Annotated in this window: 38 protein-coding genes (1 of these 38 running past the window's edge); 12 read left to right on the forward strand and 26 right to left on the reverse strand. The window is 47.6% G+C overall.

All coding sequences use genetic code 11. The features are described from left to right. The 22 genes from ACOMHB_RS20605 to ACOMHB_RS20710 all read right to left on the reverse strand — a co-directional run. Positions 1–818, reverse strand: the 5' portion of a protein-coding gene (locus tag ACOMHB_RS20605; RefSeq protein WP_448218015.1) for a hypothetical protein. The gene continues 4,153 nt to the left of window position 1, outside the view; only the first 818 of its 4,971 coding nucleotides appear in the window; it begins with the start codon at positions 816–818; its stop codon lies beyond the left edge, outside the window. A 378-nt stretch (positions 819–1,196) separates the two neighbouring features. After that, positions 1,197–6,203: a hypothetical protein gene (locus ACOMHB_RS20610; protein WP_448218016.1), complete on the reverse strand. Its 5,007-nt coding sequence runs from the start codon at positions 6,201–6,203 to the stop codon at positions 1,197–1,199. A 380-nt stretch (positions 6,204–6,583) separates the two neighbouring features. Beyond that, positions 6,584–11,533 (reverse strand): hypothetical protein, encoded by a 4,950-nt coding sequence (locus tag ACOMHB_RS20615; protein ID WP_448218017.1) that lies wholly within the window; start codon positions 11,531–11,533, stop codon positions 6,584–6,586. A gap of 380 nt (positions 11,534–11,913) precedes the next feature. Next, positions 11,914–16,629: a hypothetical protein gene (locus ACOMHB_RS20620; protein WP_448218018.1), complete on the reverse strand. Its 4,716-nt coding sequence runs from the start codon at positions 16,627–16,629 to the stop codon at positions 11,914–11,916. 557 nt (positions 16,630–17,186) lie between these two features. After that, positions 17,187–20,996, reverse strand: coding sequence for a hypothetical protein (locus ACOMHB_RS20625; protein WP_448218019.1), 3,810 nt, complete (start codon positions 20,994–20,996; stop codon positions 17,187–17,189). Beyond that, positions 20,905–22,158 (reverse strand): ISL3 family transposase, encoded by a 1,254-nt coding sequence (locus ACOMHB_RS20630; RefSeq protein WP_448216754.1) that lies wholly within the window; start codon positions 22,156–22,158, stop codon positions 20,905–20,907. The genes ACOMHB_RS20625 and ACOMHB_RS20630 overlap by 92 nt, the downstream gene beginning before the upstream one ends. 91 nt (positions 22,159–22,249) lie before the next feature. Next, on the reverse strand, positions 22,250–23,089 hold the full coding sequence (locus ACOMHB_RS20635) for a hypothetical protein (protein ID WP_448218020.1): 840 nt from the start codon (positions 23,087–23,089) through the stop codon (positions 22,250–22,252). Between the two features lie 380 nt (positions 23,090–23,469). Then, on the reverse strand, positions 23,470–28,206 hold the full coding sequence (locus ACOMHB_RS20640; protein ID WP_448218021.1) for a hypothetical protein: 4,737 nt from the start codon (positions 28,204–28,206) through the stop codon (positions 23,470–23,472). 29 nt (positions 28,207–28,235) lie between these two features. After that, positions 28,236–28,412: a hypothetical protein gene (locus ACOMHB_RS20645; RefSeq protein WP_448218022.1), complete on the reverse strand. Its 177-nt coding sequence runs from the start codon at positions 28,410–28,412 to the stop codon at positions 28,236–28,238. Between the two features lie 423 nt (positions 28,413–28,835). Continuing rightward, on the reverse strand, positions 28,836–33,284 hold the full coding sequence (locus tag ACOMHB_RS20650) for a hypothetical protein (protein ID WP_448218023.1): 4,449 nt from the start codon (positions 33,282–33,284) through the stop codon (positions 28,836–28,838). A gap of 380 nt (positions 33,285–33,664) precedes the next feature. Further along, on the reverse strand, positions 33,665–38,152 hold the full coding sequence (locus ACOMHB_RS20655) for a hypothetical protein (RefSeq protein WP_448218024.1): 4,488 nt from the start codon (positions 38,150–38,152) through the stop codon (positions 33,665–33,667). 380 nt (positions 38,153–38,532) lie between these two features. Further along, the gene (locus tag ACOMHB_RS20660) at positions 38,533–42,831 is read right to left on the reverse strand and encodes a hypothetical protein (protein ID WP_448218025.1); all 4,299 of its coding nucleotides are present in this window, start codon (positions 42,829–42,831) and stop codon (positions 38,533–38,535) included. A gap of 662 nt (positions 42,832–43,493) precedes the next feature. Next, positions 43,494–48,413 carry a hypothetical protein gene (locus tag ACOMHB_RS20665; protein ID WP_448218026.1) on the reverse strand — a complete coding sequence of 1,640 codons (4,920 nt, stop codon included), beginning with the start codon at positions 48,411–48,413 and terminating at the stop codon, positions 43,494–43,496. Positions 48,414–48,793: 380 nt separating this feature from the next. Then, positions 48,794–52,912 (reverse strand): penta-EF hand family protein, encoded by a 4,119-nt coding sequence (locus ACOMHB_RS20670; protein ID WP_448218027.1) that lies wholly within the window; start codon positions 52,910–52,912, stop codon positions 48,794–48,796. 617 nt (positions 52,913–53,529) lie between these two features. Further along, positions 53,530–57,645 carry a hypothetical protein gene (locus tag ACOMHB_RS20675; RefSeq protein ID WP_448218028.1) on the reverse strand — a complete coding sequence of 1,372 codons (4,116 nt, stop codon included), beginning with the start codon at positions 57,643–57,645 and terminating at the stop codon, positions 53,530–53,532. A 632-nt stretch (positions 57,646–58,277) separates the two neighbouring features. Further along, positions 58,278–62,510, reverse strand: coding sequence for a hypothetical protein (locus ACOMHB_RS20680; protein WP_448218029.1), 4,233 nt, complete (start codon positions 62,508–62,510; stop codon positions 58,278–58,280). A gap of 628 nt (positions 62,511–63,138) precedes the next feature. Then, positions 63,139–67,398: a hypothetical protein gene (locus ACOMHB_RS20685; RefSeq protein WP_448218030.1), complete on the reverse strand. Its 4,260-nt coding sequence runs from the start codon at positions 67,396–67,398 to the stop codon at positions 63,139–63,141. Positions 67,399–68,026: 628 nt separating this feature from the next. Beyond that, positions 68,027–72,523: a hypothetical protein gene (locus tag ACOMHB_RS20690; RefSeq protein WP_448218031.1), complete on the reverse strand. Its 4,497-nt coding sequence runs from the start codon at positions 72,521–72,523 to the stop codon at positions 68,027–68,029. Between the two features lie 632 nt (positions 72,524–73,155). Further along, positions 73,156–77,952 (reverse strand): hypothetical protein, encoded by a 4,797-nt coding sequence (locus ACOMHB_RS20695; protein WP_448218032.1) that lies wholly within the window; start codon positions 77,950–77,952, stop codon positions 73,156–73,158. 557 nt (positions 77,953–78,509) lie between these two features. Continuing rightward, positions 78,510–82,652: a hypothetical protein gene (locus ACOMHB_RS20700; protein ID WP_448218033.1), complete on the reverse strand. Its 4,143-nt coding sequence runs from the start codon at positions 82,650–82,652 to the stop codon at positions 78,510–78,512. 605 nt (positions 82,653–83,257) lie between these two features. Further along, positions 83,258–87,982 carry a hypothetical protein gene (locus ACOMHB_RS20705; RefSeq protein WP_448218034.1) on the reverse strand — a complete coding sequence of 1,575 codons (4,725 nt, stop codon included), beginning with the start codon at positions 87,980–87,982 and terminating at the stop codon, positions 83,258–83,260. Positions 87,983–88,362: 380 nt separating this feature from the next. Continuing rightward, the gene (locus ACOMHB_RS20710; RefSeq protein WP_448218035.1) at positions 88,363–93,096 is read right to left on the reverse strand and encodes a hypothetical protein; all 4,734 of its coding nucleotides are present in this window, start codon (positions 93,094–93,096) and stop codon (positions 88,363–88,365) included. Between the two features lie 178 nt (positions 93,097–93,274). On the opposite strand from ACOMHB_RS20710, the gene ACOMHB_RS20715 reads away from it, so the two are divergent. Then, positions 93,275–93,712 (forward strand): hypothetical protein, encoded by a 438-nt coding sequence (locus ACOMHB_RS20715; RefSeq protein WP_448218036.1) that lies wholly within the window; start codon positions 93,275–93,277, stop codon positions 93,710–93,712. Here ACOMHB_RS20715 and metE read toward each other — a convergent pair. Then, a complete protein-coding gene (gene metE / locus ACOMHB_RS20720) occupies positions 93,693–95,978 on the reverse strand; it encodes a 5-methyltetrahydropteroyltriglutamate--homocysteine S-methyltransferase (protein ID WP_448218037.1) in 2,286 nt (761 codons plus the stop codon). The two genes, ACOMHB_RS20715 and metE, sit on opposite strands and share 20 nt — an antisense overlap. A gap of 268 nt (positions 95,979–96,246) precedes the next feature. On the opposite strand from metE, the gene ACOMHB_RS20725 reads away from it, so the two are divergent. Then, positions 96,247–97,200, forward strand: coding sequence for a LysR family transcriptional regulator (locus tag ACOMHB_RS20725; protein WP_448218038.1), 954 nt, complete (start codon positions 96,247–96,249; stop codon positions 97,198–97,200). A 21-nt stretch (positions 97,201–97,221) separates the two neighbouring features. Here ACOMHB_RS20725 and ACOMHB_RS20730 read toward each other — a convergent pair whose 3' ends face one another. The 3 genes from ACOMHB_RS20730 to ACOMHB_RS20740 all read right to left on the reverse strand — a co-directional run bounded on the left by ACOMHB_RS20730 (position 97,222) and on the right by ACOMHB_RS20740 (position 101,033). Beyond that, positions 97,222–98,811, reverse strand: a complete 1,590-nt coding sequence (locus tag ACOMHB_RS20730) for an ATP-binding protein (protein WP_448218039.1) — start codon at positions 98,809–98,811, stop codon at positions 97,222–97,224. A gap of 30 nt (positions 98,812–98,841) precedes the next feature. Continuing rightward, on the reverse strand, positions 98,842–99,561 hold the full coding sequence (locus tag ACOMHB_RS20735; protein ID WP_448218040.1) for a winged helix-turn-helix domain-containing protein: 720 nt from the start codon (positions 99,559–99,561) through the stop codon (positions 98,842–98,844). 386 nt (positions 99,562–99,947) lie between these two features. Next, positions 99,948–101,033, reverse strand: coding sequence for an IS630 family transposase (locus ACOMHB_RS20740; RefSeq protein ID WP_448218589.1), 1,086 nt, complete (start codon positions 101,031–101,033; stop codon positions 99,948–99,950). A gap of 151 nt (positions 101,034–101,184) precedes the next feature. Here ACOMHB_RS20740 and ACOMHB_RS20745 point away from each other — a divergent pair, with 151 nt between their 5' ends. From ACOMHB_RS20745 to rhlB, 10 genes are all read left to right on the forward strand, one after another. Beyond that, the gene (locus ACOMHB_RS20745) at positions 101,185–102,981 is read left to right on the forward strand and encodes a hypothetical protein (protein ID WP_448218041.1); all 1,797 of its coding nucleotides are present in this window, start codon (positions 101,185–101,187) and stop codon (positions 102,979–102,981) included. Between the two features lie 920 nt (positions 102,982–103,901). Further along, positions 103,902–106,172: a class 1a ribonucleoside-diphosphate reductase subunit alpha gene (nrdA, locus tag ACOMHB_RS20750; RefSeq protein WP_448218042.1), complete on the forward strand. Its 2,271-nt coding sequence runs from the start codon at positions 103,902–103,904 to the stop codon at positions 106,170–106,172. 100 nt (positions 106,173–106,272) lie between these two features. Beyond that, the gene (gene nrdB, locus ACOMHB_RS20755) at positions 106,273–107,403 is read left to right on the forward strand and encodes a class Ia ribonucleoside-diphosphate reductase subunit beta (RefSeq protein WP_422135015.1); all 1,131 of its coding nucleotides are present in this window, start codon (positions 106,273–106,275) and stop codon (positions 107,401–107,403) included. Positions 107,404–107,455: 52 nt separating this feature from the next. After that, positions 107,456–107,734, forward strand: coding sequence for a class I ribonucleotide reductase maintenance protein YfaE (gene yfaE / locus ACOMHB_RS20760; protein WP_317145406.1), 279 nt, complete (start codon positions 107,456–107,458; stop codon positions 107,732–107,734). Positions 107,735–107,915: 181 nt separating this feature from the next. Further along, entirely contained in the window at positions 107,916–109,178 is a 1,263-nt protein-coding gene (locus tag ACOMHB_RS20765) for an alpha/beta hydrolase family protein (protein WP_448218043.1), read from the forward strand. Positions 109,179–109,270: 92 nt separating this feature from the next. Then, a complete protein-coding gene (locus ACOMHB_RS20770; protein ID WP_448218044.1) occupies positions 109,271–111,115 on the forward strand; it encodes an extracellular solute-binding protein in 1,845 nt (614 codons plus the stop codon). A 379-nt stretch (positions 111,116–111,494) separates the two neighbouring features. Next, entirely contained in the window at positions 111,495–112,415 is a 921-nt protein-coding gene (pyrB, locus tag ACOMHB_RS20775) for an aspartate carbamoyltransferase (RefSeq protein WP_448218045.1), read from the forward strand. A gap of 14 nt (positions 112,416–112,429) precedes the next feature. Continuing rightward, on the forward strand, positions 112,430–112,885 hold the full coding sequence (gene pyrI, locus ACOMHB_RS20780; RefSeq protein ID WP_422135020.1) for an aspartate carbamoyltransferase regulatory subunit: 456 nt from the start codon (positions 112,430–112,432) through the stop codon (positions 112,883–112,885). 283 nt (positions 112,886–113,168) lie between these two features. Then, positions 113,169–113,483, forward strand: a complete 315-nt coding sequence (locus tag ACOMHB_RS20785) for a hypothetical protein (RefSeq protein ID WP_448218046.1) — start codon at positions 113,169–113,171, stop codon at positions 113,481–113,483. 502 nt (positions 113,484–113,985) lie between these two features. Beyond that, the gene (gene rhlB, locus ACOMHB_RS20790) at positions 113,986–115,173 is read left to right on the forward strand and encodes an ATP-dependent RNA helicase RhlB (RefSeq protein WP_448218659.1); all 1,188 of its coding nucleotides are present in this window, start codon (positions 113,986–113,988) and stop codon (positions 115,171–115,173) included. Positions 115,174–115,343 lie beyond the last annotated feature (170 nt).

The raw sequence follows: 115,343 nt of genomic DNA on the forward strand, positions 1-115,343 counted from the left end.
GCGGGCTCTGGTGAATTCGATTCTGCTTCTTCCCGGATTCGTCTTACCCTTTTGTTACCTTGAATGCCCGACAGGCACTTGTCGCACAACAACGCTGAAGCTGCTGTCTGATTTGCTACATGTCCTAACTCCTGCGGATTCAATGCCTTGTCACACTTCGAACAAGCTACATGCGAATGTCCGGCATCCTGCCCAGCTGAGGGTTTCAGTGGGTCATCGCCTCCACGACCATTGGCGCCTGTCGAAGCGGTTCCCCTGATACGGGCGGCAGATCCGCTTGTCTGGCCGGTCTGAACTATTGTCGCGGTCGGTGATGCTTTGGTCGTTCGGGAGGATGAATTCTTTTTCCCGTTACCCGTCTGTCGGCCAGAATATTTGCCAGAAACCATCTCACGGTAAACTCTGAGTTCCTGATCATTCTCTGCCAGCCATGTCTGAACCAGCCCCGGTTGAATCGTGCCAGGGTCTGACCTTCCCAGATCAAGAAGATCGGCTTCAATCACCATGATCCGGTCTGACAAAATCCGGGCCAGCGTGGTTTGGCCTGTCATAATGGCCCATAGTCGTTTGATTTGTAATATTATAAGCAGTTGCTTTTTTTGCTGCAGACAAGCTTGGACAGGATCAGGAATAGCGCTGAGGTCGTCATTCCCGCGAAGGCGGGAATCCAGCGCCAACGGTGGATCCCTGCCTTCTCGGGGATGACAAGGCCAGGGGGGCACCGGGCAGTATGGTTCTGGTGGTGAGTCAGTGTGGATTCCCGCCTTCGCGGGAATGACGAGAATGAAGCCGGGAATGACGGGAATGACGGGAGTCAACTCGTGACACCCTCGAAGAGGATCGGGCTGTTCAGGTTCAGCCAACTTATTGGAATACAGGAAATGAACTGGTAGCGGGCTTGAGCCGACTAATTCCAATGCCTGCAGCGAGTCCCCAAACAACATCGTCACTAGCACAAGCAGTGATTGGACCATCGAGCAGGCAGCTTTTTTTTGTTGTGAGCGTCTCATAGATCCCGGCTAATAAAATCAGCTTCTGTGAATCCATTCGCTAGTGGAAAAATTCGCACGTCATCCGGCTTAGGCCTGATGATTCACGTTTGCGCTAGATTTTATAGCACCGCACTGGCGAGCTTTCCATAAATGGAGTTGGCAGACAGTTTTTTTTAGAAGCCTTATCAGACGACACAAGTCTTTTTAGAAAATACTCCCGCATTCATCAAGCAACTCCAGTTCCTGACAACCCTGATAAACATCAGGATCAACATCGGATAATAAAGGGTCTTGCTTTTTTAACTGTTCTATTTTCCTGCACGCCCTTTGCCGCCATTCTTCCAGTATGTGAGTAGCGCTATCGATTCTGGCTTTTTTAAGGAGGGTCACTGTATGCATAAGCTCCATTTCACTCTCGTACTCCTCCAGTAAATTCAGTATTTCGCTGCCAAAGATTTCTGTCTGATTGAGCTTTAACCATAAACTGCCGAACACCTGTTTTTGTGGTTCCAATTCATTCTCTGGCTGATAGGCTTCAGCTTGCCTGGATTGAACGTTATCCAGTTTCTGCCATTGATCTGCGGTCAAATAATAGTGTTCAGATATCCTGGTGATTTTCAAAACAGTCCTGAACTGCTCCTCTGACCAGTTGCTGATGGCCATTTTTTCATCCTGTATTTCCAGCTGTGGCATTGGGTAGCGATAGGTCTGAACATCATCACCCGATACTTCAACCTCAAGCCACTGACCTTTGACGGTAAAAGACATCTCATTAAGGTTCTGCATCAACACAGAGATATAGCTCAGGGCCAACTGTTCTCCTGATTGGATAAGTCCGGAGACAGGTATCTCAACATGGTTATTGTCGGTTGTTCGCATCCCGAACAGAAAGTGATCGGGAATAGCGTTATCCCAGGGTAGCAGACTATGGGTTTTGAGCAGCGCTTCGAACAGTATCTGGATGCCTTCTTTGGTAATGTCTTGGGTTCTTAGTTGCAGGCAGGCTTCAAGCAGCTTGCTTAACCAATGGGTAGAATGCTCTTTGCTGAGTTTTTGCAAGGCGCTCAACGAGGGAAACAGATTGAATACAGCCCGGGCATGGCTGGTATCCAGAAAACGCAGCTGATCATCTTTTGTTAAGGGTTGCAGAATTTCCAGATAGAGCCCTTGCATATATTCGAGTTTCAGCACCGCCGACAAGGGTTGCAACAGGGCTGAGTATTGCTCCCATAGTCTTTTATCCGGCAATGACTTCAGCCGCTTGACAAAAAAGACAAAACGCTCCCTGTCTTCATCGGAAGAAAACAGAAACATTGCTCTATTTAACACCCGCAAAGGCACCGCTTTCATTGAATGACGCCACAAAAAATGCTGATCCTGTTGATTAGCCTGAAGGTAGCGCTCGACACTTTTCCCTCCAGAAGAAGATAAAAGTCCTATCAATGATTCCAGCATCAGAGCTGTTTTAGTCTCTTTATGGTATCGGCAGAACTGTTTTAAAACTGTCCATTTTAGCGACCAGTCTGGCTTAGGGGTGGAAAGATAAAGAGCGACTGTTTTTATCTGGCGATTGTATTTGTATTCTGCATCATCCAGGTTGCGATTGTATTTATCACCTCCTTCATTATCCGGGTTGCTATGTTCTCCGGTAAGTTCTGTAAGCAGTAACTGTTTCAGTTCTTTTTCCCAGTGTTGCAGCATCTTGATAGCAGGTAGCCCTGCTGATACCCAAAGCCTGGACATGATTTGCAGTAGCCTGTGATTGGGTGCCCCCCGGCAACCTACCCCCCGGCAACCTATCCAGTCCAGCACTTTTTTCACAGGCTCATGTTTGGGCAAGCCTTGGCCGTTATTCATGCACGAGAAAACACGGAACAGCTTCATATTGAGCTCGCCCCCCTTACGTTTCCATTCAGACCAGCTGAGCAACTCTTTCACTTTCTCATGTTTGAGCATACCTCTGCCATTATTCATGGATGAAAAGGCACGGAACAGCTCCATACTGAACTCGCCATCCTTGTCTTTCCATTCTGGCCAACCCAACACCTCTTTCACTTCCTCATGTTTGAGCATCCCTTTCCTACTATTCATGGACGAGAATGCGCGGCACAGCTCAATGTTGAACTCGCCATGCTTGTCTTTCCATCCCGGCCAGCCCAGCACCTCTTTCACTTCCTCTTGTTTGAGGATGCCTTTGCCATGATTCATAGATGAGAAGGCGCGGAACAGCTCCATACTGAACTCGCCATCCTTGTCTTTCCATTCCGGCCAGCCCAGCACCTCTTTCACTTCCTCTTGTTTGAGCATGCCTTTACCACTGTTCATGGATGAGAAGGCGCGGAACAGCTCCATACTGAACTCGCCATCCTTGTCTTTCCATTCCGTCCAGCTCAGCACCTCTTTCACTTCCTCATGTTTAATCATGCCCCTGCTGCTATTCATGGACGAGAAGGCGCGGAACAGCTCAATGTTGAACTCGCCATCTTTGTCTTTCCATTCCGGCCAACCCAGCACCTCTTTCACTTCCTCTTGTTTGAGGGTGCCTTTGCCATGATTCATAGATGAGAAGGAGCGGAACAGCTCCATACTGAACTCGCCATCCTTGTCTTTCCACTCCGACCAGCCCAGCTCCTCTTTCACTTGCTCATGTTTGAGCATACCTTTCCTACTATTCATGGATGAGAAAAAGCGGAACAGCTCCATACTGAACTCGCCATGCTTGTCCTTCCATTCAGGCCAACCCAACATCTCTTTCACTTCCTTTTGTTTGAGCATGCCTTTGCCACTATTCATGGATGAGAAGGAGCGGAACAGCTCCATACTGAACTCGCCATCCCTGTCTTTCCATTCCGGCCAGCCCAGCACCTCTTTCACTTGCTCATGTTTGAACATGCCTTTGCCATTGTTCATTGACGAGAAGGATCGGAACAACTTCGTATTAAACTCGCCTTCCCTGTCTTTCCATTCCGGCCAGTTCAGCACCTCTTTAACTTCCTCTTGTTTGAGCATGCCTTTGCCACTGTTCATGGATGAGAAGGAGCGGAACAGCTCCATACTGAACTCGCCATCCTCATCTTTCCATTCCGGCCAACCCAGCACCTCTTTCACTTGCTCATGTGTGAGCACGCCTTTACCATTGTTCATGGATGAGAAAGAGTGGAACAGATCAATGTTTAACTCGCCATCCCTGTCTTTCCATTCCAGCCAGCCCAGCACCTCTTTGACTTCCTCATGTTTAATCATGCCCTTGCTGCTATTCATGGACGAGAAGGCGCGGAACAGCTCCATACTGAACTCGCCAAACTTGTCCTTCCATTCCGGCCAGCCCAAGACCGCTTTCACTTCCTTTTGTTTGAGCATGCCTTTACCACTGTTCATGGATGAGAAGGCGCGGAACAGCTCCATACTGAACTCGCCAAACTTGTCCTTCCATTCCGGCCAGACCAGCACCTCTTTCACTTCCTTTTTTTTGAGCATGCCTTTACCATTGTTCATGGATGAGAAGGAGCGGAACAGCTCCATACTGAACTCGCCATCCTCGTCTTTCCATTCCAGCCAGCCCAGCACCTCATTCACTTCCTCTTGTTTGAGCATGCCTTTACCACTGTGCATGGATGTGAAGGAGCGGAACAGCTCAATGTTGAACTCGCCATGCTTGTCTTTCCATTCCGACCAGGCCAGCACCTCTTTCACTTCCTCATGTTTGAGCATGCCTTTGCCACTGTTCATGGATGAGAAGGAGCGGAACAGTTCCATACTGAACTCGCCATCCTTGTCTTTCCATTCCGGCCAGCCCAGCACCTCTTTCACTTGTTCATGTTTGGGTATGCCTTTGCCACTATTCATTGACGAGAAGGATCGGAACAACTTCGTATTAAACTCGCCATCCCTGTCTTTCCATTCTGGCCAGCCCAGTATTGCTTTCACTTGTTCATGTGTGGGCACGCCTTTGCCATTATTCATGGACGAGAAGGAACTCAATACATCCAAACTTGCTAAATATTCGAGTTCACTCAGGCTACGTTCTGCGAAACTACGGATATGTTTTTTTCTATTACCCAGCATGCCGGTCAGCATGCCTGTATTTTTGACGTTTTCAGAAAGATGCCCAAAAAAAGCGATGGCATTATCGAAGAAGCCATTAAAAGAATCTCTATCTACGAAACCAAGCAGCTTATAAAAAGTGTTTTTTACAGTGATGTTTTTTTTCTTGAATATCACCATCAGGGTTTGCACTTTTTTCAGCTCTTCCTGACTTAATTCGTACTTGATATTTGCTTTTATTTTTTCTAACGGATCACCGGGAATTTGAGTGTCTGGCAGTTTCTTTTTTTTGGCCGCTGGTTCAGCAACAGCGGTTGAATTATTTCTTTTTCTACCCGGGCCTTTCTTTTTTTTCGGAGCGGGCTCTGGTGAATTCGATTCTGCTTCTTCCCGGATTCGTCTTACCCTTTTGTTACCTTGAATGCCCGACAGGCACTTCTCGCACAACAACGCTGAAGCTGCTGTCTGATTTGCTACACGTCCTAACTCCTGCGGATTCAATGCCTTGTCACACTTCGAACAAGCTACATGCGAATGTCCGGCATCCTGCCCAGCTGAGGGTTTCAGTGGGTCATCGCCTCCACGACCATTGGCGCCTGTCGAACCGGTTCCCCTGATACGGGCGGCAGATCCGCTTGCCTGGCCGGTCTGAACTATTGTCGCGGTCGGTGATGCTTTGGTCGTTCGGGAGGATGAATTCTTTTTCCCGTTACCCGTCTGTCGGCCAGAATATTTGCCAGAAACCATCTCACGGTAAACTCTGAGTTCCTGATCATTCTCTGCCAGCCATGTCTGAACCAGCCCCGGTTGAATCGTGCCAGGGTCTGACCTTCCCAGATCAAGAAGATCGGCTTCAATCACCATGATCCGGTCTGACAAAATCCGGGCCAGCGTGGTTTGGCCTGTCATAATGGCCCATAGTCGTTTGATTTGTAATATTATAAGCAGTTGCTTTTTTTGCTGCAGACAAGTTTGGACAGGATCAGGAATAGCTCCGAGGTCGTCATTCCCGCGAAGGCGGGAATCCAGCGCCAACGGTGGATCCCTGCCTTCTCGGGGATGACAAGGCCAGGGGGGCACCGGGCAGTATGGTTCTGGTGGTGAGTCACTGTGGATTCCCGCCTTCGCGGGAATGACGAGAATGAAGCCGGGAATGACGGGAGTCAACTCGTGACACCCTCGAAGAGGATCGGGCTGTCCAGGTTCAGTCAACTTATTGGAATACAGGTAGTGAGCTGGTAGCGGGCTTGAGCCGACTAATTCCAATGCATGCAGCGAATCCCCAAACGACATCGTCACTAGCACAAGCAGTGATCGGACCATCGAGCAGGCAGCTTTTTTTTGTTGTGAGCGTCTCATAGATCCCGGCTAATAAAATCAGCTTCTGTGAATCCATTCGCTAGTGGAAAAAATTCGTACGTCATCCGGCTTAGGCCTGATGATTCACGTTTGCGCTAGATTTTATAGCACCGCACTGGCAAGCTTGCTATGAACAGAGTTGGCAGACAGTTTGTATTTAGAAGCCTTATCAAACGACGAAAGTCTTTTTAAAAAATACTCCCGCATTCATCAAGCAGCTCCAGTTCCTGACAACTCTGATAAACATCAGGATCAACATCGGATAATAAAGGGTCTTGCTTTTTTAACTGTTCTATTTTGTTGTACGCCCGTTGCCTCCATGCTTCCAGTATGTGGGTAGCGCTATCGATTCTGGCTTTTTTAAGGAGGGTCGCTGTATGCATAAGCTCCATTTCGCTCTCATACTCCTCCAGTAAATTCAGTATTTCGGTGCCAAAAATTTCTGTCTGGTTGAGCTTTAACCATAAACTGCCAAACGCCTGTTTTTGTGGTTCCAATTCATTCTCTGGCTGATAGGCTTCAGCTTGCCTGGATTGAACGTTATCCAGTTTCTGCCATTGATCTGCAGTCAAATAATAGTGTTCAGATATCCCGGTGATTTTCAAAAAAGTCCTGAACTGCTCCTCTGACCAGTTGCTGATGGCCATTTTTTCACTCTGTATTTTCAGCTGTGGCATTGGGTAGCGATAGGTCTGAACATCATCACCCGATACTTCAACCTCAAGCCACTGACCTTTGACGGTAAAAGACATCTTATTGAGGTTCTGCATCAACACAGAGATATAGCTCAGGGCCAACTGTTCTCCTGATTGGATAAGTCCGGAGACAGGTATCTCAACATGGTTATTGTCGGTTGTTCGCATCCCGGACAGAAAGTGATCGGGAATATCGTTATCCCAAGGTAGAAGACTATGGGTTTTGAGCAGTGCTTCGAACAGTATCTGGATGCCTCCTTTGGTGATGTCATGGGTTTTTAGTTGCAGGCAGGCTTCAAGCAGCTTCTTCAACCAATGGGAAGAATGCTCTTTGCTGAGTTTTTGCAGGGCACTCAACGAGGGAAACAGATCAAATACAGCCTGAGCATGGCTGGCATCAAGAAAACGCAGCTGATTATCTTTTGTTAAGGGTTGCAGAATTTCCAGATAGAGCCTTTGCATAGAGTCGAGTTTCAGCACCGCCGACAAGGGTTGCAACCGGGCTGAGTACTGCTCCCATAGTCTTTTATCCGGCAATGACTTCAGCCGCTTGGCAAAAAAGACAAAACGCTCCCTGCCTTCATCGGAAGAACACAGGAACATTGCTCTATTTAACATGTGCAAAGGCACGGCTTTTATTGAATGACGCCACAAAAAATGCTGATCCTGTTGATTAGCCTGAAGGTAGCGTTTGACGCTTTTCCCTCCAGAAGAAGATAAAAATCCTATCAATGATTCCAGCATCAGAAGCGTTTTAGTCTCTTTATGCAATTGGCAGAACTCTTTTAAAACCCTCCATTTTAGCGACCAGTCTGGCTTAGGGGTGGAAAGATAAAGAGCAACTGTTTTTATCTGGCGATTGTATTTATCCTCTCCTTCATTATCCGGGTTGCTGTGTTCTCCGGTAAGTTCTGTAAGCAGTAACTGTTTCAGTTGTGTTTCCCAGTGTTGCAGCATCTTGATAGCAGGTAGCCCTGTTGATACCCAGAGCCTGGACATGATTTGCAGTAGCCTGTGATTGGGCGCTCTGCAGCAACCTATCCAGTCCAGCACTTTTTTCACAGGATCATGCTTGGGCAAGCCTTGGCCATGATTCATAGACGAGAAAACGCGGAACAGCTTCATATTGAGCTCGCCACCCTTGTGTTTCCACTCAGACCAGCCGAGCACCTCTTTCACTTTTTCATGTTTGAGCATACCTCTGTTATTATTCATGGATGAAAAGGCGCGGAACAACTCCATATTGAACTCGCCATTCTTGCCTTTCCATTCCGGCCAGCCCAACATCTCTTTCACTTCCTTTTGTTTGAGCATGTCTTTGCCACTATTCATGGACGAGAAGGCGCAGAACAGCTCCATATTGAACTCGCCATCCTTGTCCCTCCATTCCGGCCAGCTCAGCACCTCTTTCACTTGCTCATGCTTGAGGATGCCTTTACCATTGTTCATGGATGAGAAGGAGCGCAACAGCTCCATACTGAACTCGCCATCCCTGTCTTTCCATTCCGGCCAGCCCAGCACCTCTTTCACTTGCTCATGTTTGAGCATGCCTTTACCATTGTTCATGGATGATAAGGAGCGGAATAGCTCAATACTGAACTCGCCATCCTTGTCTTTCCATTCCGGCCAGCCCAGCACCTCTTTCACTTGCTCATGTTTGAGCACGCCTTTGCCATGATTCATGGATGAGAAGGAGCGGAACAGCTCCATACTGAACTCACCATCCTTGTCCTTCCATTCAGGCCAACCAAAAATCTCTTTCACTTCCTTTTTTTTGGGCACGCCTTTACTATTGTTAATGCATGAGAAGGAGCGAAACAGCTCAATGTTGAACTCGCCTTCTTTGTCCTTCCATTCCGGCCAGCCCAGTAACTCTTTCACTTCCTCATGTTTGAGCATGCCTTTGCCACTATTCATTGACGAGAAGGATCGGAGCAACTTCGTATTAAACTCGCCATCCCTGTTTTTCCATTCCGGCCAGTTCAGCACCTCTTTCACTTCCTTTCGTTTGAGCATGCCTTTACCATTGTTCATGGATGAGAAGGAGCGGAACAGCTCCATATTGAACTCGCCATCCTTGTCTTTCCATTCCGGCCAGCCCAGCACCTCTTTCACTTGCTCATGTTTGAGGATGCCTTTACCTCTGTGCATGGATGAGAAGGAGCGGAACAGCTCGATATTGAACTCGCCATCCTTGTTTTTCCATTCCGGCCAGCCCAGCACCTCTTTCACTTGCTCATGTGTGGGCACGCCTTTACCACTGCTCATGGATGAGAAGGAGCGGAACAGCTCTAAATTGAACTCGCCATCCTTGTCTTTCCATTCCGGCCAGCCCAGCATCTTTGTCACTTGCTCATGTTTGAGCATGCCTTTACCATTGTTCATGGATGAGAAGGAGCGGAAATACTCAATGTTGAACTCGCCATTCTTGTCCTTCCATTCCGGCCAGCCCAGCAGCTCTTTCAATTGCTCATGTTTGAGGATGCCTCTACGATTGCTCATAGACGAGAAGGAACGGAACAGTTCCATATTGAACTCGCCATCCTTGTCTTTCCATTCCGGCCAGCCCAGCACCTCTTTCACATGCTCATGTGTGGGCACGCCTTTACTATTGTTCATGGATGAGATGGAGCGGAACAGCTCCATATTGAACTTGCCATCCTTGTCTTTCCATTCCAGCCAGCCCAGCACCTCTTTAACTTGCTCATGTTTAATCATGCCTTTGCCATGATTCATAGATGAGAAGGAGCGGAATAGCTCAATACTGAACTCGCCATCCCTGCCTTTCCATTCCGACCAGGCCAGCACCTCTTTCACTTGCTTATGTTTGATGATGCCTTTGTTATGATTCATGGATGAGAAGGAACGGAACAGCTCCATATTGAACTTGCCATCCTTGTCTTTCCATTCCAGCCAGCCCAGTACCTCTTTCACTTCCTCATGTTTAATCATGCCCTTGCTGCTATTCATAGACGAGAAGACGCGGAACAGCTCCATACTGAACTCGCCATCCTTGTCTTTCCACTCCGGCCAGCCCAGCATCTCTTTCACTTCCTCATGTTTGGGTAAGCCTTGGCCATTATTCATGGACGAGAAAGAGCGGAACAGTTCGATATTGAACTCGCCATCTTTGTCTTTCCATTCAGACCAGCCCAGTATTGCTTTCACTTGTTCATGTGTGGGCACGCCTTTGCTATTATTCATGGACGAGAAAGAAGTCACTACCTCTAAACTCGCTAAATATTCGAGTTCATCCTGGTTACGCTCTGCAAAACTGCGGATATGTTTTTTGCTATTATTCAGCATGCTGGTCAGCATGCCTGTATTTTTGACGTTTTCAGAAAGGTGCCCAAAAAAAGCAGCGGCATTATCGAAGAAGCCATTAAAAGAATCTCTATCTACGAAACCAGACAGCTTATAAAAAGTGTTTTTTACAGTGATGTTTTTTTTCTTGAATACCGCCACCAGGGTTTGCACTTTTTCCAGCTCTTCCTGACTTAATTCGTACTTGATATTTGCTTTTATATTTCCTAACGGATCATCGGGAATTTGAGTGTCTGGCGGTTTCTTTTTTTTGGCCGCTGGTTCAGCAACAGCGGTTGAATTATTTCTCTTTCTACCCGGACCCTTCTTTTTTTTCGGAGCGGGTTCTGATGAATCCGGTTCTGTTTCTTCCCGGATTCGTCTTACCCTTTTGTTACCTTGAATGCCCGACAGGCACTTGTTGCACAACAACGCTGAAGCTGCTGTCTGATTTGCGACACGTCCTAATTCCTGTGGATTCAGTGCTTTGTCACACTTCGAACAAACGACAACTGAATTTCCGGTATTCTGCTCAGCTGAGGGTTCTAGTGGGTCATCGCCTCCACGACCATTGGCGCCTGTCGAACCGGTTCCCCTGTTACAGGCAGAAGGTCCACTTGTCTGGCCGGTCTGACCTGTTGTTGCGGTCGTTGATGCTTTGGTCTTTCGGGAGGTTGTATTCCTTTTCCCGTTACCCGCCTGTCGGCCAGAATATTTGCCAGAAACCATCTCACGGTAAACTCTGAGTTCCTGACCATTCTCTGCCAACCATGTCTGAACCAGCCCCGGTTGAATCGTGCCAGGGTCTGACCTTTCCAGATCAAGAAGATCAGCTTCAATCACCATGATCCGGTCTGACAAAATCCGCGCCAGCGTGGTCTGGCCTGATATAATCGCCCATAGTCGTTTGATTTGTAATATTATAAGCAGTTGCTTTTTTTGCTGCAGACAAGTTTGGACAGGATCAGGAATAGCTCCGAGGTCGTCATTCCCGCGTAGGCGGGAATCCAGCTCCAACGGTAGATCCCTGCCTTCTCGGGGATGACAAGGCCAGGGGGGCACCGGGCAGTATGGTTCTGGTGGTGAGTCAGTGTGGATTCCCGCCTTCGCGGGAATGAAGCCGGGAATGAAGGGAGTCAACTCGTGACACCCTCGAAGAGGATCAGGCTGTCCAGGTTCAGCCAACTTATTGGAATACAGGAAATAAGCTGGTAGCGGGCTTGAGCCGACTAATTCCAATGCCTGCAGCGAATTTCCAAACAACATCGTCACTAGCACAAGCAGTGATCGGACTATCGAGCAGGCAGCTTTTTTTTGTTGTGAGCGTCTCATAGATCCCGGCTAATAAAATCAGCTTCTGTGAATCCATTCGCTAGTGGAAAAAATTCGTACGTCATCCGGCTTAGGCCTGATGATTCACGTTTGCGCTAGATTTTATAGCACCGCACTGGCAAGGTTGCCATGAACGGAGTTGACAGACAGTTGATTTTTAGAAGCTTTATAAGACGACACAAGTCTTTTTAGAAAATACTCCCGCATCCATCAAGCAACTCCAGTTCCTGACAACTCTGATAAACATCAGGATCAACATCGGATAATAAAGGGTCTTGCTTTTTTAACTGCTCTATTTTGTTGCACGTCCGTTGCCTCCATACTTCCAGTATGTAGATAGCGGTATCGATTTTGGCTTTTTTTAGGAGGGTCACTGTATGCATAAGCTCCATTTCGCTCTCATACTCCTCCAGTAAATTCAGTATTTCGCTGCCAAATATTTCTGTCTGGTTGAGCTTTAACCATAAACTGCCGAACGCCTGTTTTTGTGTTTCCAATTCATTCTCTGCCTGACATGCTTCAGCTTGCCTGGATTGAACGTTATCCAGTTTCTGCCATTGATCTGCAGTCAAATAATAGTGTTCAGATATCCCGGTGATTTTCAAAAAAGTCCTGAATTGTTCCTCTGACCAGTTGCTGATGGCCATTTTTTCACTCTGTATTTTCAGCTGTGGCATTGGGTAGCGATAGGTCTGAACATCATCACCCGATACTTCAACCTCAAGCCACTGACCTTTGACGGTAAAAGACATCTCATTAAGGTTCTGCATCAACACAGCGATATAGCTCAGGGCCAACTGTTCTCCTGATTGGATAAGTCCGGAGACAGGTATCTCAACATGGTTATTGTCGGTTGTTCGCATCCCGGACAGAAAGTGATCGGGAATATCGTTATCCCAGGGTAGAAGACTATGGGTTTTGAGCAGTGCTTCGAACAGTATCTGGATGCCTTCTTTGGTGATGTCATGGTTTTTTAGTTGCAGGCAGGCTTCAAGCAGCTTCTTTAACCAATGAGAAGAATGCTCTTTGCTGAGTTTTTGCAGGGCGCTCAACGATGGAAACAGGTCGAACACAACCCGGGCATGGCTGGCATCCAGAAAACGCAACTGTTGATCCTTTGTTAAGGATTGCAGGATTTCCAGATAGAGCCTTTGCATAGAGTCGAGTTTCAGCACCGCCGACAAGGGTTGCAACCGGGCTGAGTACTGCTCCCATAGTCTTTTATCCGGCAATGACTTCAGCCGCTTGGCAAAAAAGACAAAACGCTCCCTGTCTTCATCGGAAGAACAAAGGAACATTGCTCTATTTAATACGTGCAAAGGCACGGTTTTCATTGAATGACGCCACAAAAAATGCCGATCCTGTTGATTAGCCTGGAGGTAGCGTTTGATGCTTTTCCCTCCAGAAGAAGATAAAAGCCCTATCAATGGTTCCAACATCAGAACCGTTTTAGTCTGTTCATGAAATTGGCAGAACTCTTTTAAAACCGTCCATGTTAGTGACCAGTCTGGCTTAGGGGTGGAAAGATAAAGAGCGACTGTTTTTATCTGGCGATTGAATTTTTCGTCATCTTCTTCATCCTCTGAATCGCTATTGTATTCGTCATTTTCCTCATTATCCGGGCTGTTATGTTCTTCAGTAAATTCTGTAGACAGCCACTGTTTCATTTGTGTTTCCCGATGTTGAAGCACTTGAATAGCAGGTAGCCCCTCTGATTTCCAGAGTCTGGACATAATTTGCAATAGCAGATGACTGGGTGCCCCCTGGTAACGTATCCAGCCCAGCACTTTTTTCACAGGCTCATATTTGAGCAAGCTCCGGCCATTATTCATGGACGAGAAAGCGCGGAACAACTTCATATTGAACTCGCCCTTGTCTTTCCATTCCGGCCAGCTCAGCACCTCTTTCACTTTTTCATGTTTGAGCATGCCTTTGGTATTTTTCATGGACGAGAAGGCGCGGAACAGCTCCATATTGAACTCGCCCTTGTCTTTCCATTCCGGCCAGCCCAGCACCTCTTTCACTTGCTGATGCCCGAGCACACCCTGACCATGATTCATCGACGAGAAAGCGCGTAATAACTTCGTATTGAACACACCATCTCTGTCTTTCCATTCCGGCCAGCCCAGCACCTCTTTCACTTGCTTATGTTTGAGCATGCCTTTGCTATGATTCATAGACGAGAAGGCGCGGAACAGCGCCATATTGAACTCGCCATCCTTGTCTCTCCATTCCGGCCAGCCCAGCACCTCTTTCACTTGTTCATGTTTGAGCATACCTTTGCCATAATTCATAGATGAGAAGGCGCGAAACAGCTCCATACTGAACTCGCCATCCTTGTCTTTCCATTCCAGCCAACCCAACATCTCTTTCACTTCCTTTTGTTTGAGCATGCCTTTGCCTCTATTCATAAACGAGAAGCCGCGGAACAGCTCCATACTGAACTCGCCATCCTTGTCTTTCCATTCCAGCCAAGCGAGCACATCTTTCACTTGCTCATGTTTGAGCATGCCTTTGCCATGATTCATAGACGGGAAGGTCTGGAACAGCTCCATACTGAACTCGCCATCCTTGTCTTTCCATTCCGGCCAGCCCAGCACCTCTTTCACTTGCTCATGTTTGAGCATGCCTTTGCCATGATTCATAGATGAGAATGAGCGGAACAGCTCCATATTGAATTCGCCATCCTTGTCCTTCCATTCCGGCCAGCCCAGCACCTCTTTCACTTCCTTTTGTTTGAGCATGCCTTTGCCGTTATTCATAGACGAGAAGGCGCGGAGCAGCTCCATACTGAACTCACCATCCTTGTCTTTCCATTCCGGCCAGCTCAGCACCTCTTTCACTTGCCCATGTTTGAGCATGCCTTTGCCATTGTTCATGGATGAGAAGGCGCGGAACAGCTCCATACTGAACTCGCCATCCTTGTCTTTCCATTCCGGCCAGCCCAGCATCGTTTTCACTTGCTCATGTTTGAGCATGCCTTTGCAATGATTCATAGATGAGAAGGTGCGGAACAGCTCCATACTGAACTCGCCATCCTTGCCTTTCCATTCCGGCCAGCCCAGCACCTCTTTCACTTGCTCATGTTTGAGCATGCCTTTACCATTGTTCATGGATGAGAAGGCGCGGAACAGCTCCATACTGAACTCGCCATCCTTGCCTTTCCATTCCGGCCAGCCCAGTACCTCTTTCACTTCCTTTTGTTTGAGCACGCCTTTACCATTATTCATGGATGAGAAGGCGCGGAACAACTCCATACTGAACTCGCCATCCTTGTCCTTCCATTCGGGCCAGCCCAGCACCTCTTTCACTTGCTCATGTTTGAGCATGCCTTTGCCATTATTCATAGACGAGAAGGGGCGGAGCAGCTCCATACTGAACTCACCATCCTTGTCTTTCCATTCCGGCCAGCTCAGCACCTCTTTCACTGGCTCATGTTTGAGCATGCCTTTGCCATTGTTCATGGATGAGAAGGCGCGGAACAGCTCCATACTGAACTCACCATCCTTGTCTTTCCATTCCGGCCAGCCCAGCATCTCTCTCACTTCCTCATGCCTGGGTACGCCTTGGCCATTATTCATGGACGAGAAAGAGCGGAACAGTTCGATATTGAACTCGCCATCTTTGTCTTTCCATTCAGACCAGCCCAGTATTGCTTTCACTTGCTCATGTGCGGGCACGCCTTTGCCATTATTCATGGACGAGAAAGAAGTCACTATATCTAAACTCGCTAAATATTCGAGTTCATCCTGGCTACGCTCTGCAAAACTACGAATATGTTTTTTGCTATTACCCAGCATGCCGGTCAGCATGCCTGTATTTTTGACGTTTTCAGAAAGATACCCAAAAAAAACGATGGCATTATCGAAGAAACCATTAAAAGACTTTCTATCTACAAGACCAGACAGCTTATAAAAAGTATTTTTTACAGTGATGTTTTTTTTCTTGAATACCGCTACCAGGGTTTGCACTTTTTCCAGCTCTTCCTGACTTAATTCGTACTTGATATTTGCTTTTATATTTTCTAACGGATCATCGGGAATTTGAGTGTCTGGCGGTTTCTTTTTTTTGGCCGCTGGTTCAGCAACAGCGGTTGAATTATTTCTCTTTCTACCCGGACCCTTCTTTTTTTTCGGAGCGGGTTCTGATGAATCCGGTTCTGTTTCTTCCCGGATTCGTCTTACCCTTTTGTTACCTTGAATGCCCGACAGGCACTTGTCGCACAACAACGCTGAAGCTGCTGTCTGATTTGCTACACGTCCTAATTCCTGTGGATTCAGTGCTTTGTCACACTTCGAACAAACGACAACTGAATTTCCGGTATTCTGCTCAGCTGAGGGTTTTAGTGGGTCATCGCCTTCACGACCATTGGCGCCTGTCGAACCGGTTCCCCTGTTACGGGCAGCAGATCTGCTTGTTTGGCCGGTCTGACCCATTGTCGCGGTCGTTGATGCTTTCGTCGTTCGGGAGGATGAATTCTTTTTCCCGTTACCCGTCTGTCGGCCAGAATATTTGCCAGAAACCATCTCACGGTAAACTCTGAGTCCCTGACCGTTCTCTGCCAGCCATGTCTGAACCAGCCCCGGTTCAATCGTGCCAGGGTCTGACCTTTCCAGATCAAGAAGGTCGGCTTCAATCACCATAACCCGGTCTGACACAATCCGGGCCAGCGTGGTTTGGCCTGTCATAATCGCCCATAGTCGTTTGATTTGTAATATTATAAGGAGTTGCTTTTTTTGCCGCAGACAAGTCTGGACAGGATCAGGAATAAGGGTAAGGACAGGTTGGCGCTCTGGGTCAGGACTCGTGCTGTTTCCGTCAGGAGGCTTATCGTCATCATCTCCTCCGGCGGCGCCCCTGGCGATCAGTCCATTAGAAGTGTTCTCCAGAACTTCAGGGGGCACGTAAAACTCCAGCAACTCGTTCCCACGCTCCGGAGGCTGTCGCAAAAGCCCAACAACTCGTTCCCACGCTCTGCGTGGGAATGCATACCTCCCCTGAAAAGCGGACTCTGCAGCTCGAGATAGGTATGGATTCCCACGCCTGGGGCCCACAGGGCCTAAAAGCATGGGAACCAGAGTTTTGTGACACCCTCGAAGAGGATCGGGCTGTCCAGGTTCAGCCAACTTATTGGAATACAGGAAATGAGCTGGTAGCGGTCTTGAGCCAACTAATTCCAATGCATGCAGCGAATCCCAAAACAACATCATTACTGGCAGAATCAGTGATCGGACCATCAAGCAGGCAGCTTTTTTTTGTTGTGAGCGTCTCATAGATCCCGGCTAATAAAATCAGCTTCTGTGAATCCATTCGCTAGTGGAAAAAATTTGTACGTCATCCGGCTTAGACCTGATGATTCACGTTTGCGCTAGATTTTATAGCACCGCACTGGCAAGCTTGCCATGAACGGAGTTGGCAAACAGTTTGTTTTTAGAAGCTTTATCAGACGACAAAAGTCTTTTTAGAAAATACTCCCACACCCATCAAGCAACTCCAGTTCCTGACAACCCTGATAAACATCAGGATCAACATCGGATAATAAAGGGTCTTGCTTTTTTAACTGTTCTATTTTGTTGCACGCCCGTTGCCGCCATGCTTCCAGTATGTGGGTAGCGGTATCGATTTTGGCTTTTTTAAGGAGGGTCACTGTATGCATAAGCTCCATTTCGCTCTCGTACTCCTCCAGTAAATTCAGCATTTCGGTGCCAAAAATTTCCGTCTGGTTGAGCTTTAACCATAAACTGCCAAACGCCTGTTTTTGTGGTTCCAATTCATTCTCTACCTGACATGCTTCAGCTTGCCTGAATTGAACGTTATCCAGTTTCTGCCGTTGATCTGCAGTCAAATAATAGTGTTCAGATATCCCGGTGATTTTCAAAAAAGTCCGGAACTGCTCCTCTGACCAGTTGCTGATGGCCATTTTTTCATCCTGTATTTCCAGCTGTGGCATTGGAAATCGGTAGTTTTGAACTCTGCCACTTGGTAATTCAACCTCAAGCCATTGCCCTTTGACGGTAAAAGACATCTCATTGAGGTTCTGCATCAACACAGAGATATAGCTCAGGGCCAACTGTTCTCCAGATTGGATAAGTCCGGAGACAGGTATCTCAACATGGTTGTTGTCGGTCGTTTGCATCCCGGACAAAAAGTGATCGGGGATCTCGTTATCCCAGGGTAGAAGACTATGGGTTTTGAGCAGCGCTTCGAACAGTATCTGGATGCCTTCTTTGGTGATGTCATGGGCTTTTAGTTGCAGGCAGGCTTCAAGCAGCTTGTTTAACCAATGGGAAGAATGCTCTTTGCTGAGTTTTTGCAGGGCACTCAACGAGGGAAACAGATCGAATACAGCCTGGGCATGGCTGGCATCCAGAAAACGCAGCTGATCATCTTTTGTTAAGGGTTGCAGAATTTCCAGATAGAGCCCTTGCATATATTCGAGTTTCAGCACCGCCGACAATGGTTGCAACAGGGCAGAGTATTGCTCCCATAGTCTTTTATCCGGCAATGACTTCAGCCGCTTGACAAATAAGACAAAACGCTCCCTGTCTTCATCGGAAGAACACAGGAACATTGCTCTGTTTAACACGCGCAAAGGCACGGCTTTCATTGAATGACGCCACAAAAAATGCCGATCCAGTTGATTAGCCTGAAGGTAGCGTTTGACGCTTTTCCCTCCGGAAGAAGATAAAAGCCCTATCAATGATTTCAGCATCAGAAGCGTTTTAGCCTCTTTATGCAATTGGCAGAACTGTTTTAAAACTGTCCATTTTAGCGACCAGCCTGGCTTAGGGGTGGAAAGATAAAGAGCGACTGTTTTTATCTGGCAATTGCATTTGTCATCCTCTTCATTCTCTGAATCGCTATCGTATTGGTCATCTCCTTTATTATTCGAGTTATTATGTTCTCCGGTAAATTCTGTAAACAGCCACTGTTTCAGTTGTGTTTCCCGGTGTTGCAGCACCTCAGTAACAGGTAGTCCTGCTGATGCCCACAGCCTGGTCATAATTTGCAGCAGACTATGATTGGGTGCCCGCCGGTAACCTATCCAGCCCAGCACTTTTTTCACAGGCTCATGTTTGGGCAAGCCCTGGCCATTATTCATGGACGAAAAAGCCCAGAACAACTTCAGATTGAACTGGTCACCCCTGTGTTTCCATTCCGGCCAGCCTAGCACCTCTTTCACTTTCTTTTGTTTGAGCATGCCTTTACCGTTGTTTATGGATGAGAAGGAGCGGAATAGCTCCATATTGAACTCGCCATACTTGTCCTTCCATTCCGGCCAGCCCAGCACCTCTCTCACTTCCTCATGTTTGAGCATGCCTTTGCTACTATTCATAGATGAGAAAGAGCGGAACAGCTCCATACTGAAATCGCCATCCTTGTCGTTCCATTCCGGCCAGCCCAGCACCTCTTTCACTTCCTCATGTTTAATCATGCCCTTGCGGCTATTCATGGACGAGAAGGCTCGGAACAGCTCAATGTTGAACTTGCCATCCTTGTCTTTCCATTCCAGCCAGCCCAGCACCTCTTTCACTTCCTCATGCTTAATCATACCCTTGCTGCTATTCATGGATGAGAAGGCGCGGAGCAGCTCCATACTGAATTCGCCATCCTTGTCTTTCCATTCCGGCCAGCCCAGCACCTCTTTCACTTGCTCATGTTTAAGGATGCCTTTACCATTGTTCATGGATGTGAAGGAGCGGAACAGCTCCATACTGAACTCGCCATCCTTGTCTTTCCATTCCGGCCAGCCCAGCACCTCTTTCACTTCCTCATGTTTGAGGACGCCTTCACCATTGTTCATAGACGAGAAGGAGCGGAACAGCTCCATACTGAACTCGCCATCCTTGTCTTTCCATTCCGGCCAGCCCAGCACCTCTTTCACTTCCTCTTGTTTGAGTATGCCTTTACCACTGTGCATGGATGAGAAGGAGCGGAACAGCTCAATGTTGAACTCGCCATGCTTGTCCTTCCATTCCGACCAGGCCAGCACCTCTCTCACTTCCTCATGTTTGAGCATGCCTTTTCCACTGTTCATGGATGAGAAGGCGCGGAACAGCTCCATACTGAACTCACCATTCTTGTCTTTCCATTCAGGCCAACCCAACATATCTTTCACTTCCTTTTGTTTGAGCATGCCTTTGCCATGATTCATGGATGAGAAGGCGCGGAGCAGCTCCATACTGAATTCGCCATCCTTGTCTTTCCATTCCGGCCAAGCCAGCACCTCTTTCACTTGCTCATGTTTGAGCATGCCTTTGCAATGATTCATAGATGAGAAGGTACGGAGCAGTTCCATACTGAACTCGCCATCCTCGTCTTTCCATTCCGGCCAGCCCAGCACCTCTTTCACTTCCTCTTGTTTGAGCATGCCTTTACCACTGTTCATGGATGAGAAGGCGCGGAACTGCTCCATATTGAACTCGCCATCCTTGTCTTTCCATTCCGGCCAGCTCAGCACCTCTTTCACTTCCTCATGTCTAATCGTGCCCTTGCTGCTATTCATGGATGAGAACGAGCGGAACAGCTCCATATTGCGCTCACCATCCCTGTTTTTCCATTCCGGCCAGCTCAGCACCTCTTTGACTTTCTCATGTCTGGGCAGGCCCTGACCATGATTCATGGACGAGAAGGCGCGGAACAGCTCCGTATTGAATTCGGCATTCTCATCTTTCCATTCTGGCCAACCCAGGATTGCTTTCACTTCCTTGTGTGTGGGCACGCCTTTGTTATTATTCATGGACGAGAAGGAAGTCAAGAGATCCAAACTTGCTAAATATTCGAGTTCACTCTGGCTACTTTCGGCAAAACTACGGATATGTTTTTTGCTATTACCCAGCATGCTGGTCAGCATGCCTGTATTTTTGACGTTTTCAGAAAGGTGCCCAAAAAAAGCAGCGGCATTATCGAAGAAGCCATTAAAAGAATCTCTATCTACGAAACCAGACAGCTTATAAAAAGTGTTTTTTACAGTGATGTTTTTTTTCTTGAATACCGCCACCAGGGTTTGCACTTTTTCCAGCTCTTCCTGACTTAATTCGTACTTGATATTTGCTTTTATTTTTTCTAACGGATCATCGGGAATTTGAGTGTCTGGCGGTTTCTTTTTTTTGGCCGCTGGTTCAGCAACAGCGGTTGAATTATTTCTCTTTCTACCCGGACCCTTCTTTTTTGCCTCGTCAGCAAAATCTGTGGGGCATTTCTGGTTCGGGCAGGTTGCCCAGTGCATGATATAAAGCGATTTCTGCACATCTATAGGTTCTGAAACCATACGATTTTCTCGTAGTGAGTTTTATCTTGGTGTTCAGACCTTCCACAATTCCGCTGGAAAATGCTTTTTTTGCCCTGAACCAATTCAGGATCAGTGGCCTGTGCCGCCGAACAGTTTTAGCTACTTTCTTCATCGGCTCTATCTTTGACCGCATGACTCTTGTACACCACCGGTCCAGATACTTTCCTGCCCAGTGTGGTGATATGTAACCCCAGAACACTTGAAACTCCTCTCTGAGCAGATAGCCCCTGACACTTTTGAGATTATACTGAAGCACTGTATTTAACTTGATCTCTTCTTTCTCGGTCAGGTTTTCCTTCCGTTTCAGCAGACACCAACGGGTCTTTTTCAAAACAGGCTCATAGCCATCAGCCTGAAGCTGTTTGTGTTCTGATGCCCTGACCTCATCGATGGCCTTGTTCAGCATGGCCACAATGTGAAATCGATCCAGAATATGCAGCGCCTGATTGGCAAACTCGGCGATCGCCTTTACATAGGGCTTCCACATGTCAGAGCAGACATACCTCAGTTGTTGACTACGCTCAGGGCCAAAAAAGAAGAAAAAGTTTCTAATTGTGGCTTCAGTACGATCCTGACCAACCCATAATAGCCGGGTGCAACTGCGATCAATCTGATAAACCACTGTCAGGTATTTATGTCCGACCTGGTAAGCCACTTCATCAACGCCAATGGCCTTGATATTGTCGAGTGAACGATGCGCTTTGCCCCACTCAACCATGTACTCCACAGCATGAAATACTTTCTCCCATGAGGTATTGAAAGTACTGGCAACCTCTTTCCAAGACAGCTTTCTGGCCCAGTTTGCCAGAAATTGCATATAGGCTTTGGTCAGCTCCTTCTTACCTTCAGCCCATGGGACTTGCTCAACCTTTACGCCGCACGTCTTACATTCCACCCGGCGCATTCTATAGAGCAAGAAAACTCTGATTCCCCAGAGAGGAACAAACTCGAAACGACGCTCAGAAAGATGATCGTAGCCCGGAGCAGGTTTCTGGCATCCTGAGCAGATAGCGTGACTGTTCTTTCGTGGAACAACGGCTACATTGAATACTTCAGAGCCTTGGTAGAAGCCAAGTTTCACATCCTGATAAACAAATGACTTGAGTTTATGAACTTTATTGAGGATAGTTTTTATTAGCATCAGCGGTGTCTCTTGTGGTTATTTTGTCTGCTAACAAAAAAACTATCAAAAATCAGCCGCTGGTGCTTCTACCTATCAAATTGACTCATTTTTACCCACAGATATCCCTGAAGAGCCTCTTTTTTTTCGGAGCGGGTTCTGATGAATCCGGTTCTGTTTCTTCCCGGATTCGTCTTACCCTTTTGTTACCTTGAATGACCGACAGGCACTTGTCGCACAACAACGCTGAAGCTGCTGTCTGATTTGCTACACGTCCTAATTCCTGTGAATTCAGTGCTTTGTCACACTTCGAACAAACGACAACTGAATTTCCGGTATTCTGCTCAGCTGAGGGTTTTAGTGGGTCATCGCCTCCACGACCATTGGCGCCTGTCGAACCGGTTCCCCTGTTACAGGCAGAAGGTCCGCTTGTCTGGCCGGTCTGACCTGTTGTTGCGGTCGTTGATGCTTTGGTCTTTCGGGAGGTTGTATTCCTTTTCCCGTTACCCGCCTGTCGGCCAGAATATTTGCCAGAAACCATCTCACGGTAAACTCTGAGTTCCTGACCATTCTCTGCCAGCCATGTTTGAACCAGCACCGGTTGAATCGTGCCTGGGTCTGACCTTTCCAGATCAAGAAGATCGGCTTCAATCACCATGATCCGGTCTGTCAAAATCCGGGCCAGCGTGGTCTGGCCTGATATAATCGTCCATAGTCGTTTGATTTGTAATATTATAAGCAGTTGCTTTTTTTGCTGCAGACAAGTTTGGACAGGATCAGGAATAGCTCCGAGGTCGTCATTCCCGCGTAGGCGGGAATCCAGCTCTAACGGTGGATCCCTGCCTTCTCGGGGATGACAAGGCCAGGGGGGCACCGGGCAGTATGGTTCTGGTGGTGAGTCAGTGTGGATTCCCGCCTTCGCGGGAATGAAGCCGGGAATGAAGGGAGTCAACTCGTGACACCCTCGAAGAGGATCGGGCTGTCCAGGTTCAGCCAACTTATTGGAATACAGGAAATGAGCTGGTAGCGGTCTTGAGCCAACTAATTCCAATGCATGCAGCGAATCCCAAAACAACATCATTACTGGCAGAATCAGTGATCGGACCATCAAGCAGGCAGCTTTTTTTTGTTGTGAGCGTCTCATAGATCCCGGCTAATAAAATCAGCTTCTGTGAATCCATTCGCTAGTGGAAAAAATTTGTACGTCATCCGGCTTAGACCTGATGATTCACGTTTGCGCTAGATTTTATAGCACCGCACTGGCAAGCTTGCCATGAACGGAGTTGGCAAACAGTTTGTTTTTAGAAGCTTTATCAGACGACAAAAGTCTTTTTAGAAAATACTCCCACACCCATCAAGCAACTCCAGTTCCTGACAACCCTGATAAACATCAGGATCAACATCGGATAATAAAGGGTCTTGCTTTTTTAACTGTTCTATTTTGTTGCACGCCCGTTGCCGCCATGCTTCCAGTATGTGGGTAGCGGTATCGATTTTGGCTTTTTTAAGGAGGGTCACTGTATGCATAAGCTCCATTTCGCTCTCGTACTCCTCCAGTAAATTCAGCATTTCGGTGCCAAAAATTTCCGTCTGGTTGAGCTTTAACCATAAACTGCCAAACGCCTGTTTTTGTGGTTCCAATTCATTCTCTACCTGACATGCTTCAGCTTGCCTGAATTGAACGTTATCCAGTTTCTGCCGTTGATCTGCAGTCAAATAATAGTGTTCAGATATCCCGGTGATTTTCAAAAAAGTCCGGAACTGCTCCTCTGACCAGTTGCTGATGGCCATTTTTTCATCCTGTATTTCCAGCTGTGGCATTGGAAATCGGTAGTTTTGAACTCTGCCACTTGGTAATTCAACCTCAAGCCATTGCCCTTTGACGGTAAAAGACATCTCATTGAGGTTCTGCATCAACACAGAGATATAGCTCAGGGCCAACTGTTCTCCAGATTGGATAAGTCCGGAGACAGGTATCTCAACATGGTTGTTGTCGGTCGTTTGCATCCCGGACAAAAAGTGATCGGGGATCTCGTTATCCCAGGGTAGAAGACTATGGGTTTTGAGCAGCGCTTCGAACAGTATCTGGATGCCTTCTTTGGTGATGTCATGGGCTTTTAGTTGCAGGCAGGCTTCAAGCAGCTTGTTTAACCAATGGGAAGAATGCTCTTTGCTGAGTTTTTGCAGGGCACTCAACGAGGGAAACAGGTCGAACACAGCCTGGGCATGGCTGGCATCCAGAAAACGCAGCTGATCATCTTTTGTTAAGGGTTGCAGAATTTCCAGATAGAGCCCTTGCATAAAGTCGATTTTCAGCACCGCCGACAATGGTTGCAACAGGGCAGAGTATTGCTCCCATAGTCTTTTATCCGGCAATGACTTCAGCCGCTTGACAAATAAGACAAAACGCTCCCTGTCTTCATCGGAAGAACACAGGAACATTGCTCTGTTTAACACGCGCAAAGGCACGGCTTTCATTGAATGACGCCACAAAAAATGCCGATCCAGTTGATTAGCCTGAAGGTAACGTTTGACACTTTTCCCTCCGGAAGAAGATAAAAGCCCTATCAATGATTCCAGCATCAGAGCCGTTTTAGTCTCTTTATGCAATTGGCAGAACTGTTTTAAAACCGTCCATGTCAGTGACCAGTCTGGCTTAGGGGTGTAAAGATAAAGAGCGACTGTTTTTATCTGGCGATTGCATTTGTCATCCTCTTCATTCTCTGAATCGCTATCGTATTGGTCATCTCCTTTATTATTCGAGTTGTTATGTTCTCCGGTAAATTCTGTAAACAGCCACTGTTTCAGTTGTGTTTCCCGGTGTTGCAGCACCTCAGTAACAGGTAGTCCTGCTGATGCCCACAGCCTGGTCATAATTTGCAGCAGACTATGATTGGGTGCCCGCCGGTAACCTATCCAGCCCAGCACTTTTTTCACAGGCTCATGTTTGGGCAAGCCCTGGCCATTATTCATGGACGAAAAAGCCCGGAACAACTTCAGATTGAACTGGTCATCCCTGTGTTTCCATTCCGGCCAGCCTAGCACCTCTTTCACTTTCTTTTGTTTGAGCATGCCTTTACCATTGTTTATGGATGAGAAGGAGCGGAATAGCTCCATATTGAACTCGCCATACTTGTCCTTCCATTCCGGCCAGCCCAGCACCTCTTTCACTTCCTCATGTTTAAGCACGCCCTTGCTATGACTCATAGATGAGAAGGCGCGGAACAGCTCCATATTGAACTCGCCATACTTGTCCTTCCATTCCGGCCAGCCCAGCACCTCTTTCACTTCCTCATGTTTAATCATGCCCTTGCGGCTATTCATGGACGAGAATGCGCGGAACAGCTCAATGTTGAACTTGCCATCCTTGTCTTTCCATTCCAGCCAGCCCAGCACCTCTTTCACTTCCTCATGCTTAATCATACCCTTGCTGCTATTCATGGATGAGAAGGCGCGGAGCAGCTCCATACTGAATTCGCCATCCTTGTCTTTCCATTCCGGCCAGCCCAGCACCTCTTTCACTTGCTCATGTTTAAGGATGCCTTTACCACTGTTCATGGATGTGAAGGGGCGGAACAGCTCCATACTGAACTCGCCATCCTTGTCTTTCCATTCCGGCCAGCCCAGCACCTCTTTCACTTCCTCATGCTTAATCATACCCTTGCTGCTATTCATGGATGAGAAGGCGCGGAGCAGCTCCATACTGAATTCGCCATCCTTGTCTTTCCATTCCGGCCAGCCCAGCACCTCTTTCACTTGCTCATGTTTAAGGATGCCTTTACCATTGTTCATGGATGTGAAGGAGCGGAACAGCTCCATACTGAACTCGCCATCCTTGTCTTTCCATTCCGGCCAGCCCAGCACCTCTTTCACTTCCTCATGTTTGAGGACGCCTTCACCATTGTTCATAGACGAGAAGGAGCGGAACAGCTCCATACTGAACTCGCCATCCTTGTCTTTCCATTCCGGCCAGCCCAGCACCTCTTTCACTTCCTCTTGTTTGAGTATGCCTTTACCACTGTGCATGGATGAGAAGGAGCGGAACAGCTCAATGTTGAACTCGCCATGCTTGTCCTTCCATTCCGACCAGGCCAGCACCTCTCTCACTTCCTCATGTTTGAGCATGCCTTTTCCACTGTTCATGGATGAGAAGGCGCGGAACAGCTCCATACTGAACTCACCATTCTTGTCTTTCCATTCAGGCCAACCCAACATATCTTTCACTTCCTTTTGTTTGAGCATGCCTTTGCCATGATTCATGGATGAGAAGGCGCGGAGCAGCTCCATACTGAATTCGCCATCCTTGTCTTTCCATTCCGGCCAAGCCAGCACCTCTTTCACTTGCTCATGTTTGAGGATGCCTTTGCAATGATTCATAGATGAGAAGGTACGGAGCAGTTCCATACTGAACTCGCCATCCTCGTCTTTCCATTCCGGCCAGCCCAGCACCTCTTTCACTTCCTCTTGTTTGAGCATGCCTTTACCACTGTTCATGGATGAGAAGGCGCGGAACTGCTCCATATTGAACTCGCCATCCTTGTCTTTCCATTCCGGCCAGCTCAGCACCTCTTTCACTTGCTCATGTTTGAGGATGCCTTTGCCGTGATTCATGGACGTGAAGGCGCGGAACAGCTCAATGTTGAACTCGCCATCCTTGTCCTTCCATTCCGGCCAGCCCAGCACCTCTTCCACTTGCTCATGTTTGAGGATGCCTTTGCCATGCTTCATAGACGAGAAGGAGCGAAACAGCTCCATACTGAACTCGCCATCCTTGTCCTTCCATTCCGGCCAGCCCAGTACCTCTTTCACTTCCTCATGTTTAATCATGCCCTTGCTGCTATTCATGGATGAGAACGAGCGGAACAGCTCCATATTGCGCTCACCATCCCTGTTTTTCCATTCCGGCCAGCTCAGCACCTCTTTGACTTTCTCATGTCTGGGCAGGCCCTGACCATGATTCATGGACGAGAAGGCGCGGAACAGCTCCGTATTGAATTCGGCATTCTCATCTTTCCATTCTGGCCAACCCAGGATTGCTTTCACTTCCTTGTGTGTGGGCACGCCTTTGTTATTATTCATGGACGAGAAGGAAGTCAAGAGATCCAAACTTGCTAAATATTCGAGTTCACTCTGGCTACTTTCGGCAAAACTACGGATATGTTTTTTGCTATTACCCAGCATGCTGGTCAGCATGCCTGTATTTTTGACGTTTTCAGAAAGGTGCCCAAAAAAAGCAGCGGCATTATCGAAGAAGTCATTAAAAGAATCTCTATCTACGAAACCAGACAGCTTATAAAAAGTGTTTTTTACAGTGATGTTTTTTTTCTTGAATACCGCCACCAGGGTTTGCACTTTTTCCAGCTCTTCCTGACTTAATTCGTACTTGATATTTGCTTTTATTTTTTCTAACGGATCATCGGGAATTTGAGTGTCTGGCGGTTTCTTTTTTTTGGCCGCTGGTTCAGCAACAGCGGTTGAATTATTTCTCTTTCTACCCGGACCCTTCTTTTTTTTCGGAGCGGGTTCTGATGAATCCGGTTCTGTTTCTTCCCGGATTCGTCTTACCCTTTTGTTACCTTGAATGACCGACAGGCACTTGTCGCACAACAACGCTGAAGCTGCTGTCTGATTTGCTACACGTCCTAATTCCTGTGAATTCAGTGCTTTGTCACACTTCGAACAAACGACAACTGAATTTCCGGTATTCTGCTCAGCTGAGGGTTTTAGTGGGTCATCGCCTCCACGACCATTGGCGCCTGTCGAACCGGTTCCCCTGTTACAGGCAGAAGGTCCGCTTGTCTGGCCGGTCTGACCTGTTGTTGCGGTCGTTGATGCTTTGGTCTTTCGGGAGGTTGTATTCCTTTTCCTGTTACCCGCCTGTCGGCCAGAATATTTGCCAGAAACCATCTCACGGTAAACTCTGAGTTCCTGACCATTCTCTGCCAGCCATGTTTGAACCAGCCCCGGTTGAATCGTGCCAGGGTCTGACCTTTCCAGATCAAGAAGATCGGCTTCAATCACCATGATCCGGTCTGACAAAATCCGGGCCAGCGTTGTCTGGCCTGTCATAATTGACCAATGTCGTTTGATTCGTAATATTAGAAGCAGTTGCTTTTTTTGCTGCAGGCAAGTTTGGACAGGATCAGGAACAAGGGTAAGGTCAGGTTGGGGCTCTGGGTCAGGACTCCCGCTGTTTCCGTCAGGTGGCTTATCGTCATCCGGCGTGGGAATGCATAGCCCCCCTGAAAGCCGGATACTGCAACTTGAGATAACATACGGGTTTCCACGGCTGGGGTCCACAGGGCCTAAAAGCATGGGAGTCAGGGTCAATCGAAGAGGATCGGGCTGTTCAGGTGCAGCTAACTTATTGGAATACAGGAAATGAGCTGGTAGCGGCCTTGAGCCGACTAATTCCAATGCATGCAGCGAATCCCCAAACAACATCGTCACTAGCACAAGCAGTGATCGGACCATCGAGCAGGCAGCTTTGTTTTGTTGTGAGCGTCTCATACATCCGGGCTAATAAAATCAGCTTCTGTGAATCCATTCGCTAGTGGAAAAAATTCGTACGTCATCCGGCTTAGGCCTGATGATTCACGTTTGCGCTAGATTTTATAGCACCGCACTGGCCAGCTTGCCATGAACGGGGTTGGCAGACAGTTTGTTTTTAGAAACTTTATCAGACGACACAAGTCTTTTTAGAAAATACTCCCACATCCATCAAGCAGCTCCAGTTCCTGACAACCCTGATAAACAACAGGATCAACATCGGATAATAAAGGGTCTTGCTTTTTTAACTGTTCTATCTTACTGCACGCCCGTTGCCGCCATTCTTCCAGTATGTGGGTAGCGCTATCAATTTTGGCTTTTTTAAGGAGGGTCACTGTATGCATAAGCTCCATTTCGCTCTCATACTCCTCCAGTAAATTCAGTATTTCGGTGCCAAAAATTTCTGTCTGGTTGAGCTTTAACCATAAACTACCGAACGCCTGTTTTTGTGGTTCCAATTCATTTTCTGGCTGACATGCTTCAGCTTGCCTGAATTGTACGTTATCCAGTTTCTGCCATTGATCTGCAGTCAAATAATAGTGTTCAGATATCCCGGTGATTTTCAATACAGTCCTGAACTGCTCCTCTGACCAGTTGCTGATGGCGATTTTTTCATCCTGTATTTCCAGCTGTGGCATTGGAAAGCGGTAGTTTTGAACTCTGTCAGCTGGCACCTCAACCTCAAGCCACTGCCCTTTGACGGTAAAAGACATCTTATTGAGGTTCTGCATCAACACAGCGATATAGCTCAGGGCCAACTGTTCTCCTGATGGGATAAGTCCGGAGACAGGTATCTCAATATGGTTATTATCGGTTGTTCGCATCTCGGACAGAAAGTGATCGGGCATATCGTGATCCCAGGGTAGAAGACTATGGGTTTTGAGCAACGCTTCAAGCAGTATCTGGATGCCTTCTTTGGTGATGTCATGGGTTTTAAGTCGAAGGCAGGATTCAAGCAGCTTGTTTAACCAATGGGAAGAATGCTCTTTGCAGAGTTTTTGCAGGGCACTCAACGAGGGAAACAGATCGAATACAGCCCGGGCATGGCTGGCATCCAGAAAACGCAGCTGATCATCTTTTGTTAAGGGTTGCAGAATTTCCAGATAGAGCCCTTGCATATATACGAGTTTCAGCACTCCTGACAATGGTTGCAACAGGGCTGAATACTGCTCCCATAGTCTTTTATCCGGCAATGACCTCAGCCGCTTGACAAAAAAGACAAAACGCTCCCTGTCTTCATCGGAAGAACATAGGAACATTGCTCTGTTTAACACGCGCAAAGGAACGGCTTTCATTGAATGACGCCACAAAAAATGCCGATCCAGTTGATTAGCCTGAAGGTAACGTTTGACACTTTTCCCTCCGGAAGAAGATAAAAGCCCTATCAATGATTTCAGCATCAGAAGCGTTTTAGCCTCTTTATGCAATTGGCAGAACTGTTTTAAAACCGTCCATGTCAGTGACCAGTCTGGCTTAGGGGTGGAAAGATAAAGAGCGACTGTTTTTATCTGGCGATTGTATTTATCATCTCCTTCATTATCCGTGTTGCTGTGTTCTCCGGTAAGTTCTGTAAGCAGTAACTGTTTCAGTTGTGTTTCCCAATGTTGCAGCATCTTGGTAGCAGGTAGCCCTTCTGATACCCAGAGCCTGGGCATGATTTGCAGTAGCCTGTGATTGGGCGCCCCCCGGCAACTTGTCCAGTCCAGCACTTTTTTCACAGGCTCATGTTTGGGCAAGCCTTGGCCGTGATTCATAGACGAGAAAACGCGGAACAGCTTTATATTGAGCTCGCCCCCCTTGTGTTTCCATTCAGGCCAGCCGAGCACCTCTTTCACTTTCTCAAGTTTGAGCATGCCTTTGCAACTATTCATGGACGAGAAGGCGCAGAACAGCTCCATATTGAACTTGCCATCCTTGTCTTTCCATTCCAGCCAGCCCAGCACCTCTCTCACTTCCTCATGTTTGAGCATGCCTTTGCTACTATTCATAGATGAGAAAGAGCGGAACAGCTCCATACTGAAATCGCCATCCTTGTCGTTCCATTCCGGCCAGCCCAGAATCTCTCTAACTTCCTCATGTCTGAGGATGCCTTTGCCATGACTCATAGACGAGAAGGAACGGAGCAGCTCCATAGTGAACTCACCATCTTTGTCTTTCCATTCCGGCCAGCTCAACACCTCTTTCACTTGCTCATGTTTGAACATGCCTTTGCCATTGTTCATGGATGAGAAGGAGCGGAATAGCTCCATACTGAACTCGCCATCCTTGTCTTTCCATTCCGACCAACCCAGCACCTCTTTCACTTGCTCATGTTTGAGGATGCCTTTGCCATGGTTCAAAGACGTAAAGGAACGGAACAACTCCATACTGAACTCGCCATCCTTGTCTTTCCATTCCGGCCAGCCCAGCACCTCTTTCACTTGCTCATGTTTGAGCATCCCTTTACCATTGTTCATGGATGAGAAGGAGCGGAACAGCTCCATGTTGAAATCGCCATCCTTGTCTTTCCATTCCGGCCAGCCCAGCACCTCTTTCACTTGCCCATGTTTGAGGATGCCTTTGCTATGATTCGTAGACGAGAAGGAGCGGAACAGCTCCATATTGAACTCACCATCCTTGTCTTTCCATTCCGGCCAGCCCAGCACCTCTTTCACTTGCTCATGTTTGAGGATGCCTTTGCCGTGATTCATGGACGTGAAGGCGCGGAACAGCTCAATGTTGAACTCGCCATCCTTGTCCTTCCATTCCGGCCAGCCCAGCACCTCTTCCACTTGCTCATGTTTGAGGATGCCTTTGCCATGCTTCATAGACGAGAAGGAGCGAAACAGCTCCATACTGAACTCGCCATCCTTGTCCTTCCATTCCGGCCAGCCCAGTACCTCTTTCACTTCCTCATGTTTAATCATGCCCTTGCTGCTATTCATGGATGAGAAGGAGCGGAACAGCTCCATACTGAACCCGCCATCCTCGTCATTCCACTCCGGCCAGCGCAGCACCTCTTTCACTTGTTCATGTTTGAGCAAGCCTTTGCCACTATTCATTGACGAGAAGGCTCGGAAAAACTTCGTATTAAACTCGCCATCCCTGTCTTTCCATTCTGACCAGCCCAGTATTGCTTTCACTTGCTCATGTGTGGGCACGCCTTCGCCATTATTCATGGACGAGAAGGAATTCAATACTTCCAAATTTGCTAAATATTCGAGTTCACTCAGGCTACGTTCTGCGAAACTACAGATATGTTTTTTTTTATTACCCAGCATGCCGGTCAGCATGCCTGTATTTTTGACGTTTTCAGAAAGATGCCCAAAAAAAGCGATGGCATTATCGAAGAAGCCATTAAAAGAATCTCTATCTACGAAACCAAGCAGCTTATAAAAAGTGTTTTTTACAATGATGTTTTTTTCCTTGAATACCGCCATCAGGGTTTGCACTTTTTTCAGCTCTTCCTGACTTAATTCGTACTTGATATTTGCTTTTATTTTTTCCAGTGGGTCATCGGGGATCTGATTGTCTGCCGGTTTCTTTTTTTTGGCCGCTGGTTCAGCAACAGCTGTTGAATTTTTTCTCTTTCTACCCGGGCCCTTCTTTTTTTTCGGAGCAGGTTCTGATGAATCCGGTTCTGCTTCTTTCCTGATTCGTCTTACCCTTTTGTTACCTTGAATGCCCGACAGGCACTTGTTGCACAACAACGCTGAAGCTGCTGTCTGATTTGCTACACGTTCTAATTCCTGTGGATTCAATGCCTTGTCACACTTCGAACAAGTAACAACCGAATTTCCGGTATTCTGCTCAGCTGAGGGTTTCAGTGGGTCATCGCCTCCACGACCATTGGCGCCTGTCGAACCGGTTCTTCTGTTACGGGCAGCAGATCCGCTTGTCTGGCCGGTCTGACCTGTTGTTTCGGTCGTTGATGCTTTGGTCGTTCGGGAGGTTGTATTCTTTTTCCCGTTACCCGTCTGTCGGCCAGAATATTTGCCAGAAACCATCTCACGGTAAACTCTGAGTTCCTGATCATTCTCTGCCAGCCATGTCTGAACCAGCCCCGGTTGAATCGTGCCAGGGTCTGACCTTTCCAGATCAAGAAGATCGGCTTCAATCACCATGATCCGGTCTGACAAAATCCGGGCCAGGGTGGTCTGGCCTGCCATAATCGCCCATAGTCGTTTGATTCGTAATATTAGAAGCAGTTGCTTTTTTTGCTGCAGACAAGTTTGGACAGGATCAGGAACAAGGGTAGGGTCAAGTTGACGCTCTGGTTCAGGACTCCCGCTGTTTCCGTCAGGTCGCTTATTGCCATCATCTCCACCGGCGGTGCCCCCGGCGATCAACGCATTGGAAGTGTTCTCCAGAACTTCAGGGGGCACGTAAAACTCCAACAACTCGTTCCCACGCTCCGGAGGGTGTCGCAAAACTCCAACAGCTCGTTCGGATGCTCTGAGGTCGTCATTCCCGCGAAGGCGGGAATCCAGCGCCAACGGTGAATATCTGCCTTCTCGGGGATGACAAGGCCATTGGGGCACCGGGCAGTAAGGTTCTGGTGGTGAGTCAGTGTGGATTCCCGCCTTCGCGGGAATGAAACCGGGAATGACGGGAGTCAACTCGTGACACCCTCGAAGAGGATCGGGCTGTTCAGGTTCAGCCAACTTATTGGAATACAGGAAATAAGCTGGTAGCGGGCTTGAGCCGACTAATTCCAATGCCTGCAGCGAATCCCTAAACAACACCATCGCTAGCAGAATCAGTGACCGGACCATCGAGCAGGCAGCTTTGTTTTGTTGTGAGCGTCTCATAGATCCAGGCAAATAAAATCAGCTTCTGTGAATCCATTCGCTAGTGGAAAAAATTCGTACGTCATCCGGCTTAGGCCTGATGATTCACGTTTGCGCTAGATTTTATAGCACCGCACTGGTGAGCTTTCCATAAACGGATTTGGCAGACAGTTTGTTTTTAGAAGCTTTATCAGACGACAAAAGTCTTTTTAGAAAATACTCCCACACCCATCAAGCAACTCCAGTTCCTGACAACTCTGATAAACATCAGGATCAACATCGGATAATAAAGGGTCTTGCTTTTTTAACTGTTCTATCTTACAGCACGCCCGTTGCCGCCATTCTTCCAGTATGCGGTTATCGGTATCGATTTTGGCTCTTTTAAGGAGGGTCACTGTATGCATAAGCTCCATTTCACTCTCGTACTCCTCCAGTAAATCCAGTATTTCGCTGCCAAAAATTTCTGTCTGGTTGAGCTTTAACCATAAACTGGCAAATGCCTGCTTTTGTGGTTCCAATTCATTCTCTGGCTGACATGCTTCAGCTTGCCTGAATTGAACGTTATCCAGTTTCTGCCATTGATCTGCAGTCAAATAATAGTGCTCAGATATCCCGGTGATTTTCAAAACAGTCCTGAACAGCTCTTCTGACCAGTTGCTGATGGCCATTTTTTCATCCTGTATTTCCAGCTGTGGCATTGGAAAGGGGTAGTTTTGAACTCCGTCACCTGGCACCTCAACCTCAAGCCACTGACCTTTGACGGTGAAAGACATCTCATTGAGGTTCTGCATCAACACAGCAATATAGCTCAGGGCTAACTGTTCTCCTGATGGGATAAGTCCGGAGACAGGTATCTCAACATGGTTATTGTCGCTTGTTCGCATCCCGGACAAAAAGTGATCGGGGATCTCGTTATCCCAGGGTAGAAGACTATGGGTTTTGAGCAGCGCTTCGAACAGTATCTGGATGCCTTCTTTGGTGATGTCATGGTTTTTTAGTTGCAGGCAGGCTTCAAGCAGCTTCTTTAACCAATGGCAAGAATGCTCTTTGCTGAGTTTTTGCAGAGCGCTCAACGAGGGAAACAGGTCGAACACAACCCGGGCATGGCTGGCATCCAGAAAACGCAGCTGATCATCCTTTGTTAAGGGTTGCAGGATTTCCAGATAGAGCCCTTGCATATATTCGAGTTTCAGCACCGCCGACAATGGTTGCAACAGGGCAGAGTACTGCTCCCATAGTCTTTTATCCGGCAATGACTTCAGCCGCTTGACAAAAAAGACAAAACGCTCCCTGTCTTCATCGCAAGAACACAGAAACATTGCTCTATTTAACACGCGCAAAGGCACGGCTTTCATTGAATGACGCCACAAAAAATGCCGATCCTGTTGATTAGCCTGAAGGTAACGTTTGACACTTTTCCCTCCAGAAGAAGATAAAAGTCCTGTTAATGATTCCAGCATCAGAAGCGTTTTAGTCTGTTCATGAAATTGGCAGAACTCTTTTAAAACCGTCCATGTTAGTGACCAGTCTGGCTTAGGGGTGGAAAGATAAAGAGCGACTGTTTTTATCAGGCGATTGCACTTGTAAACCTCTTCATTCTCTGAATCGCTACCGTATTGGTCATCTCCTTTATTATTCGAGTTGTTATGTTCTCCGGTAAATTCTGTAGACAGCCACTGTTTCAGTTGTGTTTCCTGATGTTGCAGCACTTCAGTAGCAGGTAGCCCTGCTGATGCCCAGAGCCTGGTCATAATTTGCAGCAGACCATGATTGGGTGCCCCCCGGTAACCTATCCAGCCCAGCACTTTTGTCACAGACTCATGTTTGGGCAAGCTCTTGCCATTATTCATGGACGAAAAAGCCCTGAACAACTGCATATTGAACTGGTCACCCCTGTGTTTCCATTCCGGCCAGTTCAGCACCTCTTTCACTTGCTCATGTTTGTGCATGCCCTGGCCATTATTCATGGACGAGAAAGATCGGAACAACTTCGTATTAAACTCGCCATCCTTGTCTTTCCATTCCGGCCAGCTCAGTAGCTCTCTCACTTCCTTTTGTTTGAGCATGCCTTTGTTACAATTCATGGATGAGAAGGAGCTGAACAGCTCCATATTGAACTCGCCATCCTGGCCTTTCCATTCTGGCCAGCCCAGCACCGCTTTCACTTCCTTTTGTTTAAGCATGCCTTTGCAATGATTCACAGACGAGAAGGAGCGGAACAACTTCGTATTAAACTCTTCATCGTTGTCTTTCCATTCCGGCCAGCCCAACACCTCTTTCACTTCCTTTTGTTTGAGCATGCCTTTGCCACTATTCATGGATGAGAAGGCGCGGAACAACTCCATACTGAACTCATCGTCCTTGTCTTTCCATTCCGGCCAGCCCAGCACCTCTTTCACTTGCTCATGTTTGAGCATGCCTTTGCCGTGATTTATAGACGAGAAGGAGCGGAACAGCTCCATACTGAACTCGCCATCCTTGTCTTTCCATTCCGGCCAGCCCAGAACCTCTTTCACTTCCTTTTGTTTGAGCATGCCTTTGCCACGATTCATAGATGAGAAGGAGCGGAACAGCTCCGTACTGAAATTGTCATCTTTGTCTTTCCACTCCGGCCAGCTCAGCACCGCTTTCACTTCCCCATGTTTAAGCATGCCTTTGCTATTATTCACGGATGAGAAAGAGCGGAACAGCTCCATACTGAACCTGCCATCCTTATCTTTCCATTCCGGCCAACCCAGCACCTCTTTCACTTGCTCATGTTTGAACATGCCTTTGCCATTATTCATAGACGAGAAGGAGCGGAACAGCTCCATACTGAACTCGCCATCCTTGCCTTTCCATTCCGGCCAGCCCAGCATCACTTTCACTTGTTCATGTTTGAGCATACCTTTGCAATGATTCATAGACGTAAAGGCGCGGAACAGCTCCGTACTGAAATCGCCATCCTTGTCTTTCCATTCCGGCCAGCCCAGCACCTCTTTCACTTGCTCACGTTTGAGCATGCCTCTGCCACTATTCATAGATGAGAAGGAGCGGAACAGCTCCATACTGAACTCGCCATCCTTGCCCTTCCATTCCGGCCAGCCCAGGACCTCTTTCACTACTTCATGTTTGGGCAAGCCCTGGCCATTGTTCATGGACGAAAAAGCGCGGAACAGTTCGATATTGAACTCGCCTTCCTTGTCTTTCCATTCCGGCCACCCCAGTATTGCTTTCACTTCCTTACGTGTGGGCACACCTTTGCGACTATTCATGGACGAGAAAGAAGTCACTAGATCTAAACTCGCTAAATATTCGAGTTCATTCTGGCTACGCTTTGCAAAACTACGGATATGTATTTTTCTATTACCCAGCATACCGGTCAGCATGCCTGTATTTTTGACGTTTTCAGAAAGATACCCAAAAAAAACGATGGCATTATCGAAGAAGCCATTAAAAGAATCTCTATCTACAAAACCAAGCAGCTTATAAAAAGTGTTTTTTACAGTGATGTTTTTTTCCTTGAATACCGCCATTAAGGTTTGCACTTTTTCCAGCTCTTCCTGACTTAATTCGTACTTGATATTTGCTTTTATTTTTTCCAATGGGTCATCGGGGATCTGTGTGTCTGGTGGTTTCTTTTTTTTGGCCGGTGGTGCAGTAGCTGCTGCTTTTGAATTATTTCTCTTTCTAGCTGGCTCCTTCTTTTTTTTCTGAGCAGGTTCTGATGAATCCGGCTCTGTTTCCTGCCGGGCTCGTTTTGCTCTTTTTTTACCGTAAGTGCCTGACAGGCATTTGTTGCATAAAAACGCTGAAGCTTCTGCCTTATTGGCTACACGTCTTAATTCCTGTTGATTCAGTGCTTTGTCACATTTTGAACAAGTGACAATTGAGTTACCCGTATCCTGCTCAACTGATGGACTCAGTGGATCATCGCCTCCACGACCATTGGCGCCTGTCGAACGGGTTCCCCTGTTACGGGCAGCAGATCCGCTTGTCTCACGGGCCTGACCTGTTGTCGCGGTCGTTGATGCTTTGGTCGTTTGGGAGGTTGTATTCTTTTTCCCGTTACCCTTCTGTCGGCCAGAATATTTGCCAGAAACCATCTCACGGTAAACTCTGAGTTCCTGACCATTCTCTGCCAGCCATGTCTGAACCAGCCCCGGTTGAATCGTAGCAGGGTCTGACCCTTCCAGATCAAGAAGATCGGCTTCAATTACCATGATCCGGTCTGACAAAATCCGGGCCAGCGTTGTTTGGCCTGCCATAATCGCCCATAGTCGTTTGATTTGTAATATTATAAGCAGTTGCTTTTTTTGCTGCAGGCAAGTTTGGACAGGATCAGGAACAAGGGTAAGGTCAGGTTGGGGGTCTGGGTCAGGACTCCCGCTGTTTCCGTCAGGTGGCTTATCGTCATCACTTCCTCCGTCAGTGCCCCTGGCGATCAGACCATTAGAAGTGTTCTCCAAAACTTCAGGGGGCACGTAAAACTCCAACAACTCGTTCCCACACTCCGGAGGCTGTCGCAAAACTCCAACAGCTCGTTCCCATGCTCTGAGGTCGTCATTCCCGCGAAGGCGGGAATCCAGCGCCAACGGTGGATCCCTGCCTTCTCGGGGATGACAAGGCCAGGGGGGCACCGGGCAGTATGGTTCTGGTGGTGAGTCAGTGTGGATTCCCGCCTTCGCGGGAATGAAGCCGGGAATGAAGGGAGTCAACTCGTGACACCCTCGAAGAGAATCGGGCTGTTCAGGTACAGCTAACTTATGGGAATACAGGAAATGAGCTGGTAGCGGGCTTGAGCCGACTAATTCCAATGCATGCAGCGAATCCCCAAACGACATCGTCACTAGCACAAGCAGTGATCGGACCATCGAGCAGGCAGCTTTTTTTTGCTGTGAGCGTCTCATAGATCCAGGCTAATAAAATCAGCTTCTGTGAATCCATTCGCTAGTGGAAAAAATTCGTACGTCATCCGGCTTAGGCCTGATGATTCACGTTTGCGCTAGATTTTATAGCACCGCACTGGCAAGCTTGCCATAAACGGATTTGGCAGACAGTTGATTTTTAGAAGCTTTATAAGACGACACAAGTCTTTTTAGATAATACTCCCGCATCCATCAAGCAACTCCAGTTCCAGACAACCCTGATAAACATCAGGATCAACATCGGATAATAAAGGGTCTTGCTTTTTTAACTGCTCTATTTTACTGCACGCCCGTTGCCTCCATACTTCCAATATGTGAGTAGCGCTATCGATTTTGGCTTTTTTAAGGAGGGTCACTGTATGCATAAGCTCCATTTCGCTCTCGTACTCCTCCAGTAAATTCAGTATTTCGCTGCCAAAAATTTCTGTCTGGTTCAGCTTTAACCATAAACTGGAAAATGCCTGTTTTTGTGGTTCCAATTCATTCTCTGGCTGACAGGCTTCAGCTTGCCTGGATTGAACGTTATCCAGTTTCTGCCATTGATCTGCAGTCAAATAATAGTGTTCAGATATCCCGGTGATTTTCAAAAAAGTCCTGAACTGCTCTTCTGACCAGTTGTTGATTGCCATCTTTTCATCCTGTATTTCCAGCTGTGGCATTGGAAATCGGTAGTTTTGAACTCCGTCACCTGGCACCTCAAGCCACTGCCCTTTGACGGTAAAAGACATCTCATTAAGGTTCTGCATCAACACAGCGATATAGCTCAGGGCCAACTGTTCTCCTGATTGGATAAGTCCGGAGACAGGTATCTCAACATGGTTGTTGTCGGTTGTTCGCATCCCGGACAGAAAGTGATCGGGAATATCGTTATCCCAGGGTAGAAGACTATGGGTTTTTAGCAGCGCTTCAAACAGTATCTGGATGCCTTCTCTGGTGATGTCATGGGTTTTTAGTTGCAGGCAGGCTTTAAGCAGCTTGTTTAACCAATGGGAAGAATGCTCTTTGCTGAGTTTTTGCAGGGCGCTCAACGAGGGAAACAGATCGAATACAGCCTGGGCATGGCTGGCATCCAGAAAACGCAGCTGCTCACCTTTTGTTAAGGGTTGCAGGATTTCCAGATAGAGCCTTTGCATAGAGTCGAGTTTCAGCACTCCTGACAATGGTTGCAACAGAGCTGAATACTGCTCCCATAATCTTTTATCCGGCAATGACTTCAGCCGCTTGGCAAAATAAACAAAACGCTCCCTGTCTTCATCGCAAGAACACAGGAACATTGCTTTATTTAACACACGCAAAGGCACGGCTTTCATTGAATGACGCCACAAAAAATGCCGATCCTGTTGATTAGCCTGAAGGTAGCGTTTGACGCTTTTCCCTCCGGAAGAAGATAAAAATCCTGTCAATGATTCCAGCATCAGAAGCGTTTCAGTCTCTTTATGTAATTGGCAGAACTGTTTTAAAACTGTCCATCTTAGCAACCACTCTGGTTTAGGGGTAGAAAGATAAAGAGCGACTGTTTTTATCAGGCGATTATATTTATCATCTCCTTCATTATCCGGGTTGCTGTGTTCTCCGGTAAGTTCTGCAGGCAGTAACTGTTTCAGTTGTGTTTCCCAGTGTTGCAGCAGCTTGATAGCAAGTAGCCCTTCTGATACCCAGAGCCTGGGCATGATTTGCAGTAGCCTGTGATTGGGCGTCCCCCGGCAATCTATCCAGTCCAGCACTTTTTTCACTTCCTCATGTTTGAGCATGCCTTTGCCACTATTCATAGATGAGAAGGCGCGGAACAGCTCAATATTGAACTCGCCATCCTTGTCTTTCCATTCCAGCCAGCCCAGCACCTCTTTGACTTCCTCATGTTTAATCATGCTCTGGCTGCTATTCATAGACGAGAAGGAGCGGAACAACTCTATATTGAACTCACCATCCCTGTTTTTCCATTCCGGCCAGCCCAGCACCTCTTTCACTTCCTCTTGTTTGAGCATGCCTTTGCCACTATTCATGGATGAGAAGGCGCGGAACAGCTCTACAATGAACTCGCCATCCTTGTCTTTCCATTCCGGCCAGCCCAGCACCTCTTTCACTTCCTCTTGTTTGGGCATGCCTTTGCCATGATTCATAGACGAGAAGGAGCGGAACAGCTCCATAATGAACTCGCCATCCTTGTCTTTCCATTCAGGCCAGCCGAGCACCTCTTTCACTTCCTCATGTTTGAGCACGCCTTTGCAACGACTCATAGATGAGAAGGAGCGGAAGAGCTCAATGTTGAACTCGCCATCCTTGTCTTTCAATTCCGGCCAGCCCAGCACCTCTTTCACTTCCTCATGTTTAATCATGCCCTTGCTGCTATTCATCGACGAGAAGGCGCGGAACAGCTCAATGTTGAACTCGCTATCCTTGTCTTTCCATTCCGGCCAACCCAGAATCTCTCTAACTTCCTCATGTCTGAAGATGCCTTTGCCATGACTCATAGACGAGAAGGAACGGAGCAGCTCCATACTGAACTCACCATCCTTGTCTTTCCATTCCGGCCAGCTCAGCACCTCTTTCACTTGCTCATGTTTGAGCATGCCCTTGCCATTGTTCATGGATGAGAAGGAGCGGAGCAGCTCCATACTGAACTCACCATCCTTGTCTTTCCATTCCGACCAACCCAGCACCTCTTTCACTTGCTCATGTTTCAGGATGCCTTTGCCATGGTTCATAGACGAGAAGGAGCGAAACAGCTCCATATTGAACTCGCCATACTTGTCTCTCCATTCCGGCCAACCCAGAATCTCTCTAACTTCCTCATGTCTGAGGATGCCTTTGCCATGCCTCATAGACGAGAAGGAACGGAGCAGCTCCATACTGAACTCACCATCCTTGTCTTTCCATTCCGGCCAGCTCAGCACCTCTTTCACTTGCTCATGTTTGAGCATGCCCTTGCCATTGTTCATGGATGAGAAGGAGCGGAGCAGCTCCATACTGAACTCACCATCCTTGTTTTTCCATTCCGACCAACCCAGCACCTCTTTCACTTGCTCATGTTTCAGGATGCCTTTGCTATGGTTCATGGACGAGAAGGAACGGAATAACTCCATACTGAACTCGCCATCCTCGTCTTTCCACTCCGGCCAGCTCAGCACCTCTTTCACTTCCTCTTGTTTGAGCATGCCTTTACCACTGTTCATGGATGAGAAGGAGCGGAATAGCTCAATACTGAACTCGCCATCCTTGTCTTTCCATTCCGACCAGGCCAGCACCTCTTTCACTTCCTCATGTTTGAGCATGCCTTTACTACTGTTCATGGATGATAAGGAGCGGAACAGTTCCATACTGAACTCGCCATCCCCGTCTTTCCACTCCGGCCAGCCCAGCACCTCTTTCACTTGTTCATGTTTCAGCATGCCTTTGCTACAATTCATTGACGAGAAGGATCGGAACAACTTCGTATTAAACCCGCCATCCCTGTCTTTCCATTCCGGCCAGCCCAGTATTGCTTTCACTTCCTTATTTGTGGGCACACCTTTGCCATTATTCATGGACGAAAAAGAAGTCACTACATCTAAACTCGCTAAATATTCGAGTTCATCCTGGCTACGCTCTGCAAAACTACGGATATGTTTTTTGCCATTATTCAGCATGCCGGTCAGCATGCCTGTATTTTTAACGTTTTCAGAAAGGTGCCCAAAAAAGGCGGCGGCATTATCGTAGAAGCCATTAAAAGAATCTCTATCTACGAAACCAAGCAGCTTATAAAAAGTGTACTTTACAGTGATGTTTTTTTTCTTGAATACCGCCACCAGGGTTTGCACTTTTTTCAGCTCTTCCTGACTTAATTCGTACTTGATGTTTGCTTTTATTTTTTCCCATGGGTCATCGGGAATTTGAGTGTCTGGCGGTTTCTTTTTTTTGGCCGCTGGTTCAGCAACAGCGGTCGAATTATTTCTCTTTCTACCCGGGCCCTTCTTTTTTTTCGGAGCGGGCTCTGATGAATCCGGTTCTGCTTCTTCCAGGATTCGTCTTACCTTTTTGTTACCTTGAATGCCCGACAGGCACTTGTTGCACAACAACGCTGAAGCTGCTGTCTGATTTGCTACACGTTCTAATTCCTGAGGATTCAATGCCTTGTCACACTTCGAACAAGTGACAACCGAATGTCCGGTATTCTGCTCAGCTGAGGGTTTCAGTGGGTCATCGCCTCCACGACCATTGGCGCCTGTCGAACCGGTTCTTCTGTTACGGGCAGCAGATCCGCTTGTCTGGCCAGTCTGACCTGTTGCTGCGGTCGTTGATGCTTTGGTCGTTCGGGAGGATGAATTCTTTTTCCCGTTACTCACCTGCCGGCCAGAATATTTGTCAGAAACCATCTCACGGTAAACTCTGAGTTCCTGACCATTCTCTGCCAGCCATGTCTGAACCAGCCCCGGTTGAATCGTGCCAGGGTCTGACCTTTCCAGATCAAGAAGATCGGCTGCAATCACCATGATCCGGTCTGACAAAATCCGGGCCAGCGTTGTTTGGCCTGTTATAATTGCCCATAGTCGTTTGATTCGTAATATTATAAGCAGTTGCTTTTTTTGCTGCAGGCAAGTTTGGACAGGATCAGGAACAAGGGTAAGGTCAGGTTGGGGGTCTGGGTCAGGACTCCCGCTGTTTCCGTCAGGTGGCTTATCGTCATCCGACGTGGGAATGCATACCCCCCCTGAAAGCCGGATACTGCAACTTGAGATAACATACGGGTTCCCACGTCGGCCTAAAAGCGTGGGGGTCAGGGTCCATCGAAGAGAATCGGGCTGTTCAGGTACAGCTAACTTATGGGAATACAGGAAATGAGCTGGTAGCGGGCTTGAGCCGACTAATTCCAATGCATGCAGCGAATCCCCAAACGACATCGTCACTAGCACAAGCAGTGATCGGACCATCGAGCAGGCAGCTTTTTTTTGCTGTGAGCGTCTCATAGATCCAGGCTAATAAAATCAGCTTCTGTGAATCCATTCGCTAGTGGAAAAAATTCGTACGTCATCCGGCTTAGGCCTGATGATTCACGTTTGCGCTAGATTTTATAGCACCGCACTGGCAAGCTTGCCATAAACGGATTTGGCAGACAGTTGATTTTTAGAAGCTTTATAAGACGACACAAGTCTTTTTAGATAATACTCCCGCATCCATCAAGCAACTCCAGTTCCAGACAACCCTGATAAACATCAGGATCAACCTCGGATAATAAAGGGTCTTGCTTTTTTAACTGCTCTATTTTACTGCACGCCCGTTGCCTCCATACTTCCAATATGTGAGTAGCGCTATCGATTTTGGCTTTTTTAAGGAGGGTCACTGTATGCATAAGCTCCATTTCACTCTCGTACTCCTCCAGTAAATTCAGTATTTCGCTGCCAAAAATTTCTGTCTGGTTGAGCTTTAACCATAAACTGCCGAACGCCTGTTTTTGTGGTTCCAATTCATTCTCTGGCTGACAGGCTTCAGCTTGCCTGGATTGAACGTTATCCAGTTTCTGCCATTGATCTGCAGTCAAATAATAGTGTTCAGATATCCCGGTGATTTTCAAAAAAGTCCTGAACTGCTCCTCTGACCAGTTGTTGATTGCCATCTTTTCATCCTGTATTTCCAGCTGTGGCATTGGAAATCGGTAGTTTTGAACTCCGTCACCTGGCACCTCAAGCCACTGCCCTTTGACGGTAAAAGACATCTCATTAAGGTTCTGCATCAACACAGCGATATAGCTCAGGGCCAACTGTTCTCCTGATTGGATAAGTCCGGAGACAGGTATCTCAACATGGTTGTTGTCGGTTGTTCGCATCCCGGACAGAAAGTGATCGGGGATATCGTAATCCCAGGGTAGAAGACTATGGGTTTTTAGCAGCGCTTCAAACAGCATCTGGATACCTTCTTTGGTGATGTCATGGGTTTTTAGTTGCAGGCAGGCTTCAAGCAGCTTGTTTAGCCAATGGGAAGAGTGCTCTTTGCTGAGTTTTTGCAAGGCGCTCAACGAGGGAAACAGATCGAATACAGCCTGAGCATGGCTGGCATCCAGAAAACGCAGCTGATCATCCTTTGTTAAGGGTTGCAGGATTTCCAGATAGAGCCTTTGCATAGAGTCGAGTTTCAGCACCCCTGACAATGCTTGCAATAGGGTAGAGTACTGCTCCCATAGTCTTTTATCCGGCAATGACTTCAGCCGCTTGGCAAAATAGACAAAACGCTCCCTGTCTTCATCGGAAGAACAAAGGAACATTGCTCTATTTAACACGCGCAAAGGCACGGCTTTCATTGAATGACGCCACAAAAAATGCCGATCCAGTTGATTAGCCTGAAGGTAGCGCTTGACGCTTTTCCCTCCAGAAGAAGATAAAAATCCTATCAATGATTCCAGCATCAGAGCCGTTTTAGTCTCTTTATGCAATTGGCAGAACTGTTTTAAAACCGTCCATTTTAGCGACCAGTCTGGCTTAGGGGTGGAAAGATAAAGAGCGACTGTTTTTATCTGGCGATTGTATTTATCATCTCCTTCATTATCCGGATTGCTGCATTCTCCGGTAAGTTCTGTAAGCAGTAACTGTTTCAGTTGTGTTTCCCAATGTTGCAGCATCTTGGTAGCAGGTAGCCCTTCTGATACCCAGAGCCTGGGCATGATTTGCAGTAGCCTGTGATTGGGCGCCCCCCGGCAACTTGTCCAGTCCAGCACTTTTTTCACAGGCTCATGTTTGGGCAAGCCCTGGCTGTGATTCATGGACGAGAAAACACGTAACAGCTTCATATTGAGCTCGCCACCCTTCTGTTTCCATTCCGGCCAGCCCAGCACCTCTTTCACTTCCTTTTGTTTGAGCATGCCTTTACCATTGTTCATGGACGAGAAGGAGCGGAACAGCTCCATATTGAAATCGCCATTCCTGTCTTTCCATTCCAACCAACCCAGCACCTCTTTCACTTCCTCATGTTTAATCATGCCCTTGCTGCTATTCATGGATGAGAAAGAGCGGAACAACTCCATATTGAACTCGCCATCCTTGTCTTTCCATTCCAGCCAGCCCAGCACCTCTTTCACTTTCTCATGTTTGAGGATGCATTTGCCATGATTCATGGACGAGAAGGAGCGGAACAGCTCCATATTGAAATCGCCATTCCTGTCTTTCCATTCCAACCAACCCAGCACCTCTTTCACTTCCTCATGTTTAATCATGCCCTTGCTGCTATTCATGGATGAGAAAGAGCGGAACAACTCCATATTGAACTCGCCATCCTTGTCTTTCCATTCCAGCCAGCCCAGCACCTCTTTCACTTTCTCATGTTTGAGGATGCATTTGCCATGATTCATGGACGAGAAGGCGTGGAACAGCTCCATACTGAACTGACCGTCCTTGTCTTTCCATTCCACCCAGCCCAGCACCTCTTTCACTTCCTCATGTTTAATCATGCCCTTGCTGCTATTCATGGATGAGAAGGAACGGAACAGCTCCATACTGAACTCGCCATCCTCGTCTTTCCATTCCGGCCAGCCCAGCACCTCTTTCACTTGCTCATGTTTGAGCATGCCTTTACCATGATTCATAGACGAGAAGGATCGGAACAACTTCGTATTAAACTCGCCATCCCTGTCTTTCCATTCCGGCCAGTTCAGCACCTCTTCCACTTCCTTTTGTTTGAGCATGCCTTTGCCATGATTCATGGATGAGAACGAGCGGAACAGCTTCATACTGAACATGCCATACTTGTCCTTCCATTCCGGCCAGCCCAGCACCTCTTTCACTTCCTTTTTTTTGAACACGCCTTTACCACTGTTCATGGATAAGAAAGAGCGGAACAGCTCCATACTGAACTCGCCATCCTTGTCTTTCCATTCCGGCCAGCCCAGCACCTCTTTCACTTGCCCATGTTTGAGCATGCCTTTACCATTGTTCATGGATGAGAAGGAGCGGAACAGCTCCATGTTGAAATCGCCATCCTTGTCTTTCCATTCCGGCCAGCCCAGCACCTCTTTCACTTGCCCATGTTTGAGGTTGCCTTTGCTATGATTCATAGACGAGAAGGAGCGGAACAGCTCAATGTTGAAATCGCCATTCTTGTCTTTCCATTCCGGCCAACCCAGCACCTCTTTCACTTGCCCATGTTTGAGGATGCCTTTGCTATGATTCATAGACGAGAAGGAGCGGAACAGCTCCATGTTGAAATCGCCATCCTTGTCTTTACATTCCGGCCAACCCAGCACCTCTTTCACTTGCTCATGTTTGAGGATACCTTTGCCATGATTCATAGACGAGAAGGCGCGGAACAGCTCCATACTGAACTCGCCATCCTTGTCCTTCCATTCCGGCCAGCCCAGTACCTCTTTCACCTCCTCATGTTTAATCATGCCCTTGCTGCTATTCATGGATGAGAAGGAGCGGAACAGCTCCATACTGAACTCGCCATCCTTGTCTTTCCATTCCGGCCAGCCCAACACCTCTTTCACTTGTTCATGTTTGAGCAAGCCTTTGCCACTATTCATTGACGAGAAGGATCGGAACAACTTCGTATTAAACTTGCCATCCCTGTCTTTCCATTCTGGCCAGCCCAATATTGCTTTCACTTCCTTATTTGTAGGCACACCCCTGTAATTATTCATAGACGAGAAAGAAGTCACTACATCTAACCTCGCTAAATATTCGAGTTCATCCTGGCTACGCTGCGCAAAACTACGGATATGGTTTTTTCTATTATTCAGCATGCTGGTCAGCATGCCTGTATTTTTGACGTTTTCAGAAAGGTGACCAAAAAAGGTGGCGGCATTATCGAAGAAACCATTAAAAGACTTTCTATCTACAAGACCAGACAGCTTATAAAAAGTATTTTTTACAGTGATGTTTTTTTTCTTGAATACCGCCATCAGGGTTTGCAATTTTTTCAGCTCTTCCTGACTTAATTCGTACTTGATATTTGTTTTTATTTTTTCCAATGGGTCATCGGGGATCTGATTGTCTGCCGGTTTCTTTTTTTTGGCCGCTGGTTCAGCAACAGCTGTTGAATTTTTTCTCTTTCTACCCGGGCCCTTCTTTTTTTTCGGAGCGGGTTCTGGTGAATCCGGTTCTGCTTCTTCCCGGACTCGTCTTACCCTTTTGTTGCCTTGAATGCCCGACAGGCACTTGTCGCACAACAACGCTGAAGCTGCTGTCTGATTTGCTACACGTCCTAACTCCTGTGGATTCAATGTCTTGTCACACTTCGAACAAGCGACAAGCGAATTTCCGGTATTCTGCTCGGCTGAGGGGTTTAGTGGGTCATCGTCTCCACGACCATTGGCGCCTGTCGAACCGGTTCCCCTTTTACGGGCAGCAGGTCCCCTTGTCTGACCTGTCTGACCTGTTGCGGCGGTCGTTGATGCTTTGGTCGTTCGGGAGGATGAATTCTTTTTCCCGTTACCCGTCTGTCGGCCAGAATATTTGCCAGAAACCATCTCACGGTAAACTCTGAGTTCCTGACCATTCTCTGCCAGCCATGTTTGAACCAGCCCCGGTTGAATCGTAGCAGGGTCTGACCCTTCCAGATCAAGAAGATCGGCTTCAATTACCATGATCCGGTCTGACAAAATCCGGGCCAGCGTTGTTTGGCCTGCCATAATCGCCCATAGTCGTTTGATTTGTAATATTATAAGCAGTTGCTTTTTTTGCTGCAGGCAAGTTTGGACAGGATCAGGAACAAGGGTAAGGTCAGGTTGGGGGTCTGGGTCAGGACTCCCGCTGTTTCCGTCAGGTGGCTTATCGTCATCACTTCCTCCGTCAGTGCCCCTGGCGATCAGACCATTAGAAGTGTTCTCCAAAACTTCAGGGGGCACGTAAAACTCCAACAACTCGTTCCCACACTCCGGAGGCTGTCGCAAAACTCCAACAGCTCGTTCCCATGCTCTGAGGTCGTCATTCCCGCGAAGGCGGGAATCCAGCGCCAACGGTGGATCCCTGCCTTCTCGGGGATGACAAGGCCAGGGGGGCACCGGGCAGTATGGTTCTGGTGGTGAGTCAGTGTGGATTCCCGCCTTCGCGGGAATGACGACAATTAAGCCGGGAATGACGGGAGTCAACTCGTGACACCCTCGAAGAGAATCGGGCTGTTCAGGTACAGCTAACTTATGGGAATACAGGAAATGAGCTGGTAGCGGGCTTGAGCCGACTAATTCCAATGCATGCAGCGAATCCCCAAACGACATCGTCACTAGCACAAGCAGTGATCGGACCATCGAGCAGGCAGCTTTTTTTTGCTGTGAGCGTCTCATAGATCCAGGCTAATAAAATCAGCTTCTGTGAATCCATTCGCTAGTGGAAAAAATTCGTACGTCATCCGGCTTAGGCCTGATGATTCACGTTTGCGCTAGATTTTATAGCACCGCACTGGCAAGCTTGCCATAAACGGATTTGGCAGACAGTTGATTTTTAGAAGCTTTATAAGACGACACAAGTCTTTTTAGATAATACTCCCGCATCCATCAAGCAACTCCAGTTCCAGACAACCCTGATAAACATCAGGATCAACATCGGATAATAAAGGGTCTTGCTTTTTTAACTGTTCTATCTTACTGCATGCCCGTTGCCGCCATTCTTCCAGTATGCAGTTATCGGTATCAATTCTGGCTTTTTTAAGGAGGGTCACTGTATGCATAAGCTCCATTTCACTCTCATACTCCTCCAGTAAATTCACTATTTCGCTGCCAAAAATTTCTGTCTGGTTGAGCTTTAACCATAAACTGCCGAACGCCTGTTTTTGTGGCTCCAATTCATTCTCTGTTTGACATACTTCAGCTTGCCTGGATTGAACGTTATCCTGTTTCTGACATTGATCTGCAGTCAAATAATAGTGTTCAGATATCCCGGTGATTTTCAAAAAAGTCCTGAACTGCTCCTCTGACCAGTTGCTGATGGCCATTTTTTCACTCTGTATTTTCAGCTGTGGCATTGGGTAGCGATAGGTCTGAACATCATCACCCGATACTTGAACCTCAAGCCACTGACCTTTGACGGTAAAAGACATCTTATTGAGGTTCTGCATCAACACAGAGATATAGCTCAAGGCCAACTGTTCTCCTGATGGGATAAGTCCGGAGACAGGTATCTCAACATGGCTGTTGTCGGTCGTTTGCATCCCGGACAGAAAGTGATCGGGAATATCGTTATCCCAGGGTAGACGACTATGGGTTTTGAGCAGCGCTTCAAACAGTATCTGGATGCCTTCTTTGGTGATGTCATGGGTTTTTAGTTGCAGGCAGGCTTCAAGCAGCTTGTTTAACCAATGGGAAGAATGCTCTTTGCTGAGTTTTTGCAGGGCGCTCAACGAGGGAAAAAAATCGAATACAGCCCGGGCATGACTGGCATCCAGAAAACGCAGCTGATCATCTTTTGTTAAGGGTTGCAGGATTTCCAGATAGAACCTTTGCATATATTCGAGTTTCAGCACTCCTGACAATGATTGCAACAGGGCAGAGTACTGCTCCCATAGTCTTTTATCCGGTAATAACTTCAGCCGCTTGGCAAAAAAGACAAAACGCTCCCTGTCTTCTTCGGAAGAACAAAGCAACATTGCTCTATTTAACACGCGCAAAGGCACGGCTTTCATTGAATGACGCCACAAAAAATGCCGATCCTGTTGATTAGCCTGAAGGTAGCGTTTGACACTTTTCCCTCCAGAAGAAGATAAAAGTCCTGTCAATGATTCCAGTATCAGAAGCGTTTCAGTCTCTTTATGTAATTGGCAGAACTGTTTTAAAACTGTCCATCTTAGCAACCACTCTGGTTTAGGGGTAGAAAGATAAAGAGCGACTGTTTTTATCAGGCGATTATATTTATCATCTCCTTCATTATCCGGGTTGCTGTGTTCTCTGGTAAGTTCTTTAAGCAGTAACTGTTTCAGTTTTGTTTCCCGGTGTTGCAGCATCTTGATAGCAGGTAGCCCTTCTGATACCCAGAGCCTGGGCATGATTTGCAGTAGCCTGTGATTGGGTACCCCCCGGCAATCTATCCAGTCCAGCACTTTTTTCACAGGCTCATGTTTGGGCAAGCCTTGGCTGTGATTCATGGACGAGAAAACGTGGAACAGCTCCATATTGAACTCGCCACCCTTGTGTTTCCATTCAGGCCAACCCAACATCTCTTTCACTTCCTTTTGTTTGAGCATGCCTTTGCCATGATTCATAGACGAGAAGGAGCTGAACAGCTCCATGTTGAACTCGCCATCCTTATCCTTCCATTCCGGCCAACCCAGCACCTCTTTCACTTGTTCATGTTTGAGCAGCATGCCTTTGCCACTATTCATTGACGAGAAGGATCGGAACAACTTCGTATTAAACTCGCCATCCCTGTCTTTCCATTCCGGCCAGCCCAGCACATCCTCCACTTCCTCTTGTTTGAGCATGCCTTTACCATTGTGCATGGATGAGAAGGAGCGGAACAGCCCAATGTTGAACTCGCCATCCTTGTCTTTCCATTCCAGCCAGCCCAGCACCTCTTTCACTTCCTCATGATTAATCATGCCCTTGCTGCTATTCATGGATGAGAAAGATCGGAACAACTCCATATTGAACACGCCATCCTTGTCTTTCCATTCCAGCCAGCCCAGCACCTCTTTCATTTCCGCATGTTTAATCATGCCCTTGCCGCTATTCATGGATGAGAAGGAGCGGAACAGCTCCATACTGAACTCGCCATCCTTGCCTTTCCATTCCGGCCAGGCGAGCACCTCTTTCACTTGCTCATGTTTGAGGATGCCTTTGCCATGATTCATAGACGAGAAGGCGCGGAACAGCTCGATATTGAACTCTCCATACTTGTCTTTCCATTCAGGCCAACCCAGCATCTCTTTCACTTCCTTTTGTTTGAGCATGCCTTTGCCACTATTCATGGATGAGAAGGAGCGTAAAAGCTCCATACTGAACTCGCCATCCCTGTCTTTCCATTCCGACCAACCCAGCACCTCTTTCACTTGCTCATGTTTCAGGATACCTTTACTATGATTAATAGACGAAAAGGAGCGGAACAGCTCCATATTGAACTCGCCATCCCTGTCCTTCCATTCCGGCCAGTTCAGCACTTCTTTCACTTCCTTTTGTTTGAGCATGCCTTTGCCATGATTCATGGATGAGAAGGAGCGGAAAAGCTCCATACTGAACTCGCCATCCTTGTTCTTCCATTCCGGCCAGCCCAGCACCTCTTTCACTTCCTTTTGTTTGAGCATGCCTTTGCAACTATTCATGGATGAGAAGGAGCGGAAAAGCTCCATACTGAACTCGCCCTCGCTGTCTTTCCATTCCGACCAACCCAGCACCTCTTTCACTTGCTCATGTTTGAGCATGCCTTTGCCATGATTCATGGATGAGAAGGAGCGGAACAGCTCCATGTTGAACCCGCCATCCTTGTCTTTCCATTCCGGCCAGCTCAGCACCTCTTTCACTTCCTCTTGTTTGAGCACGCCTTTACAAGTGTTCATGGATGAGAAGGAGCGGAAAAGCTCTATACTGAAGTCACCATCCTTGTCTTTCAATTCCGGCCAGCCCAGTGTTGCTTTCACTTCCTTATTTGTGGGCACACCTTTGCCATTATTCATGGACGAGAAAGAAGTCACTGCATCTAAACTCGCTAAATATTCGAGTTCATCCTGGCTACGCTCTGCAAAACTACGGATATGTTTTTTGCTATTGTTCAGCATGCCGGTCAGCATGCCTGTATTTTTGAAGTTTTCAGAAAGGTGCCCAAAAAAGGCGGCGGCATTATCGAAGAAGCCATTAAAAGAATCTCTATCTACGAAACCAAGCAGCTTATAAAAAGTGTTTTTTACAGTGATGTTTTTTTTCTTGAATATCGCCATCAGGGTTTGCACTTTTTTCAGCTCTTCCTGACTTAATTCGTACTTGATATTTGCTTTTATTTTTTCTAACGGATCATCTGGAATTTGAGTGTCAGCCGGTTTCTTTTTTTTGGCCGCTGGTTCAGCAACAGCTGTTGAATTATTTCTCTTTCTACCCGGGCCCTTCTTTTTTTTCGGAGCAGGTTCTGGTGAATCCGGTTCTGCTTCTTCCCTGATTTGTCTTACCCTTTTGTTACCTTGAATGCCCGACAGGCACTTGTTGCACAACAACGCTGAAGCTGCTGTCTGATTTGCTACACGTCCTAATTCCTGTGGATTCAATGCCTTGTCACACTTCGAACAAGTGACAACCGAATTTCCGGTATTCTGCTCAGCTGAGGGTTTCAGTGGGTCATCGCCTCCACAACCATTGGCGCCTGTCGAACCGGTTCCCAAGTTACGGGCAGAAGATCCACTTGTCTGGCCGGTCTGAACTGTTGTTGCGGTCGTTGATGCTTTGGTCGTTCGGGAGGATGAATTCTTTTTCCCGTTACCCGCCTGTCGGCCAGAGTATTTGCCAGAAACCATCTCACGGTAAACTCTGAGTTCCTGGCCATCCTCTGCCATCCATTTCTGAACCAGCCCCGGTTGAATCGTGCCAAGGTCTGACCTTTCCAGATCAAGAAGATCGGCTTCAATCACCATAATCCGGTCTGACAAAATCCGGGACAGGGTGGTCTGGCCTGCCATAATCGCCCATAGTCGTTTGATTTGTAATATTACAAGTAGTTGCTTTTTTTGCTGCAGACAAGTTTGGACAGGATCAGGAATAAGGGTAAGGACAGGTTGGGGTTCTGGGTCAGGACTCCCGCTGTTTCCGTCAGGTGGCTTATCGTCATCCGACGTGGGAATGCATACCCCCCCTGAAAGCCGGATACTGCAACTTGAGATAACATACGGGTTCCCACGTCGGCCTAAAAGCGTGGGGGTCAGGGTCCATCGAAGAGGATCGGGCTGTTCAGGTTCAGCCAACTTATGGGAATACAGGAAATGAGCGGGTAGCGGGCTTGACCCGAATAATTCCAATGCATGCAGCGAATCCCCAAACAACATCGTCACTAGCAGAAGCAGTGATCGGACCATCGAGCAGGCAGCTTTTTTTTGTTGTGAGCGTCTCATAGATCCAGGCTAATAAAATCAGCTTCTGTGAATCCATTCGCCAGTGGAAAAAATTCGTACGTCATCCGGCTTAAGCCTGATGATTCACGTTTACGCTAGATTTTATAGCACCGCACTGGCAAGCTTGCCATGAACGGATTTGGCAGACAGTTTGTTTTCAGAAGCCTTATCAGACGACACAAGTCTTTTTAGAAAATACTCCCACACCCATCAAGCAACTCCAGTTCCTGACAACCTTTATAAACATCAGGATCAACATCTGATAATAAAGGGTCTTGCTTTTTTAACTGTTCTATTTTGTTGCACGCCCGTTGCCTCCATGCTTCCAGTATGTGGCTAGCGCTATCGATTTTGGCTTTTTTAAGGAGTGTCACTGTATGCATAAGCTCCATTTCGCTCTCGTACTCCTCCAGTAAATTCAGTATTTCGGTGCCAAAAATTTCTGTCTGGTTCAGCTTTAACCATAAACTGCCAAACATCTGTTTTTGTGATTCCAATTCATTCTCTGGCTGACATGCTTCAGCTTGCCTGGATTGAACGTTATCCAGTTTCTGCCATTGATCTGCAATCAAATAATAGTGTTCAGATATCCCGGTGATTTTTAAAACAGTCCTGAACTGCTCTTCTGACCAGTTGCTGATGGCCATTTTTTCATCCTGTATTTCCAGCTGTGGCATTGGAAAGCGGTAGTTTTGAACTCCGTCACCTGGCACCTCAACCTCAAGCCACTGCCCTTTGACGGTAAAAGACATCTCATTGAGGTTCTGCATCAACACAACGATATAGCTCAGGGCCAACTGTTCTCCTGACTGGATTAGTCCGGAGACAGGTATCTCAACATGGTTATTGTCGGTCGTTTGCATCCCGGACAAAAAGTGATCGGGGATATCGTGATCCCAGGGTAGAAGACTATGGGTTTTGAGCAACGCTTCAAACAGTATCTGGATGCCTTCTTTGGTGATGTCATGGGTTTTTAGTTGCAGGCAGGCTTCAAGCAGCTTGCTTAACCAATGGGAAGAATGCTCTTTGCTGAGTTTTTGCAGGGCGCTTAACGAGGGAAACAGGTCGAACACAACGCGGGCGTGGCTGGCATCCAGAAAACGCAGCTGATCATCCTTTGTTAAGGGTTGCAGGATTTCCAGATAGAGCCCTTGCATATATTCGAATTTCAGCACTCCTGACAATGGTTGCAACAGAGCTGAATACTGCTCCCATAATCTTTTATCTGGCAATGACTTCAGCCGCTTGGCAAAATAGACAAAACGCTCCCTGTCTTCATCGGAAGAACACAGGAACATTGCTCTATTTAACACGCGCAAAGGCACGGTTTTCATTGAATGACGCCACAAAAAATGCCGCTCCAGTTGATTAGCCTGAAGGGAGCGTTTGACGCTTTTCCCTCCGGAAGAAGATAAAAGTCCTATCAATGATCCCAGCCTCAGAACCGTTTTAGTCTGTTCATGAAATTGGCAGAACTGTTTTAAAACCGTCCATTTTAGCGACCAGTCTGCCTTGGGGGTGGAAAGATAAAGGGCGACTGTTTTTATCTGGTGATTGTATTTATCCTCTCCTTCATTATCCGAGTTGCTGTGTTCTCCGGTAAGTTCTGCAGGCAGTAACTGTTTCAGTTGTGTTTCCCAGTGTTGCAACAGCTTGATAGCAGGTAGCCCTGCTGATACCCAGAGTCTGGGCATGATATGCAGCAGCCTGTGATTGGGCGCCCCCCGGCAACCTATCCAGTCCAGCACTTTTTTCACAGGCTCATGTTTGGGCAAGCCTTGGCCGTGACTCATGGACGAGAAAACGCGGAACAGCTTTATATTGAGCTCGCCACCCTTGTGTTTCCATTCCGGCCAGCCCAGCACCTCTTTCACTTCCTCTTGTTTGAGCATGCCTTTACTACTGTTCATGGATGAGAAGGAGCGGAATAGCTCAATACTGAACTCGCCATCCCTGTCTTTCCATTCCGACCAGACCAGCACCTCTTTCACTTCCTCATGTTTGAGTACACCCTTGCCATGACTCATAGATGAGAAGGAGCGGAACAGCTCCATATTGAACTCGCCATCTTTGTCTTTCCATTCCGGCCAGCCCAGCACCTCTTTCACTTGCTCATGTTTGAGGATGCCTTTACGGTTGTTCATGGATGAGAAGGAGCGGAACAGCTCCATACTGAATTCGCCATCCTTGTCTCTCCATTCCGGCCAGCTCAGCACCTCTTTCACTTGCTCATGTTTGAGCACGCCTTTGCCATTGTTCATGGATGAGAAGGAGCGGAACAGCTCCATACTGAACTCGCCATCCTTGTCCTTCCATTCCGGCCAGCCCAGCACCTCTCTCACTTCCTCATGTTTGAGCATGCCTTTGCCACTATTCATGGATGAGAAGGCGCGGAACAGCTCCATACTGAACTCGCCATCCTTGTCCTTCCATTCCGGCCAGCCCAGCGCCTCTCTCACTTCCTCACGTTTGAGCATGCCTTTGCCTCTATTCACAGATGAGAAGGCGCGGAACAACTTCGTACTGAACTCGCCATCCTTGTCCTTCCATTCGGGCCAGCCCAGCACCTCTTTCACTTCCTTTTGTTTGGGCATGCCTTTGCGACTATTCATGGATGAGAAGGAGCGGAACAGCTCCATACTGAACTCGCCATCCTTGTCTTTCCATTCCGGCCAACCCAGCACCTCTTTCACTTGCTCATGTTTGAGCATGCCTTTGCAATGACTCATAGACGAGAAGGAACGGAGCAGCTCCATACTGAACTCACCATCCTTGTCTTTCCATTCCGGCCAGCTCAGCACCTCTTTCACTTGCTCATGTTTGAGCATGCCTTTGCCATTGTTCATGGATGAGAAGGCGCGGAACAGCTTCATGCTGAAGTCGTCATTCTTGTCCTTCCATTCCGGCCAGTTCAACACCTCTTTCACTTGCTCATGTGTGAGCACGCCTTTACCATTGTTCATTGATGAGAAGGAGCGGAACAGCTCCATATTGAACTTGCCATCCTTGTCTTTCCATTCCGGCCAGCCCAGCACCTCTTTCACTTGCTCATGTTTGAGCATGCCTTTGCCATTGTTCATGGATGAGAAGGTGCGGAACAGTTCCATATTGAACTCACCATCCTTGTCTTTCCATTCCGGCCAGCCCAGCACCTCCCTCATTTCCTCATGTTTGGGTACGCCTTGGCCATTATTCATGGACGAGAAAGAGCGGAACAGTTCGATATTGAACTCGCCATCTTTGTCTTTCCATTCTGGCCAGCCCAGTATTGCTTTCACTTGTTCATGTGTGGGCACACCTTTGCCATTATTCGTGGACGAGAAAGAAGTCACTACATCTAAACTCGCTAAATATTCGAGTTCATCCTGGCTACGCTCTGCAAAACTTCGGATATGTTTTTTACTATTACCCAGCATGCTAGTCAGCATGCCTGTATTTTTGACGTTTTTAGAAAGGTGTCCAAAAAAGGCGGCGGCATTATCGAAGAAACCATTAAAAGACTTTCTATCTACAAAACCAAGCCGCTTATAAAAAGTGTTTTTTACAGTGATGTTTTTTCTCTTGAATACCGCCACCAGGGTTTGCACTTTTTTCAGCTCTTCCTGACTTAATTCGTACCTGATATTTGCTTTTATTTTTTCCAATGGCTCATCGGGGATCTGAGTGTCTGCCGGTTTCTTTTTTTTGGCCGCTGGTTCAGCAACAGCTGTTGAATTATTTCTCTTTCTACCCGGGCCCTTCTTTTTTTTCGGAGCAGGTTCTGGTGAATCCGGTTCTGCTTCTTCCCTGATTTGTCTTACCCTTTTGTTACCTTGAATGCCCGACAGGCACTTGTTGCACAACAACGCTGAAGCTGCTGTCTGATTTGCTACACGTCCTAATTCCTGTGGATTCAATGCCTTGTCACACTTCGAACAAGTAACAACCGAATTTCCGGTATTCTGCTCAGCTGAGGGTTTCAGTGGGTCATCGCCTCCACGACCATTGGCGCCTGTCGAACCGGTTCTTCTGTTACGGGCAGCAGATCCGCTTGTCTGGCCAGTCTGACCTGTTGTTTCGGTCGTTGATGCTTTGGTCGTTCGGGAGGATGAATTCTTTTTCCCGTTACCCGCCTGTCGGCCAGAGTATTTGCCAGAAACCATCTCACGGTAAACTCTGAGTTCCTGGCCATCCTCTGCCATCCATTTCTGAACCAGCCCCGGTTGAATCGTGCCAGGGTCTGACCTTTCCAGATCAAGAAGATCGGCTTCAATCACCATGATCCGGTCTGACAAAATCCGGGACAGGGTGGTCTGGCCTGTCATAATCGCCCATAGTCGTTTGATTTGTAATATTACAAGCAGTTGCTTTTTTTGCTGCAGACAAGTTTGGACAGGATCAGGAACAAGGGTAAGGACAGGTTGGGGCTTTGGGTAAGGACTCCTGCTGTTTCTGTCAGGTGGCTTATCGTCATCCGGCGTGGGAATGCATATCCCCCCTGAAAGCCGGATACTGCGACTTGAGATAACATACGGGTCCCCACGTCTAGGGCCCACAGGGCCTAAAAGCATGGGAGTCAGGTTTTTTTGATGCCATCGAAGAGGGTGGGGCTGTTCAGATTCAGCCAACTTATGGGAATACAGAAAATAGGCGGGTAGCGGACTTGAGCCGACTAATTCCACTGCATGCAGCGGCCCACCAAATATTATCGTCACCAGCAGTGATCGAACTCTCGATATGGCCGTTTTGTTTTTTTGTGAGCGTTTCATAGATCCTGGCTTAAAAAATCAGCTTCTGTGAATCCATTCGCCATTGGGAAAAATTTGTGCGTCGTCCGGCTCAGGCCTATTGATTGACGTTTGCGGCAGACTTTATAGCAGCTCACTGGCGAGCTTGCCATAAACGGATTTGGCAGACAGTTTGTTTTTAGAAGCTTTATCAGGCGACACAAGTCTTTTTAGAAAATACTCCCACACCCATCAAGCAACTCCAGTTCCTGACAACCTTTATAAACATCAGGATCAACATCGGATAATAAAGGGTCTTGCTTTTTTAACTGTTCTATTTTGTTGCACGCCCGTTGCCTCCATGCTTCCAGTATGTGGGTAGCGCTATCGATTTTGGCTTTTTTAAGGAGGGTCACTGTATGCATAAGCTCCATTTCGCTCTCATACTCATCCAGTAAATTCAGTATTTCGCTGCCAAAAATTTCTGTCTGGTTCAGTTTTAACCATAAACTGCCAAACGCCTGTTTTTGTGGTTCCAATTCATTCTCTGGTTGACATGCTACAGTTTGCCTGAATTGAACGTTATCCAGTTTCTGCCATTGATCTGCAGTCAAATAATAGTGTTCAGATATCCCGGTGATTTTCAAAAAAGTCCTGAACTGCTCCTCTGACCAGTTGTTGATTACCATTTTTTCATCCTGTATTTCCAGCTGTGGCATTGGAAAGCGGTAGTTTTGAACTCCGTCACCTGGCACTTCAACCTCAAGCCACTGCCCTTTGACGGTAAAAGACATCTCATTGAGGTTCTGCATCAACACAGCAATATAGCTTAGGGCCAACTGTTCACCCGATTGGATAAGTCCGGAGACAGGTATCTCAACATGGTTATTGTCGGTTGTTCGCACCCCGGACAAAAAGTGATCGGGGATATCGTTATCCCAGGGTAAAAGACTATGGGTTCTGAGCAGCGCTTCGAACAGTACCTGGATGCCTTCTTTGGTGATGTCATGGGTTTTTAGTTGCAGGCAGGCTTCAAGCAGCTTCTTTAACCAATGAGAAGAATGCTCTTTGCTGAGTTTTTGCAGGGCGCTCAACGAGGGAAACGGGTCGAACACAGCCCGGGCATGACTGGCATCCAGAAAACGCAACTGATCATCCTTTGTTAAGGGTTGCAGGATTTCCAGATAGAGCCCTTGCATATATTCGAGTTTCAGCACCGCCGACAAGGATTGCAACAGGGCAGAGTACTGCTCCCATAGTCTTTTATCCGGCAATGACTTCAGCCGCTTGACAAAATAGACAAAACGCTCCCTGTCTTCATCGCAAGAACACAGAAATATTGCTCTATTTAACACGCGCAAAGGCACGGCTTTCATTGAATGATGCCACAAAAAATGCCTATCCTTTTGATTAGCCTGAAGGTAGCGTTTGACGCTTTTCCCTCCAGAAGAAGATAAAAATCCTATCAATGATTCCAGCATCAGAGCCGTTTTAGTCTCTTTATGCAATTGGCAGAACTGTTTTAAAACCATCCATGTTAGTGACCAGTCTGGCTTAGGGGTGGAAAGATAAAGAGCGACTGTTTTTATCTGGCGATTGTATTTATCATCTCCTTCATTATCCGGATTGCTGTGTTCTCCGGTAAGTTCTGTAAGCAGTAACTGTTTCAGTTGTGTTTCCTGATTTTCCAGTACTTTGATAGCAGGCAGCCCAGCAGATACCCAGAGCCTGGACATGATTTGCAGTAGCCTGTGATTGCGTGCCCCACAGTAACCTATCCAGTCCAGCACTTTTTTCACAGGCTCATGTTTGAGCATACCTCTCTTATTATTCATGGACGAAAAGGCGCGGAACAGCTTCATATTGAACTCGCCGCCCTTGTGTTTCCATTCAGACCAGCTGAGCACCTCTTTCACTTTTTCATGTTCGAGCATACCTCTGCGATTATTCATGGATGAAAAGGCGCGGAACAGCTCCATAATGAACTCGCCATCCTTGTCGCTCCATTCCGGCCAGCCCAATATCTCTTTCACTTCCTTTTGTTTGAGCATGCCTCTGCCACTGTTCATGGACGAGAAGGCGCTGAACAGCTCCATATAGAACTCGCCATCCCTGTCTTTCCATTCCGACCAGGCCAGCACCTCTTTCACTTCCTCATGTTTGAGCATACCCTTGCCACTATTCATGGATGAGAAAGAACGGAACAGCTCCATACTGAACTCTCCATTCTTGTCTTTCCATTCAGGCCAACCCAACATCTCTTTCACTTCCTTTTGTTTGAGCATGCCTTTGCCACTATTCATGGACGAGAAGACTCGGAACAGCTCCATACTGAACTCGCCATCCTTGTCTTTCCATTCCGGCCAGCCCAGCACCTCTTTCACCTCCTCTTGTTTGAGGATGCCTTTGCTATGGTTCATAGATGAGAAGGCGCGGAAAAGCTCCATACTGAACTCACCATCCTTGTCTTTCCATTCCGGCCAGCTTAGCACCTCTTTCACTTGCTGATGTTTGAGGATGCCTTTACCGTTGTTCATGGATGAGAAGGAACGGAACAACTCGATACTGAACTCGCCATTCTTGTCCTTCCATTCTGGCCAGCCCAGCACCTCTTTGACTTCCTCATGTTTAATCATACCCTTGCTGCTATTCATAGACGAGAAGGCGCGGAACAGCTCCATATTGAACTCGCCATCCTTGTCCTTCCATTCCGGCCAGCCCAGCATCTCTTTCACTTCCTTTTTTTTGAGCACGCCTTTACCACTGTTCATGGATGAGAAGGTGCGGAACAGCTCCATACTGAACTCGCCATCTTCGTCTTTCCATTCCGGCCAGCCCAGCACCTCTTTTACCTCCTTTTGCTTGAGAATGCCTTTGCCATGATGCATAGACGAGAAGGACCGGAACAGCTCCATATTGAACTCGCCATTCTTGTCTTTCCATTCCAGCCAGCCCAGTACCTCTTTCACTTCCTCATGTTTAATCATGCCCTTGCTGCTATTCATGGACGAGAAGGCGCGGAACAGCTCAATGTTGAACTCGCCATCCTTGTCTTTCCATTCTGGCCAGCCCAGCACCTCTCTAACTTCCTCATGTTTGAGGATGCCTTTGCCATGATTCATAGACGAGAGGGAGCGGAACAGCTCCATACTGAACTCGCCATCCTTGTCCTTCCATTCCGGCCAGCCCAGCACCTCTTTGACTTCCTCATGTTTAATCATGCCCTTGCAACTATTCATAGACGAGAAGGAGCGGAACAGCTCCATACTGAACTCGCCATCCCCGTCTTTCCATTCCGGCCAGCCCAGCACCTCTTTCACTTGCTCATGTTTGAGCATGCCTTTGCCATTGTTCATTGACGAGAAGGATCGGAACAACTTCGTATTAAACTCGCCATCCCTGTCTCTCCATTCTGGCCAGCCCAATATTGCTTTCACTTGTTCATGTGTGGGCACGCCATTGCCATTATTCATGGACGAGAAGGAATTCAATACATCCAGACTTGCTAAATATTCGAGTTCACTCAGGCTACGTTCTGCGAAACTAAGGATATGTTTTTTATTATTACCCAGCATGCCGGTCAGCATGCCTGTATTTTTGAAGTTTTCAGAAAGGTGTCCAAAAAAGGCGGCAGCATTATCGAAGAAACCATTAAAAGACTTTCTATCTACAAAACCAAGCCGCTTATAAAAAGTGTTTTTTACAGTGATGTTTTTTTTCTTGAATACCGCCACCAGGGTTTGCACTTTTTCCAGCTCTTCCTGACTTAATTCGTACTTGATATTTGCTTTTATTTTTTCCAACGGATCATCGGGAATTTGAGTATCTGCCGGTTTCTTTTTTTTGGCCGCTGGTTCAGCAACAGCTGTTGAACTATTTCTCTTTCTACCCGGGCCCTTCTTTTTTTTCGGAGCGGGTTCTGGTGAATCCGGTTTTGCTTCTTCCCGGATTCGTCTTACCCTTTTGTTACCTTGATTGCCCGACAGGCACTTGTCGCACAACAACGCTGAAGCTGCTGTCTGATTTGCTACGCGTTCTAGTTCCTGTGGATTCAATGCCTTGTCACACTTCGAACAAACGACAGCCGAATTTCCGGTAATCTGCTCAGCTGAGGGTTTCGGTGGGTCATCGCCTCCACGACCATTGGCGCCTGTCGAACCGGTTCTTCTGTTACGGGCAGGAGATCTGCTTGTTTGGTCGGTCTGACCTGTTGTCGCAGTCGTTGATGCTTTGGCCGTTCGGGAGGATGAATTCTTTTTCCTGTTACCCTTCTGTCGGCCAGAATATTTGCCAGAAACCATCTCACGGTAAACTCTGAGTTCCTGGCCATCCTCTGCCAGCCATGTCTGAACCAGCCCCGGTTGAATCGTGCCAAGGTCTGACCTTTCCAGATCAAGAAGATCGGCTTCAATCACCATGATCCGGTCTGACAAAATCCGGGACAGGGTGGTCTGGCCTGCCATAATCGCCCATAGTCGTTTGATTTGTAATATTACAAGTAGTTGCTTTTTTTGCTGCAGACAAGTTTGGACAGGATCAGGAATAAGGGTAAGATCAGGTTGGCGCTCTGGTTCAGGACTCCCGCTGTTTCCGTCAGGTGGCTTATCGTCATCCGGAGTGGGAATGCATATCCCCCCTGAAAGCTGGATACTGCAATTTGAGATAGCATACGAGTTCCCGCGTTTGGGACCCACAGGGTCTAAAAGCATGGGAGTCAGGGTCCATCGAAGAGGATCGGGCTGTTCAGGTTCAGCTAACTTATGTGAATACAGGAAATAGGCTGGTAGCGAGCTTGAGCCGACTAATTCCAGTGCATGCAGCAGCCCAGCAAATATTATCGACACCAGCAGAAGCAGTGATCGAACCCTCGATAAGGCCGTTTTGTTTTTTTGTGCGCGTTTCATAGATCCAGGCTTAAAAAATCAGCTTCTGTGAATCCATTCGCTATTGGGAAAAATTTGTGCGTCGTCCGGCTCAGAACTATTGATTGACGTTTGCGGCAGACTTTATAGCAGCTCACTGGCGAGCTAGCCATAAACGGATTTGGCAGATAGTTTTTTTTAGAAGCTTTATCAGACGACACAAGTCTTTTTAGAAAATACTCCCACACCCATCAAGCAACTCCAGTTCCTGACAACCCTTATAAACATCAGGATCAACATCTGATAATAAAGGGTCTTGCTTTTTTAACTGTTCTATTTTGTTGCACGCCCGTTGCCGCCATTCTTCCAGTATGTGGGTAGCGCTATCAATTTTGGCTTTTTTAAGGAGGGTCACTGTATGCATAAGCTCCATTTCGCTCTCGTACTCCTCCAGTAAATTCAGTATTTCGCTGCCAAAAATTTCTGTCTGGTTCAGCTTTAACCATAAACTGGAAAATGCCTGTTTTTGTGGTTCCAATTCATTTTCTGGCTGACATGCCACAGTGGATTGAACGTTATCCAGTTTCTGCCATTGATCTGCAGTTAAATAATAGTGTTCAGATATCCCGGTGATTTTCAAAACAGTCCTGAACTGCTCTTCTGACCAGTTGCTGATGACCATTTTTTCATCCTGTATTTCCAGCTGTGGCATTGGAAAGCGGTAGTTTTGAACTCCGTCACCTGGCACCTCAACCTCAAGCCACTGCCCTTTGACGGTAAACGACATCTCATTAAGGTTCTGCATCAACACAGCGATATAGCTCAGGGCCAACTGTTCTCCTGACTGGATAAGTCCGGAGACAGGTATCTCAACATGGTTATTGTCGGTTGTTCGCATCCCGGATAGAAAGTAATCGGGGATATCGTGATCCCAAGGTAGAAGACTATGGGTTTTGAGCAGCGCTTCGAACAGTATCTGGATGCCTTCTTTGGTGATGTCATGGGTTTTAAGTCGAAGGCAGGATTCAAGCAACTTGTTTAACCAATGGGAAGAATGCTCTTTGCTGAGTTTTTGCAGGGCGCTCAACGAGGGAAACAAATCGAATACAGCCCGGGCATGGCTGGCATCCAGAAAACGCAGCTGATCATCTTTTGTTAAGGGTTGGAGAATTTCCAGATAGAGCCCTTGCATATATTCGAGTTTCAGCACCCCTGACAATGCTTGCAATAGGGCAGAGTACTGCTCCCATAGTCTTTTATCCGGCAATGACTTCAGCCGCTTGACAAAATAGACAAAACGCTCCCTGCCTTCATCGGAAGAACACAGGAACATTGCTCTATTTAACATGTGCAAAGGCACGGCTTTTATTGAATGACGCCACAAAAAATGCTGATCCTGTTGATTAGCCTGAAGGTAGCGTTTGACGCTTTTCCCTCCAGAAGAAGATAAAAATCCTATCAATGATTCCAGCATCAGAAGCGTTTTAGCCTCTTTATGCAATTGGCAGAACTGTTTTAAAACCGTCCATTTTAGCGACCAGTCTGGCTTAGGGGTGGAAAGATAAAGAGCGACTGTTTTTATCTGGCGTTTGTATTTATCCTCTTCATCATCTGAGTCGCTATTGTATTCATCATCTCCTTCATTATCCGGGTTGCTGTGTTCTCCTGTAAGCTCTTTAAGCAGTAACTGTTTCAGTTGTGTTTCCCGTTGTTGCAGCATCTTGATAGCAGGTAGCCCTGCTGATGCCCAGAGCCTGGTCATAATTTGCAGTAGCCAATGGTTCAGTGCCCCCTGGTAACCTATCCAGTCCAGCACTTTTTTCACAGACTCATATTTGGGCAAACACTGGCCATTATTCATGGACGAAAAAGCGCGGAACAGCTCAATACTGAACTCACCATCCTTGTCTTTCCACTCCGGCCAGCCCAGTACCTTTCTTACTTCCTCATGTTTGAGCATGCCTCTGCCATTTTTCATGGATGAAAAGGCACGGAACAGCACCATGCTGAACTCGACATCCTTGTCTTTCCATTCAGGCCAACCCAACATCTCTTTTACTTCATTTTGTTTGAGCATGCCTCTGGCATTATTCATGGACGAGAAGGCGCGGAACAGCTCAATACTGAACTCACCATCCTTGTCTTTCCACTCCGGCCAGCCCAGTACCTCTCTTACTTCCTCATGTTTGAGCATGCCTTTGCCACTATTCATGGACGAGAAGGCGCAGAACAGCTCCATATTGAACTCGCCATCCTTGTCTTTCCATTCCGGCCAGCCCAACATCGCTTTCACTTCCTTTTGTTTGAGCATGCCTTTGCCACTATTCATGGAGGAGAAGGAGCGGAACAGCTCCATACTGAACTCGCCATACTTGTCATTCCATTCCGGCCAGCCCAGCACCTCTTTCGCTTGCTCATGTTTGAGCATGCCTTTGCCATTGTTCATTGACGAGAAGGATCGGAACAACTTCGTATTAAACTCGCCATCCCTGTCTTTCCATTCCGGCCAGTTCAGCACCTCTTTCACTTCCTCTTGTTTGAGCATGCCTTTGCCACTATTCATGGATGAGAAGGAGCGGAACAGCTCCATGCTGAACTCGCCATCCTCATCTTTCCATTCCGGCCAACCCAGCACCTCTTTCACTTGCTCATGTTTGAGCATGCCTTTGCCATTGTTCATAGACGAGAAGGCGCGGAACAGCTCTTTAATGAACTCGCCATCCTTGTCCTTCCATTCCGGCCAGGACAGCACCTCTTTCACTTGTTCTTGTTTGAGCATGCCTTTGCCACTATTCATTGACGAAAAGGATCGGAACAACTTCGTATTAAACTCGCCATCCCTGTCTTTCCATTCCGGCCAGCCCAGCACCTTTTTCACTTCCTTTTTTTTGAGCGCGCCTTTACCATTGTTCATGGATGAGAAGGAGCGGAACAGCTCCATACTGAACTCGCCATCCTTGTCTTTCCATTCCGGCCAGCCCAGCACCTCTTTCACTTGTTCATGTGTGGGCACGCCTTTACCATTGTTCATGGATGAGAAGGAGCGGAACAGCTCCATACTGAACTCGCCATCCTTGTCCTTCCATTCCGGCCAGCCCAGCACCTCTTTCACTTCCTCATGTTTAATCATGCCCTTGCTGCTATTCATGGACGAGAAGGCACGGAACAGCTCAATGTTGAGCTCACCATCCTCGTCCTTCCATTCCGGCCAGCCCAGCACCTCTTTCACTTGTTCATGTGTGGGCACGCCTTTACCATTGTTCATGGATGAGAAGGAGCGGAACAGCTCCATACTGAACTCGCCATCCTTGTCCTTCCATTCCGGCCAGCCCAGCACCTCTTTCACTTGCTCATGTTTGAGCATGCCTTTGCCATTGTTCATTGACGAGAAGGAGCGGAACAACTTCGTATTAAACTCGCCATCCCTGTCTCTCCATTCTGGCCAGCCCAATATTGCTTTCACTTGTTCATGTGTGGGCACGCCATTGCCATTATTCATGGACGAGAAGGAATTCAATACATCCAGACTTGCTAAATATTCGAGTTCACTCAGGCTACGTTCTGCGAAACTAAGGATATGTTTTTTATTATTACCCAGCATGCCGGTCAGCATGCCTGTATTTTTGAAGTTTTCAGAAAGGTGTCCAAAAAAGGCGGCAGCATTATCGAAGAAACCATTAAAAGACTTTCTATCTACAAAACCAAGCCGCTTATAAAAAGTGTTTTTTACAGTGATGTTTTTTTTCTTGAATACCGCCACCAGGGTTTGCACTTTTTCCAGCTCTTCCTGACTTAATTCGTACTTGATATTTGCTTTTATTTTTTCCAACGGATCATCGGGAATTTGAGTATCTGCCGGTTTCTTTTTTTTGGCCGCTGGTTCAGCAACAGCTGTTGAACTATTTCTCTTTCTACCCGGGCCCTTCTTTTTTTTCGGAGCGGGTTCTGGTGAATCCGGTTTTGCTTCTTCCCGGATTCGTCTTACCCTTTTGTTACCTTGATTGCCCGACAGGCACTTGTCGCACAACAACGCTGAAGCTGCTGTCTGATTTGCTACGCGTTCTAGTTCCTGTGGATTCAATGCCTTGTCACACTTCGAACAAACGACAGCCGAATTTCCGGTAATCTGCTCAGCTGAGGGTTTCGGTGGGTCATCGCCTCCACGACCATTGGCGCCTGTCGAACCGGTTCTTCTGTTACGGGCAGGAGATCTGCTTGTTTGGTCGGTCTGACCTGTTGTCGCAGTCGTTGATGCTTTGGCCGTTCGGGAGGATGAATTCTTTTTCCTGTTACCCTTCTGTCGGCCAGAATATTTGCCAGAAACCATCTCACGGTAAACTCTGAGTTCCTGGCCATCCTCTGCCAGCCATGTCTGAACCAGCCCCGGTTGAATCGTGCCAAGGTCTGACCTTTCCAGATCAAGAAGATCGGCTTCAATCACCATGATCCGGTCTGACAAAATCCGGGACAGGGTGGTCTGGCCTGCCATAATCGCCCATAGTCGTTTGATTTGTAATATTACAAGTAGTTGCTTTTTTTGCTGCAGACAAGTTTGGACAGGATCAGGAATAAGGGTAAGATCAGGTTGGCGCTCTGGTTCAGGACTCCCGCTGTTTCCGTCAGGTGGCTTATCGTCATCCGGAGTGGGAATGCATATCCCCCCTGAAAGCTGGATACTGCAATTTGAGATAGCATACGGGTTCCCGCGTTTGGGACCCACAGGGTCTAAAAGCATGGGAGTCAGGGTCCATCGAAGAGGATCGGGCTGTTCAGGTTCAGCTAACTTATGTGAATACAGGAAATAGGCTGGTAGCGAGCTTGAGCCGACTAATTCCAGTGCATGCAGCAGCCCAGCAAATATTATCGACACCAGCAGAAGCAGTGATCGAACCCTCGATAAGGCCGTTTTGTTTTTTTGTGCGCGTTTCATAGATCCAGGCTTAAAAAATCAGCTTCTGTGAATCCATTCGCTATTGGGAAAAATTTGTGCGTCGTCCGGCTCAGAACTATTGATTGACGTTTGCGGCAGACTTTATAGCAGCTCACTGGCGAGCTAGCCATAAACGGATTTGGCAGATAGTTTTTTTTAGAAGCTTTATCAGACGACACAAGTCTTTTTAGAAAATACTCCCACACCCATCAAGCAACTCCAGTTCCTGACAACCCTTATAAACATCAGGATCAACATCTGATAATAAAGGGTCTTGCTTTTTTAACTGTTCTATTTTGTTGCACGCCCGTTGCCGCCATTCTTCCAGTATGTGGGTAGCGCTATCAATTTTGGCTTTTTTAAGGAGGGTCACTGTATGCATAAGCTCCATTTCGCTCTCGTACTCCTCCAGTAAATTCAGTATTTCGCTGCCAAAAATTTCTGTCTGGTTCAGCTTTAACCATAAACTGGAAAATGCCTGTTTTTGTGGTTCCAATTCATTTTCTGGCTGACATGCCACAGTGGATTGAACGTTATCCAGTTTCTGCCATTGATCTGCAGTTAAATAATAGTGTTCAGATATCCCGGTGATTTTCAAAACAGTCCTGAACTGCTCTTCTGACCAGTTGCTGATGGCCATTTTTTCATCCTGTATTTCCAGCTGTGGCATTGGAAAGCGGTAGTTTTGAACTCCGTCACCTGGCACTTCAACCTCAAGCCACTGACCTTTGACGGTGAAAGACATCTTATTGAGGTTCTGCATCAATACAGCAATATAGCTCAGGGCCAACTGTTCTCCTGACTGGATAAGTCCGGAGACAGGTATCTCAGCATGGTTATTGTCGGTTGTTCGCATCCCGGACAGAAAGTGATCGGGGATATTGTGATCCCAGGGTAGAAGACTATGGGTTTTGAGCAGCGCTTCAAACAGTATCTGGATGCCTTCTTTGGTGATGTCATGGTTTTTTAGTTGCAGGCAGGCTTCAAGCAGCTTCTTTAACCAATGGCAAGAATGCTCTTTGCTGAGTTTTTGCAGGGCGCTCAACGAGGGAAACAGGTCCAACACAACCCGGGCATGGCTGGCATCCAGAAAACGGAGCTGATCATCCTTTGTTAAGGGTTGCAGGATTTCCAGATAGAGCCCTTGCATATATTCGAGTTTCAGCACTCCTGACAATGATTGCAACAGAGCTGAATACAGCTCCCATAGTCTTTTATCCGGCAATGTCTTCAGCCGCTTGGCAAAAAAGACAAAACGCTCCCTGTCTTCATCAGAAGAACAAAGGAACATTGCTCTATTTAACACGCACAAAGGCACGGCTTTCATTGAATGACGCCACAAAAAATGCCGATCCTGTTGATTAGCCTGAAGGTAGCGCTCGACACTTTTCTCTCCAGAAGAAGATAAAAGCCCTATCAATGATGCCAGCATCAGAGCCGTTTTAGTCTCTTTATGCAATTGGCAGAACTGTTTTAAAACCGTCCATGTCAGTGACCAGTCTGGCTTAGGGGTGTAAAGATAAAGAGCGACTGTTTTTATCTGGCGATTGCATTTGTCATCCTCTTCATTCTCTGAATCGCTATCGTATTGGTCATCTCCTTTATTATTCGAGTTGTTATGTTCTCCGGTAAATTCTGTAAACAGCCACTGTTTCAGTTGTGTTTCCCGGTGTTGCAGCACCTCAGTAACAGGTAGTCCTGCTGATGCCCACAGCCTGGTCATAATTTGCAGCAGACTATGATTGGGTGCCCGCCGGTAACCTATCCAGCCCAGCACTTTTTTCACAGGCTCATGTTTGGGCAAGCCCTGGCCATTATTCATGGACGAAAAAGCCCGGAACAACTTCAGATTGAACTGGTCACCCCTGTGTTTCCATTCCGGCCAGCCCAGCACCTCTTTCACTTGCTGATGCCAGAGCACACCCTGACCATGATTCATCGACGAGAAAGCGCGTAATAACTTCGTATTGAACACACCATCTCTGTCTTTCCATTCCGGCCAGCCCAGCACCTCTTTCACTTGCTTATGTTTGAGCATGCTTTTGCCATGATTCATAGACGAGAAGGCGCGGAACAGCTCCATATTGAACTCGCCATCCTTGTCTCTCCATTCTGGCCAACCCAGCACCTCTTTCACTTGTTCATGTTTGAGCATACCTTTGCCATAATTCATAGATGAGAAGGCGCGGAACAGCTCCATACTGAACTCGCCATCCTTGTCTTTCCATTCCGGCCAGCCGAGCACCTCTTTCACTTCCTCATGTTTGAGCACGCCTTTGCCATTATTCATGGATGAGAAGGAGCGGAACAGCTCCATACTGAACTCGCCATCCTTGTCTTTCCATTCCGGCCAGCCCAGTACCTCTTTCACTTGCTCATGTTTGAGCATGCCTTTGCCATGATTCATAGATGAGAAGGAGCGGAACAGCTCCATATTGAATTCGCCATCCTTGTCCTTCCATTCCGGCCAGCCCAGCACCTCTTTCACTTCCTTTTGTTTGGGCATGCCTTTGCCGTTATTCATAGACGAGAAGGCGCGGAACAGCTCCATACTGAACTCGCCATCCTTGTCTTTCCATTCCGGCCAGCCCAGCACCTCTTTCACTTGCTCATGTTTGAGCATGCCTTTGCCATGATTCATAGATGAGAAGGTGCGGAACAGCTCCATACTGAACTCGCCATCCTTGCCTTTCCATTCCGACCAACCCAGCACCTCTTTCACTTGCTCATGTTTCAGGATGCCTTTGCCATGGTTCGTAGACGAGAAGGAACGGAACAACTCCATACCGAACTCGCCATCCTCATCTTTCCATTCCGGCCAGCCCAGCACCTCTTTCACTTCCCTGTGTTTGAACATGCCTTTCTGACTATGCATGGATGAGAAGGAGCGGAACAGCTCCATATTGAACTCGCCATCCTTGTCTTTCCATTCCGGCCAACCCAGAACCTCTCTAACTTCCTCATGTCTGAGGATGCCTTTGCCATGACTCATAGACGAGAAGGAACGGAGCAGCTCCATACTGAACTCACCATCCTTGTCTTTCCATTCCGGCCAGCTCAGCACTTCTTTCACTTGCTCATGTTTGAGCATGCCCTTGCCATTGTTCATGGATGAGAAGGAGCGGAGCAGCTCCATACTGAACTCACCATCCTTGTCTTTCCATTCCGACCAACCCAGCACCTCTTTCACTTGCTCATGTTTCAGGATGCCCTTGCCATGGTTCATAGACGAGAAGGATCGGAACAATTCCATACTGAACTCACCATCCTCGCCTTTCCATTCCGGCCAGCCCAGCACCTCTTTCACTTCCTCTTGTTTGAGCATGCCTTTACCACTGTTCATGGATGAGAAGGCGCGGAACAGTTCCATACTGAACTCACCATCCTTGTCTTTCCATTCCGACCAGGCCAGCACCTCTTTCACTTCCTCATGTTTGAGCATGCCTTTACTACTGTTCATGGATGATAAGGAGCGGAACAGTTCCATACTGAACTCGCCATCCTTGTCTTTCCACTCCGGCCAGCCCAGCACCTCTTTTACTTGTTCATGTTTCAGCATGCCTTTGCCACAATTCATTGACGAGAAGGATCGGAACAACTTCGTATTAAACTCACCATCCCTGTCTTTCCACTCTGGCCAGCCCAGTATTCCTTTCACTTGTTCATGTGTGGGCACGCCTTTGCCATTATTCATGGACGAGAAAGAAGTCACTACATCTAAATTCGCTAAATATTCGAGTTCATCCTGGCTACGCTCTGCAAAGCTACGGATATGTTTTTTGCTATTGTTCAGCATGCCGGTCAGCATGCCTGTATTTTTGAAGTTTTCAGAAAGGTGCCCAAAAAAGCCGACGGCATTATCGAAGAAGCCATTAAAAGAATCTCTATCTACGAAACCAAGCAGCTTATAAAAAGTGTTTTTTACAGTGATGTTTTTTTTCTTGAATATCGCCATCAGGGTTTGCACTTTTTTCAGCTCTTCCTGACTTAATTCGTACTTGATATTTGCTTTTATTTTTTCTAGCGGATCATCGGCAATTTGAGTGTCTGGCGGTTTCTTTTTTTTGGCCGGTGGTTCAGTAACAGCTGTTGAATTATTTCTCTTTCTACCTGACTCCTTCTTTTTTTTCGGAGCGGGTTCTGGTGAATCCGGTTCTGCTTCTTCCCTGATTTGTCTTACCCTTTTGTTACCTTGAATGCCCGACAGGCACTTGTTGCACAACAACGCTGAAGCTGCTGTCTGATTTGCTACACGTCCTAATTCCTGTGGATTCAATGCCTTGTCACACTTCGAACAAGTAACAACCGAATTTCCGGTATTCTGCTCAGCTGAGGGTTTCAGTGGGTCATCGCCTCCACGACCATTGGCGCCTGTCGAACCGGTTCCCAAGTTACGGGCAGAAGATCCACTTGTCTGGCCGGTCTGAACTGTTGTTGCGGTCGTTGATGCTTTGGTCGTTCGGGAGGATGAATTCTTTTTCCCGTTACCCGCCTGTCGGCCAGAGTATTTGCCAGAAACCATCTCACGGTAAACTGTGAGTTCCTGGCCATCCTCTGCCATCCATTTCTGAACCAGCCCCGGTTGAATCGTGCCAAGGTCTGACCTTTCCAGATCAAGAAGATCGGCTTCAATCACCATGATCCGGTCTGACAAAATCCGGGACAGGGTGGTCTGGCCTGTCATAATCGCCCATAGTCGTTTGATTTGTAATATTACAAGCAGTTGCTTTTTTTGCTGCAGACAAGTTTGGACAGGATCAGGAACAAGGGTAAGGACAGGTTGGGGCTTTGGGTAAGGACTCCTGCTGTTTCTGTCAGGTGGCTTATCGTCATCCGGCGTGGGAATGCATATCCCCCCTGAAAGCCGGATACTGCGACTTGAGATAACATACAGGTCCCCACGTCTAGGGCCCACAGGGCCTAAAAGCATGGGAGTCAGGTTTTTTTGATGCCATCGAAGAGGGTGGGGCTGTTCAGATTCAGCCAACTTATGGGAATACAGAAAATAGGCGGGTAGCGGACTTGAGCCGACTAATTCCACTGCATGCAGCGGCCCACCAAATATTATCGTCACCAGCAGTGATCGAACTCTCGATATGGCCGTTTTGTTTTTTTGTGAGCGTTTCATAGATCCTGGCTTAAAAAATCAGCTTCTGTGAATCCATTAGCCATTGGGAAAAATTTGTGCGTCGTCCGGCTCAGGCCTATTGATTGACGTTTGCGGCAGACTTTATAGCAGCTCACTGGCGAGCTTGCCATAAACGGATTTGGCAGACAGTTTGTTTTTAGAAGCTTTATCAGGCGACACAAGTCTTTTTAGAAAATACTCCCACACCCATCAAGCAACTCCAGTTCCTGACAACCTTTATAAACATCAGGATCAACATCTGATAATAAAGGGTCTTGCTTTTTTAACTGTTCTATTTTGCTGCACGCCCGTTGCCTCCACACTTCCAATATGTGGGTAGCGCTATCGATTTTGGCTTTTTTAAGGAGAGTCACTGTATGCATAAGCTCCATTTCGCTCTCGTACTCCTCCAGTAAATTCAGTATTTCGCTGCCAAAAATTTCTGTCTGGTTGAGCTTTAACCATAAACTGCCAAACGCCTGTTTTTGTGGTTCCAATTCATTCTCTGGCTGACATGCTTCAGCTTGCCTGGATTGTACGTTATCCAGTTTCTGCCATTGATCTGCAGTCAAATAATAGTGTTCAGCTATCCCGGTGATTTTCAATACAGTCCTGAACTGCTCCTCTGACCAGTTGCTGATGGCCATTTTTTCATCCTGTATTTTCAGCTGTGGCATTGGAAAGCGGTAGTTTTGAACTCTGCCACTTGGTAATTCAACCTCAAGCCATTGCCCTTTGACGGTAAAAGACATCTCATTGAGGTTCTGCATCAACACAGAGATATAGCTCAGGGCCAACTGTTCTCCAGATTGGATAAGTCCGGAGACAGGTATCTCAACATGGTTGTTGTCGGTCGTTTGCATCCCGGACAAAAAGTGATCGGGGATCTCGTTATCCCAGGGTAGAAGACTATGGGTTTTGAGCAGCGCTTCGAACAGTATCTGGATACCTTCTTTGGTAATGTCATGGGTTTTTAGTTGCAGGCAGGCTTTAAGCAGCTTGTTTAACCAATGGGAAGAATGCTCTTTGCTGAGTTTTTGCAGAGCACTCAACGAGGGAAACAGGTCGAATACAGCCTGGGCATGGCTGGCATCCAGAAAACGCAGCTGATGATCCTTTGTTAAGGGTTGCAGGATTTCCAGATAGAGCCTTTGCATAGAGTCGAGTTTCAGCACCGCCGATAATGGTTGTAACAGGGCTGAGTATTGCTCCCATAATCTTTTATCTGGCAACGACTTCAGCCGCTTGGCAAAATAGACAAAACGCTCCCTGTCTTCATCGGAAGAACACAGAAACATTGCTCTATTTAACACCCGCAAAGGCACGGCTTTCATTGAATGACGCCACAAAAAATGCCGATCCAGTTGATTAGCCTGAAGGTAACGTTTGACGCTTTTCCCTCCGGAAGAAGATAAAAATCCTATCAATGATTCCAGCATCAGAAGCGTTTTAGTCTCTTTATGCAATTGGCAGAACTGTTTTAAAACCGTCCATTTTAGCGACCAGTCTGGCTTAGGGGTGGAAAGATAAAGAGCGACTGTTTTTATCTGGCAATTGTATTTATCATCTCCTTCATTATCCCGGTTGCTGTGTTCTCCGGTAAGTTCTGTAAGCAGTAACTGTTTCAGTTGTGTTTCCCGGTGTTGCAGCAGCTTGATAGCAGGTAGCCCTGCTGATACCCAGAGCCTGGACATGATTTGCAGTAGCCTGTGATTGGGCGCCCCACGGCAATCTATCCAGTCCAGCACTTTTTTCACAGGCTCATGTTTGGGCAAGCCTTGGCCGTGATTCATAGACGAGAAAACGCGGAACAGCTTCATATTGAGCTCGACACCCTTGTGTTGCCATTCAGACCAGCCGAGCACTTCTTTCACTTTCTCATGTTTGAGCATACCTCTGCCATTATTCATGGATGAAAAGGCGCGGAACAACTCCATACTGAACTCGCCATCCTTGTGTTTCCATTCAGGCCAACCCAACATCTCTTTCACTTCCTTTTGTTTGAGCATGCCTCTGCCACTATTCATGGACGAGAAGGCGCAGAACAGCTCCATAATGAACTCGCCATCCTTGTCTTTCCATTCCAGCCAGCCCAGCACCTCTTTCACTTCCTCTTGTTTGAGCATGCCTTTGCCATGATTCATAGATGAGAAGGCGCGGAACAGCTCCATATTGAACTCGCCATCCTTGTCTTTCCATTCCGCCCAGTCCAGCACCTCTTTCACTTCCTCTTGTTTGAGCATGCCTTTGCCATGATTCATAGACGAGAAGGAGCGGAACAGCTCCATAATGAACTCGCCATCCTTGTCTTTCCATTCCGGCCAGCCCAACATCGCTTTCACTTCCTTTTTTTTGAGCACGCCTTTACCATTGTTCATGGATGAGAAGGAGCGGAACAGCTCAATATTGAACTCACCATGCTTGTCTTTCCATTCCGACCAGGACAGCACCTCTTTCACTTCCTCTTGTTTGAGCAAGCCCTTGCGATGATTCATAGACGAGAAGGAGCGGAACAGCTCCATATTGAACTCGCCATCCTTGTCCTTCCATTCCGGCCAGCCCAGCACCTCTTTCACTTCCCTGTGTTTGAACATGTCTTTCTGACTATGCATGGATGAGAAGGAGCGGAACAGCTCCATATTGAACTCGCCATCCTTGTCTTTCCATTCCGGCCAACCCAGCACCTCTTTCACTTCGTTTTTTTTGAGCACGCCTTTACCATTGTTCATGGATGAGAAGGAGCGGAACAGCTCCATATTCAACTCGCCATTCTTGTCTCTCCATTCCAGCCAGCCCAGCACGTCTTTCACTTCCTCATGTTTAATCATGCCCTTGCTGCTATTCATGGAGGAAAAAGCGCGGAACAGCTCAATGTTGAACTCGCCATTCTTGTCTTTCCATTCCGGCCAGCCCAGCACCTCTTTCACTTGCTCATGAGTGGGCAAGCCTTTACCATTGTTCATGGATGAGAAGGAGCGTAATAGCTCCATACTGAACTCGCCATCCTTGTCTTTCCATTCCGACCAGGCCAGCACCTCTTTCACTTGCTCATGTTTGAGCATGCCTTTACCATTGTTCGTGGATGAGAAGGAACGGAACAGCTCCATATTGAACTCACCATTCTTGTCCTTCCATTCCGGCCAACCCAACATCTCTTTCACTTCCTTTTGTTTGAGGATGCCTTTGCCACTATTCATGGATGAGAAGGAGCGGAAAAGCTCCATACTGAACTCGCCCTCCCTGTCTTTCCATTCCGACCAACCCAGCACCTCTTTCACTTGCTCATGTTTCAGGATGCCTTTGCCATGGTTCATAGACGAGAAGGAACGGAACAACTCCATACTGAACTCGCCATCCTCGTCTTTCCATTCCGGCCAGCCCAGCACCTCTTTCACTTCCTCTTGTTTGAGCATGCCTTTACCACTGTTCATGGATGAGAAGGCGCGGAACAGCTCAATACTGAACTCGCCATCCTTGTCTTTCCATTCCGACCAGGCCAGCACCTCTTTCACTTCCTCATGTTTGAGCATGCCTTTACTACTGTTCATGGATGATAAGGAGCGGAACAGTTCCATACTGAACTTGCCATTCTTGTCTTTCCACTCCGGCCAGCCCAGCACCTCTTTCACTTGTTCATGTTTCAGCATGCCTTTGCCACAATTCATTGACGAGAAGGATCGGAACAACTTCGTATTAAACTCACCATCCCTGTCTTTCCATTCTGGCCAGCCCAGTATTGCTTTCACTTCCTTATTTGTGGGCACACCTTTGCCATTATTCATGGACGAGAAAGAAGTCACTACATCTAAATTCGCTAAATATTCGAGTTCATCCTGGCTACGCTCTGCAAAACTACGGATATGTTTTTTGCAATTATTCAGCATGCTGGTCAGCATGCCTGTATTTTTGACGTTTTTAGAAAGGTGCCCAAAAAAGGCGGCGGCATTATCGAAGAAGCCATTAAAAGAATCTCTATCTACGAAACCAAGCAGCATATAAAAAGTGTTTTTTACAGTGATGTTTTTTTTCTTGAATACCGCCACCAGGGTTTGCACTTTTTTCAGCTCTTCCTGACTTAGTTCGTACCTGATATTTGCTTTTATTTTTTCTAACGGATCATCGGGAATTTGAGTATCTGGCGGTTTCTTTTTTTTGGCCGCTGGTTCAGCAACAGCTGTTGAATTATTTCTCTTTCTACCCGGGCCCTTCTTTTTTTTCGGAGCAGGTTCTGGTGAATCCGGTTCTGCTTCTTCCCTGATTTGTCTTACCCTTTTGTTACCTTGAATGCCCGACAGGCACTTGTTGCACAACAACGCTGAAGCTGCTGTCTGATTTGCTACACGTTCTAATTCCTGTGGATTCAATGCCCTGTCACACTTCGAACAAGTGACAACCGAATGTCCGGTACTCTGCCCAGCTGAGGGTTTCAGTGGGTCATCGCCTCCACGACCATTGCCTGTCGAACCGGTTCCCCCGTCGTGGGCAGCAGATCCGCTTGTCTGGCCAGTCTGACCTGTTGTCGCGGTCGTTGATGCTTTGGTCGTTCGGGAGGATGAATTCTTTTTCCCGTTACCCGTCTGTCGGCCAGAATATTTGCCAGAAACCATCTCACGGTAAACACTGAGTTCCTGATCATTCTCTGCCAGCCATGTCTGAACCAGCCCCGGTTGAATCGTGCCAGGGTCTGACCTTTCCAGATCAAGAAGATCGGCTGCAATCACCATGATCCGGTCTGACAAAATCCGGGCCAGCGTGGTCTGGCCTGTCATAATCGCCCATAGTCGTTTGATTTGTAATATTATAAGCAGTTGCTTTTTTTGCTGCAGACAAGTTTGGACAGGATCAGGAATAAGGGTAAGGACAGGTTGGGGTTCTGGGTCAGGACTCCCGCTGTTTCCGTCAGGTGGCTTATTGTCATCATCACCACCGGCGGCGCCCCCGACGATCAGCGCATTGGAAGTGTTCTCCAGAACTTCAGGGGGCACGTAAAACTCCAACAACTCGTTCCCAGGCTCCGGAGGCTGTCGCAAAAGCCCAACAACTCGTTCCCACGCTCTGCGTGGGAATGCATACCTCCCCTGAAAAGCGGACTCTGCAGCTCGAGATAGGTATGGGTTCCCACGCCTGGGGCCCACAGGGCCTAAAAGCATGGGAACCAGAGTTCTGTGACACCCTCGAAGAGGATCGGGCTGTTCAGGTTCAGCCAACTTATGGGAATACAGGAAATGAGCGGGTAGCGGGCTTGACCCGAATAATTCCAATGCATGCAGCGAATCCCCAAACAACATCGTCACTAGCAGAAGCAGTGATCGGACCATCGAGCAGGCAGCTTTTTTTTGTTGTGAGCGTCTCATAGATCCAGGCTAATAAAATCAGCTTCTGTGAATCCATTCGCCAGTGGAAAAAATTCGTACGTCATCCGGCTTAAGCCTGATGATTCACGTTTACGCTAGATTTTATAGCACCGCACTGGCAAGCTTGCCATGAACGGATTTGGCAGACAGTTTGTTTTCAGAAGCCTTATCAGACGACACAAGTCTTTTTAGAAAATACTCCCACACCCATCAAGCAACTCCAGTTCCTGACAACCTTTATAAACATCAGGATCAACATCTGATAATAAAGGGTCTTGCTTTTTTAACTGTTCTATTTTGTTGCACGCCCGTTGCCTCCATGCTTCCAGTATGTGGCTAGCGCTATCGATTTTGGCTTTTTTAAGGAGTGTCACTGTATGCATAAGCTCCATTTCGCTCTCGTACTCCTCCAGTAAATTCAGTATTTCGGTGCCAAAAATTTCTGTCTGGTTCAGCTTTAACCATAAACTGCCAAACATCTGTTTTTGTGATTCCAATTCATTCTCTGGCTGACATGCTTCAGCTTGCCTGGATTGAACGTTATCCAGTTTCTGCCATTGATCTGCAATCAAATAATAGTGTTCAGATATCCCGGTGATTTTTAAAACAGTCCTGAACTGCTCTTCTGACCAGTTGCTGATGGCCATTTTTTCATCCTGTATTTCCAGCTGTGGCATTGGAAAGCGGTAGTTTTGAACTCCGTCACCTGGCACCTCAACCTCAAGCCACTGCCCTTTGACGGTAAAAGACATCTCATTGAGGTTCTGCATCAACACAACGATATAGCTCAGGGCCAACTGTTCTCCTGACTGGATTAGTCCGGAGACAGGTATCTCAACATGGTTATTGTCGGTCGTTTGCATCCCGGACAAAAAGTGATCGGGGATATCGTGATCCCAGGGTAGAAGACTATGGGTTTTGAGCAACGCTTCAAACAGTATCTGGATGCCTTCTTTGGTGATGTCATGGGTTTTTAGTTGCAGGCAGGCTTCAAGCAGCTTGCTTAACCAATGGGAAGAATGCTCTTTGCTGAGTTTTTGCAGGGCGCTTAACGAGGGAAACAGGTCGAACACAACGCGGGCGTGGCTGGCATCCAGAAAACGCAGCTGATCATCCTTTGTTAAGGGTTGCAGGATTTCCAGATAGAGCCCTTGCATATATTCGAATTTCAGCACTCCTGACAATGGTTGCAACAGAGCTGAATACTGCTCCCATAATCTTTTATCTGGCAATGACTTCAGCCGCTTGGCAAAATAGACAAAACGCTCCCTGTCTTCATCGGAAGAACACAGGAACATTGCTCTATTTAACACGCGCAAAGGCACGGTTTTCATTGAATGACGCCACAAAAAATGCCGCTCCAGTTGATTAGCCTGAAGGGAGCGTTTGACGCTTTTCCCTCCGGAAGAAGATAAAAGTCCTATCAATGATCCCAGCCTCAGAACCGTTTTAGTCTGTTCATGAAATTGGCAGAACTGTTTTAAAACCGTCCATTTTAGCGACCAGTCTGCCTTGGGGGTGGAAAGATAAAGGGCGACTGTTTTTATCTGGTGATTGTATTTATCCTCTCCTTCATTATCCGAGTTGCTGTGTTCTCCGGTAAGTTCTGCAGGCAGTAACTGTTTCAGTTGTGTTTCCCAGTGTTGCAACAGCTTGATAGCAGGAAGCCCTGCCGATGCCCAAAGCCTGGGCATGATTTGCAGTAGCCTGTGATTGGGCGCCCCCCGGCAATCTATCCAGTCCAGCACCTCTTTTACTTTCTCTTGTTTGAGCATTCCTTTACCATTGTTCATGGATGAGAAGGAGCGGAATAGCTCAATGTTGAACTCGCCATCCCTGTCTTTCCATTCCGACCAGGCCAGCACCTCTTTCACTTCCTCATGTTTAAGCACGCCCTTGCCATGACTCATAGATGAGAAGGCGCGGAACAGCTCCATATTGAACTCACCATGCCTGTCTTTCCATTCCGGCCAGCCCAGCACCTCTCTCACTTCCTCATGTTTGAGCATGCCTTTGCCACCATTCATGGATGAGAAGGCGCGGAACAGCTCAATGTTGAACTCGCCATGCTTGTCTTTCCATTCCGACCAGGCCAGCAGCTCTTTCACATACTCATGTTTGAGGATGCCTTTGCAATGATTCATAGATGAGAAGGCGCGGAACAGCACCATATTGAACTCGCCATCCTTGTCTTTCCATTCCAGCCAGCCCAGCACCTCTTTCACTTCCTCATGTTTGAGCATGCCTTTTCCACTGTTCATGGATGAGAAGGCGCGGAACAGCTCCATATTGAACTCGTCATCCTTGTCTTTCCATTCCGGCCAGCCCAGCACCTCTTTCACTTCCTCATGTTTGAGCATGCCTTTTCCACTGTTCATGGATGAGAAGGCGCGGAACAGCTCCATATTGAACTCGTCATCCTTGTCTTTCCATTCCGGCCAGCCCAGCACCTCTTTCACTTCCTCATGTTTAAGGATGCCCTTACCATGATTCATAGATGAGAAGGCGCGGAACAGCTCTATACTGAACTCACCATCCTTGTTTCTCCATTCCAGCCAGCCCAGCACTTCTTTCACTTGCTCATGTTTGAGCATGCCTTTGTCATGATTCCTGGACGAGAAGGCGCGGAACAGCTCAATGTTGAACTCGCCATCCTTGTCTTTCCATTCCGGCCAGCCCAGCACCTCTTTCACTTGCTCATGTTTGAGGATGCCTTTGCCATGATTCATAGATGAGAAGGCGCGGAACAGCTCCATACTGAACTCGCCATCCTTGTCCTTCCATTCCGGCCAGCACAGCACCTCTTTCACTTGCTCATGTTTGAGTACACCCTTGCAATGACTCATAGATGAGAAGGAGCGGAACAGCTCCATATTGAACTCGCCATCCTTGTCCTTCCATTCCGGCCAGCCCAGCGCCTCTCTCACTTCCTCATGTTTGAGGATGCCTTTGCCATGATTCATAGATGAGAAGGAGCGGAACAGTTCCATACTGAACTTGCCATCCTTGTCTTTCCATTCCGGCCAGCTCAGTACCTCTTTCACTTGCTCATGTTTGAGCATGCCTTTTCCATTGTTCATGGATGAGAAGGAGCGGAACAGCTCCATACTGAACTCGCCATCCTTGTCTTTCCATTCCAGCCAGCCCAGCACCTCTTTCACTTGTTCATGTTTGAGCAAGCCTTTGCAACTATTCATTGACGAGAAGGAACGGAACAACTTCGTATTAAACTCGCCATCCCTGTCTTTCCATTCTGGCCAGCCCAGTGTTGCTTTCACTTGCTCATGTGTGGGCGCGCCTTTCCTACTATTCATGGACGAAAAGGAATTCAATACATCCAAACTTGCTAAATATTCGAGTTCACTCAGGCTACGTTCTGCGAAACTACGGATATGTTTTTTTTTATTACCCAGCATGCCGGTCAGCATGCCTGTATTTTTGACGTTTTCAGAAAGATGCCCAAAAAAAGCGGTGGCATTATCGAAGAAGCCATTAAAAGAATCTCTATCCACGAAACCAAGCAGCTTATAAAAAGTGTTTTTTACAGTGACGTTTTTTTTCTTGAATACCGCCATCAGGGTTTGCACTTTTTTCAGCTCTTCCTGACTTAATTCGTACTTGATATTTGCTTTTATTTTTTCCAATGGGTCATCGGGGATCTGAGTGTCTGGCGGTTTCTTTTTTTTGGCCGGTGGTGCAGCAACAGCGGTTGAACTATTTCTCTTTCTACCCGGGCCCTTCTTTTTTTTCGGAGCGGGTTCTGATGAAACCGGTTCTGCTTCTTCCCGGATTCGTCTTAGCCTTTTGTTACCTTGAATGCCCGACAGGCACTTGTCGCACAACAACGCTGAAGCTGCTGTCTGATTTGCTACACGTCCTAGCTCCTGTGGATTCAATACCTTGTCACACTTCGAACAAGCGACAACCGAATTTCCGGTATTCTGCTCAGCTGAGGGTTTTAGTGGGTCATCGCCTCCACGACCATTGACGCCTGTCGAACCGGTTCCCCTGTTACAGGCAGAAGGTCCGCTTGTCTGGCCGGTCTGACCTGTTGTTGCGGTCGTTGATGCTTTGGTCTTTCGGGAGGTTGTATTCTTTTTCACGTTACCCGTCTGTCGGCCAGAATATTTGCCAGAAACCATCTCATGGTAAACTCTGAGTTCCTGACCATTCTCTGCCAGCCATCTTTGAACCAGCCCCGGTTGCATCGTGCCAGGGTCTGGCCTTTCCAGATCAAGAAGATCGGCTTCAATCACCATAATCCGGTCTGACAAAATCCGGGCCAGCGTGGTTTGGCCTGTTATAATCGTCCATAGTCGTTTGATTTGCAATATTATAAGCAGTTGCTTTTTTTGCTGCCGACAAGTTTGGACAGGGTCAGGAATAAGGGTAAGGACAGGTTGGGGCTTTGGGTAAGGACTCCTGCTGTTTCTGTCAGGTGGCTTATCGTCATCCGGCGTGGGAATGCATATCCCCCCTGAAAGCCGGATACTGCGACTTGAGATAACATACGGGTCCCCACGTCTAGGGCCCACAGGGCCTAAAAGCATGGGAGTCAGGTTTTTTTGATGCCATCGAAGAGGGTCGGGCTGTTCAGATTCAGCCAACTTATGGGAATACAGAAAATAGGCGGGTAGCGGACTTGAGCCGACTAATTCCACTGCATGCAGCGGCCCACCAAATATTATCGTCACCAGCAGTGATCGAACTCTCGATATGGCCGTTTTGTTTTTTTGTGAGCGTTTCATAGATCCTGGCTTAAAAAATCAGCTTCTGTGAATCCATTCGCCATTGGGAAAAATTTGTGCGTCGTCCGGCTCAGGCCTATCGATTGACGTTTGCGGCAGACTTTATAGCAGCTCACTGGCGAGCTTGCCATAAACGGATTTGGCAGACAGTTTGTTTTTAGAAGCTTTATCAGGCGACACAAGTCTTTTTAGAAAATACTCCCACATCCATCAAGCAACTCCAGTTCCTGACAACCCTGATAAACATCAGGATCAACATCGGATAATAAAGGGTCTTGCTTTTTTAACTGTTCTATTTTGTTGCACGCCCGTTGCCGCCATTCTTCCAGTATGCAGTTATCGGTATCGATTTTGGCTTTTTTAAGGAGGGTCACTGTATGCATAAGCCCCATTTCGCTCTCATACTCCTCCAGTAAATTCAGTATTTCGGTGCCAAAAATTTCTGTTTGGTTGAGCTTTAGCCATAAACTGCCGAACGCCTGTTTTTGTGGTTCCAATTCATTTTCTGGCTGACATGCTTCAGCTTGCCTGGATTGAACGTTATCCAGTTTCTGCCATTGATCTGCAGTCAAATAATAGTGTTCAGATATCCCGGTGATTTTTAAAACAGTCCTGAACTGCTCTTCTGACCAGTTGCTGATGGCCATTTTTTCATCCTGTATTTCCAGCTGTGGCATTGGAAAGCGGTAGTTTTGAACTCCGTCACCTGGCACCTCAACCTCAAGCCACTGCCCTTTGACGGTAAAAGACATCTCATTGAGGTTCTGCATCAACACAACGATATAGCTCAGGGCCAACTGTTCTCCTGACTGGATTAGTCCGGAGACAGGTATCTCAACATGGTTATTGTCGGTCGTTTGCATCCCGGACAAAAAGTGATCGGGGATATCGTGATCCCAGGGTAGAAGACTATGGGTTTTGAGCAACGCTTCAAACAGTATCTGGATGCCTTCTTTGGTGATGTCATGGGTTTTTAGTTGCAGGCAGGCTTCAAGCAGCTTGCTTAACCAATGGGAAGAATGCTCTTTGCTGAGTTTTTGCAGAGCGCTCAACGAGGGAAACAGGTCGAATACAGCCCGGGCATGGCTGGCATCCAGAAAACGGAGCTGATCATCCTTTGTTAAGGGTTGCAGGATTTCCAGATAGAGTCTTTGCATAAAGTCGAGTTTCAGCACCGCCGATAAGGGTTGCAACCGGGCTGAGTACTGCTCCCATAGTCTTTTATCCGGCAATGACTTCAGCCGCTTGGCAAAATAGACAAAACGCTCCCTGTCTTCATCGGAAGAACACAGGAACATTGCTCTATTTAACACACGCAAAGGTACAGCTTTCATTGAATGACGCCACAAAAAATGCCGATCCTGTTGATTAGCCTGAAGGTAACGTTTGACGCTTTTCCCTCCGGAAGAAGATAAAAATCCTATCAATGATTCCAGCATCAGAAGCGTTTTAGTCTCTTTATGCAATTGGCAAAACTGTTTTAAAACAGTCCATTTTAGTAACCAGTCTGGCTTAGAGGTGGAAAGATAAAGAGCGACTTTTTTTATCTGGTGATTGCATTTGTCATCCTCTTCATTCTCTGAATCGCAATCGCCATCGTATTGGTCATCTCCTTTGTTATTCGAGTTGCTATGTTCTCCATTAAATTCTGTAGACAGCCACTGTTTCAATTGTGTTTCCTGGTGTTGGAGCACTTCAGTAGCAGGTAGCCCTTCTGATGCCCAGAGCCTGGTCATTATTTGCAGTAGACTATGATTGGGTGCCCCCCGGTAACGTATCCAGCCCAGCACTTTTTTTACATGCTCATGTTTGGGCAAGCCCTGGCGATTATTCATGGACGAGAAAGCCCGGAACAACTTCATATTGAACTGGCCAACCCTTTGTTTCCATTCCGGCCAGTTCAGCACCTCTTTCACTTGCTCATGTTTGAGCATGCCCTGGCCATTATTCATGGACGAGAAGGATCGGAACAACTTCGTATTAAACTCGCCATCCTTGTCTTTCCATTCCGACCAGCCCAGCGTCTCTTTCACTTGCTCATGTTTGAGCATGCCTTTGTTACTATTCATGGATGAGAAGGAGCGGAACAGCTCCATATTGAACTCGCCATCCTTGTCTTTCCATTCCGGCCAGCCCAGCACCGCTTTCACTTCCTTTTGTTTAAGCATGCCTTTGCAATGATTCATAGACGAGAAGGAATGGAACAACTTCGTATTAAACTCGTCATCTTTGTCTTTCCATTCCGGCCAGCCCAACAACTCTTTCACTTCCTTTTGTTTGAGCATGCCTTTGCCACTATTCATGGATGAGAAGGCGCGGAACAGCTCTATACTGAACTCGCCATCCTTGTCTTTCCATTCCGGCCAGCCCAGCACCTCTTTCACTTGCTCATGTTGAAGCATGCCTTTGCTTCTATTCATGGATGAGAAGGAGCGGAACAGCTCCATACTGAACTCGCCATCCTTGTCTTTCCATTCCGGCCAGCCCAGTACCTCTTTCACTTCTTTTTGTTTGAGCATGCCTTTGCTTCTATTCATGGATGAGAAGGAGCGGAACAGCTCTATACTGAACTCGCCATCCTTGTCCTTCCATTCCGGCCAACCCAGCACCTCTTTCACTTCTTTTTGTGTGAGCATACCTTTGCCACTATTCATGGATGAGAAGGAACGGAACAGCTCCATACTGAACTCGCCATCCTTGTCTTTCCATTGCGGCCAGTCCAGCACTGCTTTCACTTCCTCATGGTTGAGCAGGCCTTTTTTATTATTCATGGACGAGAAGGAGCGGAACAGCTCCATACTGAACTCGCCATCCTTGTCTTTCCATTCCGGCCAGTTCAGCACCTCTTTCACTTTCTCATGTTTGAGCATGCCTTTCCCATTATTCATGGACGAGAAGGAGCGGAACAGCTCCATATTGAACTCGCCATCCTTGTCTTTCCATTCCGGCCAGCCCAGCACCGCTTTCACTTCCTCATGATTGGGCAGGCTTTGGCCACTATTCATGGATGAGAAGGAGCGGAACAGCTCCATGCTAAACTTGCCATCCTTGTCTTTCCATTCCGGCCAGCCCAGCATCACTTTCACTTGCTCATGTTTGAGCATACCTTTGCAATGATTCATAGACGAAAAGGCGCGGAACAGCTCCATACTGAACTCGCCATCCTTGTCTTTCCATTCCGGCCAGCCCAGCACCCCTTTCACTCGCTCATGTTTGAGCATGCCTCTGCCACTATTCATGGATGAGAAGGAGCGGAACAGCTCCATACTGAACTCGCCATCCTTGCGCTTCCATTCCGGCCAGCCCAGCACCTCTTTCACTTCTTCATGTTTGGGCAAACCCTGGCCATTATTCATGGACGAAAAAGAGCGGAACAGTTCGATATTGAACTCGCCTTCCTTGTCTTTCCATTCCGGCCACCCCATTATTGCTTTCACTTCCTTATGTGTGGGCACACCTTTGCGACTATTCATGGACGAGAACGAAGTCAATACATCCAAACTCGCTAAATATTCGAGTTCACTCTGGCTACGCTCTGCAAAACTACGAATATGTTTTTTTTTATTATGTAGCATGCTGGTCAGCATGCCTGTACTTTTGAAGTGTTCAGAAAGATGCCAAAAAAAAACGATCGCATTATCGAAGAAGCCATTAAGTGAACTTCTTTCTACAAAGTCGAGCAGTTTATAAAAAGTGGGCTTGACTGTGATGTTTTTTTCCTTGAATACCTCCATCAGGGTTTGCACTTTTTCCAGCGCTTCCTTGCTTAATTCGTACTTGATGTTTTCTTTTACTTTTTCCAATGGGTCATCGGGGGTCTGAGTGTCTGTCGCTTTCTTTTTTTTGGCCGATGGTGCAGCAACTGCTTTTGATGCTTTTCTCTTTCTACTCAAGCTCTTGTTTTTTTTCTGAGGAGGTTCCGATGAATCCGGCTCTGTTTCTTCCGGGTTTCGTCTTGCTCTTTTTTTAGCATGAGTGCCCGACAGACACTTATTGCATAAAAACACTGAGGCAGTTGCCTCATTCGTTATTCGTCTTAATTCCTGTGTATTCAGTGCCCTGTTACACTTGGAACAAGTGACAATTGAACTTCCGGTATCCTGCTCAACCGAAGGTTCCAGTGGGTCATCGTCTCCACGACCACTGCCGCCTGTCGAACCAGTTCTCCGGTCACGGGCAGTAGATTCGCTCATCTGGCCGGTCTGACCTGTTGTCGCAGTCGTTGATGCTTTGGTCGTTCGGGAGGGTGAATTCTTTTTCCCGTTACCCGTCTGTCGGCCAGAATATTTGCCAGAAACAATCTCACAGTAAACTCTGAGTTCCTGACCATTCTCTGCCAGCCATGTCTGAACCAGCCCCGGTTGAATCGTATCAGGGTCTGACCTTTCCAGATCAAGAAGATCGGCTTCAATCACCATGATCCGGTCTGACAAAATCCGGGCCAGCGTGGTTTGGCCTGTGATAATCGACCATAGTCGTTTGATTTGTAATATTATAAGCAGTTGCTTTTTTTGCTGCAGACAAGTTTGGACAGGATCAGGAATAAGGGTAAGGTCAGGTTTGCGCTCTGGTTCAGGACTCCCACTGTTTCCGTTAGGTGGCTTATCGTCATCACCTCCTCCGGCGGCGCCGCTGACGATCAGTCCATTAGAAGTTTTCTCCAAAACTTCAGGGGGCACGTAAAGCTCCAACAACTCCTTCCCAGGCTCCGGAGGCTGTCGCAAAAGCCCAACAACTCGTTCCCATGCTCTGAGGTCGTCATTCCCGCGAAGGCGGGAATCCAGCGCCAACGGTGGATCCCTGCCTTCTCGGGGATGACAAGGCCAGGGGGGCACCGGGCAGGATGGTTCTGGTGGTGAGTCAGTGTGGATTCCCGCCTTCGCGGGAATGAAGCCGGGAATGACGGGAGTCAACTCGTGACACCCTCGAAGAGGATCGGGCTGTTCAGGTTCAGCCAACTTATTGGAATACAGGAAATAAGCTGGTAGCGGGCTTGAGCCGACTAATTCCAATGCCTGCAGCGAATCCCTAAACAACACCATCGCTAGCAGAATCAGTGATCGGACCATCGAGCAGGCAGCTTTTTTTTGTTGTGAGCGTCTCATAGATCCCGGCTAATAAAATCAGCTTCTGTGAATCCATTCGCTAGTGGAAAAAATTCGTACGTCATCCGGCTTAGGCCTGATGGTTCACGTTTGCGCTAGATTTTATAGCACCGCACTGGCAAGCTTGCCATAAACAGATTTGGCAGACAGTTTGTTTTTGGAAGCCTTATCAGACGACACAAGTCTTTTTAGAAAATACTCCCACACCCATCAAGCAACTCCAGTTCCTGACAACCCTGATAAACATCAGGATCAACATCGGATAATAAAGGGTCTTGCCTTTTTAACTGTTCTATTTTTCTGCACGCCCGTTGCCGCCATTCTTCCAGTATGCAGTCATCGGTATCGATTTTGGCTTTTTTAAGGAGGGTCACTGTATGCATAAGCTCCATTTCGCTCTCGTACTCCTCCAGTAAATTCAGTATTTCGGTGCCAAAAACTTCTGTCTGGTTGAGCTTTAACCATAAACTGCCAAACGCCTGTTTTTGTGGTTCCAATTCATTCTCTACCTGACATGCTTCAGCTTGCCTGAATTGAACGTTATCCAGTTTCTGCCATTGATCTGCGGTCAAATAATAGTGTTCAGATATCCCGGTGATTTTCAAAACAGTCCTGAACTGCTCTTCTGACCAGTTGCTGATAGTCATTTTTTCATCCTGTATTTCCAGCTGTGGCATTGGAAAGCGGTAGTTTTGAACTCTGCCACTTGGTAATTCAACCTCAAGCCATTGCCCTTTGACGGTAAAAGACATCTCATTGAGGTTCTGCATCAACACTGCAATATAACTCAGGGCCAACTGTTCTCCTGTTTGGATAAGACCGGAGACAGATATCTCAACATGGTTATTGTCGTTTGTTCGCATCCCGGACAGAAAGTGATCGGGAATATCGTTATTCCAGGGTAGAAGACTATGGGTTTTGAGCAGCGCTTCAAACAGTATCTGGATGCCTTCTTTGGTGATGTCATGGGTTTTTAGTTGCAGGCAGGCTTCAAGCAGCTTCTTTAACCAGTGGGAAGAATGCTCTTTGCTGAGTTTTTGCAGAGCACTCAACGAGGGAAACAGGTCGAATACAGCCCGGGCATGGCTGGCATCCAGAAAACGCAGCTGATCATCCTTTGTTAAGGGTTGCAGGATTTCCAGATAGAACCTTTGCATAGAGTCGAGTTTCAGTACCGCCGATAATGGTTGCAACCGGGCTGAGAAATGCTTCCATAGTCTTTTATCCGGCAATGACTTGAGCCGCTTGGCGAAATAGACAAAACGCTCCCTGTCTCCATCGGAAGAACACAGAAACATTGCTCTATTTAACACGCGCAAAGGCACGGCTTTCATTGAATGACGCCACAAAAAATGCCGATCCTGTTGATTAGCCTGAAGGTAGCGCCGGACGCTTTCCCCTCCGGAAGAAGATAAAAGCCCTATCAATGATTCAAGCATCAGAACCGTTTTAGTCTTTTTATGGAGTTGGCAGAACTGTTTTAAAACCGTCCATTTTAGTAACCAGTCTGGCTTAGGGGTGGAAAGATACAGAGTGACTGTTTTTATCTGGCGATTGCATTTGTCATCCTCTTCATTCTCTGAATCGCTATCGTATTGGTCATCTCCTTTATTATTCGAGTTGTTATGTCCTCCAGTAAATTCTGTAGACAGCCACTGTTTCAGTTGTCTTTCCTGATGTTGGAGCACTTCGGTAGCAGGTAGCCCTTCTGATCCCCAGAGCCTGGTCATAATTTGCAGTAGACTACGATTGGGTACCCTTCGATAACGTATCCAGCCCAGCATTTTTTTTACATGCTCATGTTTGGGCAAGCTCTTGCCATTATTTATAGACGAAATAGCGCGGAACAACTTCATATTGAACTGGTTATCCTTGTGTTTCCATTCCGGCCAGTTCAGTACCTCTTTCACTTCCCCATGTTTGAGCATGCCTTTTCTATGATTTATGGACGAGAAGGCGCGGAACAGCTCCATGTTGAACTCGCCATCCTTGTCTTTCCATTCCGGCCAGCCCAGCACCTCTTTCACTTGCTCATTTTTGAGCATTCCTCTGCCACTATTCGTGGACGAGAAGGCGCGGAACAGCTCCATATTGAACTCGCCATCCTTGTCTTTCCATTCCGGCCAGTCCAGCACCTCTTTCACTTGCTCATGTTTGAGCATGCCTTTGCCATGATTCATAGACGAGAAGGCGCGGAACAGCTCCATGTTGAACTCGCCATCCTTGTCTTTCCATTCCGGCCAGCCGAGCAACTCTTTCACTTGCTCATGTTTGAGCATTCCTCTGCCACTATTCGTGGACGAGAAGGCGCGGAACAGCTCCATAGTAAACTCGCCATCCTTGTCTTTCCATTCCGGCCAGCCCAGCACCTCTTTCACTTGCTCATGTTTGAACATGCCTCTGCCACTATTCGCGGACGAGAAGGCGCGGAACAGCTCCATATTGAACTCGCCATCTTTGTCTTTCCATTCCGGCCAGCCCAGCATCTGTTTCACTTGCTCATGTTTGGGCATGCCTTTGCGATTGTTCATAGACGAGAAGGCTCGGAACAGCTCCATAGTGAACTCACCATCCTTGTCTTTCCATTCCGGCCAGCCCAGTACCTCTTTGACTTCCTTTTGTTTGAGCATGCCTTTACCATTGTCCATGGATGAGAAGGAGCGGAACAGCTCCAGATTAAACTCGCCATCCTTGTCTTTCCATTCCGGCCAGCCCAGCAACTCTTTCACTTGCTCATGTTTGAGCATGCCTTTGCCATGATTCATAGACGAGAAGCAGCGGAACAGCTCCATACTGAACTCGCCAACCTTGTCGTTCCATTCCGGCCAGCCCACCACCTTTTTCACTTGCTCATGTTTGAGTATGCCTTTGCCACTATTAATGGATGAGAAGGAGCGGAACAGCTCCATATTGAACTCGCCATCCTTGTCTTTCCATTCCGGCCAGCCCAGCACCTCTTTCACTTGCTCATGTTTGAGCATGCCTTTGCCATGATTCATAGACGTGAAGAAGCGGAACAGCTCCAAACTGAACTCGCCATCCTTGTCGTTCCATTCCAGCCAGCCCAGTACCTCTTTCAATTCCCCATGTTTGAGCATGCCTTTGCAATGATTCATAGACGAAAAGGCGCGGAACAGCTCCATACTGAACTCGCCATCCTTGTCTTTCCATTCCGGCCAGCCCAGCAACTCTTTCACTTGCTCATGTTTGAGCATGCCTCTGCCACTATTCATAGATGTGAAGGAGCGGAACAACTCTATACTGAACTCGCCATCCTTGCCCTTCCATTCCGGCCAGCCCAGTACCTCTTTCACTACTTCATGTTTGGGCAAGCCCTGGCCATTGTTCATGGACGAAAAAGAGCGGAACAGTTCGATATTGAACTCGCCTTCCTTGTTTTTCCATTCCGGCCAGCCCAGTATTGCTTTCACTTCCTTTCGCGTGGGCACACCTTTGCAACTATTCATGGACGAGAAGGTAGTCAATACGTCCAGACTCGCTAAATATTCGAGTTCACTCTGGCTACGCTCTGCAAAACTACGGATATGTTTTTTTTTATTATTTAGCATACCGGTCAGCGTGCCTGTATTTTTGATAGTTTCAGAAGAGTGCCCAAAAAAAATGATCGCATTATCGAAGAAGTCATTAAATGAACCTCTCTCTACAAAGCTGAGGAGTTTATAAAAAGTGGACTTAACTGTGATGTTTTTTTTCTTGAATACCTCCATCAGGCTTTGTGCTTTTTCCAACGCTTCCTTGCTTAATTCGTACTTGATGTTTTCTTTTACTTTTTCCAATGAGTCATCGGGAATCTGAGTTTCTGTCGCTTTCTTTTTTTTGGCCGGTGGTGCAGCAGCTGCTTTTGATGTATTTCTCTTTCTACTCAAGCCCTTGTGTTTTTTTTGAGGAGGTTCCGATGAATCCGGCTCTGTTTCTTCCGGGTTTCGTCTTGCTCTTTTTTTACCATGAGTGCCCGACAGACACTTATTGCATAAAAACACTGAGGCAGTTGCCTCATTGGTTATTCGTCTTAATTCCTGTGTATTCAGTGCCCTGTTACACTTGGAACAAGTGACAACTGAACTTCCGGTATCCTGCTCAACCGAAGGTCCCAGTGGGTCATCATCTCCACGACCACTGCCGCCTCTCGAACCAGTTCCCCGGTCACGGGCAGCAGATTCGCTCATCTGGCCGGTCTGACCTGTTGTCGCAGTCGTTGATGCTTTGGTCGTTCGGGAGGGTGAATTCTTTTTCCCGTTACCCGTCTGTCGGCCAGAATATTTGCCAGAAACCATCTCACGGTAAACTCTGAGTTCCTGACCATTCTCTGCCAGCCATGTCTGAATCAGCCCCGGTTGAATCGTGCCAGGGTCTGACCTTTCCAGATCAAGAAGATCAGCTTCAATCACCATGATCCGGTCTGACAAAATCCGCGCCAGCGTGGTCTGGCCTGTCATAATTGTCCAATGTCGTTTGATTCGTAATATTAGAAGCAGTTGCTTTTTTTGCCGCAGACAAGTTTGGACAGGATCAGGAATAAGGGTAAGGTCAGGTTGGGGTTCTGGGTCAGGACTCCCGCTGTTTCCGTCAGGTGGCTTATCGCCGCCACCTCCCCCGCCAGCGCCCGTGGCGATCAGCATGTTGGAATTATTCACCAGGACTTCAAGGGGCTCAGCAACAAGATCAATGCGGTGTGTTGGCTTCATTGATAACACCGGGGAGAGAGGCCGCTTGAGAGACTGAAGAGGTCTGTTATTCGGCAGCAACTGCAGCAAACTGAGGGTGAACTGCATAAAATCAAACGGAAGAGGAATGGGCTGTTCAGGATCAAACAACTTATCGGTATACAAGAAATGTGCTGGCATCGGGCCTGAGCCGACCAGTTCCACGGCAGGCAGCGACTCCCCAAACATTATTGTCATTAGCAGAAGCAGTGATCGTACCCTCGAGAAGGCAGTTTTGCTTTTTTGTGAACGTTTCATAGATTCAGGCTTAAAATTTCAGAGATTAGTTTCTCTGAAGCGTCTATCTTTAGGCATGAATATATGTCACGAACAATGTCTCAGAGACGAAAACACTAAAATTAAGGACTTTTATTTGATGTCGAACAAGAATACTCAACACTTGGATAGCCTGTATCAGAAGTTCCTGATCATCCCCCTTATACTGCTGTTATCAGGGTGTTCAATGCCGGGCCGTAACAAAGAAGCTACCCAAACCCAATACCGGCTGGATACAAACCTGATCGTTGACGAGCGCCCCCTGGAGCCCCGGAGCCTTATCATTTCGGCGGACCAGGGAGCCACTGTCTATTTCGAGGATGCGGAAAAGGGCCGACTCTATAAAGTTTTCTACCTTGTCAAGCCTGGAGAGCAAGAGGGAGAGGTAGAAATTCTCACCGGTGTCCATGCCGAAGTGATGGCTCCCTCATTCCTGACTTATGAAGGGCAAGAGGCTTCCTACACCGCTTCCCCTCCAGAACTTCCCATTATTGAAGTCCAGGTCAAGGCATCACCGGTTAAGCCAGCTCATCCCTGAGTTCGTTAGCCACCTGCACCATATTGCTCAGAGCCGCTTCTACTTCGGGCCAATCACGGGTTTTAAGACCACAGTCCGGATTGACCCATAAACGTTGCGGCGGGATTTTTTCGGCGGCTTTCTTCATCAACTGTTTCATCCACTGTGACTCCGGAACATTAGGCGAGTGGATATCATAAACCCCCGGGCCGATCTCATTGGGGTATTCAAACTGTTCAAAAGCATCCAGTAACTCCATGTCAGATCTGGAGGTCTCAATGGTAATAACATCAGCATCCATTGCCGCGATGTATTCAATGATGTCATTGAACTCGCTATAACACATGTGGGTATGAATCTGGGTTTCATCCTGAACGCCACTGGCAGCAATCCTGAAGCTTTTTACTGCCCAGTTCAGATAGTCAGGCCAGTCTTCTTTGCGCAAGGGTAAACCTTCGCGAATCGCCGGCTCATCAATCTGGATGATGCCAATGCCCGCCTTTTCCAGATCCACGACTTCATCTCTGAGCGCCAGAGCAAGTTGCAGGCAGGAAACACTTCGATCGACATCTTCCCGCAGGAAAGACCAGCAGAGTATTGTTACCGGACCTGTGAGCATACCCTTCATCCACTTACTGGTCTGGTCTTGGGCAAAGCGACTCCAGTTCACGGTCATGGGCTCTGGTCTGGAAACATCACCAATGATGATGGGAGGTTTTACACAGCGACTGCCATAGCTTTGAACCCAGCCATTGCTGGTAAAGGCAAAACCATTGAGCTGCTCTCCAAAATACTCGACCATGTCATTACGTTCGGCTTCGCCATGAACCAGAACATCGAGTCCCAGTGCCTCCTGCCTGGCAACAGTGTCCAGAATCTCCTTCTGCATGGCTGCTACGTAGTCACGCTTACTCAACTCACCTTTTCTGAATAAACGACGCTGCTTTCTGATAGCAACCGTCTGAGGAAAAGAGCCGATTGTGGTAGTTGGAAACAACGGTAATTTAAGTCTGGATGCCTGAACGACAGCTCTTTTTTCATAAGGCAGGTTTCGCTGGTCATCGCCACTGCTGATTCCGGCAACCCGCTTCTGAACAGCCTTATTGTGTATCCTTGATGACTGACTCCGGGTTTCAATCGCTCGATCCGAAGTAGCCAGAGCAGCCTGAACCTCGGGGCTCTGATTGCCTGAAAGCAAGCTGGCTATGGTTGCTACTTCCTGACACTTCTGAACGGCAAAGGCAAACCAGGATTTCAACTCATCATCCAGATCTGTTTCACATTCAAGATCAACCGGCGTATGCAGAAGTGAACAACTGGGGGCAACCCAGAGACGGTTACCCAGACGCTCACTGGCTTCCTGAAGTTTACTGACTATAGAACGGATATCCGCTTTCCAGATATTTCTGCCGTTCACGACACCAGCTGAAAGCACTTTGTAGGAAGGCAGCCTGTCAAGGATTGCTGTCAGTTGCTCAGCATCACGAACCAGATCAATATGCAGCCCCTCAACGGGTAGATTGACTACAGTCGTCGTTGTGCCATTAAGACCTCCAAAATAGGTCGCCAGCAGGATCTTCAGATCTTTGCCTTGCAGCCTGTTGTAGGTGGACTCAAAAGCCTGATGCCACTCGGTAGGAAGATCCAGTAACAGGATAGGCTCATCAATTTGAACCCACTCAACACCCAGTTTGGCCAGCTCATTGAGTACCTGTCCATAGACCTCTATAACATCATCCAGCAGTTCCAGACGATTAAACGCTTCTCCTTTTACCTTCCCAAGCCACAGCCAGGTAAGTGGACCTATCAGTGTTGGCTTGACCTTAAATCCTGCGTCCAATGCTTCGCGGGTCTCGCGAATAATTTCTGTAGACGACAGCTTTAAGGTCTGGCCTTTGTGCAACTCCGGAACAATATAGTGATAGTTGGTATCAAACCACTTGGTCATCTCACACGCTGCTGCCGGAGTCCCGCCAGGTGCCCTGCCCCGGGCCATGCGAAACAGGGTGTCAACATCTTCACAGTCAGAATCTGCACCAAACCGTGCCGGAACAGCGCCCAGCATGAGTGAGTGACTCAACATCTGATCGTACCAGGCAAAATCACCAACCGGGATCAGATCCAGTCCGGCTTTCTTTTGCACAGCCCAGTGCTGCAATCTGAGGCGTTTACCTTCTTCTAACAGCCTTTCTTTACTCAGTTCACCCTTCCAGTAGGCTTCCTGCGCTTTTTTCAACTCGCGATTGGCGCCGATGCGTGGAAAGCCACCGCTGTGTGAAATTGCCATAACCGGATTCTCCAGAGCATCCACTCTTGTTGATTTAGAGAGATTTGTTCATCCCATGGCGACGACAAACTACCCTGCCGCTCATGGCTTCCTGTTGTTTATGCGAAAACTGCCGTAGTTGCGAAGTCATTGTCATCACACCCGGCTGCTCATGGAGTATGAGTCTGGCTCACAAAAAAAGTTGAATCAAACTCATTTTACTAATGATAAAAGTGAAGAAAATTGATAATCTTTTGAAAATCAACCTCCGTACGAAACATGGCTTATCATGACAACCAACATAGGATTGGAACTGAGGCACCTGAAAACACTGCTTGCTCTAAAGCAGACCGGGAGCCTGGTTGAAGCAGCCAGAAGCCTGCATCTGACTCAGTCAGCCCTGTCTCACCAGATTAAGGAACTTGAAGCCCGGATTGGCATGGAGTTATTCATCCGTAAAACCCGTCCTCCCAGATTTACATCAGCCGGTCTGCGTATCCTGCAGTTGGCAGATGAACTTCTTCCCCAGCTAAGGCACGCTGAGCAAGACCTGTTCAGGTTGGCAGGGGGAGAGTCCGGACGCCTCAACATTGCCATTGAGTGTCACAGCTGTTACCAATGGCTGATGCCAACCATTGACGCCTATCGCCAGCAATGGCCGGAAGTCGAAATGGACTTTGCCACCGGCTTCAACTTTGCCCCCTTACCCGCTTTATCCAGAGGAGAGCTGGATCTGGTGGTTACCTCTGACCCGATAGATATTCCTGGTCTGACGTATATCTCGTTGTTTCGCTATGAGATGTTACTGGCTCTCTCCAGACAACATTACTTGCTGGAAAAGGAGTGGATTGAGCCTGCTGATCTCGAAGCAGAAACACTGATTATCTACCCCATTGATCACAACCGGCTTGATATCTTCAATCGCTTTCTGGATCCGGATGACGTAGAACCCAGCCAGGTCAGAACCGTTGAGTTGACCCTGATGATGTTGCAGCTGGTTGCCAGTCAGCGCGGCGTTTGTGCACTGCCTAACTGGGCTTTGGCGGAATATCTTGAAAAAGATCATGTAGCAGCGAGAAAGCTGGGCAGTGGAGGTCTCTGGTCAACACTCTATGCGGGTATCCGGGTGGAACAGAAAGAACAACCCTACATCGCCGACTTTCTGGAAACAGCCAGGGAAACCTGCTTCAAAACGTTATCGGGAATTCTTCCAGCCATATCGGAAAAAACCTTAAAGCCGTGATGGAAGGAAACAAACAGGCGGTTAGCGTCTTTGTTTACGAGGCAAAACCAGACTGAACCGGGCACCACCCAGAGGGCTGTGACTGACCATTGCCCGACCGTTATGCCAGTACATAATTCGCCTCACAATAGAAAGTCCAAGGCCGTAGCCACCTGATTTTCTGGTACGACTGTCATCCAATCTTGAAAACGCTGAAAAGACCCGATCCCATTGATCCTCTGGAATACCGGGACCATCATCATCCACATCAACTCGACAGGTGTCCTGTGTTGCGGAAAACCTGACCTCCAGTTTACTGTCTGCGTAGCGACAGGCATTACCCACCAGATTCTGGATGGCCCGGTGCATGTAGCGACGATCAATGTCTGCAAAACGGCGTGGATCCAGTATATTGCAGGGAACATGCTCAATCGCCACACGATCCTGAAGACGCTTGTGCTCACCAACGACCTGACCAATGACCTTATCGACATCATGCCGCTTGAAACGCACCTCGGGCGCACCCTGTTCAAGATTGGCATAGGTCAGAATCTCATCCACCAGGTTATCCAGTTCCTGAATATCCTTATCCATACCTTCTAACTGATGATCTCTTTCTTCAGGCGTTCTGGCATCGGCCACCAGGTCCAGACCAAACCTGAGTCGGGCGACAGGTGTCCTTAACTCGTGTGAGACGCCTCTGATCATTTCTTTTTGCAGGCTCAACAGTCTCTGGATATGACCTGCCATGGCATTAAATGCCTGAGCCAGACGACCAATGGAGTCGGCACCATACAGAGAGACCCGGACATCAAAGTCGCCATGACTGAAACGTGTCGCTGCTCTCTCAAGCTTGCGCAGACGTTTCTCCATTCCCCGAACCAGGATGTAAATGGCCAAACTCAGGGAAGTCAACACGAACAAACCAATGGTCAGCATCAGCTTGAAAGGATAAGGGTTCAGCAACCCTAATGGCCCCATTCTGAGCAGTCGGGTTTCATCCGGCAGGCTTGTGTAGATAGATACCGTCTGTGCCTCATCATCCAGCAGCATCATCACGCTGCCTTCACGAAGCTGCTCCTGCTGCACAGGGAGCAATCGAGTCTGGGAAGGTTCCACCAGATGAACAGGGTAACTGAAACTATTGACAGACAACTCTTTCAGTTTGTCTGCTCTGCTTGCGACAGGAAAACGCATCAATTTAGCTTTCAGAAGACTGAGAGTACCACTGGCTGTTTGTTCTGATATAGACGACACCACACCTTCCAGAAGGATATCTCCCTCCAGAGGTGTCAGAACCAGAGCTCTGTTCTGATCCAACATGCGAACCCAGATGCCACCAGGCTTCAAAGATTTGAACTGTTCCTGATCAAGCCCTGACTCTTCCAGACTCACCAGCTCGAAGGGAATAGCAAGACGCTCTCCCCAGTCTTCCAGCCAGGAGTTACGTTCAGCTTCAGGCAAGGTTTCAACCGTCTCTGCGATCAGACGAAAGGTGCCCCTGACCATATCTTCTCGATAGTCAGCCTGTCTCATCCCATTGATCAGCGTGACGGAAATACCTGACAGAACAGCGACGAGCACCAGCGTAAACAGGAGCCCTCCGTATATACGTAAGAAAATACTACTCACAGGCTTCTCTACTTAAATAGCTCAGAGCACTTATTCACTTTTAACGAAGAGGTAACCTTTACTGCGAACGGTTTTGATCAAACGGGGATGCATGGGATCATCGCCAATCTTGGGTCGAATACGGGACACCCGAACATCAATGGAGCGATCCTGCCCGTCGTACTCTATACCACGCAGTTGAGAGAAAATTTCTTCCCGGCTCAAAACCCGACCCGCATTGGAGCAAAGCAACCACAACAGATCAAACTCGGCACTGGTTAACTCTACACTCACATCCTTCAGCCAGGCTTCTCGCATAGAGTTATCCACAACCAATGGACCAAACGTCAGGCGGCTGCTGCCTTGCTCTTCCTGTTCTTCCATGGGGACCTGATTTCGGCGCAGCAAAGCCCGGATTCTCGCCAACAGCACTCTCGGACGTACCGGTTTGGCAACATAATCGTCTGCACCCATTTCCAGCCCCAGAACTTCATCCAGGTCATCGGTCCGTGCGGTCAGCATCAAAATTTGTCCAGCGTAATGTCCGCGAACACGGCGACAGATGGAAACACCATCTTCTCCTGGCAGCATCAAATCCAACACCACCAGATCGGGACGCTCTTCAAGAATACGATTAACCGCTTTACCACCATCACCTTCTATAGAGACCGAGAGTCCATTGTTCTCAAGATAGTCCCTGGTGAGTGTGGCCAACCGCTCATCGTCCTCAACTATCAGGATTCGACCTGTTTCTGAATTCTCCACAGCCAAACTTCCAAAGATTATAAAAATGAAGACTACAAGCCCGAAGCTAATTGCCAGGCTCAGCTGACGGATACTACTACAGCATTGCTTTAGAGTCCCTAGGTGACCTGAAAATTCCCCAAAAGGTCATTTTCCTGCCCTGAACGCTGATGACCGACTGGGTCAGTCATGAGCCTCTAACATGCGTTTTTTTTCGGTCACTCACATCATGGAAATCCTGCCGTGGTTTTCATTCGGCTCGTTCAGAAAAGATCACGAGGAATTGTGTCAAAACCTCCAGTCATTACCCTCGTAAATAGTATACAGAGGAAGACACAGGCCTAATGGTTGCAATGATTACCTGGAGCGAAATTATCGTAGCAGACAAGTGAAGCACCTCTGCTGTTTTGCAGCTAGTGTAGTGCGTCGTTCTTTTTGCAACTTAACCGGCGATTAGCCCGAACGACTTTTTCTAAGATATCATTTGCCTTAGCAGTCCAGATAAACGGCTTTGGATTTTGATTATGCTTTTCAATATATTCATCAATCGCACTGACTAGCTGTGGCACACTGACAAACACACCACGGCGTAAACGCTGACTCGTGAGATCCCGAAAAAATCTCTCAACCATGTTTAACCATGATGCTGACGTTGGCGTAAAGTGCATATGAAAACGAGGATGTTTTTCCAGCCATTCTCGCACCTTCGGGTGTTTGTGAGTCGCATAGTTGTCGCAAATCAGGTGCAGCTCTTTGTCTTTTGCCGTTTCCCTATTTATCTGTTTAAGAAACTTCAACCATTCCACATGGGTATGACGCTGCTGGCACTGACCGATGACAGCACCATCAAGTACATTCAGTGCTGCAAAGAGAGTGGTTGTACCATGTCGTTTATAATCATGAGTCATTGTTGCGGCACGCCCTTTCTTCAACGGTAAGCCAGGCTGTGTTCGATCGAGTGCCTGAACCTGACTTTTTTCATCACAGCACAGCACCAACGCATGTTCAGGAGGAGACAGATAGAGTCCGACAATATCTTCAAGCTTCTCCACAAATTTCGGGTCTCGGGACACCTTGAATGTCTTTTCCAGGTGAGGCTTGAGGCCATATGCATGCCATATCCGGCGAACACTTCTCTCACTGATACCGCTAACAGCAGCCATAGTTCGGGTGCTCCAGTGAGTGGCATTTTCCGGAAGGGTGTTTGTGGTCAGACTCACAATCTCAGCAGCATCAATCTTCTTTTTACGGCCACTGCGAGCTCGATCCTGTTCAATCCCGGAGAAGCCTTCCTGAGCATATCGGTCACGCCAGCGGCTGACCTGATGACGACCGATCTTCAGTATTTGCGCAATCTCAAGATTGCTTTTTCCTTCTGCAGAGAGAAGAACAATCTGGGCACGGCGGGCCAAGCGAAGAGGGCAAGTATTTGATGAAGTAATCTTTCTGAGTCGTATTTCTTCAGAAGCATCAAGTATTATCTCTGTGGCAACTCGCATAGTAAAAACAGGCAGTGGTTGGAATAACATCCATAGTAGACCGTTAGGAGTCTTTATGTACTGTTAATTAGGTCGCACTACACTAGTCTTGCTGAGGTTTGCAAACATCAGAAAATGCTAAAAAGCAGAATAAGTTTAAGAGGACTTAAAAATGAGTAACATAGCCAGATCGATGGCATTGATTTTATTTTTGACGGCACTGTCACTAGTTGCAGGTGGTAATGGGACACTCGTTAATATCGATGAAAATCCGGTCTGCACTACTATTTCGAGCCAGAGAGTACTTTATTTATGGAAAGCACAGACCCATCCCCTTGCTCATTCAGCCAAAATGGTAAAAAGTCAGGAACTGGTATCACTTGGCATAGACCAACAACTTACTGCCAGTATTGCCGAAGACGAAAAATCAACTCACTATCAAGGTACTACATGGGCCCGTGATAACAACATGATGGCTGTTGATCGGGTGCTCTTACAGCCAGAGGCTCTGGAGGTCGTTGGTAACATCCTGCTTGCATTTGCCAACCGTCAGGTAAACAAACTGGAACCCGACAGTAACACAAGCTTTCCGGGTTTCCAGCACAATAATCTGGGAGCACTCCCAATCGTTCTGGTAAACAATCCCATTCACTTTATCATTGAACGGGTTATCAGGCGAAAATATCTCACCCAAGTACAGGAATTCTTTGATCAACACCCCCACTTGTTATTCGGGGTGCAATTACCCGAATTATTTACTCTGGATGTCGAAAGGGCAATTACTTATGTCAAGATAACAGCTCCCGAAAAACTGAAAGCGCAAGTCACAGCGGTATATCAGCATATTGAAAACTTGAAAAAAACAACGCCGACCGCACTGCAATTCAAGTTTCCAAAACCCAGTTTCCTGTTGGCTAACTATATAAACGAAAATTTGGACAGGTTGACACCAGGCACCACTGACCCGGAAATCAATATACTCGCGCTCTGTGGCAAATACCTCAAAACGCTGGCGACTGACGACCCGTCGGAGGCACAAGCCAAGGGTCATCAGTTAACACCCATGATTGCAAGAGCACTTATCTACGTTTACACCAATGTTATGGATGAGCAGGGGCTGCCTGTCGGGGCTGACTACCTTGATATTTTTAATGACTTCCTCGCCGACAGCTGTCTGCTGACCAATGCGTCAATTCTTCTTGATGGCCTGAAAAGTCTCCAGAGTGCTTCGAACTATCTTGATAATGCTGCGTTCAAGCAGGAATTGATCAGGGCTAGCCCATATCTGCCACCGTTGCTTAAGTCGCTGACAGATTCAGTGACCAGTGTTGAAACAATGCTTTTCAGTTTAAGTCAGCAGCTACAAAATAATCTGAGAACCCATTTACTCTTTGATGCCAACCAACAATTTAGCCCCCGCTGGTTTGTGCGCAGCAAGCATAAGGCCAGCAACCCCACGCAACCAGGCTTGATCATTAAAGATATGATTGCTCAAAGAGAAGCGCTACCGGACGCACAAAAATTCAAAGATGGCAGCATCACAGACCCTTTCGGTCTGGCCTGGGCCATCATTTCCGGTGCGGTACCTCAGGAAAATTATCCGGATGTCGCCGATCTGTTTGAGGAATTCTACAACAATGATGGTCAGTTATTTATCCCTATGGGCAACAGCGGTCCGAATGAGCACTTAATGAGAGCAAATAATGGCTACACATTATGGCCCGATAAAATACTGCGCTGCGGCATTGCCCTTATGGATATGTACAATACCACCGATGATGCGCGCTACCTCTCTCTGGCGCAGAAGATACATGACAAAGTGTCAAGGCTTGAGAATTTCAATGAGTATTACCTGAAGGATCCAGCAACAGGATTGTTCGTGCCTTCCGGCGCTGAAAACCAGGGGTGGCATGTGTTCACTTACTATCAGCTATCAGATATGCTCAATAACAGTCCTATTGAAAAATGAGCGGATAGGGAATAATCCCTGAACGCTCATGACTGGCAGAGCCTGGGGTGTGGCCGCAGATTTTCAGTGCTTGCCATTGAGCCTGAACTGACTTGGGAGTGATCATCGGTACCCTCGCTTATCCAGAGACGCCTGGTTACCGGTGGTCAGGCAAGAAGTCCCAGAGTTAATAAGCTAAACGGAGCAAATCGCGCCCTGCAACGGAGCAGGGATGGTATTCTTCGACTTGGTTCCGGGGATTTTCACGGTAAACCTGGCATTTGTAAAACACTCGATGTTGTGGGTTACACCGTTTTGGTGCGTCTTTTCGAATACTACCTATTTCTTATTGATTTATACTTATTTATGACTTTTTATTATATATAGAGTCTGGCCTGTGTCGGCAGATCTGTAGAATACTGAAAGCCGTGTCAGCAAAAGCAGTCAGGCCGTTTGCAAGCACTAACACTGCAAAAAACTCACAAGTTATACACAATTTTTCCACTAAATTTCCAACTTGAACTTCTGCTAATAGCGCATTATCTTGTGTATATAAAAGGTCGCCACACAACATATTGTGTTGTTTAGTCGGGCAGTTAACCAGATAGTTAAATGAAATGGCTGGTGCGTGCTCATTACATATTAGATAGTGTGCCGAACTGAAAGACAGAATCTGTGAAGTCGCTAACGAAAGGGATTTGTGGCGCAGGCGCTGCGGTATCAGGGAAGAAAAGCTGACAGGTCACTCAGGACAGCATCTGACTCCTGAACACACCTCTTCGAGACGTTTTTACTGCGGGATCAGTGACCTGCAGATTTTTCTCGGCTCAACCCTCTGCGACACAACTCCTGCACCCAAGACAGGGGCTGGCATTCAGTAGTAGCCGAAACATAAAAATACAATATCTTGAGTTTTATTTTTTTACTGGTAAGGACTTTTAATGAACAAAGATATCCTGGTCACCAAGCGCGATGGAGACAAGGAGCAGCTTGATCTGGAGAAGATCCACAAGGTTATCACCTGGGCTGCTGAAGGACTGAACAACGTTTCCGTTTCCGAAGTTGAACTTAAATCACAAATCCAGTTCTACGATGGCATACAGACCACAGATATCCACGAAACACTGATCAAGTCAGCCGCTGACCTGATCTCCGAACAGGCTCCTGACTACCAGTATCTGGCAGCTCGTCTGGCCATCTTCCATCTGCGCAAAAAAGCCTACGGCCAGTTCGAGCCACCTGGACTCTACGACCACGTTGTCAAACTGGCAGAAATGAAGAAGTACGACGCTCATCTTCTTCATGATTACAGTGAAGCTGACTTCAATGCCATGAATGGCTTTATCGATCACAGGCGTGACATGGACTTCAGCTACGCTGCCGTTAAACAGCTGGAAGGCAAATATCTGGTTCAGAACCGGGTCACTGGTGAATACTATGAAAGCCCCCAGATGCTTTACATGCTGATCGGTGCCTGCCTGTTTGCCAGCTACCCTGAAGAGACCCGACTGGATTACATTGAGCGTTTCTACAAGGCTGTCTCTACATTCAAGCTTTCTCTGCCAACACCAATTATGGCCGGTGTTCGCACACCTACCCGCCAGTTCAGTTCCTGTGTATTGATTGAGTGCGGTGACTCGCTGGATTCTATCAATGCGACATCCAGCGCCATCGTTAAGTATGTTTCCCAACGTGCAGGCATTGGCATCAATGCCGGCGGTATTCGTGCCATTGGCAGCCCGATCCGTAACGGTGAAGCTTTCCATACAGGCTGTATTCCTTTTTACAAGCACTTCCAGACAGCCGTTAAGTCCTGCTCACAGGGGGGGGTTCGTGGCGGCGCAGCGACTCTTTTCTACCCGATCTGGCACTATGAAGTTGAGAATCTGCTGGTTCTGAAGAATAACCGGGGTGTTGAAGAAAATCGTGTTCGTCATCTGGATTACGGCGTTCAGTTCAACCGCCTGATGTATCAGCGCCTGATCACAGGTGGCAACATCTCTCTGTTTTCTCCGATTGATGTTCCGGGATTGTACGATGCTTTTTTTGAGGATCAGGAAAAGTTCGAAGCGCTCTACGTCAGGTACGAACAGGATCCTGACATCCGCAAAAAGACTCTGAAAGCAGTAGAGCTTTTCTCCCTGTTTGCATCCGAGCGTGCCAGTACCGGTCGTATTTACCTGCAGAATGTTGACCACTGCAACACTCACAGCCCATTCGACCCGACAGTAGCTCCGGTTCGCCAGAGCAACCTCTGCCTGGAAATTGCACTGCCTACCAAACCTCTCGAGCACGTAATGGATGAGGAAGGTGAAATCGCACTGTGCACCCTGGCTGCTTTCAATCTGGGTAAGCTTGATAGCCTGGACGAACTGGAAGAGATGAGTAACCTTCTGGTTCGTGCGCTGGATAACCTGCTGGACTATCAGGATTATCCTCTGCCAGCGGCTTACAATGCCACCATGGCACGCCGCCCTCTGGGAATTGGCGTGATCAACTTTGCCAACTACCTGGCTAAAAACGGTGTTCGTTATTCTGATGGCTCAGCCAACGGTCTGACTCATAAAACCTTTGAAGCTATTCAGTACTATTTGCTGAAAGCTTCTAACCAGCTGGCAAAAGAGAAAGGCACCTGTACCAAGTTCCATGAGACTACATACTCTCAGGGCATCCTGCCTGTAGATACCTACAAGAAGGACCTGGACGAAGTCTGCAGCGAAGAACTTCACCTGGATTGGGAAGCTCTGCGCAGCGAGATCAAGAATCACGGTCTGCGTAACTCAACACTGACTGCCCTGATGCCTTCCGAGACTTCATCTCAGATCAGTAACGCCACCAATGGCATTGAACCGCCACGTGGCTATGTCAGCGTCAAGGCCAGTAAGGACGGTATCCTGAAGCAGGTGGTACCAGACTTCGAAGAGCTGCGTAACAGCTATGAACTGCTATGGGATATCAACAGTAACGACGGTTACCTGCAGCTGGTTGCGATCATGCAGAAGTTTGTTGACCAGACCATTTCGGCCAACACCAACTACGATCCTGCTCGTTTCGAAGGTGGCAAGGTACCTATGAAACTCCTTCTTAAAGACCTTCTGACAGCCTATAAGCTGGGTGTGAAGACCCTTTACTATCACAACACCCGTGATGGTGCGTCGGACGGCCAGGAAGAAACAGATGACGGCTGTGCAGGCGGCGCTTGTAAAATTTGACGAAAGTCGGAACCGGGACACTGAAACAGTGTCCCACTTATAACAGAGTTAACAGCAACTGGACGAGGCCGGCCCTTCCTGGCCCAGAAGCAGAGAGAACATGAGCTACTCGACTTTCAACCAAGAAAAGTTCAATGCCACTCAGGAACCTATGTTTTTTGGACGGGGTGTTAACGTCTCCCGTTATGATGTCCAGAAACACCCGATCTTTGAAAAGCTGATCGAAAAACAGCTTTCATTCTTCTGGCGCCCGGAAGAGGTGGACTTATCAACCGACCGCAGTGACTTCGCTCATCTGCCAGAACATGAAAAACACATCTTCCTGAGCAACCTTAAATATCAGACCCTGCTGGACTCTGTACAAGGTCGCTCACCCAATGTCGCCCTGCTGCCCATTGTTTCCCTGCCTGAGCTGGAAACCTGGATTGAGACCTGGGCCTTTAGTGAGACGATTCACTCTCGCTCTTACACCCATATTATTCGTAACATCATCACCGAACCTTCCGTGGTTTTTGATGATATTGTGAATAACGAGGCCATTGTCAAAAGGGCAGCAGACATCACCCGTTACTACGATGACCTGATCGAAGGAATCTGCCAGCTCAACATGCTGGGTGAAGGCACTCACCAGATCAAAGGTAAGGAAGTACTGGTTTCCGTCAGGGATCTGAAGCGAAAACTTTACCTGACCCTGGTATCAGTCAACGTTCTCGAAGCCATTCGTTTCTACGTCAGCTTTGCCTGCAGCTTTGCTTTTGCTGAGCGCTCCACTATGGAAGGCAATGCAAAAATCATCAAACTGATCGCCCGTGACGAAGCCCTGCACCTGACCGGCACCCAGCACATCCTGCAAATCATGGCCGAAGGTAAAGACGATCCGGAAATGGCTGAGATTGCTATTGAGCTTCAGGCAGAAGCCAGACAAATCTTTATTGCTGCTGCTGAACAGGAAAAAGAATGGGCTGAATACCTGTTCCAAAATGGCTCAATGATTGGTCTGAACAAAGACATTCTCAGTCAGTACGTGGAATACATCACAAATCAGAGAATGGTAGCCCTGGGCTTTGAACCCGCTTTCCCATCCCGTCAGAACCCCCTGCCCTGGATGAATAGCTGGCTCAATAGCGACGCTGTTCAGGTAGCACCTCAGGAAGTGGAAGTCAGCTCTTACCTGGTGGGCCAGATTGATAACGAAGTCCAGACCGATGACTTCAGCAACTTCTCACTGTAAGAGAGATAATAAGGTGGCCGGAAGACTGGCCACCTTTCACCGGGAGACCCTCATGGCCAACATCGTCAAGATACTGGATGGCTTCAGCTTTATTTCCAGAAGTGATCTCAACTTGCTGGAAGCGCTTGAATCACAGAAGGTGGATATTGAATACCAATGTCGTGAGGGATTCTGTGGTAGTTGTCAGGTTGAACTGGTGGCTGGTGAAGTGGAATACTTTGCTGAGCCCGTCGCTTTTGTCCCCGATGGAAAAATCCTGCCCTGTTGCTGCCATGCCAAAAGCGACCTCACTATTGAGATCCCCGGTGGCTGTCATATAAAAAAAGAGTAATGACCGGAAAAAAGCAGACCTCTTTTTAATAAAAAGAATTTAAACTTAATTTTATATAACTATTAAAAATAAAAAACGTTTTGCCTTACCCCCAATCAACCAGTCGCCTCCCTGAACTAAAGCACTCTTGCTCTGTCTAATACTTTATAAGCGGCAGAGTTTTCAGGGAGGAATCGTAACTATGACAGGAAAATTGGCATCACTGCACCCTCGTTTTATGCTGCTTATTCTTCTGGTCAGCGTATTGCCAACGCCTGGATTAAGCCATAACGCATTCGCTGTGGGCGACAGTCCTGAGGATTATCAGGCAGGATTTCTCAAAACAGACGCCCCTTTGTCTGTTCTCAACCTGAAATATCCTCGCCCGGCAGACAGCATTCCTTACGTTGGGCCTTTTGATCCTGAAAAGCTCAATTTCAACAAGATCCCGGAATCCGACCCCATTCGACGTTACATCCATTCTCGTGCCGAAAGAGAAAACGTTAAGCGCTGGTATCGCGACAATGTTCAGTTTATGGATGAAGAAGTGGCCAGGATGGCTGAGTTCAGGCAGCGCCTGAAAGCACTCTATCCCTATGCATTTGCCAGTTACCTGTCTTATCGCTACAAAGTTAGCAGTGACAAAGCGGGTACCAAAGAGGCTCTTGAAGATCGCCTGACTTACATTCAGTATCGCAACGCAGTCAAGACAGATGTCCCTGAAAAATGGCTGACACAGGGAGTATTTGACACCCGACGCGAAACAAACCGAATCCATGACCACAAGGATTCCGGGCTGAAAGCCAGAGTTCTACTCCACACCTCACAAAAGAAGATTCTCATAGCTTTCACCGGGACAGAATTTGACAGCCTTAACTCTCTGACTAACGCAGTCTGGACACAGGGTGGCTACGGATATGGCTATCTGGCTCAGATCACCTCCAGCTTATACCGCTTCATCACTGGCAGCGGTTATTTTCCACTGGAAGTCCCCATGCTGAGAAGAGCCCTGGAGCTCACTGTCGATCTTTATGAGCACTACCCTGACCATGAGTTTGAGCTGACGGGTTCTTCTCTGGGTGGCGCAATCGCCCAATATGTTTCGTTTAAAACTCGATTCAAGGCAGTGGTATTTAACAGTCTTGCCCTGAACTCAGCCATCTACTGGCAAGTTCAAAACGAAGAACCTGACCTGAGACCCGAAGCTCTGATCACTCATGCTTATCTGGACGGAGAGCTCTTGAACGATACCCTTCAGGGACATTTTATCCAGGGTCCGGCTCACGCAATCTATGCCCAGGGCAGCCTTCCTGTTGAAGGGCTGGAGATCCCCGTACCCGCTTCTGAGAAGTCGCTGCATGGATTAGCTCAGTTCTGGTCTCGACACCTTGCCAGTGGACTGCTCAGAGCGCTTGAAGCCAACATCCAGCTTAACCTTCCACCACTGCAGCCGGGTCAGTCATAGGCCTGAGGAAAGTGCAGAGCAGCTGAGCTATAGTTCTCCCAAACGTTCTTACCCCGTGAATCCACCTCGACACAAAAAAGGCTGAAGATATTGTGAGCAGAGTTGTTTCCAGCAACCATTTATACAAGATTTATGGCTCCAGAATCAGAATAATAAAAAGCCTTCTCTTCAGTCTCTGCCTGACAAGCTCTCTGTCGGCCCAATGTCAGGTACATATTCAAAAGTCCTTTACCCTGATCGGTACCCACAAATATCCGGACAGCTTTACTCATTTTGCTTACACAAACCCCAATGCACCTAAAGGTGGTGTCCTGAGACTGGCCAGGACAGGATCATTCGATACCCTGAACCCGTTTAACGGCAAAGGAACTGTTCCCGATTACGTTTACCACACCTACGGCTCATTAATGACCCGGTCAGCCGACGAACCCCACTCGCTTTATCCCTTTCTGGCCGAAGCCATCGAATACCCTGACGACTTCAGCTGGGTCGCCTTTCATATCAACCCGGCAGCAAAGTTCAGCGACAACCACCCTCTCACTTCAAAAGATGTTGTATTTACCTTTGAATTATTCAAAAAGGAAGGCTCACCCTTTTTGAAGAACCTTTATAAAGACGTAGTCAGAGTTGAAAAAACGTCACCCTACCGAGTCGTTTTTTATCTGGACAAACCCGGCAGAAAACAGCTTGCCCTGCTGGCTTATCTGTGCGTACTTCCGCATCATTACTGGCACACCAGAAACTTTCAGGACAAACACCTGGACAGCCCGGTGACCAGTGGCCCCCTGAAGATCAAGCAGGTCAGATTAGGTCAAAACATCACTTTTGAGCGAGTCCGGAATTACTGGGCAGTCAATCTTCCGAGCCAGAAGGGGAGATACAATTTTGACGAAATCAGGGTGGACTATTATCGTGACCATCAGGCTGTAACCGAAGGTTTCAGAGCGGGGCTTTACGATGTTCATCAGGAGACAGACACTCAAAAGTGGCATCGGTCATTCAGTTTCCCGGCGGTAAAGGAAGGTCGCGTGCTGAAACAAGACATTGCCATACTCTATCCACCTGGCATGAGTGCCCTGGCCTTTAACCTTCGCAGGGATAAGTTCAAAAGCCCGGCTCTTCGTCAGGCTTTAATCATGGCCTTCGATTTCGAATGGATTAACAGAACTCTGATGAATTGTGATTTTCAGCGTACCAGGAGTTTTTTCTCCAACTCGCCTCTTGCAGCCAATGGCTTGCCTACGGAAGAAGAACTCAAGCTGCTGGAACCGTTTCAGGAGCAGTTACCCGATGAACTTTTCAAGCAAGCTGTCAGTGTCCCTGTTTCAGACGGAAGCGGTAACAACAGGGAGAATGTCAGAAAAGCTCTGGCGCTCTTTAAAAAAGCAGGATACCGGCTGGAAAACGGTCGAATGATAGAAACAGAATCAGGCAGACCTCTCACTCTCAGCCTCCTGACCGAGGACCCTAAACAGGAGCGTCTATTACTTTCTTATCGCAAAAGTCTTGCTGACCTTGGCATAACATTGAATATAAATACGCTCGACAAAAGCCTGTTCCGAAAAAGAGTCAGGGCTTTCGATTTCGAACTGGTGGACTGGTATTTCTGGCAATCCACTTACCCGGGCAACGAGCTTTATCACATGTGGAGCAGCAGAGTCGTAATGGAAAAACACAGTGGTAACATTGTCGGCATCACCAACCCGGTCATTGACCACTTGCTGGCCGCAGCTACAAAAGCGGACAGTTACGAAAAACTGACACCCATTATCAGGGCTATGGACCGGGTGCTGATGTGGGGTCATTATGTCATTCCCAAATGGCATACTCAAAAGACTCACCTGGCCTACTGGCATTATCTTGATCATCCACCACAAGACCAGCTTTACTGGCTCGACCTGAATAACTGGTGGTACAGACCAAACCAGAGTCTATAGCCAAACAGAAAAACACTGCCAACATGTTCTTGATTTGGGGGTTGGCATCGGTAGAATACGTGGCAACTTGCTTAAGAAGGCTTGCCTGAAAACAGGAGCTTCTTTAACTTAGGTTTAATGGTGCTTTAATGCATAGAGGCTGTTAAAGCTGAAACGTATACTGTTACGGACACACGCTAATGACATCCGAAACTGGCTGTTATGCTTCAGACTCACTTCTGAGCTGGATGCCAGGCGACATCAACAGTGATCCGTTTTTCAGAAAAAAAAGCCCCTTTATCAGGGGCTTTTTTTTGGCTTGTGCTGTCCATATAGCTCCAAAGGCTATTTGGCACCAGCGCCCAACTCTACACCCTTACTCAGGAACAGGTAATTCTTGATGGAAAACCAGCTCTATCTGAGGGACATCATTTCCATAGCAGACCTGAATCGTTCAGACCTTGAACAAATTCTGAAGACTGCCGCCCAGCTTAAAACAAAGCCACGTCCTGATCTGTTGAAGGGCAAGGTGATCGCCAGTTGCTTCTTCGAGGCTTCTACCCGCACCCGTCTCTCATTCGAAACCGCTGTTCAGAGGCTGGGAGGAACCCTGATTGGTTTCTCTGACAGCAGTAACACTTCTGCCAGAAAAGGTGAAACACTGGCCGACTCAGTCAAAATCATCAGCTCCTATACCGATGCCTGCATCATGCGTCACCCTCAGGAAGGCGCAGCACGACTAGCCTCTGAATTCGCTAATGTCCCCATCATCAATGGCGGTGACGGTGCCAACCAGCACCCGACACAGACATTGCTGGACCTGTTCAGCATTAAAGAATGTCAGGGGACGCTGGACGAACTGACCATTACCTTTGTCGGTGACCTTAAATACGGCAGAACCGTTCATTCGTTGGTTCAGGCTATGTCACTGTTTGGTGCCAAATTTAACTTTATCGCACCCGATGCCCTTTCAATGCCCGATTACCTGCTTGAAGAGCTGGACGAAAAAGGCATTCACTACCGCAAAACCGAGACTATTGAAGAGGTGGTACCAGAGTCTGACATTATTTATATGACTCGGGTTCAAAAAGAGCGCTTTGATGAAACTGAATACATGCACATGGCCTCTAAATATATTCTGGGTGTCGAAAGTCTGAAGGGAGCCAGAGACAACCTGAAAATTCTTCACCCCCTGCCACGGGTCGACGAGATAGAAATGGCTGTCGATAGCACACCTCATGCCTACTATTTTCAGCAGGCCGAAAATGGGGTCTATGCCCGTCAGGCGCTCCTGGCTCTGGTTTTGAACGAAAGTATCTGAAGGGAGACACAGCAATGACCAACAAGCTTCAGGTTGAAGCCATTCGCAAAGGCACCGTCATTGACCATATCCCCGCAGGTCAGGGTGTTAAAATTCTGGATCGCCTGCAATTGCTGGACTCCAATGTCAGTATTACCGTGGGCTTTAACCTGCCCAGCAAGGCTCAGGGTCGCAAAGATATTATTAAAGTGACTGGCCTGAAGTTCACTGAACAAGAAGCCAGTCAGCTGGCCCTGTTCGCACAGGGAGCCACCATCAATGTCATCGACGAATACCAGGTCGTTGATAAATTCAAAATGACAGTTCCCGAGACGCTCAGAGGCGCTTTTCCTTGCCCTAACTCAAACTGCATCACTCACAATGAGCCTGTGAGCAGCTATTTCTACCTGCGGGAAAAAGACGACGATATTCGACTGAAGTGTCACTATTGCGAGAAGTCATTCAGCAAGGATATTGTTTCCGAGCTCTGACTATTGACAAGGAATCTCTCTCTGGTTTTTTGTGAATTATTGGGGGATTACCTGTCAATTCGATAAGTCTGCCCTGCCACGACAGAACTTCCGATTATCATTTGTTCCGCTATTGCGGGCGGCTCATGAGGAACCATTTCCCCAAGACTTATGTCTAATGGTTGCATGAGAGAAAATTGCGTATCTTTAGAATTGTTCTTCATGAAAAGAGGTCATCCGGCCACCATTAGCGGATTTTCATGGGTAAAAGAGCATACAAATCCCAACATTGAGGTGTTGTCCTATGGAAATAGCGCCAGTGCAATACATTATGAACATACTGACTCAGGGTCATGAGAAAGGCCCGGAGACCGAGACCGAAACGCTGGCTGCCAAAATCCAGAAGTTCGCCGAAGAAGTGAGCTTTTTTTTCAAGGGACGTCCCCTAAAACCCATGCCTGATCAACCTCTGATGTTAATACTCTATAAATCGAAGCTCCGCAGAAAAAACAGAAAAATCAGCAAAAAAGGTAAGCTGGACAGACTCTTCATGCGTAAAAGAAAGCACGAAGAGCAGGACAGCCCGGATTATAGCGACGTGGATGAGCAATCATTTTAGCAATCACCCGCCAGATACCTTAGAATCCCTCTGGAATGCCGCAGCCTTGCAAATCCAGTTTCCTGCGGCGCGTTGCTGCTGAGTAGGTAACTGACAATTAACAGCCAGTTACCTGAAGGCCTCTTTCTCTTTCTGTTTGCCCGACTCTTTAACACCAGGGCGGAGATACCCGTCATCAGCAGATTCAATCCCCGGTTCCGAGACACTCTCAGGACACGGCAGCCCAACGCTGCAGACCGGGATACCGATATCGTATTGGAACGAGATTAAAGCATTGAGCGGTTTACTAGGTCTTTTCAGAAAGAAAAAAGCACCTTCATCCGGTGGACAAAAGCCTTCACCGGCACCAAAAAACCCTTCTTCCAAGCCCCGGAGCGGGAAGAAAAACAGCAAAGCTGTCGGAGCCCAATCCAGAAACCCCAAGACTCAGAACACTGCTCGACGTAGCCACTCTCACAGCTCTCATCGCTCAGCCAACAAGAGTTCCGAGCCTTCCTGGCATATCAGCCAGTTTCAGGTAGAGCCAGAGCAGGGTAAAACCCGCTTTCATGACTTTGATCTGCCTGATCAACTGATGCGAGCCATTCAGGAACTGGGCTACAAGTACTGCACCCCCATTCAGGCAGAAGTACTGGGCAGCACGCTGGCTGGAAGAGACGCTATTGGTAAAGCTCAAACCGGCACGGGTAAAACAGCCGCCTTTCTTGTCAGCACCATCAAACAACTGATCGATATCCCACCACCGGATCAACGCTACCTCGGTGAACCCCGTGCCGTCATCATTGCCCCTACACGGGAACTGGCATTACAGATTGGTCAGGATGCTGAAGCCCTGACCAAATACCTGCCCCTGAATGTGCTGACGGTTGTTGGTGGAATGGATTATGAGAAGCAGCGCAGCCGCATGAGTAATGGCTTCATCGATATATTGGTGGCTACGCCTGGCCGACTTCTGGATTACTGCGAACGTAAAGACCTGCATCTGGACCTGACCGAAACACTGGTCATTGACGAAGCCGACCGAATGCTGGATATGGGCTTCATTCCTCAGGTTCGTCGCATTATCCGAATGACACCCCGTCCTGGCGATCGCCAGACCCTGCTGTTTTCAGCCACCTTCACGGATGAGGTACTAAGACTCGGTGCACAGTGGACCTGGAAGCCTGTGAAAGTTGAAATCGAACCAGAAAGCGTTGCCACAGAGACCGTCGATCAGAAGGTTTACATTGTCACCAATGAACAGAAAGTTCCTCTTTTGATCAACCTGATCAATCAAAACAACCTGGAGCGGGTGATTGTGTTCACCAATCGTCGGGATGAAACCCGTCGGCTGACCGAGAAGCTACAAAAGAAAGGCCTAAAAGCTGATCAAATTTCCGGTGAAGTACCTCAGAAGAAGCGCCTCAAGACGATGGATAACTTCAAAAATGGCAGGCTGACCGTTCTGGTGGCTACCGATGTTGCGGGCCGTGGTATTCACATTGACGGAATAAGTCATGTGATCAACTACAACCTGCCTGAAGACCCGGAAGATTATGTCCACCGCATTGGCCGGACAGGCCGGGCTGGAGCCAGTGGTACCAGCATCAGCTTTGCCTGTGAAGAAGACTCTTTCCTGATCCCCGACCTGGAAGAAATGCTGGGTGCAAAGCTCAACCTGGAATACCCACCCGGAGATCTGTTGAAATAATCATTAACGTGCTACTCACCACCAGCGAGTGTTCGATAGAAGGTTCGCTGGCGAATGCCTCTCGACACTCTAAAAAGCGATGTAAGCAGAAAAGTTCAGGACAGTTTCTGGACGAAGCATCTGGCAGGAATAAGAATGTAATCCTCTAAGTTTAGAATCAAAGCTCACTC

Source organism: Endozoicomonas sp. 2B-B (genome assembly GCF_053470045.1).

Bases quoted from the DNA above. Each gene is read 5' to 3' on its own strand.
- ACOMHB_RS20625 (WP_448218019.1), bottom strand. From the start codon at position 20,996: ATGGTTTCAGAACCTATAGATGTGCAGAAATCGCTTTATATCATGCAC.
- ACOMHB_RS20630 (WP_448216754.1), bottom strand. From the start codon at position 22,158: ATGCTAATAAAAACTATCCTCAATAAAGTTCATAAACTCAAGTCATTT.
- ACOMHB_RS20640 (WP_448218021.1), bottom strand. From the start codon at position 28,206: ATGACAGGCCAGACAACGCTGGCCCGGATTTTGTCAGACCGGATCATG.
- ACOMHB_RS20645 (WP_448218022.1), bottom strand. From the start codon at position 28,412: ATGTTATCTCAAGTTGCAGTATCCGGCTTTCAGGGGGGCTATGCATTC.
- ACOMHB_RS20660 (WP_448218025.1), bottom strand. From the start codon at position 42,831: ATGGTGATTGCAGCCGATCTTCTTGATCTGGAAAGGTCAGACCCTGGC.
- ACOMHB_RS20670 (WP_448218027.1), bottom strand. From the start codon at position 52,912: ATGGCAGGCCAGACCACCCTGTCCCGGATTTTGTCAGACCGGATTATG.
- ACOMHB_RS20675 (WP_448218028.1), bottom strand. From the start codon at position 57,645: ATGACAGGCCAGACCACCCTGTCCCGGATTTTGTCAGACCGGATCATG.
- ACOMHB_RS20680 (WP_448218029.1), bottom strand. From the start codon at position 62,510: ATGGCAGGCCAGACCACCCTGTCCCGGATTTTGTCAGACCGGATCATG.
- ACOMHB_RS20685 (WP_448218030.1), bottom strand. From the start codon at position 67,398: ATGGCAGGCCAGACCACCCTGTCCCGGATTTTGTCAGACCGGATCATG.
- ACOMHB_RS20690 (WP_448218031.1), bottom strand. From the start codon at position 72,523: ATGACAGGCCAGACCACCCTGTCCCGGATTTTGTCAGACCGGATCATG.
- ACOMHB_RS20710 (WP_448218035.1), bottom strand. From the start codon at position 93,096: ATGACAATAATGTTTGGGGAGTCGCTGCCTGCCGTGGAACTGGTCGGC.
- ACOMHB_RS20715 (WP_448218036.1), top strand. From the start codon at position 93,275: ATGTCGAACAAGAATACTCAACACTTGGATAGCCTGTATCAGAAGTTC.
- metE (WP_448218037.1), bottom strand. From the start codon at position 95,978: ATGGCAATTTCACACAGCGGTGGCTTTCCACGCATCGGCGCCAATCGC.
- ACOMHB_RS20725 (WP_448218038.1), top strand. From the start codon at position 96,247: ATGACAACCAACATAGGATTGGAACTGAGGCACCTGAAAACACTGCTT.
- ACOMHB_RS20740 (WP_448218589.1), bottom strand. From the start codon at position 101,033: ATGCGAGTTGCCACAGAGATAATACTTGATGCTTCTGAAGAAATACGA.
- ACOMHB_RS20745 (WP_448218041.1), top strand. From the start codon at position 101,185: ATGAGTAACATAGCCAGATCGATGGCATTGATTTTATTTTTGACGGCA.
- nrdA (WP_448218042.1), top strand. From the start codon at position 103,902: ATGAACAAAGATATCCTGGTCACCAAGCGCGATGGAGACAAGGAGCAG.
- nrdB (WP_422135015.1), top strand. From the start codon at position 106,273: ATGAGCTACTCGACTTTCAACCAAGAAAAGTTCAATGCCACTCAGGAA.
- yfaE (WP_317145406.1), top strand. From the start codon at position 107,456: ATGGCCAACATCGTCAAGATACTGGATGGCTTCAGCTTTATTTCCAGA.
- ACOMHB_RS20765 (WP_448218043.1), top strand. From the start codon at position 107,916: ATGACAGGAAAATTGGCATCACTGCACCCTCGTTTTATGCTGCTTATT.
- pyrB (WP_448218045.1), top strand. From the start codon at position 111,495: ATGGAAAACCAGCTCTATCTGAGGGACATCATTTCCATAGCAGACCTG.
- pyrI (WP_422135020.1), top strand. From the start codon at position 112,430: ATGACCAACAAGCTTCAGGTTGAAGCCATTCGCAAAGGCACCGTCATT.
- ACOMHB_RS20785 (WP_448218046.1), top strand. From the start codon at position 113,169: ATGGAAATAGCGCCAGTGCAATACATTATGAACATACTGACTCAGGGT.